This window comes from Pseudomonas sp. Irchel s3a18, from assembly GCF_900187535.1.
Lineage (GTDB): Bacteria > Pseudomonadota > Gammaproteobacteria > Pseudomonadales > Pseudomonadaceae > Aquipseudomonas.
This window is the reverse complement of the sequence record NZ_FYDV01000022.1, coordinates 1-87646: the sequence shown is the minus strand read 5'-3', so window position 1 is coordinate 87646 and position 87646 is coordinate 1. Positions and strand designations below refer to the sequence as shown.

At 59.5% G+C, this 87646-nt stretch carries 91 protein-coding genes, 6 tRNA genes and 1 riboswitch; of the genes, 34 read left to right on the top strand and 63 right to left on the bottom strand.

Going from position 1 to position 87646, the window contains the following annotated elements:
• Positions 1 to 201 (top strand): hypothetical protein (locus tag CKW29_RS25865; RefSeq protein WP_218192190.1); only part of this gene is annotated, 201 nt, incomplete at its 5' end.
• Between the two features lie 1293 nt (positions 202 to 1494).
• Here the strand turns inward: CKW29_RS25865 and CKW29_RS23030 are convergent.
• A tRNA-Arg gene (locus CKW29_RS23030) sits at positions 1495 to 1571 on the bottom strand.
• A 152-nt stretch (positions 1572 to 1723) separates the two neighbouring features.
• A complete protein-coding gene (phnN, locus tag CKW29_RS23025; RefSeq protein WP_095149174.1) occupies positions 1724 to 2308 on the bottom strand; it encodes a phosphonate metabolism protein/1,5-bisphosphokinase (PRPP-forming) PhnN in 585 nt (194 codons plus the stop codon).
• Positions 2309 to 2660: 352 nt separating this feature from the next.
• Between phnN and CKW29_RS23015 the strand changes: the two genes are divergently transcribed.
• On the top strand, positions 2661 to 2987 hold the full coding sequence (locus CKW29_RS23015) for an Arc family DNA-binding protein (protein ID WP_095083540.1): 327 nt from the start codon (positions 2661 to 2663) through the stop codon (positions 2985 to 2987).
• A gap of 166 nt (positions 2988 to 3153) precedes the next feature.
• Here CKW29_RS23015 and mgtE read toward each other — a convergent pair whose 3' ends face one another.
• The 9 genes from mgtE to ltaE all read right to left on the bottom strand — a co-directional run bounded on the left by mgtE (position 3154) and on the right by ltaE (position 11241).
• Positions 3154 to 4596, bottom strand: a complete 1443-nt coding sequence (gene mgtE / locus CKW29_RS23010) for a magnesium transporter (protein WP_095146933.1) — start codon at positions 4594 to 4596, stop codon at positions 3154 to 3156.
• A gap of 535 nt (positions 4597 to 5131) precedes the next feature.
• Positions 5132 to 5208, bottom strand: a tRNA-Arg gene (locus tag CKW29_RS23005).
• A 71-nt stretch (positions 5209 to 5279) separates the two neighbouring features.
• Positions 5280 to 5356: transfer RNA gene (locus CKW29_RS23000), tRNA-Arg, on the bottom strand.
• Positions 5357 to 5428: 72 nt separating this feature from the next.
• A tRNA-Arg gene (locus CKW29_RS22995) sits at positions 5429 to 5505 on the bottom strand.
• 107 nt (positions 5506 to 5612) lie between these two features.
• A tRNA-Ser gene (locus CKW29_RS22990) sits at positions 5613 to 5703 on the bottom strand.
• Between the two features lie 62 nt (positions 5704 to 5765).
• A complete protein-coding gene (gene csrA / locus CKW29_RS22985) occupies positions 5766 to 5954 on the bottom strand; it encodes a carbon storage regulator CsrA (RefSeq protein ID WP_010226667.1) in 189 nt (62 codons plus the stop codon).
• 185 nt (positions 5955 to 6139) lie between these two features.
• Positions 6140 to 7381: an aspartate kinase gene (locus CKW29_RS22980; RefSeq protein WP_095083544.1), complete on the bottom strand. Its 1242-nt coding sequence runs from the start codon at positions 7379 to 7381 to the stop codon at positions 6140 to 6142.
• 90 nt (positions 7382 to 7471) lie between these two features.
• Positions 7472 to 10090: an alanine--tRNA ligase gene (gene alaS / locus CKW29_RS22975; RefSeq protein ID WP_095149172.1), complete on the bottom strand. Its 2619-nt coding sequence runs from the start codon at positions 10088 to 10090 to the stop codon at positions 7472 to 7474.
• A gap of 146 nt (positions 10091 to 10236) precedes the next feature.
• Entirely contained in the window at positions 10237 to 11241 is a 1005-nt protein-coding gene (gene ltaE, locus CKW29_RS22970) for a low-specificity L-threonine aldolase (protein WP_095149171.1), read from the bottom strand.
• A 216-nt stretch (positions 11242 to 11457) separates the two neighbouring features.
• A riboswitch (FMN riboswitch) is annotated at positions 11458 to 11629 on the top strand.
• A gap of 119 nt (positions 11630 to 11748) precedes the next feature.
• On the opposite strand from ltaE, the gene CKW29_RS22965 reads away from it, so the two are divergent.
• Positions 11749 to 12258, top strand: a complete 510-nt coding sequence (locus CKW29_RS22965) for a 6,7-dimethyl-8-ribityllumazine synthase (RefSeq protein ID WP_095146936.1) — start codon at positions 11749 to 11751, stop codon at positions 12256 to 12258.
• A gap of 70 nt (positions 12259 to 12328) precedes the next feature.
• Here the strand turns inward: CKW29_RS22965 and astE are convergent, their stop codons facing one another.
• From astE to acs, 14 genes are all read right to left on the bottom strand, one after another.
• Positions 12329 to 13339, bottom strand: coding sequence for a succinylglutamate desuccinylase (astE, locus tag CKW29_RS22960; protein WP_095149170.1), 1011 nt, complete (start codon positions 13337 to 13339; stop codon positions 12329 to 12331).
• A gap of 12 nt (positions 13340 to 13351) precedes the next feature.
• Positions 13352 to 13639: a topoisomerase II gene (locus CKW29_RS22955; RefSeq protein WP_095083556.1), complete on the bottom strand. Its 288-nt coding sequence runs from the start codon at positions 13637 to 13639 to the stop codon at positions 13352 to 13354.
• 63 nt (positions 13640 to 13702) lie between these two features.
• Entirely contained in the window at positions 13703 to 15049 is a 1347-nt protein-coding gene (gene astB, locus CKW29_RS22950; protein WP_095146938.1) for an N-succinylarginine dihydrolase, read from the bottom strand.
• 72 nt (positions 15050 to 15121) lie between these two features.
• Complete coding sequence (gene astD, locus CKW29_RS22945; protein ID WP_177452467.1) at positions 15122 to 16591, bottom strand: succinylglutamate-semialdehyde dehydrogenase; 1470 nt, start codon at positions 16589 to 16591, stop codon at positions 15122 to 15124.
• Positions 16588 to 17613, bottom strand: a complete 1026-nt coding sequence (astA, locus tag CKW29_RS22940) for an arginine N-succinyltransferase (protein WP_095149168.1) — start codon at positions 17611 to 17613, stop codon at positions 16588 to 16590. The genes astD and astA overlap by 4 nt, the downstream gene beginning before the upstream one ends.
• A gap of 85 nt (positions 17614 to 17698) precedes the next feature.
• Complete coding sequence (gene aruF / locus CKW29_RS22935) at positions 17699 to 18718, bottom strand: arginine/ornithine succinyltransferase subunit alpha (protein WP_095146941.1); 1020 nt, start codon at positions 18716 to 18718, stop codon at positions 17699 to 17701.
• 132 nt (positions 18719 to 18850) lie between these two features.
• Positions 18851 to 20071, bottom strand: a complete 1221-nt coding sequence (locus tag CKW29_RS22930) for an aspartate aminotransferase family protein (RefSeq protein WP_095149167.1) — start codon at positions 20069 to 20071, stop codon at positions 18851 to 18853.
• Between the two features lie 538 nt (positions 20072 to 20609).
• A complete protein-coding gene (argR, locus tag CKW29_RS22925; protein ID WP_095146943.1) occupies positions 20610 to 21590 on the bottom strand; it encodes a transcriptional regulator ArgR in 981 nt (326 codons plus the stop codon).
• A gap of 113 nt (positions 21591 to 21703) precedes the next feature.
• The gene (locus CKW29_RS22920; RefSeq protein WP_095146944.1) at positions 21704 to 22468 is read right to left on the bottom strand and encodes an ABC transporter ATP-binding protein; all 765 of its coding nucleotides are present in this window, start codon (positions 22466 to 22468) and stop codon (positions 21704 to 21706) included.
• Positions 22469 to 22491: 23 nt separating this feature from the next.
• On the bottom strand, positions 22492 to 23604 hold the full coding sequence (locus CKW29_RS22915) for a M14 family metallopeptidase (RefSeq protein ID WP_095146945.1): 1113 nt from the start codon (positions 23602 to 23604) through the stop codon (positions 22492 to 22494).
• A gap of 1 nt (position 23605) precedes the next feature.
• Positions 23606 to 24304, bottom strand: a complete 699-nt coding sequence (locus tag CKW29_RS22910) for an ABC transporter permease (protein ID WP_095146946.1) — start codon at positions 24302 to 24304, stop codon at positions 23606 to 23608.
• Entirely contained in the window at positions 24301 to 24990 is a 690-nt protein-coding gene (locus CKW29_RS22905; protein ID WP_095146947.1) for an ABC transporter permease, read from the bottom strand. Before CKW29_RS22905 ends, CKW29_RS22910 begins: the two co-directional genes overlap by 4 nt.
• 91 nt (positions 24991 to 25081) lie before the next feature.
• Positions 25082 to 25858, bottom strand: coding sequence for an ABC transporter substrate-binding protein (locus CKW29_RS22900; RefSeq protein ID WP_095146948.1), 777 nt, complete (start codon positions 25856 to 25858; stop codon positions 25082 to 25084).
• 629 nt (positions 25859 to 26487) lie between these two features.
• Positions 26488 to 28443: an acetate--CoA ligase gene (gene acs, locus CKW29_RS22895; RefSeq protein WP_095146949.1), complete on the bottom strand. Its 1956-nt coding sequence runs from the start codon at positions 28441 to 28443 to the stop codon at positions 26488 to 26490.
• Between the two features lie 475 nt (positions 28444 to 28918).
• On the opposite strand from acs, the gene CKW29_RS22890 reads away from it, so the two are divergent.
• On the top strand, positions 28919 to 29182 hold the full coding sequence (locus CKW29_RS22890; protein WP_095146950.1) for a DUF2790 domain-containing protein: 264 nt from the start codon (positions 28919 to 28921) through the stop codon (positions 29180 to 29182).
• A gap of 82 nt (positions 29183 to 29264) precedes the next feature.
• On the opposite strand, the gene CKW29_RS22885 is transcribed toward CKW29_RS22890, so the two are convergent.
• Both CKW29_RS22885 and CKW29_RS22880 read right to left on the bottom strand, forming a co-directional pair.
• Complete coding sequence (locus tag CKW29_RS22885) at positions 29265 to 30650, bottom strand: sensor histidine kinase (protein ID WP_095146951.1); 1386 nt, start codon at positions 30648 to 30650, stop codon at positions 29265 to 29267.
• On the bottom strand, positions 30643 to 31314 hold the full coding sequence (locus CKW29_RS22880) for a response regulator (protein WP_095149166.1): 672 nt from the start codon (positions 31312 to 31314) through the stop codon (positions 30643 to 30645). The genes CKW29_RS22885 and CKW29_RS22880 overlap by 8 nt, the downstream gene beginning before the upstream one ends.
• A 235-nt stretch (positions 31315 to 31549) precedes the next feature.
• Between CKW29_RS22880 and CKW29_RS22875 the strand changes: the two genes are divergently transcribed.
• From CKW29_RS22875 to CKW29_RS22855, 5 genes are all read left to right on the top strand, one after another.
• Positions 31550 to 32842 carry an OprD family porin gene (locus CKW29_RS22875; protein WP_095146953.1) on the top strand — a complete coding sequence of 431 codons (1293 nt, stop codon included), beginning with the start codon at positions 31550 to 31552 and terminating at the stop codon, positions 32840 to 32842.
• Between the two features lie 54 nt (positions 32843 to 32896).
• Positions 32897 to 33886: a tripartite tricarboxylate transporter substrate binding protein gene (locus tag CKW29_RS22870; RefSeq protein ID WP_095146954.1), complete on the top strand. Its 990-nt coding sequence runs from the start codon at positions 32897 to 32899 to the stop codon at positions 33884 to 33886.
• Positions 33887 to 33947: 61 nt separating this feature from the next.
• A complete protein-coding gene (locus CKW29_RS22865) occupies positions 33948 to 34406 on the top strand; it encodes a tripartite tricarboxylate transporter TctB family protein (protein ID WP_095146955.1) in 459 nt (152 codons plus the stop codon).
• 1 nt (position 34407) lies between these two features.
• Positions 34408 to 35922 (top strand): tripartite tricarboxylate transporter permease, encoded by a 1515-nt coding sequence (locus CKW29_RS22860; RefSeq protein WP_095146956.1) that lies wholly within the window; start codon positions 34408 to 34410, stop codon positions 35920 to 35922.
• Complete coding sequence (locus tag CKW29_RS22855) at positions 35915 to 36952, top strand: AbrB family transcriptional regulator (protein WP_095146957.1); 1038 nt, start codon at positions 35915 to 35917, stop codon at positions 36950 to 36952. Before CKW29_RS22860 ends, CKW29_RS22855 begins: the two co-directional genes overlap by 8 nt.
• Positions 36953 to 37076: 124 nt before the next feature.
• Here the strand turns inward: CKW29_RS22855 and ung are convergent, their stop codons facing one another.
• Entirely contained in the window at positions 37077 to 37772 is a 696-nt protein-coding gene (ung, locus tag CKW29_RS22850) for a uracil-DNA glycosylase (RefSeq protein ID WP_095146958.1), read from the bottom strand.
• A gap of 131 nt (positions 37773 to 37903) precedes the next feature.
• On the opposite strand from ung, the gene CKW29_RS22845 reads away from it, so the two are divergent.
• A complete protein-coding gene (locus CKW29_RS22845) occupies positions 37904 to 39016 on the top strand; it encodes an enoyl-CoA hydratase/isomerase family protein (protein ID WP_095146959.1) in 1113 nt (370 codons plus the stop codon).
• 53 nt (positions 39017 to 39069) lie between these two features.
• Here the strand turns inward: CKW29_RS22845 and CKW29_RS22840 are convergent, their stop codons facing one another.
• Entirely contained in the window at positions 39070 to 39549 is a 480-nt protein-coding gene (locus tag CKW29_RS22840; protein WP_095146960.1) for a hypothetical protein, read from the bottom strand.
• Between the two features lie 399 nt (positions 39550 to 39948).
• Between CKW29_RS22840 and CKW29_RS22835 the strand changes: the two genes are divergently transcribed.
• The 6 genes from CKW29_RS22835 (at position 39949) to CKW29_RS22810 (ending at position 44947) form a co-directional block, all read left to right on the top strand.
• Complete coding sequence (locus tag CKW29_RS22835) at positions 39949 to 40167, top strand: cysteine-rich CWC family protein (RefSeq protein WP_095146961.1); 219 nt, start codon at positions 39949 to 39951, stop codon at positions 40165 to 40167.
• Between the two features lie 32 nt (positions 40168 to 40199).
• A complete protein-coding gene (locus tag CKW29_RS22830; RefSeq protein ID WP_095146962.1) occupies positions 40200 to 40892 on the top strand; it encodes a pseudouridine synthase in 693 nt (230 codons plus the stop codon).
• A 313-nt stretch (positions 40893 to 41205) separates the two neighbouring features.
• The gene (locus CKW29_RS22825; protein WP_095146963.1) at positions 41206 to 42090 is read left to right on the top strand and encodes an alpha/beta fold hydrolase; all 885 of its coding nucleotides are present in this window, start codon (positions 41206 to 41208) and stop codon (positions 42088 to 42090) included.
• A 236-nt stretch (positions 42091 to 42326) separates the two neighbouring features.
• Positions 42327 to 42400 (top strand) — tRNA-Gly (locus CKW29_RS22820).
• 467 nt (positions 42401 to 42867) lie between these two features.
• The gene (locus CKW29_RS22815; protein WP_095149165.1) at positions 42868 to 43791 is read left to right on the top strand and encodes a hypothetical protein; all 924 of its coding nucleotides are present in this window, start codon (positions 42868 to 42870) and stop codon (positions 43789 to 43791) included.
• Positions 43792 to 43795: 4 nt separating this feature from the next.
• A complete protein-coding gene (locus CKW29_RS22810) occupies positions 43796 to 44947 on the top strand; it encodes a hypothetical protein (RefSeq protein WP_256584935.1) in 1152 nt (383 codons plus the stop codon).
• Positions 44948 to 45098: 151 nt separating this feature from the next.
• Here CKW29_RS22810 and CKW29_RS22805 read toward each other — a convergent pair whose 3' ends face one another.
• Positions 45099 to 45791, bottom strand: coding sequence for an ImmA/IrrE family metallo-endopeptidase (locus CKW29_RS22805; protein WP_095149163.1), 693 nt, complete (start codon positions 45789 to 45791; stop codon positions 45099 to 45101).
• Between the two features lie 381 nt (positions 45792 to 46172).
• Between CKW29_RS22805 and CKW29_RS22800 the strand changes: the two genes are divergently transcribed.
• Positions 46173 to 46733 (top strand): hypothetical protein, encoded by a 561-nt coding sequence (locus CKW29_RS22800; protein WP_095149162.1) that lies wholly within the window; start codon positions 46173 to 46175, stop codon positions 46731 to 46733.
• Between the two features lie 31 nt (positions 46734 to 46764).
• Here the strand turns inward: CKW29_RS22800 and CKW29_RS22795 are convergent, their stop codons facing one another.
• Genes CKW29_RS22795 through CKW29_RS22775 form a run of 5 tightly spaced genes read right to left on the bottom strand, consistent with a single transcriptional unit; the run spans position 46765 to position 51824 of the window.
• The gene (locus tag CKW29_RS22795) at positions 46765 to 47082 is read right to left on the bottom strand and encodes a cytochrome C oxidase subunit IV family protein (RefSeq protein ID WP_095147399.1); all 318 of its coding nucleotides are present in this window, start codon (positions 47080 to 47082) and stop codon (positions 46765 to 46767) included.
• A 41-nt stretch (positions 47083 to 47123) separates the two neighbouring features.
• A complete protein-coding gene (locus tag CKW29_RS22790; RefSeq protein ID WP_095147351.1) occupies positions 47124 to 47837 on the bottom strand; it encodes a heme-copper oxidase subunit III family protein in 714 nt (237 codons plus the stop codon).
• A gap of 6 nt (positions 47838 to 47843) precedes the next feature.
• Positions 47844 to 48530, bottom strand: a complete 687-nt coding sequence (locus CKW29_RS22785) for a cytochrome c oxidase subunit 3 (protein WP_095149161.1) — start codon at positions 48528 to 48530, stop codon at positions 47844 to 47846.
• Entirely contained in the window at positions 48527 to 50302 is a 1776-nt protein-coding gene (gene ctaD / locus CKW29_RS22780; RefSeq protein WP_095147353.1) for a cytochrome c oxidase subunit I, read from the bottom strand. The genes CKW29_RS22785 and ctaD overlap by 4 nt, the downstream gene beginning before the upstream one ends.
• A gap of 43 nt (positions 50303 to 50345) precedes the next feature.
• On the bottom strand, positions 50346 to 51824 hold the full coding sequence (locus CKW29_RS22775) for a cytochrome c oxidase subunit II (RefSeq protein WP_095147354.1): 1479 nt from the start codon (positions 51822 to 51824) through the stop codon (positions 50346 to 50348).
• 315 nt (positions 51825 to 52139) lie between these two features.
• On the opposite strand from CKW29_RS22775, the gene CKW29_RS22770 reads away from it, so the two are divergent.
• The 3 genes from CKW29_RS22770 (at position 52140) to CKW29_RS22760 (ending at position 53498) form a co-directional block, all read left to right on the top strand.
• Positions 52140 to 52478: a hypothetical protein gene (locus CKW29_RS22770; RefSeq protein WP_095147355.1), complete on the top strand. Its 339-nt coding sequence runs from the start codon at positions 52140 to 52142 to the stop codon at positions 52476 to 52478.
• A 398-nt stretch (positions 52479 to 52876) separates the two neighbouring features.
• Complete coding sequence (locus CKW29_RS22765; RefSeq protein WP_095147356.1) at positions 52877 to 53059, top strand: type II toxin-antitoxin system HicA family toxin; 183 nt, start codon at positions 52877 to 52879, stop codon at positions 53057 to 53059.
• Between the two features lie 31 nt (positions 53060 to 53090).
• Complete coding sequence (locus tag CKW29_RS22760) at positions 53091 to 53498, top strand: type II toxin-antitoxin system HicB family antitoxin (protein ID WP_095147357.1); 408 nt, start codon at positions 53091 to 53093, stop codon at positions 53496 to 53498.
• Positions 53499 to 53504: 6 nt separating this feature from the next.
• Here CKW29_RS22760 and tam read toward each other — a convergent pair whose 3' ends face one another.
• From tam to fos, 6 genes are all read right to left on the bottom strand, one after another.
• The gene (gene tam, locus CKW29_RS22755; RefSeq protein ID WP_095147358.1) at positions 53505 to 54275 is read right to left on the bottom strand and encodes a trans-aconitate 2-methyltransferase; all 771 of its coding nucleotides are present in this window, start codon (positions 54273 to 54275) and stop codon (positions 53505 to 53507) included.
• 467 nt (positions 54276 to 54742) lie between these two features.
• Positions 54743 to 55828 (bottom strand): type I restriction endonuclease, encoded by a 1086-nt coding sequence (locus CKW29_RS22750; RefSeq protein WP_095147359.1) that lies wholly within the window; start codon positions 55826 to 55828, stop codon positions 54743 to 54745.
• Positions 55829 to 56061: 233 nt separating this feature from the next.
• Entirely contained in the window at positions 56062 to 56565 is a 504-nt protein-coding gene (locus CKW29_RS22745; protein WP_095147360.1) for a DUF4142 domain-containing protein, read from the bottom strand.
• A gap of 124 nt (positions 56566 to 56689) precedes the next feature.
• Positions 56690 to 58033, bottom strand: coding sequence for a GGDEF domain-containing protein (locus CKW29_RS22740; RefSeq protein WP_095147361.1), 1344 nt, complete (start codon positions 58031 to 58033; stop codon positions 56690 to 56692).
• Between the two features lie 107 nt (positions 58034 to 58140).
• Positions 58141 to 58779 (bottom strand): LysE family translocator, encoded by a 639-nt coding sequence (locus CKW29_RS22735; protein WP_095147362.1) that lies wholly within the window; start codon positions 58777 to 58779, stop codon positions 58141 to 58143.
• 148 nt (positions 58780 to 58927) lie between these two features.
• Positions 58928 to 59341: a fosfomycin resistance glutathione transferase gene (gene fos, locus CKW29_RS22730; protein WP_095147363.1), complete on the bottom strand. Its 414-nt coding sequence runs from the start codon at positions 59339 to 59341 to the stop codon at positions 58928 to 58930.
• A gap of 124 nt (positions 59342 to 59465) precedes the next feature.
• Between fos and CKW29_RS22725 the strand changes: the two genes are divergently transcribed.
• Together CKW29_RS22725 and CKW29_RS22720 are read left to right on the top strand one after the other, a co-directional pair.
• Positions 59466 to 59705 carry a CopG family ribbon-helix-helix protein gene (locus tag CKW29_RS22725; RefSeq protein ID WP_095147364.1) on the top strand — a complete coding sequence of 80 codons (240 nt, stop codon included), beginning with the start codon at positions 59466 to 59468 and terminating at the stop codon, positions 59703 to 59705.
• Positions 59695 to 59979 (top strand): type II toxin-antitoxin system RelE/ParE family toxin, encoded by a 285-nt coding sequence (locus CKW29_RS22720; RefSeq protein ID WP_095149160.1) that lies wholly within the window; start codon positions 59695 to 59697, stop codon positions 59977 to 59979. Before CKW29_RS22725 ends, CKW29_RS22720 begins: the two co-directional genes overlap by 11 nt.
• Before the next feature lie 13 nt (positions 59980 to 59992).
• On the opposite strand, the gene CKW29_RS22715 is transcribed toward CKW29_RS22720, so the two are convergent.
• Positions 59993 to 60733 (bottom strand): hypothetical protein, encoded by a 741-nt coding sequence (locus CKW29_RS22715; RefSeq protein ID WP_095147366.1) that lies wholly within the window; start codon positions 60731 to 60733, stop codon positions 59993 to 59995.
• A gap of 33 nt (positions 60734 to 60766) precedes the next feature.
• The gene (locus CKW29_RS22710; RefSeq protein ID WP_095149159.1) at positions 60767 to 61678 is read right to left on the bottom strand and encodes a LysR family transcriptional regulator; all 912 of its coding nucleotides are present in this window, start codon (positions 61676 to 61678) and stop codon (positions 60767 to 60769) included.
• A 77-nt stretch (positions 61679 to 61755) separates the two neighbouring features.
• Between CKW29_RS22710 and CKW29_RS22705 the strand changes: the two genes are divergently transcribed.
• The gene (locus CKW29_RS22705; RefSeq protein WP_095147368.1) at positions 61756 to 62244 is read left to right on the top strand and encodes a DMT family transporter; all 489 of its coding nucleotides are present in this window, start codon (positions 61756 to 61758) and stop codon (positions 62242 to 62244) included.
• A 105-nt stretch (positions 62245 to 62349) separates the two neighbouring features.
• Here the strand turns inward: CKW29_RS22705 and yiaY are convergent, their stop codons facing one another.
• Positions 62350 to 63498 carry an L-threonine dehydrogenase gene (yiaY, locus tag CKW29_RS22700; RefSeq protein ID WP_095149158.1) on the bottom strand — a complete coding sequence of 383 codons (1149 nt, stop codon included), beginning with the start codon at positions 63496 to 63498 and terminating at the stop codon, positions 62350 to 62352.
• Between the two features lie 153 nt (positions 63499 to 63651).
• On the opposite strand from yiaY, the gene CKW29_RS22695 reads away from it, so the two are divergent.
• On the top strand, positions 63652 to 64671 hold the full coding sequence (locus CKW29_RS22695) for a DUF4917 family protein (RefSeq protein WP_095149157.1): 1020 nt from the start codon (positions 63652 to 63654) through the stop codon (positions 64669 to 64671).
• Positions 64672 to 64717: 46 nt separating this feature from the next.
• On the opposite strand, the gene CKW29_RS22690 is transcribed toward CKW29_RS22695, so the two are convergent.
• Positions 64718 to 65260 carry a helix-turn-helix domain-containing protein gene (locus CKW29_RS22690; RefSeq protein ID WP_095147371.1) on the bottom strand — a complete coding sequence of 181 codons (543 nt, stop codon included), beginning with the start codon at positions 65258 to 65260 and terminating at the stop codon, positions 64718 to 64720.
• 159 nt (positions 65261 to 65419) lie between these two features.
• Here CKW29_RS22690 and CKW29_RS22685 point away from each other — a divergent pair, with 159 nt between their 5' ends.
• Together CKW29_RS22685 and CKW29_RS22680 are read left to right on the top strand one after the other, a co-directional pair.
• On the top strand, positions 65420 to 66202 hold the full coding sequence (locus tag CKW29_RS22685) for an aldolase (RefSeq protein ID WP_095147372.1): 783 nt from the start codon (positions 65420 to 65422) through the stop codon (positions 66200 to 66202).
• Positions 66203 to 66232: 30 nt separating this feature from the next.
• The gene (locus CKW29_RS22680) at positions 66233 to 67120 is read left to right on the top strand and encodes a dihydrodipicolinate synthase family protein (RefSeq protein WP_095149156.1); all 888 of its coding nucleotides are present in this window, start codon (positions 66233 to 66235) and stop codon (positions 67118 to 67120) included.
• Between the two features lie 128 nt (positions 67121 to 67248).
• Here CKW29_RS22680 and CKW29_RS22675 read toward each other — a convergent pair whose 3' ends face one another.
• The 3 genes from CKW29_RS22675 to CKW29_RS22665 form a co-directional block, all read right to left on the bottom strand.
• Complete coding sequence (locus CKW29_RS22675; protein ID WP_095149155.1) at positions 67249 to 67593, bottom strand: YegP family protein; 345 nt, start codon at positions 67591 to 67593, stop codon at positions 67249 to 67251.
• 147 nt (positions 67594 to 67740) lie between these two features.
• Entirely contained in the window at positions 67741 to 68046 is a 306-nt protein-coding gene (locus CKW29_RS22670) for a ribbon-helix-helix domain-containing protein (protein ID WP_095147375.1), read from the bottom strand.
• A 14-nt stretch (positions 68047 to 68060) separates the two neighbouring features.
• On the bottom strand, positions 68061 to 68642 hold the full coding sequence (locus CKW29_RS22665) for a DJ-1/PfpI family protein (protein ID WP_095147376.1): 582 nt from the start codon (positions 68640 to 68642) through the stop codon (positions 68061 to 68063).
• A 236-nt stretch (positions 68643 to 68878) separates the two neighbouring features.
• Here CKW29_RS22665 and CKW29_RS22660 point away from each other — a divergent pair, with 236 nt between their 5' ends.
• Entirely contained in the window at positions 68879 to 69769 is an 891-nt protein-coding gene (locus CKW29_RS22660; protein ID WP_095149154.1) for a DMT family transporter, read from the top strand.
• A 13-nt stretch (positions 69770 to 69782) separates the two neighbouring features.
• Here CKW29_RS22660 and CKW29_RS22655 read toward each other — a convergent pair whose 3' ends face one another.
• The 3 genes from CKW29_RS22655 to CKW29_RS22645 all read right to left on the bottom strand — a co-directional run bounded on the left by CKW29_RS22655 (position 69783) and on the right by CKW29_RS22645 (position 71777).
• Positions 69783 to 71000: an SAM-dependent methyltransferase gene (locus CKW29_RS22655; protein WP_095149153.1), complete on the bottom strand. Its 1218-nt coding sequence runs from the start codon at positions 70998 to 71000 to the stop codon at positions 69783 to 69785.
• Positions 71001 to 71133: 133 nt separating this feature from the next.
• On the bottom strand, positions 71134 to 71496 hold the full coding sequence (locus CKW29_RS22650; protein ID WP_095147379.1) for a hypothetical protein: 363 nt from the start codon (positions 71494 to 71496) through the stop codon (positions 71134 to 71136).
• Between the two features lie 2 nt (positions 71497 to 71498).
• On the bottom strand, positions 71499 to 71777 hold the full coding sequence (locus tag CKW29_RS22645; RefSeq protein WP_095147380.1) for an ogr/Delta-like zinc finger family protein: 279 nt from the start codon (positions 71775 to 71777) through the stop codon (positions 71499 to 71501).
• A 295-nt stretch (positions 71778 to 72072) separates the two neighbouring features.
• Here CKW29_RS22645 and CKW29_RS22640 point away from each other — a divergent pair, with 295 nt between their 5' ends.
• Positions 72073 to 72498, top strand: coding sequence for a helix-turn-helix domain-containing protein (locus CKW29_RS22640; RefSeq protein WP_095149152.1), 426 nt, complete (start codon positions 72073 to 72075; stop codon positions 72496 to 72498).
• Between the two features lie 23 nt (positions 72499 to 72521).
• On the opposite strand, the gene CKW29_RS22635 is transcribed toward CKW29_RS22640, so the two are convergent.
• The 6 genes from CKW29_RS22635 to CKW29_RS22610 all read right to left on the bottom strand — a co-directional run bounded on the left by CKW29_RS22635 (position 72522) and on the right by CKW29_RS22610 (position 75649).
• Positions 72522 to 72788: a phage holin family protein gene (locus CKW29_RS22635; protein WP_095147400.1), complete on the bottom strand. Its 267-nt coding sequence runs from the start codon at positions 72786 to 72788 to the stop codon at positions 72522 to 72524.
• An 11-nt stretch (positions 72789 to 72799) separates the two neighbouring features.
• Positions 72800 to 73159, bottom strand: coding sequence for a putative holin (locus CKW29_RS22630; protein ID WP_095147382.1), 360 nt, complete (start codon positions 73157 to 73159; stop codon positions 72800 to 72802).
• The gene (locus tag CKW29_RS22625) at positions 73146 to 73448 is read right to left on the bottom strand and encodes a helix-turn-helix domain-containing protein (protein WP_095149151.1); all 303 of its coding nucleotides are present in this window, start codon (positions 73446 to 73448) and stop codon (positions 73146 to 73148) included. The genes CKW29_RS22630 and CKW29_RS22625 overlap by 14 nt, the downstream gene beginning before the upstream one ends.
• A gap of 122 nt (positions 73449 to 73570) precedes the next feature.
• Positions 73571 to 74188 carry a TPM domain-containing protein gene (locus CKW29_RS22620; RefSeq protein ID WP_095149150.1) on the bottom strand — a complete coding sequence of 206 codons (618 nt, stop codon included), beginning with the start codon at positions 74186 to 74188 and terminating at the stop codon, positions 73571 to 73573.
• Between the two features lie 28 nt (positions 74189 to 74216).
• Positions 74217 to 74969: a YgcG family protein gene (locus CKW29_RS26210; protein WP_095149149.1), complete on the bottom strand. Its 753-nt coding sequence runs from the start codon at positions 74967 to 74969 to the stop codon at positions 74217 to 74219.
• A gap of 71 nt (positions 74970 to 75040) precedes the next feature.
• The gene (locus tag CKW29_RS22610) at positions 75041 to 75649 is read right to left on the bottom strand and encodes a LemA family protein (RefSeq protein ID WP_095149148.1); all 609 of its coding nucleotides are present in this window, start codon (positions 75647 to 75649) and stop codon (positions 75041 to 75043) included.
• Between the two features lie 235 nt (positions 75650 to 75884).
• Between CKW29_RS22610 and bglX the strand changes: the two genes are divergently transcribed.
• Positions 75885 to 78176, top strand: a complete 2292-nt coding sequence (bglX, locus tag CKW29_RS22605) for a beta-glucosidase BglX (protein WP_095149147.1) — start codon at positions 75885 to 75887, stop codon at positions 78174 to 78176.
• Between the two features lie 50 nt (positions 78177 to 78226).
• On the opposite strand, the gene CKW29_RS22600 is transcribed toward bglX, so the two are convergent.
• The 5 genes from CKW29_RS22600 to CKW29_RS22580 form a co-directional block, all read right to left on the bottom strand.
• Complete coding sequence (locus tag CKW29_RS22600) at positions 78227 to 79384, bottom strand: phosphatidylserine/phosphatidylglycerophosphate/cardiolipin synthase family protein (protein ID WP_095147388.1); 1158 nt, start codon at positions 79382 to 79384, stop codon at positions 78227 to 78229.
• 1 nt (position 79385) lies between these two features.
• The gene (locus CKW29_RS22595) at positions 79386 to 79976 is read right to left on the bottom strand and encodes a YceI family protein (RefSeq protein WP_095149146.1); all 591 of its coding nucleotides are present in this window, start codon (positions 79974 to 79976) and stop codon (positions 79386 to 79388) included.
• Positions 79977 to 80054: 78 nt separating this feature from the next.
• Entirely contained in the window at positions 80055 to 80381 is a 327-nt protein-coding gene (locus tag CKW29_RS22590; RefSeq protein ID WP_095147390.1) for an amidase, read from the bottom strand.
• Positions 80378 to 81472 carry a serine hydrolase gene (locus CKW29_RS22585; protein ID WP_095149145.1) on the bottom strand — a complete coding sequence of 365 codons (1095 nt, stop codon included), beginning with the start codon at positions 81470 to 81472 and terminating at the stop codon, positions 80378 to 80380. Before CKW29_RS22585 ends, CKW29_RS22590 begins: the two co-directional genes overlap by 4 nt.
• Before the next feature lie 83 nt (positions 81473 to 81555).
• Positions 81556 to 82443 carry an acyl-CoA dehydrogenase family protein gene (locus tag CKW29_RS22580; RefSeq protein ID WP_095147392.1) on the bottom strand — a complete coding sequence of 296 codons (888 nt, stop codon included), beginning with the start codon at positions 82441 to 82443 and terminating at the stop codon, positions 81556 to 81558.
• A 141-nt stretch (positions 82444 to 82584) separates the two neighbouring features.
• Between CKW29_RS22580 and olsB the strand changes: the two genes are divergently transcribed.
• Both olsB and CKW29_RS22570 read left to right on the top strand, forming a co-directional pair.
• Positions 82585 to 83340 (top strand): L-ornithine N(alpha)-acyltransferase, encoded by a 756-nt coding sequence (olsB, locus tag CKW29_RS22575; protein ID WP_095147393.1) that lies wholly within the window; start codon positions 82585 to 82587, stop codon positions 83338 to 83340.
• A complete protein-coding gene (locus CKW29_RS22570; protein WP_095147394.1) occupies positions 83340 to 84134 on the top strand; it encodes a lysophospholipid acyltransferase family protein in 795 nt (264 codons plus the stop codon). The genes olsB and CKW29_RS22570 overlap by 1 nt, the downstream gene beginning before the upstream one ends.
• Positions 84135 to 84195: 61 nt before the next feature.
• On the opposite strand, the gene CKW29_RS22565 is transcribed toward CKW29_RS22570, so the two are convergent.
• Positions 84196 to 84780 (bottom strand): ACP phosphodiesterase, encoded by a 585-nt coding sequence (locus CKW29_RS22565; protein WP_095149144.1) that lies wholly within the window; start codon positions 84778 to 84780, stop codon positions 84196 to 84198.
• A 154-nt stretch (positions 84781 to 84934) separates the two neighbouring features.
• Here CKW29_RS22565 and CKW29_RS22560 point away from each other — a divergent pair, with 154 nt between their 5' ends.
• From CKW29_RS22560 to CKW29_RS22550, 3 genes are read left to right on the top strand one after another with little or no spacing between them, the layout of a single operon-like run.
• Positions 84935 to 85240 (top strand): helix-turn-helix transcriptional regulator, encoded by a 306-nt coding sequence (locus CKW29_RS22560; protein ID WP_095082753.1) that lies wholly within the window; start codon positions 84935 to 84937, stop codon positions 85238 to 85240.
• A gap of 22 nt (positions 85241 to 85262) precedes the next feature.
• On the top strand, positions 85263 to 86429 hold the full coding sequence (locus tag CKW29_RS22555; protein ID WP_095147397.1) for an MFS transporter: 1167 nt from the start codon (positions 85263 to 85265) through the stop codon (positions 86427 to 86429).
• A 24-nt stretch (positions 86430 to 86453) separates the two neighbouring features.
• A complete protein-coding gene (locus CKW29_RS22550; RefSeq protein ID WP_095147398.1) occupies positions 86454 to 87503 on the top strand; it encodes an alkene reductase in 1050 nt (349 codons plus the stop codon).
• Positions 87504 to 87646 lie beyond the last annotated feature (143 nt).

The window sequence follows — 87646 nt, the reverse complement described above, 5'->3', positions numbered from 1 at the left end:
GAGCACGAGGTCGGCAGCCTCGCGTTTGAATTCAGCAGAAAAGGAACGGCGTTGTTTGGTCATCTGACACCTCGATCTGGCGAGCATTCTCACCTAAATGGGTGTCCGGTTTCATTAGACCACTACACCCCGCCAAAGTTAGTTAACTGGTTAACTCGCTTGGTTAACTGGGCTGAAAGCCTTGTGAGCCGTGGCCTGTAGCCCGGTTAACTAAGCATTTGACCTGGTTAACTCGACTATCTGCCAGTCTTTACCGGTGATAGCTCGCGCTCGCTCCCGCGTTTTAAACGCGGAGGTGATCCGTCATTTCATCTCGACCAATTACAACGGGAATATACGGGGGGTGTCATTCCTCAAAACGACCCCCTCCAACGCGGAGACTGCGCCGCATTTTGGTCTTGCTGATGAGCTGCCTTCTCGGTCGATCTTTCCGCTGTTCTGGCTGTTTCTGTTCCCCCAAAAAAACACTGGGGTACAAGTCCCCCCGCTCAAGCCCCCGGAAACATTGGCTGTTCCCACTGTTCCCCCGTTCCCCCGTTTTTTGAAACCAGTCACACATTGGATGGCGGACAATCGCGACAGAGGGACGCCATGAGTCTCCTTTCTGGTCTGCTCGATCACATGCCTCCGACCATGGCCGGTACCGACTCGCCAAAAGTGGCTAGTCGCCCTCGCCCACCTGGTGGCTGTCAACCGCATCGAGCGCCCTACTCAACTCGCAACCAGTCCACACGCCAGCGCTGCCAGCCTGGAGTGGCGCCAGACGCGGGGCCACTACATCAACCACCTCATGCACTGCCGGCCCTGTTATGCCCCCCAGAGGGCGCCGCTGTGCTGTGGGGGCGGGTTTTCGGGCGACCTACGACTCCCCAATGGAGGACAGACCATGAATGTTGCCAGCGTGGTTGCCACGGTATCGCCCAACGTTCTCCGATTTGAAATCGGAATAATGCGCACTATGGGTTTTGGCATTTTAAATCGCGAAACCCGTGCAGGATCAACAGGCCATCTGCTGTTCCAAACCGAGGATGGTTCGCGCTCACTTCCGCGTTTCAAGCGCGACTTCGGCAGCAGCTCGACTTGCCCCCATTTCAAACCGAGGCAAGACCGCGCACCTGGTCAAACGCGAACCGACATGACCAGGTACAACGGTGTAGGGCTAAATCGAGGGGCGATACAGCAACCCGCCAAATAGTCGTGTAGAAAACGACACTCTGTGTAGGAACAAACACGGCTTGTCGAGCTCTCAAAGGTGGAGGGTGTCGTTTAAAGAAACGACACCACAGCTTGGTGGAGATGGTCGGTCAGCGTCTTCAATGACGATCGCAAATCGCTGACTTGTATGTGCGAGGAAGGGTTAACCGGTAAATTCAGCGCCAACAAAAAAGGCCCCGCCTGATAGTTCAGTGCGGGGCCTTTTTTGCTGACGCTGGTACGCTGCTGGTAGCGCTTCCCTGATCTGGTAGGAATAACCGGCGAAAGCCTTGAAGAATATGGTGTCCCAGGGCAGGTTCGAACTGCCAACCTTCCCCTTAGGAGGGGGATGCTCTATCCAATTGAGCTACTGAGACACTGGCCGGCCGCCAGGACATGCGGCGCGATGGACGGCGAGCATGTTAACGGGCAACCCCGGGTTTGTCATGTCGTCTGTGGGGCTTTTTAAGTGTAGGCAATCATATCCGCCCGACAATCTCCTGATAGCAACACGGAGCCTGGCGCCCCATCACTCCTCCAGCTGCGTTTCGTGGATACCTTCGCGCCTTAATAGATCGAGCAAGCGACTCACCGCCGACGACAACTCACCGGAGTTATCCAGCAGGAATATGCCTTGCGCTTGATCCTCGTCGGCACGACTGGCGAACAGGGTATTACGCTCAAGCCGGGCCTCGATCTCCATCGCGCTTTCACGCCCTCGCCGCTCAAGGCGCCTGCGTAACACCTCAGAGCTGACGGTCAACAGAATGGGCAGCAGCGCTGGATAGCGCTCCCTGGCTAGTGGCAAATGCCCCCTTGAACCATTGACCAGCACGTGATGCCCTTCAGCCAGCCACTGATCAATCTGCACGGGTATACCGTAATCCAGCCCGTTGGCGTGCCAGCTCAGCGCAAAGCCGCCCTGGCTCGCCAGTTCGGCGAAAGCCTGGGGTGTAACGCCAATGGCTGCCTCTCCGACCGACTCGGGCGATCGGGTAATCACCCTGCGCGCCACGACACAATCCAGGCGCGCCAAAGCATCGCGAGCCGCGTCGATCAGGCTGTCCTTGCCAGACCCAGACGGCCCCATCAGATAAATCAGTCTGCCACCCATGCCGCCCTCTCCCCCCATTACCTGCCCGCCCTAGCAAATCGGCTACATGCCACTATTCTGTATAAGGCAAGGAACAAAGTACGAACCCGCCTGTCAGGTAAAAGGATGCGATCAGTCATTCGGATGGCATGAGTGTTTTCAAACCAGTCCGCATTTCTGATAATTGGTGCTGGCATAATGCCTGCCACCAGTTCAATATTTGTCACAGAATTGGCGCCAAGGATCTGGCTTATTTGAGGCATGATGCGGGCCTCTTATCAATTCAGGTTGAACATTTGGCGGTCGAGCTTGTCCTACTGACATCCCGCGGCCAATTCCGAGAACCGCTCCCCTGAACTAACCGGTTAAATATATGCGCCCATTGAAACAGGCAATTTATTCCAGCCGTACGGCTGACAAATTCGTCGTACGCCTGCCAGACGGAATGCGTGAACGCATTGCCGAGGTGGCACGCAACCATCATCGCAGCATGAACTCCGAAATCATCGCGCGACTGGAGCAGAGTCTTATTCAGGAAGGCGCGCTGGGCGAAGAGCTGAGCATGCGCCTGGACAGCCCCGAGCTGTCATTGCACGAACGCGAACTGCTGCAACGCTTCCGCCAACTGTCCCACCGCCAGCAAAACGCGCTGGTTTCACTGATTGCCCATGACGCAGAAATGGCCGCAAACCCAGCCTGATTCCATCCCGAGAGTTCAAGCCAGCCATGGGCTGGCTTTTTTTTGCCTGGCATTCAGGCACTCGTCTGCTCGTCGGCACGCTCAGTCGCCATCGGCATCAGGTTTATCCAGGAAAAATTGAAGGTGCGCGACCCCGCTCATTCGAGCAAGGTCACGCCTCAATGACTCAGAGCAGGAAAATCGTCGCCAGCCCGAGGAAGATAAAGAAACCACCACTGTCGGTCATCGCCGTGATCATCACACTGGCGCCCATGGCAGGATCGCGCCCCAGGCGTGCCAGGGTCATCGGGATCAAGACCCCCATCAACGCCGCCAGCAACAGGTTGAGCGTCATGGCGGCCGTCATCACCACCCCCAGCGACCAGCTGCCATAAAGCAGGTAAGCCACCACGCCAATGACACCTCCCCAGACCAGGCCGTTGATCAAGCCTACCGCCAACTCCTTGCGCATCAGGCGCGAGGTATTGCCGGTGCTGACCTGATCAAGCGCCATGGCGCGGACGATCATGGTGATGGTCTGGTTGCCCGAGTTGCCGCCAATGCCCGCTACGATCGGCATCAATGCCGCCAGGGCCACCAGCTTCTCGATAGAACCTTCAAACAACCCGATCACCCGCGAGGCAACGAACGCCGTGATCAGGTTGACCGCCAGCCACGCCCAACGGTTACGCAAGGACTTCCAGACCGAGGCGAAGATATCTTCTTCTTCACGCAGACCCGCCATGTTGAGCACTTCGGTTTCGCTCTCTTCACGGATCAGGTCGACCATTTCATCGATGGTCAAACGACCAATCAACTTGTTGTTCTTGTCGACCACCGGGGCCGAAATCAGGTCATAACGCTCGAAGGCCTGGGCGGCGTCATAGGCATCTTCATCCGGGTGAAAGCTCACCGGGTCGCTGGCCATGACCTCCGAAACCTGCTTGTCGGGATCGTTGACCAACAGTCGCTTGATCGGCAGGACGCCCTTGAGCACGCCGTCATAGTCCACCACGAACAGTTTGTCGGTATGGCTCGGCAGCTCTTTGAGGCGACGCAAGTAACGCAAGACTACTTCAAGACTGACATCCTCACGGATCGTCACCATCTCGAAGTCCATCAAGGCGCCGACCTGCTCCTCGTCATAGGACAACGCGGAGCGGACACGCTCACGCTGTTGGCCATCGAGGGCTTCCATCAGCTCGTGGACGACGTCTCGCGGCAGCTCGGGGGCCAGGTCAGCAAGTTCGTCGGCGTCCATCTCCTTGGCGGCTGCCAGGAGCTCGTGATCGTCCATGTCGGCGATCAGGGTTTCACGAACGGAGTCGGAGACTTCAAGCAGGATGTCGCCGTCACGCTCGGCCTTGACCAACTGCCAGACCGTCAGGCGGTCGACGAGCGGAAGCGCTTCAAGGATGTAGGCAACGTCGGCGGAGTGCAGATCATCGAGCTTGCGTTGCAACTCGACGAGGTTCTGCCGGTGGACCAGGTTCTCGACCCGATCGTGATGAGCACCTTCCTGACGGTGGGTCAGGTCTTCGACCACCCGCTGGCGATGCAGCAGCTCAACGACTTGAGCAAGGCGGTCCTGCAAGCTTTCTTGCGTTTTTTTTACTTCAACTTCAGTCATAGGCGAACTCCACTCCCAGCAGCGGGGCACGCCGGAAGGATCAATCAGTCAATTCATGATTGGTAAAACGAAATAGTGAGTAACTACTGGGTAAGTCCATGGAGGTAATCCAAAAGCCCCGGCGGGGCTGACGGGCGCAATGATACACCGCTTGGCGTTTTTAAACGTTAAAAAATCCAGCCCAGAACAAGCGCTTGCGAGATAAACCTGAGCACTCTCCACACCTGTGAAACTGCGACGACTCTTTCTGAAAAGAAAACACACCCGCACCGAAAAATCTCGCCACGCCCCTCAGACTAGACCGCCCTGAAGACAGAACGTCGCGAAGCGACCATCAATCAATGAGTATTTTTTGGCGTGAGCCTGCGGGACGCAGAAAGCGTAGCCGGGACACTGGACAAGACGAGCAGACGAGACTGGCACTACAGCGGAAAAGGAACCCGGAACGCACAGACCGCGCTCAACGAGAAAGGATATGCAAAAGCCAAATCCAGGACAGCAAAAAGCCCGCGTTAGACGCAGGCTTTTTGGTGTTTGGTGCACTCGACAGGATTCGAACCTGTGACCGCTCGGTTCGTAGCCGAGTACTCTATCCAGCTGAGCTACGAGTGCATGTGTACTTTTAGACCAGATCACAACTGGTTGAAGCCAGGTTACCTGCATGACTGCAAACAACCTTTAAATGGTGCACTCGACAGGATTCGAACCTGTGACCGCTCGGTTCGTAGCCGAGTACTCTATCCAGCTGAGCTACGAGTGCATATGTGCTTTTAAACCAGATCACAACTGATTGAAACAAGGTTGCCTGCATGACTGCAAACAACCCTTTAAATGGTGCACTCGACAGGATTCGAACCTGTGACCGCTCGGTTCGTAGCCGAGTACTCTATCCAGCTGAGCTACGAGTGCATTTGGTGCTGCGCATTATAGTCCGTCGAATCTTTTTTCCAAGCACTTTTTCTAGTAATTTCAACAACTTACCGAAGAAGCCTGATTACAACGTGCTAAACAAATAATGGCGGAGAACGGGGGATTCGAACCCCCGACACCCTTTTGAGGTGTACTCCCTTAGCAGGGGAGCGCCTTCGGCCACTCGGCCAGCTCTCCGCAACACGGGGCGTATCTTAACCAACCTTTTCCCCGTTTGCAAACATAAAAATCGATAAAAATTAATGAGTTGGTTCTTCGTCCTTCTCTTTCTTTATACGCAGGTAGATTTCCTCACGGTGAACCGCGACCTCTTTGGGTGCGTTAACGCCGATGCGCACTTGATTTCCTTTAACGCCGAGCACGGTTACGGTGATTTCGCCATCACCAATAATCAGGCTTTCTGCGCACCGACGAGTCAGAATCAGCATACCTTTCTCCTCACGCATTTCAGTTCAGGGACAACAGTCTGCAAAAAAAAAGCGCTCGACCTGCAACCGGAGCGGTCGCAGCTCTTCACGCCTAAGTATTGACTAGCGCGCGCAAAAGAACAGGCTTGCGCGCACCACTCAAAAAAATAAAGGGCGCGGTCAGGCCGCGCCCTCCGGGCAACGCATCACTCGCCCTGTGGGGCCGGTGCGTCCAGTTCGAAGGCTGTGTGCAGCGCGCGCACAGCCAGCTCCAGATACTTCTCTTCGATCACGACCGAGACCTTGATCTCCGAGGTGGAAATCATCTGGATGTTGATGGTTTCCTTGGCCAGGGCTTCGAACATGCGGCTGGCGACGCCTGCGTGAGAACGCATGCCAACGCCAACGATCGATACCTTGGCGATCTTGGTATCACCCACCACTTCACGGGCACCGATCTCGCGAGCCGTGTTCTCCAGCACGGCCTGGGCCGCCTGGTAGTCGTTGCGGTGTACGGTGAAGGTGAAGTCCGTGGTGTTATCGTGCGCAACGTTCTGCACGATCATGTCGACTTCGATATTCGCGGCGCTGATAGGGCCGAGAATCTTGAAGGCCACGCCCGGGGTGTCTGGCACGCCACGGATGGTCAGCTTGGCTTCATCGCGATTGAAAGCGATGCCGGAAATGATCGGCTGTTCCATGGTTTCCTCTTCATCGATAGTAATGAGGGTGCCCGGACCCTCCTTGAAGCTGTGCAGTACGCGCAGCGGAACGTTGTACTTGCCGGCGAACTCGACCGCACGGATCTGCAGCACCTTGGAACCGAGGCTGGCCATTTCCAGCATCTCTTCGAAGGTAATCTTGTCCAGGCGCTGGGCCACGGACACAACACGCGGGTCAGTGGTATATACACCATCGACGTCGGTATAGATCTGACATTCATCAGCTTTCAGGGCTGCTGCCAGTGCCACGCCGGTGGTGTCGGAACCGCCACGCCCCAGGGTGGTGATGTTGCCGTGCTCGTCGACGCCCTGGAAACCGGCGACTACAACCACGCGACCCGCCTTCAGGTCACCGCGAATCTTCTGGTCATCAATCTGCAAGATACGCGCTTTATTGTGCGCACTGTCCGTCAGAATCCGCACCTGGTTACCGGTGTAGGACACCGCAGGAATGCCACGCTTGATCAGCGCCATGGCCAGCAGTGCAATCGTCACCTGCTCACCGGTGGAGACGATAACGTCCAGCTCACGGGGAACCGGTTGATCCTCACCACTGATTTGCTTGGCCAGATCGATCAGACGGTTGGTTTCGCCGCTCATTGCAGACAGCACAACCACCAGGTCATCGCCGGCATCGCGGAATTTCTTAACCTTGTCGGCGACCTGCTCGATTCTCTCGACAGTGCCGACCGAGGTGCCTCCAAATTTCTGTACGATCAAAGCCATTTCAAAGCCGCCTCTGCCCATGAAGGGCGCCCAATAATCACTCAAACAGCTGCCTGACCCACCACTAGACTGCGGGCCAGGCACTCTGCCTTATAAACCCTGCTCTACAAATGGAACAGTCAGGGCCAAGGCCGCGTCCAGTGCGCCAGCGTCAGTACCACCGCCTTGCGCCATGTCCGGACGACCACCGCCCTTCCCGCCCACTGCCGCAGCGGCTTGCTTCATCAAATCACCGGCTTTGAGTTGGCCAGTCAGGTCTTTGGTCACACCGGCAACCAGCACGACCTTTTCCTCATGGACACTGCCGAGCAGGATCACTGCGCGGCCGAGTTTGTTTTTCAGTTGATCGACCAGCGCCAGCAGCGCCTTGCCATCCTGACCGTCCAGACGCACGGCCAGTACTTTCACGCCTTTGACGTCCAGGGCAGAAGCCGACAGGTCGTCACCCGCCGCGCTGGCGGCCTTGGCTTGCAACTGCTCGAGTTGCTTCTCCAGCATACGGTTGCGCTCAAGCACAGCCGACAGCTTGTCGATCAGGTTGTCAGGGCTACCCTTGACCAGGTTGGCCGCTTCCTTGAGCTGCTCTTGCGCAGCGTTCAGGTAAGCCAGCGCCGCGGCACCGGTGAGTGCTTCGATACGGCGCACGCCGGACGCCACACCGCCTTCGCTGATGATTTTCAGCAGGCCGATGTCGCCGGTACGGTTGGCGTGGATACCACCACACAGTTCAACGGAGAAGTCGCCGCCCATGCTCAGTACCCGCACGTCGTCGCCGTACTTCTCGCCGAACAGCGCCATGGCGCCCTTGCGTTTGGCGGTTTCGATGTCGGTCTCTTCGGTTTCGACCTCGGAGTTCCGGCGAATCTCGGCGTTGACGATTTCTTCCAGCGCCTTGATCTGCTCAGGCTTGATGGCTTCGAAGTGGCTGAAGTCAAAGCGCAGGCGCTGACTGTCGACCAACGAGCCTTTCTGCTGAACGTGATCGCCCAGCACCTGACGCAATGCGGCGTGCAGCAAGTGAGTCGCGGAGTGGTTCAACGACGTGGCGTGACGCACCTCGGCGTCAACGTGGGTCTCGACCGGCGCACCGACGACCAGGCTGCCCGAATCCAGGATACCGTGGTGCAGGAAGGCGCCGCCGGTCTTGGTGGTGTCACGCACGTCGAAACGCGCGCTGCCCGCCTGCAGGTAACCGCAATCACCGACCTGGCCACCGGACTCGGCGTAGAACGGCGTCTTGTCGAGAACGATCACGCCCTCATCGCCTTCGCTCAATACGTCGACCGACTGGCCATCTTTATACAGCGCAACGATTTTTGCCAAACCACGGGTATCGGTGTAGCCGGTGAACTCGGTGGCCACGTCAACCTTGACCAGGGTGTTGTAGTCCAGGCCGAACGAACTGGCCGAACGGGCACGCACGCGCTGGGCTTCCATCTCGCGCTCGAAACCTTCCTCGTCGATGGTCAGCTCACGCTCACGGGCGATGTCGGCGGTCAGGTCCATCGGGAAACCGTAGGTGTCGTACAACTTGAACACCACGTCGCCCGGCACCACGGTGCCCTTGAGTTCAGCCAGGTCCTGCTCGAGGATCTTCAGGCCGTGCTCCAGGGTCTTGGAGAACTGCTCTTCCTCGGCCTTGAGCACACGCTCGATGTTGGCCTGCTGCTGCTTGAGTTCCGGGAAGGCTTCGCCCATCTCGGCCACCAGGGCCGCGACGATCTTGTGGAAGAAGCTGCCGGTCGCACCCAGCTTGTTACCGTGACGGCACGCACGACGGATGATCCGGCGCAGGACATAGCCACGACCTTCGTTGGACGGCAGCACGCCGTCGGCGATCAGGAAACCGCACGAACGGATGTGGTCGGAAACGACCTTGAGCGAAGACTGGTCGTCATTGCTGCAACCGATAGCCTTGGCCGAAGCGCTCAGCAGGTTCTTGAACAGGTCGATCTCATAGTTCGAGTGCACGTGCTGCATCACCGCGCTGATCCGCTCCAGGCCCATGCCGGTGTCGACCGACGGGGCTGGCAATGGATGCAACACGCCATCGGCGGTGCGGTTGAACTGCATGAACACGTTGTTCCAGATCTCAATGTAACGGTCGCCGTCTTCTTCCGGCGAGCCCGGTGGGCCACCCCAGATATCGGCGCCGTGATCGTAGAAGATCTCGGTGCAAGGACCGCACGGGCCGGTATCGCCCATGGTCCAGAAGTTATCGGAGGCGTAAGGCGCACCCTTGTTGTCGCCGATGCGGATCATGCGCTCGACCGGGACGCCGATGTCCTGGGTCCAGATGTCATAGGCCTCGTCATCGGAGGCGTAGACGGTCACCCAGAGCTTTTCCTTTGGCAGCATCAGCACGCCGGTCAGGAAGGTCCAGGCGTAGGTGATGGCATCACGCTTGAAGTAATCGCCGAAGCTGAAGTTGCCCAGCATTTCGAAAAAGGTGTGGTGACGAGCGGTATAACCGACGTTTTCCAGGTCGCTGTTCTTGCCGCCGGCGCGTACGCACTTCTGGCTGCTGGTGGCGCGGGTATACGCGCGCTTTTCCTGGCCCAGGAAGCAGTCCTTGAACTGGTTCATCCCCGCGTTAGTGAACAGCAGGGTTGGGTCGTTGCCCGGAATCAAAGAGCTGGAGGCTACACGGGTGTGGCCTTGCTCTTCGAAGAAGCGAAGGAAGGCTTCACGGATTTCTGCGCTTTTCATTAGGTTCTTCCACGGAGGCTGCGGCCAAAGGCCTGTGCGTTTCGTCAACGGACGAAGCGACGGCAAAGGGCCGCATTATATCGGCCCTGCGCGCGCGGTACAGCGTGTTTATACGATAGAAACCGTCAATTGGACGGCCAGCATTGTCATTTACCGGAAAACTCGACGAATGTCGCGATCACCTGCTCGACCTGCGCCCGACTCACATCCATGTGGGTGACCATCCGCAACCGTGGCGCCGCACTGAGCTTTACCCCGCGCTCGCTGGCAAAAGCCTTGATCGCGTCGGCTTTATCGCCCATCTGCACGTAAACCATATTGGTCTGTACCGGCTCGACGTCGTAACCGGCCGCACGCAGGCCCTCGGCCAGAAACTGCGCGTTGGCATGGTCATCGGCCAGGCGTTGCACATGGTGATCGAGCGCATACAAGCCCGCAGCCGCCAGAATGCCGGCCTGACGCATGCCGCCGCCGACCATCTTGCGCAAGCGCCGGGCCTTGCCGATCATCTCGACCGAACCGCACAACACCGACCCCACCGGGGCGCCCAGACCTTTGGACAGGCACACGGACACCGAGTCGAAGTGCCGAGTGATTTCCCGGGCATCAACTCCCAGCTTGACCGCTGCGTTGTACAGCCGGGCACCATCCAGGTGCAGCAACAGCCCCTGTTCACGGGTAAAGCTTCGCGCCCGCTCCAGATACTGCAACGGCAACACCTTGCCCTGCATGGTGTTTTCCAGCGCCAGCAGGCGGGTCCGGGCGAAGTGAAAATCATCCGGCTTGATGGCCGCCGCGACCTGATCCAGGTCCAGCGAGCCATCGGCCTGCACCTCCAGCGGTTGCGGCTGGATCGACCCCAGCACCGCCGCACCACCGCCTTCGTACTTATAGGTGTGCGCCTGCTGGCCGACGATGTACTCATCGCCACGTTCGCAATGGGCCATCAAGCCCAACAGGTTGCTCATGGTGCCCGTGGGCACGAACAACGCGGCGGCAAACCCCAGTCGACCGGCCAGTTCGGCTTCCAGGCGATTGACCGTCGGATCCTCACCATAGACGTCGTCGCCGGTGGCTGCCGTGGCCATTGCCTTGAGCATCCCTGCGGTCGGTTGGGTGACAGTGTCGCTGCGAAGATCAATAACACTCATGAATCAGGCCTCGGAATAGGACGCTCGCGTCGCTGCTGATAAAGAAGATTGCCCAGATGAGGGTTTACTGCGGCCACCCCCTCGATTAATCAAGGCTGGGCGCAGGAAAAGGCGGTTCAGGCCAACGGAAAAACTGATGTATATCATCAGAAAGCAGCGATGCGCAGCCCCGCAATATGTGTTAAAAACGCTTCGCCGCCAGAAAAACTGTCGGCAAAACGTTCTCAGGGCGGGGTGCAACTCCCCACCGGCGGTAATTGCGCGCAATGCGTATAGCCCGCGAGCGCTTGATGTCACTCAGGCTTTGGGCCGTGAGTGACAACAAGGTCAGCAGACCCGGTGTGATCCCGGGGCCGACGGTCATAGTCCGGATGAAGAGAGAACGGGATTGGCACCAAAGGGCCGTCCATGGCAACGCGCAGTCACTGCACGTTCGACCTGCACGCACCCTCAAATCCCCTTCGATTCATATCGCCCTGTTTTTTACTCAAACAGGAGTCAGAACAGATGCAACCCACCGCAATCGATAGCAAGAGCAAAAACCATCAAGGCGAGCGCGTAGCGTTCATCCAGGCATGCTGGCACAAGGAAATCGTTGACCAAAGCCGCACGGGCTTCGTCAGCGAGATGATCGCTCAGGGCTATCTGGCATCGGACATCGACTTTTTTGAAGTCGGCGGCGCCTTCGAAATCCCGCTGCATGCCAAGCTGCTGGCCAAGTCCGGCCGCTATGCCGGCATCGTCGCGGCAGGCCTGGTGGTTGACGGCGGTATCTACCGCCACGAGTTCGTCGCCCAGTCGGTGATCAGCGGCCTGATGCAGGTTCAGCTGGAAACCGAAGTCCCGGTGTTCTCGGTGGTGCTGACCCCGCATCACTTCCATGCCGGCGAAGAACACCAGAAGTTCTTCTTTGAGCACTTTGTGCACAAGGGCCAGGAAGCGGCGAAGACCTGCGCCGATACGCTGCACAAGATGCGTACCCTGCATCGTAGCGAGCCACACGCGCTAGCCGTCTAAACACAACACTTGTGGGAGCGTGCTTGCGGAACGCCGCCCGGCCCGCTCCCACATTTGATCTATGTTTGGCTCAGACGAGGCTTTCGTCGCCAGTCGGCACGATCAGGATGCCGGCGCGCAGACCGTTCTTCACCTTGGGGTTGGGGAAAATGATCCGGGCGCCCTGCTCTTCGATGACCCAGCGGGTATTGGCAATGTCTTCCGCCAGTACATAGCCCACGTCCAACTCCGAAAAATTCTCGATGTCCGCTGGCAAGTTCAGCTGGAAGCTGTCGCTGTGCTTGATGACTTCCCGTGCCACGCTGAACAGCTGCAAACCCTCCAGGCCTTCCTGCGCCATCGGCGGCTCAGTGCCTTCGATGATCTGCTTCAGGCGGGTTTCAAGGCGCGAAACGTTGACCCCTTCGTTCTGGCCGAACGGCCGGGCCTTGCCCAACTCCAGGGTGAAGGATTCGGCATCCAGCTTGTCGTAGGTGTACGAGCTGAACACGATGGACGGCTTGTTCTGCAACAACACCGCTTCCATCCCGGCTGCACGCAGACGGGCCAGTTCCCGGCGGGAATGCTGGCGCCCCTCTTTCCAGGGGTACAACGCAAACTGTTCGATCTTCGAGCCGCGAATCGCGGTGTGCAGGTCGTAGTGCAAACGGGCGCGGTCCGGCAGGTTGAAAAAACTCGCCGCCAGGCGCTCCAGCTCACAGGCGCGCAGCGCTTCGTAGCCACTGCTGAGTTCGTGACGGCCGTTGAACAGCCGGTTGACATCCTGCTCGATAAAACGCTCGCCGCGGCGCATGGCCTCGGGATTACCGAACAGGAACAGAATACGTGCACACGGCTTCAAGTCACCGCGGGCGATGTCGTGCAACAGGCGATCGAGCAATTCGATCGGCGCTGTCTCATTGCCGTGGATACCGGCCGACAACAGCAGGTCCAGGCCATTGTCACGCGCTTGGGGTGGGCGGACTTCCAGCGCACCTTCACTCAGCCAGCGCATCCGCACGCCTTCGACAGTCAGTTGAGTTTTCTCCGCCGGTTCACGGCCGGCGAGGGTCAGTTCAAGCAGTTTGCCGAGGGCGAGCATAGAGCCAATTCCTTAGTGATCGTGGTTGCAATCCGGACCGTGCACGTGGTCTTCGTCGCCGATTTCAGCCGGTTCCATCTCCAGTTGCAGACTTACCAGATTAGTCGCCAATGGGCGAAGCAGCAGGTTGGCGTATTCAGCATCGCCTTCTTCGACATCAACGCCGATCAGCAACTGGCCACGGCCATCGTGCTGAATCCACAGTTCCTTGCCTTGCCACATCACCGCCACGCGGGTGCAGGAAGTTTCCAGTTGAGTGCCGTCGGTGTCTTCAAGGATCAGCTTCAGGGTATCGCTCATGTTTACGCTCTCATCTGGAGATATAGCGGCGCGCCCTGCTCGTTGGGAGCAGGGCACGGGCTTTCAATTGATCTGGAATGGATAAACCGCGCCCAGTTTAAGGATTTGCGTCAGTTCATCCAGTGCCGTCCGGCACTCAAGCAACAATTGTGGGTCCGCCAGATCGTTTTCGGTCATGCGGTCACGGTAGTGCTTTTCGACCCATTGGGTCAGCGAGCCGTACAACGGCGCCGTCATGATAACCCCTGGGTTGACCGCCGCCAGCTCGGTTTCGTTGAGCGCGACACGCAGTCGCAGGCACGCCGGCCCGCCGCCGTTCTGCATGCTCTGCTTGAGGTCGAACACCTTCACCTCGCGGATCAGGCCGCCGGAGCTGGTCAGGGTCTGCAGGTACTGCCAGACGCGCTCGTTGTTCTGGCACTCCTGCGGCACGATCAACAGCATCGAACCATCGGCGCGCGACAACAACTGACTGTTGAACAGGTAGGAGCGTACGGCGTCTTCGACCGACACTTGCGAGCGCGGCACGCAGATTGCCTTGAACTGACCGCCCCGTTTGGCGAGCTTGGTCGACAGCTCGGCCAGCATCTGCTCGGTATCGAGGAACGCGTCCTCGTGATAGAACAGCGCCTCACCGTTACCCACGGCAATCACGTCGTTGTGGAACACGCCCTGGTCGATGACCGATGGATTCTGCTGGGCATAGACCACACCGTCATCGCTCAGGCCGTGCAAGCGGGCCACCGCTTGCGATGCTTCCAGGGTCTGACGGGCCGGGTACTTCTGCGGCGCTGGATAACGGGTATCGAACGCACTGCGACCGAACACGAAGAACTCGACACCGGCTTCGCCGTAATCACGGCAGAAACGCGTGTGGTTGGCCGCGCCTTCGTCACCGAACTGAGCCACCGCCGGCAGGGCGGCGTGGTGAGCGAAATGCTTCTGGTCAGCGAACATCGCCCCCAGCACACGGCTGGTGGTCGGGTGTTCGATGCTGCGGTGGTATTTGCAGTTGAGGTTGGCGGCAGTGAAGTGCACACGACCATCGGCAGTGTCGGCACTTGGGCTGACCGTCGCGGCGTTGGCCACCCACATGCTCGACGCCGAGCAACTGGCAACCAGCAACGGCATCGCCTGCTTGGCCGCCTGCTCGATCACCTGTGCGTCGGTACCGCTGAAACCCAGGTTACGCAGAGCGCCGACATCCGGACGCTCCTGAGGCGCGAGCACGCCCTGGACAAAGCCCATGTCCATCAGCGCTTTCATTTTCGCCAGGCCTTGCAGCGCCGCTTCCTTGGGATTGGAAGATTGCTGGCTGTTGCTCTGGGACGCAACGTTACCGTAGGACAGACCGCCGTAGTTATGGGTCGGCCCCACTAGACCGTCAAAATTGACTTCACAGGATTTCATCAGCGAGGCTCCACGAATCTGTTTTTTATAGGCATCAGTAACTGTTCTTCAACACCGAGTCGCGATGCGGTCTTACGACATCCGCACGCCAGGGGTCAGCGCGCTCGGCAACGTCAGGCTCGGCGTTTCCAGCGAGGCCACCGGGTACGCGCAATAGTCCGCTGCATAGTAAGCGCTGGCGCGATGGTTGCCCGAAGCACCCACGCCACCGAATGGCGCGCTGCTGGCAGCACCTGTCAGCTGCTTGTTCCAGTTGACGATGCCGGCACGGCTTTCCAGCCAGAACTGCTGGTAACGCGCTTCGGAATCCGACAGCAAGCCTGCGGCCAGGCCGTATTGGGTGTCGTTGGCCTCGGCAATCGCCGCCTCGAAATCAGCGTAGCGAATCACTTGCAGCAGCGGACCGAACAGCTCTTCATCAGGACGCTCCGCCACCGCGGTCACATCCACGATACCTGGCGTCAGCAAGGCGGCATTCGCCTGCGGCTGAGTCATTGCCAGCAACGTGACAGCGCCATTGGCCAGCAGGTGCGCTTGCGCATCCATCAGTGCCTTGGCCGCTGCCAGCGAAACCACCGAGCCCATGAACGGTGCCGGTTGCTGATCGAACGCGCCGACTTCAATCGTTGCGCTGACCGCCACCAGGCGCTCCAGCAGCGTGTCGCCCCATGCACCTTGCGGGACCAGCAGGCGACGAGCACAGGTGCAGCGTTGACCGGCGGAAATGAACGCGGACTGGATGATGGTGTACACCGCAGCATCGAGGTCAGCCACCTGATCGACCACCAGCGGATTGTTGCCGCCCATTTCCAGCGCCAGGATCTTGTCCGGACGACCGGAGAACTGCGCATGCAGATGATTGCCGGTGCGGCTGGAGCCGGTGAAGAACAGGCCGTCTATCCCCGGATTGGCGGCCAGCGCGATCCCGGTTTCACGGGCGCCCTGCAGCAGGTTCAGGACGCCTGCCGGCAGGCCGGCTTCGATCCAGCACTTGACCGTCAGTTCGGCGACTTTCGGTGTCAGCTCGCTGGGTTTGAACAGCACGCTGTTACCCGCCAGCAACGCGGGCACGATGTGACCGTTAGGCAGGTGACCGGGGAAGTTGTAAGGCCCGAACACCGCGACCACGCCATGGGGCTTGTGGCGCAGCACTGCCGTGGCATCGCCCAGTGGGCCGCTCTTCTCGCCGGTCCGCTCACGGTAGCTCTGCACCGAAATGGCGATCTTGTTGACCATGCTGGTCACTTCCGTCGCCGCTTCCCACAGTGGTTTACCGGTTTCTTCGCCGATGCAGTGGGCCAGTTCGTCCGCGTGGTTCTTCAGGCTCGCGGCAAAGGCCTCCAGCACGTCGATACGCTCTTGTAAGGTACGCCTGGCCCACGCCGGGAACGCTTGACGCGCAGCTTGCACGGCGCTTTCAACCTGAGCGGCGCTGGCGCCCTGCCCCGACCACAGCACTTGCTGGGTCACCGGGTTCAGCGATTCGAAGGCATCGCCCTGACCGGCCAGCCACTCACCTGCGATGTATAGCGAATTCATTATTTCGACTCCCGGGCAGCAGACAACGGCACGGCACGCACCTGGTCGCCGGCGTTGAGTTGAAGACGTTTGGCGGTCAGCGGATCGACCACCAGGGTACCGGCCGCCAAGCGCGCTGGCGCGGCGGTGATCCGGCAGTCTTCGCGCTTGCGGTTATGCATCAGGAATGGGGTGGCGTCATCACCGGGGGTACCGATGGCCAGCACCAGCGCCTGGCTGTCGCGCACCGCACGAATCTTGCCGGTTTCGCACTCCACGGCCGGGCCTGCGTCGAAGATGTCGACATAACCCTGGTAGCTGAAGCCTTCGCTCTTGAGCATGGCCAGCGCCGGCTCGGTGTCCGGGTGGACCTGGCCAATCACGCGGCGTGCGTCCTCGGAGAGAAAGCAGGTGTACAGCGGGAATTTCGGCATCAGTTCGGCGATGAAGGCCTTGTTGCCCACGCCGGTCAGGTAGTCGGCCTGGCTGAATTCCATCTTGAAGAAGTGCCGACCCAGGCTTTCCCAGAACGGCGAACGGCCCGCGGCATCGGACACACCACGCATCTCGGCAATGATCTTGTTGCCGAACAGCTGTGGGAACTCGGCGATGAACAGCATGCGCGCCTTGGCCAGCATGCGCCCGTTCAGGCCGGTGCGGTAATCGGCGTGCAGGAACAACGAACACAACTCGGAATTACCGGTCAGGTCGTTGGCCAGGAACAGCGTCGGGATTTCGCGGTAAATGTTCAACTCTTGCGACGCGCTGACGGTCAGGCCGACCCGAAAGTTGTACCAGGGCTCACGCAGACCGACGGCACCAGCAATGGCGGAGATCCCCACCACGCGGCCGTCGTCGTCTTCGAGCACGAACAGGTAGTCCGCGTCACCGCGCTCCGCTTCACCACGGAAAGTCTTTTCCGCCCAGCCAACCCGATGCGCCAGGCGCTCTTCGTTGGCCGGCAAAGTAGTCAGGCCGGTGCCGGTGCTGCGGGCCAGGTCGATCAGAGCGGGTAAATCGCTGCTGCGTACGGGACGAACGATCATGCTATCTCCTCAAACGGGCAGCCGGTAACGGCCACCCGTGAAACTCGCTGTTTTCCAGGACTCTTTCCAGGCAGGGCAGCAGGCGTTAAACCGCTACCAGGCGCACGCTGGCACCTTCACCGACACCCAGGGCTTCGGCGGCTTCCAGATCCAGGGTCACGGGCTTGCCCGGCGCATAGTCCAGCTCAAGCATGACGGCGCGGTAATCCTGCAACTGGGCATTGGCCACCAGGTACTGACGACCGGCACCCTTGACCGGTTCGCCAATCTTCACCGGCACCACACGGCTCTGGGCAATCGAGCGGATGCCCGAGACGCGCGCATGCAGGGTCGGGCCACCGTCGAAGATGTCGATGTAGTGATCGGTTTCGAAGCCTTCACGCATCAGGATGTCGAAGGTGATCTGCGCCCGTGGATGCACCTGGCCCATCGCCTCCTGGGCGGAATCCGGCAGCAGCGGCACGTAGATCGGGTAATGCGGCATCAGCTCGGCCAGGAAGGTCCGGCTCTTGAGCCCGCACAGACGTTCGGCCTCGGCGTAGTTGAGGTCGAAGAAGTTGCGACCGATGGCATCCCAGAACGGCGAGTCGCCATGCTCGTCGCTATACCCAACGATCTCGGTCACCACCGAGTCGGCAAAGCGCTCAGGATGGCTGGCGACGAACAACAAACGACCGCGGGAGTTGAGTTCCGACCAGGCCGAACCCACCAGCTCCGGCAGCACGTAGAAGCTGGTCAGCAGGCTATTGCCGGTCAGGTCATGGCACTGGGAGAGCACGTGGATCTTGTTGTGGATCTTCAGCTCGCGGGAGGCGTGCACGAAGGTTTCATTACGGAAGCTGTAGAACGGCTCGGAATAACCGGCCGAGGCCACGATGGCCGAGCAGCCCACCAATTTGCCGGTGGCGGTGTCCTCCAGCACGAAGAAATAGCTTTCCTCACCGTTGAAACTGACTTCGGCGGCAAACGATGCTTCGCTTGCGGCGATCTTGTCGCTCAGGCGTTCAACGTCGTCCGGCAAGGACGTGACACCAATCGGGCTGTCCGCAGCCAGACGCTGTACCTCGCCCAGATCAGCCATTTGCGCAGGGCGCATCACCAGCATGGTGTCACTCCTTAATCAAGAACAGGTCGATCCGATCGGTCGACGGAAAAAAATACCGGGCAGGCCCGGCACAGAAAATGTGTCTCGACGCCCATCCCTAAGCATAGGCGCCGAGCAGTCACGCAGCCCGAATCAGGCTTGAGTCAGCTTGGCCACGGCACGCTCGAAGCGGTCCAGACCTTGCTCGATGTCGTCGTCTTCCACCACCAGGCTTGGCGCGAAGCGAATCACGTCAGGACCGGCTTGCAGAATCATCAAGCCTTCTTTCTCGGCGGCGTTGAAGATGTCCTTGGCACGACCTTTCCAGGCATCGTTCAGCACGCAACCCAACAGCAGGCCCAGGCCACGCACCTGAGTGAACAGGCCGTACTGCTCACCGATCTGCTGCAGGCGGGCCTTGAACTTGTCGTGCTTGGCGTTGACGCCATTGAGCACCTCAGGGGTGTTGATCACGTCGATCACCGCTTCAGCAACCGCACACGCCAGCGGGTTGCCGCCGTAGGTGGTGCCGTGGGTGCCGACGACCAGGTGCTTGGACAGGTCTTCGGTGGTCAGCATGGCCGCGATCGGGAAACCGCCGCCCAGGCTCTTGGCGCTGGTCAGGATGTCCGGCGTCACGCCGTAATGCTGGTAGGCGAACAGTTTGCCGCTGCGGCCCATGCCGGTTTGCACTTCGTCGAACACCAGCAGCGCGTTGTGCGCGGTGCACAGTTCACGAGCGCCTTGCAGGTAAGCCAGCTCGGCCGGCAATACACCGCCTTCGCCCTGGATCGGCTCCAGCACCACGGCGCAGGTCTTGTCGGAAATAGCAGCTTTGAGCGCGGCCAGATCGTTGTACCGCACATGGGTGATACCGGTGATCTTCGGACCGAAACCATCGGAGTACTTCGACTGGCCACCAACGTTGACAGTGAACAGGGTACGGCCGTGGAAGCTGTTGAGCGCGGCGATGATTTCGTACTTCTCGCTACCGAAACGATCATGGGCCACGCGACGGGCCAGCTTGAACGCGGCCTCGTTGGCTTCAGCCCCGGAGTTGCAGAAGAACACACGCTCGGCGAAGGTCGCGTCGATCAGCTTATGGGCCAGGCGCAGGGCCGGCTCATTGGTGAATACGTTGGACACGTGCCACAGCTTGTTCGCCTGCTCGGTCAAGGCACCGACCAACGCCGGATGCGCGTGGCCCAATACGTTAACGGCAATCCCGCCGGCGAAGTCGATCAGCTCGCGACCAGACTGGTCCCAAACGCGGGAACCGGCGCCACGCACAGGAATGAAGGCGGCAGGCGCGTAGTTGGGAACCATTACCTGATCGAAATCGGCGCGTTGTACCGCAGCGTGCTCAACGGACATCGGAGTCTCCTGATGAGAAACACCCGCCTGAAACTGGCGAGCTTGGTGAGGATTGTAAGGACAGTTTCGAGCTTGGCCTTGCCGCCAAGCGACAACTTCTTATAGCGCAAAACCCGCTTTTGACCGGGTTTACGGCAATGCGACAAATAGCGTCGCAAAGGCGCAGTTTAAACTGCCGCACAGGTTAGAGGCAGGGCTACCGGGATTTGATTTCGAGCCGTGTGTCCGCCCGTAACATCTACCGTACCCCGATCTTTCATCACGGGTTTGCCTGGCGCCTTCTCAACGTTCAAGGATCAGTACGATACAAACGCCTGAAGGACAGCAGGTCCGCCAGACTGAAAATGCTCAACGCCAATCAAGTCGATCAGGCGTTCGAACGCCTCTAGGATATCCGCACCTTTGCCGAGCCTTTGCTGCGAGATGCGCTGAAAAGCCATTCCATCTTGATCTGGGCATCAACAGCGCTTTTTTGCACCTGTCATACCCGCGACACCTTGGGGAAAGTCATCCCCCCAAGTCATCAAGACCTGCGCCGTTACCCGCGCTCCGACGGTACCGATGACAGTTCGAATGGGCTGCTGCTGCGGCGCTGGTTACGGTCTTCACGCGGCGTGGCGCCGAAGAAGTTGCGGTAGGCGCTGGAGAAATGTGGCCCGGAAGAGAAGCCACAGGACAAGCCGATCTGAATGATCGACTTGCTGGTTTGCATCAACATCTGCCGGGCCTTGTTCAGGCGCAACTCCAGGTAGTACTGGCTCGGCACACGGTTGAGGTACTGCTTGAAAATCCGCTCCAACTGCCGACGGGACACGCACACATGCTGGGCGATTTCGTCGGTAGTGAGCGGCTCTTCGATGTTGGCTTCCATCAGCAACACGGCTTGCGTGAGCTTCGGATGGCTGGAGCCGAGGCGGTTTTGCAACGGAATGCGCTGACGCTCCCCGCCTTCGCGAATGCGCTCGACCACCAGTTCTTCGGACACCGCACCGGCCAGCTCGGCACCGTGATCACGGGCCAGCACCGCCAGCAACAGGTCGAGCACCGACATGCCGCCGCACGCCGTCAGGCGATCACGATCCCAATCGAACAGATGACTGGTGGCAATGACCTTGGGGAAACGCTCGGCGAAATCATCCTGCCAACGCCAATGCACCGCTGCACGGTAACCATCGAGCAATCCGAGCTGAGCCAGGGGATACACCCCGGCCGACAGACCACCGATCACACAGCCGGCACGCACCAGTTGCTTGAGCGCGCTGCTCAGGGCCGGGGTCAATGCGGTCGGCGGCTCATCGGCGAGCAGAAACACCTTCTGGAAATTTTCCAGCTTGCCGGTCCAGGCCTCGCCGGGCAGCTGCCAGGCCCCTTCGGCCGGCGGCTCGGCCTGCAGGAACACCAACTCGTAAACCACTTCCGGATGCACGCGCTGGGCAACACGCAAGGCCTCCTCGGCCAGCGCCAGCGTCAAGGCTTTAGTGCTGGGCCAAATCAGGAAACCAATTCGATGGGCAGTCATGGCGGGCAATCCGAAACGAAAACAGTGTTAAAAGCCGAAGGCGGCTGCAACCAAATTAGACCATCTGGCGCGCGGTGCGCAGCATGACCTAATTGGGTGCATAACGGGAGCGATTACTTCAGGCTGCCCGAGAGGAATTGCTGCAAGCGTTCGGACTGTGGATTGACCAGCACTTCACGCGGGTTGCCGCTTTCTTCGACAACGCCTTGGTGCAGGAACACCAGTTGGTTCGACACTTCACGGGCAAAGCCCATTTCGTGGGTCACCACCACCATGGTCCGGCCTTCCTGGGCCAGGGCCTGCATGACTTTCAGCACGTCGCCGACCAGCTCAGGGTCCAGCGCCGAAGTCGGCTCGTCGAACAGCATCACCTCAGGCTCCATCGCCAGCGCACGGGCGATCGCCACACGCTGCTGCTCACCGCCGGACATGTGACCAGGGTAGGCGTCCTTGCGATGGGACACGCCGACCTTGGCCAGGTACATCTCGGCCTTTTCACGAGCCTCAGCCTTGGACATGCCGAGTACGTGCACCGGCGCTTCCATGATGTTTTCCAGCGCGGTCATGTGCGACCACAGGTTGAAATGCTGGAACACCATCGACAGGCGCGAACGCATGCGTTGCAGCTGCTTGGGATCGGCCGCCTTCAGCGCGCCATCCTTGTTCGCCACCAGCTTGAGCTCTTCGTTGTTGAGCAGGATCTTGCCGGCGTGGGGTTGCTCAAGCAGGTTGATGCAACGCAGGAAGGTACTTTTGCCGGAGCCACTGGAGCCGATGATGCTGATCACATCGCCCGCCGCTGCTTTCAGGGACACGCCCTTGAGCACTTCGTGACTGCCATAGCGCTTATGCAGGTCTTGGACTTCAAGTTTGTACATGCTGTCGGTTCTCACAAAAACAGTCAGTCGTTGAGCAAGCGCCCGTGACGCAGCGCTTCGCGCCCCGCCACCTTGGCCAGCCAGAAACCGGGTTGGGCATACCGCAGCCGTTCAACGGCAAACAGTACACCGGCCGTACCAGCACATACCGTGCTGACCCGATCAGCCAAAGGATCGATCACCTCGAAAATCTCGTCACCGGCCTCGACCCACTCACCAGGTTGACGCAAAAAACTCACCACACCGGGGTGCGGTGCAAACAGCAATTCGGTGCCGTCGAACGGCAGGCCTTCGCAGGCTTCATGGGAAGGCTTCGGCCATTCACCACTGATCAGCCCCTGCTCCGCCAGGAACGCCAGAATGCCTTCGGCGTGTGCGCAGGCCGTCGGGCGCCCGGTATCAGCCTGACCACCCAACTCGAGGGTAGTCGCCAGGCAGGCTAATGGAATCTGCGCATCGGGAAACTGCCGGGACAGACGTAACCACGGCAGCGAACAGGCCTCGTCAAACGAGCTGCCACCGGAGTCTTCCGCCAGCAGACCGACCCGCACATTCAGGTGCGCGGCCAACGAACGCCAGTGCGGCCAGTGTTGCGGCAAGGCGTACATATGCAACGCCGCTTCGGCATCGCAATGCAGGTCCAGCACCACATCCGCCGTACACGCATGAGCGAGCAGCACACGCTGCATGCCCTGCAACTGGCTGCTGGCCGGTGGCAATGCGGCCAACACATCGCCCATGGCCTGACGGATCAGTTGCACATTGGCGTGAGCATCATCCCCCAGGCGCCCTTCCAGCAAGGCAGCCACGGGAGCACTCAGCTCAACGAAATCGCGGTTGAAATTCTTGCCGCTACCGGCTTCGAAGCGCCCCTGATGATTGCCTTGCAGCAATTGCCCGAGCCCCAATGGGTTGGCCACCGGCACCAGTTCGATCACACCTTTCAGGGCGCCCTGCGCTTCCAGTTCGGTCAGGCGCTTTTTCAGCTCCCAGGCCGTGCGCATCCCCGGCAATTCGTCGGCGTGCAGGCTGGCCTGGATATAGGCCTTGCGCTCGCCGCTGCCGAAGCGGAACACCGAAATCCGGCGTTCGCTGCCCAGATGGCTCCACGTCAAAGCGTGATCGATACGTTCCATATCAGTGCTTCCGCGGAGCCAGGTAGCCCAGCCAGCGACGCTCGGCGAGCTTGAACAGGCGCACCAGAATGAAGGTCAGGCACAGGTAGAAAACACCGGCGGTGATGTAGGCCTCGAACGGCAAGTAGTACTGAGCGTTCACGGTACGCGCGGCACCGGTGATGTCGATCAGGGTCACGATGGACGCCAGACTGGTGGTCTGCAGCATCATGATCACTTCGTTGCTGTACTGCGGCAGTGCCCGGCGCAGGGCCGACGGCAGCAGGATGCGCTTGTACATCTTGATGCGCGACATGCCCATGGCCTTGGCCGCTTCGATTTCACCATTGGGCGTGGCCCGCAGGCTGCCGGCAATGATTTCCGCCGTGTAGGCACTGGTATTGATGGCGAACGCCAGGCAGGCACAGAACGTCGCGCTGGACAGCCATGGCCAGAAAATACTCTCACGCACCGCTTCGAACTGCGCCAGACCGTAGTAGATCAGGAACAGCTGTACCAGCATCGGCGTACCGCGAATCACGTAGGTGAAGAGCCAGGCACTCATGTTGACGATCGGCTGCTTGGAGACACGCATCAACCCCAGCGGCAGCGCCGCCAGCAGGCCGAAAAACAGCGACAGTGCGAGCAGTTTCAGGGTGGTCAGCAGGCCACCGAGGTAGAGCGGCAGCGCCTCCAAAATGACGTTGTAGTCGAAGATCATAGATCAGCCGCCCTTACGCCTACCGAGTAGCGCTTCTCAAGGTGACGCAATGCCAGCAACGAGACACTGGTGATCACCAGGTACATTGCCGCCACTGCGAGGAAGAAGGTAAAAGGCTCGCGAGTGGCATCCGCCGCCTGCTTGGCCTTGAACATCATGTCTTGCAGACCGACCACCGAAATCAGCGCGGTTGCCTTGGTCAGTACCAGCCAGTTATTGGTAAAGCCGGGAATCGCCAGGCGAATCATCTGTGGCACCAATACCCGGAAAAACACCTGGAAGCTGCTCATGCCGTACGCCATGCCGGCTTCGGCCTGGCCTTTGGGGATGGCCATGAACGCTCCACGGAAGGTTTCCGACAGGTACGCACCAAAGATGAAGCCCAGGGTGCCGATACCGGCCGCCAGCGGATTCAGATCGATGTAGTCGTCATAGCCGAGCAATGGCGCCACACGATTGAGCAGGTCCTGGCCGCCGTAGAAAATCAGCAGGATCAGCACCAGATCGGGAATCCCGCGGATCACCGTGGAATACAGGTCGCCCAGCCAGGCCAGCCAGCGTATCGGCGACAGGCGTAGCGCGACCCCGATCAGACCCAGAACAATGGCCAAGACCATGGACGACAAGGCGAGCTGAAGCGTCAGCCATGCGCCATCGAGGATGACAGCCCCGTAGCCTTTCAACATGTTTCAGGTCCTCGAAAGTTGGGATGAAAAAATGGCGCAAACCTCAGAGCCCCTGCTGCTTGCGCCATTTCGGACTTATCGCTGCGACGTATTACTTGCCGTAAATGTCGAAGTCGAAGTACTTGTCCTGGATTTGCTTGTACTTGCCGTTCTCGCGAATGGCGGCGATGGCCGCGTTGATCTTGTCCAGATCAGCCTTGTCGCCCTTGCGCACCGCGATGCCTACGCCGTCACCGAAGTACTTGACGTCGGTGAATGCCGGGCCCACGAACGCGAAGCCTTTGCCGGAGTCGGTCTTCAGGAAGCCATCATTCAACAGGGTAGCGTCTGCCACGGTGCCGTCGAGGCGACCGGCAGCCACGTCCAGGTAGATTTCGTTCTGCGAGCCGTAAGGCTTGATTTCAGCCCCCAGTGGCGCCAGGACTTCACGGGCGAAACGCTCGTGGATCGAGCCGCGCTGCACACCGATGTTCTTGCCCTTGAGCTCGGTCAGGCCATCGCTGACCTGGGTACCGGCCTTCATGACCAGGCGCGCCGGGGTGTTGTAGTACTTGCTGGTGAAGTCCACGGACTTCTTGCGATCTTCAGTGATCGACATGGAAGACAGGATCGCGTCGATCTTGCGCACCTTGAGTGCCGGGATCAGACCGTCGAACTCTTGCTCGACCCAGACGCACTTGACCTTCATCTCTTCGCACAGGGCGTTGCCGATGTCGTAGTCGAAACCAACGATGCTGCCATCCGGCGCCTTGGACGCGAACGGAGGGTAAGCCGCCTCGATACCAATTTTCAGAGGCTTTTCATCGGCGAACGTTGGCAAAGACAGCACGGACAGTGCCAGGGCGCCAAGAAGCACGAGTTTCTTCATCTTTGGACTCCATCGGTAAAGGGCGAAAACGGCAGAGTGAGCAACAGCCCAATATGCGAATGGGTGAAACGAAATAAAGCTGCTGCGTCCCGGCAATCGCGCGCTGACTTCAACACGGACTACGACGAGCGAGTGATCGGCATTCTAACGACAGGCCCGAGGCCGATATTTCTTCAATGCGACAACATATTACAGAAGCACCGAGAAAGCCGTTCGAGCACATTGACAGCCCTTGAGGTTTATGCAAGAGCAAAAGACATTGAACCGATCTATATTGCAAATAGCGGGCCTATTATTCGCAAACCCTTCTAATCCGGCAAGCTCAGCGTAATGTCTTATTTTTCACACGGCCTGCAAGGGCACTAAAACGGGGCCTGGCGTTTCCCATTACCCCGAAATCAGGCGAGCAGTGACACATTTCAACCCACGGGTAACGCTCGGAAACGCCCGACTCACAAATCGATATTTATTCGCTCAAGATCCGGGCACCTGACAAGTCCGTGCCTACACGGGCTATACACCTCCCGGCATGAGCGAGTTTGCTAGCGAACAGCTTTCGGCGCCCCACCCCATAAAAAAACCCCGCCAAGCGCAAGGCCTGGCGGGGTTCGCAGACTCGGGAACGAGCGTTACGCGACGTTCATGGTCTTGTGGGTATCGATCAGGTGCTGCACCACACCCGGGTCAGCCAGGGTGGAGATATCCCCCAGGCCTTCGTACTCGGCGGTGGCGATCTTGCGCAGGATACGGCGCATGATTTTCCCGGAGCGGGTTTTCGGCAGGCCCGGCGCCCACTGGATGACATCCGGCGAGGCAATCGGACCGATCTCCTTGCGCACCCAGTTTTTCAGTTCCAGGCGCAACGCTTCATTCGGCTCTTCACCGCCATTGAGGGTGACGTAGACGTAGATGCCCTGCCCCTTGATGTCATGCGGCACACCGACCACCGCCGCTTCGGCGACCTTCGGGTGAGCGACCATCGCACTTTCGATCTCGGCGGTGCCCATGCGGTGGCCAGAGACGTTGAGTACGTCGTCCACGCGACCGGTGATCCACCAGTAGCCATCTTCATCGCGACGAGCACCGTCGCCGGTGAAGTACATGCCGCGGAACGTCTTGAAGTAGGTATCGACGAAACGGTCGTGGTCGCCATACAGCGTACGCGCCTGGCCCGGCCACGAATCAAGAATCACCAGGTTACCCTCAGCGGCCCCTTCGATGATGTTGCCCAGGTTGTCCACCAGTGCCGGCACCACGCCGAAGAACGGCCGCGCCGCGGAACCTGGCTTGAGTGCGTGCGCCCCCGGCAGCGGGCTCATCAGGGTGGCGCCGGTTTCGGTCTGCCACCAGGTGTCGACGATCGGGCAACGGGACTGTCCGACGTTCTTGTAGTACCAATCCCAGGCTTGCGGGTTGATCGGCTCGCCCACCGAGCCCAACAGGCGCAAGCTGCTGCCGTCGGCGCCTTCGCAAGCGGCCGTGCCCGAGGCCATCATCGCGCGAATGGCGGTCGGTGCGGTGTAGAGGATGTTGACCTTGTGCTTGTCGACGATCTTCGCCACCCGGGTGATGTCCGGATAGTTCGGCACACCTTCGAACAGCAAGGTGGTCGCGCCATTGGCCAGCGGGCCGTAGACGATATAGGTGTGACCGGTGACCCAGCCGACGTCGGCGGTGCACCAGTAGATTTCACCCGGACGGTAGTCGAACACGCGCTCATGGGTCAGCGCGGCGTAGAGCAGATAGCCACCGGTGGTGTGCTGCACGCCCTTGGGCTTGCCGGTGGAGCCGGAGGTGTAGAGGATGAACAGGGCTTCTTCGGCGCCCATCTCTTTCGGCGCACACACGGTGCCCGCCACTTTCATCAGGTCTTCGAACCAGATGTCGCGATGCTGGTTCCACTTGATGTCGCCACCGGTGCGTTTGCACACGATGACTTTCTGAATGCTGCTGGTTTCCGGATTGGTCAGCGCATCGTCGACGTTGGCCTTGAGGGGGATTTTCTTGCCGGCACGCAAGCCTTCGTCCGCGGTAATGACCACTTTGGACCGGCAGTCGATGATGCGACCTGCCAGGGCTTCAGGCGAGAAACCACCGAACACCACCGAGTGAATCGCGCCGATCCGGGTACAGGCCAGCATGGCGACCACGGCTTCCGGGATCATCGGCATGTAGATGGTCACCACGTCGCCGCGATGCACATCCTGGCCGCGCAGGGCGTTGGCAAACTTGCAGACTTGCTCGTGCAGTTCACGGTAAGTGATGTTGCGACTCTCGGAAGGATCATCGCCTTCCCAGATAATCGCGACCTGATCGCCGCGCTCGGCGAGGTGACGGTCCAGGCAGTTGTAGGAAACGTTCAGGGTGCCATCGGCGAACCACTTGATGTCGACATGGTGGTCGTCGAAAGAGGTCTGCTTCACCGTGGTGAAAGGTTTGATCCAGTCGAGGCGCTTGGCTTGTTCGCGCCAGAAGCCGTCCGGGTTGACGACCGACTGCTGGTACATGGCCTTGTAGGTCGCTTCATCAGTCAGCGTATTGGCCGCAACCTCGGGACGAACGGGATACAGAGAAGCCGCACTCATCTTTCTTACCTCGGTGAAATAGTTGTTTTTGTAGACCTGGGTTGTAGCCCGAGGCGGGCTTATAGAACCATTCGACGATGGTAGTAACAACCCCCTTACAAAACACCGAGGCATGTGCAAACCCCTTGTAAACCGGGGCTGGGACGCCAGTCCCGTTTCACCGCCAGCACCCGGGCTAGCCGGCTTGCCGATGGACGCAACGACGCGCCACACGGTTTTTACCCACACACATCACCCGCGCCGCTGACGAGAAAGTTTTTCTGATTGTTACAGAATATGCCAACAGTCTTTATCAAAAGCGCACCTATATGTGCGTAACCCAGGCGCCTAAAATCCGCCCTGCCAACAAGGCAATGTGATTAACCAGGTTACAGCCCCCACGAAGGCCGTTAATCCAACACCCTGCAATCAAGTTCCACACGCAGCCCCACAAAGGCTGCGTGACCCCACTCGACCTTAGAAAGGTAAATCTGAAATGAAAGCTTTATTGGTTCTGGCCCTCGGCAGTCTGTGCGCAACCGCCATGGCAGACGAGGTCCCGACTGATGTCGCCCGCCATTCGGTCCCGGTAGAGGAATACACTTACTCCACTGACCTGGATATCGCCAAAGTTATCTCCATGAGCGAAGTTCCCAATGTCTGCGAAGTTGTACCGGCGCGCATGGAATATGAAGACTCAAACGGAAAACGGCATATCTTGCGCTATAGCGTAATGGGCAACGGTTGCTCTAACGGCTGATTCGCGAAGTGGGTTTCAAGTCTTTCGGCAGACAGACCCAGGCCGGGCTTGGTTACTTGCCCAGGTAACCGGCACACAACCGTTACCCGGCGATAAAGCTGACCCGCACCTTCAAGCCGGCCTGCGCACCGTCATGCAGGCTGATTTGCGCCAGGTGCGCCCGGCAGATTTCACCGACAATAGCCAAGCCAAGCCCCGACCCGGCGACCTGTTGATTGCGTCGGTAAAAGCGCTCGAATACCCGGCCACGGTCCTCCAGCGGAATCCCCGGTCCGTCGTCCTCGACCTCAAGTATGGCCGGGGCGCTGACGCGCAAAATCACGTTGCCGCCCGACGGGGTATGGGCCAGGGCGTTATCCACCAGGTTGCTCAGCAACTCGTTCAACAGCGTCGGCTCGCCGCGCAGCCATACTGGTTCGTCAGCCTCCAGCGCCAGCGCGACACCCCGTGCATGGGCCAGCGGCGCCATGGCCATGCCCAGCTCGCGAGCCAACTGACTCAGGTCGAGCATCTGCGCCCCACCTTCGGCAATCGCCCGTGCCCCGTTCTCGACCCGCGCCAGCGACAACAACTGATTGGCCAGGTGAGTCAGGCGATCAGTGCCTTGGGCGGCATCCTCCAGCGTGCTGCGCCAGGTGTGCGGTTCGTTTGCCCGCAGCCCCAACTCAAGGCGTGCCTTGAGTGCCGCCAAAGGTGTGCGCAGTTCGTGGGCCGCATCGGCGATGAACTGCGCCTGGCGCTCGAACTGCACACGCAGGCGTTCGGTGAAATGGTTCAGGGCACGTACCAATGGCCACAACTCGCGCTGCACTTGCACCAGCGGCAGCGGCCGAAGGTCATCGGGCTGGCGTTCCTCCACCGCCGTGCGCAAGCGCTCCAACGGGCGCAACGCGGCACTGACGGCGAACCACACCAGCAACAACGCGCCGCCCGCCAGCATCCCCAGACGCAGCAATGTGTCGGCCATCAGGCTGCGCGCCATGCTGACCCGTGCCTCATCGGTTTCCGCCACGCGGATTTCCGCCATGCCGTTCATGTTCGGCTCGGTCACCGCCTTGAGCAGGCTTACCACGCGCACGTTCTGCCCCAGGTAGGTGGCGTTATAGAAGCGTGCCAGTGCCGGGTAGTCATCGGTTCGCGGCGTACCGGGCGGCGGTCCGGGCAGGTTCTCGTAGCCGGAAATCAGCTGCTGGTGAATATCGTTCACCTGATAATAAATCCGCCCGGCGCTGTCGTAGGCAAACGTGTCCAGCGCCACATAAGGCACATCGGCACTGAGGCTGCCGTCACGCTGGGAAAGCCCGGCGGCGATAGTGCGCGCCGAGGCCAGCAAGGTTCGGTCATAAGCCGTGTCGGCCGCTTCGCGACCGTTCCAGTAAGCACTCAAGCCGCTGGCGATCATCAGCACCACCAGCAACAGCGCCAGGTTCCACAGCAACCCCCAGCGCAGGCTCCTGGGCTTATGCATCGCGGCTTTCCAACAGGTAACCCAAGCCTCTGAAGGTCACGATGACCACCAAATGGCCGTCGAGTTTTTTACGCAATCGGTGGACATAGATTTCGATGGCATCGGGGCTGGCCTCTTCATCCAGCCCGAACACCTGGGCGGCCAGTTGCTCCTTACTCATCACCCGGCCGGGACGGGCAATCAAAGCCTCGAGCACAGCCTGCTCGCGCGAGGTCAGGGTCAGCAACTCATTGCCCAGGGTGAATCGCCGCGTGTCCAGGTCATACACCAGTACGCCGCAACGTTGCTGGCGTTCGCCCCCCAGGACGCTGCGGCGCAACAGCGCCTTGACTCGCGCTTCCAGCTCGGTCAGCTCGAACGGTTTGGCCAGGTAATCGTCGGCCCCCAGGTTGAGCCCGTGGACCCGATCCTTGACGTCGCTGCGAGCAGTCAGCATCAGCACCGGCAGGTTCTTGCCCCGGCTGCGCAACCGCGCCAGCACTTCAAAACCGTCCATGCGCGGCAGGCCGACATCGAGGATCGCCACCGCATAGTCTTCGCTGCTCAAGGCCAGGTCCGCAGCCACCCCGTCGTGCAGCACATCCACCGTCAACCCCGTGCTCTTGAGCGCCTGGGCGACACTTTCGGCCAACTGCAGATGGTCTTCGACGAGAAGAACACGCATGAATCCTTACCTCATTCAGGGGATGGTCGACACCACTCTTTGGCGCGGAGTTTACAGCCGCATCCGCCGCTGTGAAGCCCGAAAACCGTGAAAGTCTTCTGAAAGGTTAGCGAAAGGTTCGCCCGTTAGAGTCCAACCACGGACAGTTTCGACTGCCGTATTTTTGAGAGTAGTGAACGAAAAACGCCTCGATGCGTTTTCGCCCCAATAAGAACAATAAATGGAGTGTTTCACGATGCTGTCTACACAGCCTCAGGCTTCTACGCCTGCTCGCTTCTCCCGCCTTGGTACCACCGCCCTGGCCAGTGCCGCCGCCGTCGCCGGCTTTTCGCCTGTCAGCCAGGCTGCCTTCTTCGAAGACAGCAGCGCGACCCTGGAAACCCGCAACATGTACTTCAACCGCGACTTTCGCAGCGGAACCAGCGCCCAGCAATCCAAACGTGACGAGTGGGCCCAGGGCTTCATGCTCAATCTCGAGTCGGGCTACACCGATGGCGCCGTGGGGTTTGGTGTCGATGCGCTGGGCATGCTCGGGATCAAGCTCGATTCCAGCCCCGACCGCACCGGTACCGGTTTGCTGCCGGTCCACGATGACGGGCGTGCCGCTGACGAGTACTCGAAACTCGGCCTGACCGGCAAAATGAAAATCTCCGCCACCGAACTGAAGATCGGCAGCCTGATTCCGGAACTGCCGATCCTCAAGGCCAACGACGGGCGCATCCTGCCGCAGACCTTCGAAGGCGGCATGCTCAGTTCCAAGGAGTTCAAGCGCCTGACCTTCACCGGCGGGCGTCTGGAAAAAGCCAAGGACCGCGACAGCACCGACTTCGAGGACATTGCCCTCAACAACAAGAACAGCCGCTTCGCCGGCACCGTACCGGGCACGCATTTCGACTTCGGTGGCGTTGACTACAAGCTCACCGACAAGATCACCGGCAGCTACCACTTCGCGCAACTGGGCGAAGTCTACAACCAGCACTTCCTCGGCCTGGTCGCCTCACAAGCGTTCGGACCGGGCACGTTCGGCACCGACCTGCGGCTGGCCATCAGCGATGACTCGGGACAGGCACGCGGCGGTGAAATCGACAACAACTCCCTCAACGGCCTGGTGAGTTATGCCTTGAGCGGGCATAAAATCAGCGCCGGCTACCAGTACATGTCTGGCGACAGCGCGTTCCCCTACGTCGACGGTTCCGACCCCTACCTGGTCAACTTCGTACAGATCAACGACTTTGCCGGTGCCGAAGAACGCTCCTGGCAAGCCCGTTACGACTACGACTTCGCCAGCCTGGGGGTTCCCGGCCTGAGCTTCATGAGCCGCTACATCAGCGGTGACAACATCAAGCTCAACAACGGTGACACCGGCCAGGAATGGGAACGCAACACCGAGATCAAGTACGTGGTGCAAAGTGGCGCCCTGAAGGACGTTGCCGTGCGCCTGCGCAATGCCACCTATCGCTCGAACTACTCCGCCCGCGACGCTGATGAAGTACGGGTGCTGGTGAGCTATAGCGTTGCCCTTTGGTAATGGATTCAACCCACAACAGCTCCAACACAACAACAACTCCTGTGGAGACAATCGATGAACTTCTCACTGCGTAACGTTGCACTCACCGCCAGTTGCCTGCTGTTCGCCGGCCCGCTGCTCGCCACCGAATCGGGCGAACCCAAGCGTCCCGAATGCATCGCCCCGGCGTCTCCGGGCGGTGGTTTTGACCTGACGTGCAAACTGGCGCAAAGCGCGCTGGTGAACGAGAAACTGCTGACCAAGCCGATGCGCGTGACCTACATGCCCGGCGGTGTCGGCGCAGTGGCCTACAACGCGGTGGTCGCCCAGCGTCCGGCCGACGCCGGTACTCTGGTGGCCTGGTCCAGCGGTTCGTTGCTGAACCTGGCTCAAGGCAAGTTCGGCCGTTTCGATGAAAGCGCCGTGCGCTGGTTGGCAGCGGTGGGTACCAGCTACGGGGCCATCGCGGTGAAAAGCGACTCGCCTTACAAAACCCTCGACGATCTGGTTCAGGCCCTGAAGAAAGATCCGAGCAAAGTGGTGATCGGCTCCGGCGGCACCGTCGGCAGCCAGGACTGGATGCAAACCGCCTTGATCGCCAAGGCCGCCGGGATCAACCCGCGTGACCTGCGCTACGTGGCACTCGAAGGCGGCGGCGAAATCGCCACCGCCCTGCTCGGTGGCCACATCCAGGTCGGCAGTACCGACATCTCCGACTCCATGCCACACATCCAGAGCGGTGACATGCGCCTGCTGGCCGTGTTTGCCAACGAGCGTCTCGACGAGCCGGAAATGAAGGACATCCCGACCGCCAAGGAGCAAGGCTACGACATCGTCTGGCCGGTGGTTCGCGGCTTCTACCTGGGGCCAAAAGTCAGCGATGCCGAATACGCCTGGTGGAAAGACGCCTTCGACAAACTGCTGGCCTCCGAAGACTTCGCCAAGCTGCGTGACCAGCGTGAACTGTTCCCGTTCGCCATGACCGGGCCGGAGTTGGACACCTATGTGAAGAAACAGGTCGCCGACTACAAGATGCTGGCCAAAGAGTTCGGCCTGATTCAGTAATCGCCTCTCTGTCTCGTGGCCATGCCCTTGCGCTATCCGGGGTGTGGCCCAGGAGTTTGTCATGCTCTTACAACGTATTTTTGCCTCCACGCTGTTGGTGGCCTGCATCGGCCTGGCCATGATGGCCTGGCCGTACCAGGCAGCGTTCTCCTATGAACCCGTCGGCCCAAGAGCCTTCCCATTATTGTTGCTGGCCCTGATGGGCATCGCCCTGCTGTACATGGCGTTTCGCCCGACCCCGATCATCCACAGCGAAGACGAACCGCCGCTGGATCGCGAAACCCTGACCAAGATCGGCATCTGCATCGCCCTGCTGGTGGTGTTCGCCGGCACCTTCGAACCCTTGGGATTCATTGTGTCCAGCATCCTGATCGGCGTACCGATGGCCCGTCTCTATGGCGGCCGCTGGCTACCGAGCCTGGTAATCATCGGTTTGATGAGCCTTGGCCTGTACCTGCTGTTCGACCGCGTGATGGACGTACCTCTGCCATTGGGCCTGCTCGACGTTCTGGAGAACTGATATGGATACCCTTAGCTACCTTGGCCAGGGCTTCGGCGTCGCACTGACGCCGTACAACCTGGTCACCGCATTGAGCGGCACCCTGATCGGCACCGTAGTCGGCCTGTTGCCAGGCCTGGGTCCGATCAACGGCGTGGCGCTGTTGATTCCGATCGCCTTTGCCCTCGGCCTGCCACCGGAATCGGCCCTGATCCTGTTGGCCGCGGTGTACCTGGGCTGTGAGTACGGCGGGCGGATAAGTTCGATCCTGCTGAACATTCCGGGTGAAGCCTCCACCGTCATGACTACCCTCGACGGCTACCCCATGGCCCGCAAAGGTATGGCCGGGGTGGCGCTGTCATTGTCGGCATGGAGTTCGTTCATCGGCGCTTTCATCGCCATCTGCGGCATGGTGCTGTTCGCCCCGCTGCTGGCAAAATGGGCGATTGCCTTCGGACCCGCGGAGTACTTCGTACTGATGGTATTCGCGATTGTCTGCCTGGGCGGCATGGCTGGTGATCGACCGCTGAAAACCTTCATCTCTGCCCTGATCGGTTTGTTCCTGGCCTGTGTCGGCATCGATGCCAACAGCGGTGTCTATCGTTTCACCGGTGACAACATTCACCTCACCGACGGTATTCAGTTCGTGGTGCTGGTGCTGGGCCTGTTCTCCATCAGCGAAATCCTGTTGCTGCTGGAAAAGACCCACCATGGCCAGGAAGCCGTGAAGGCCACCGGCCGGATGATGTTCAACGCCAAGGAAGCGGCCTCGGTGTTCGTGGTCAACCTTCGTTGCGGTGTGCTGGGTTTCATCATGGGCGTACTGCCGGGTGCCGGCGCAACGCTGGCCAGTGCCGTGGCCTATATGACCGAGAAACGCATTGCCGGTGCCGACGGCAAGTTCGGCCAGGGCGACAAGCGTGGTCTGGCCGCCCCGGAAACGGCCATCGGTGCCGCGGCCTGTGGTGCGATGGTGCCGATGCTGACGCTCGGTGTACCAGGGTCGGGCACCACGGCCGTGATGATCGGTGCGCTGTCGCTGTACAACATCACCCCGGGCCCGTTGTTGTTCCAGCAGCAACCCGACATCGTCTGGGGCCTGATCGCCTCGTTGTTTGTCGCCAACTTCATGCTGGTGATCCTCAACATCCCGATGATCCGTATCTTCACCCGTATCCTGGCCGTGCCGAACTGGGCGCTGGTGCCGGTGATCGCGATCATCACTGCGATCGGCGTCTATGCCGTACACGCCACCACCTTCGACCTGTTCCTGATGATCGGTATCGGCATCTTCGGTTACATCCTGCGCAAGCTCGACTTCCCGTTGTCGCCGATCCTGCTGGGCTTCATCCTCGGCGGCTTGATGGAACAGAACCTGCGTCGTGCGCTGTCGATTTCCAACGGTGCGCTGGAGATCCTCTGGTCGAGCCCGATTACCTTCGGGTGCTGGATCCTGACCGCGATCATGTTGCTGGTGCCGCTGCTGCGCATCTGGCGTAAACGTTCGGTGGCAAGGCGCGCCATCGCCGATGTCTGACCGGTCTTTCAACACCTGGTGGGGAACCCCGCTGGTCGGTCTGCTGGGCGGTTACCTCGCCAGCCAGATCGGCTGGCCACTGCCCTGGATGGTCGGCTCGTTACTGGCGGTCATCCTGGTGCGCTGCCTGACCCCCTGGCAATTGACGGAGATCCCTGGCGGGCGCAAATGCGGCCAGTGGATCGTCGGCATCGGCATTGGCCTGCACTTCACCCCGGTGGTGATGGAGCAGGTCATGAGCCACTTTGGCCTGATCTTTTTTGGCGCCCTGGTCACCAGCCTGTCGGCAGTGGTCGGGGTCTGGTTGCTGCGGCGTACCGGTGAAGATCGCGCCACCGCGTTCTTCTCCAGCATGCCGGGCGGTTCCGGTGAAATGGTCAATCTCGGCGCGCGCAACGGCGCCGTGCTCAGTCGCGTGGCGGCAGGGCAAAGTCTTCGCGTGCTGGTGGTGGTGCTCTGCGTACCCGCCGCCTTCAAGTACTTGCTGGGCGAAGGGGTGCCGTTAACGCACCCGGCCACCGTCGACTGGCGCTGGCTGGCGATCTTGTTCCCGGCGGGCGCCCTGCTCGCCTGGGTCTGGCAGCGCTTGCGCCAGCCCAACCCGTGGCTGTTCGGCCCGTTGCTGGTGAGTGCGGTGGTCAGCATCAGCGGGAACTTGCACATCGGCCTGCCCGAGGGCGGTAGCCAGATCGGCCAATGGTTGATTGGCAGCGGCCTGGGCTGTCACTTCAACCGGCAGTTCTTTCGCCGCGCGCCGTCATTCATGGGTCGAACCCTGATCGGCACGGCACTGACCATGTTGATCGCGACATTGGCAGCGTTGGGCCTGAGCGCCCTGACGCAGCTGGACCTGCGCTCGCTGACCCTGGGCATGATGCCCGGTGGCATCGCGGAAATGAGCCTGACCGCCGAAACCTTGCAACTGTCGGTGCCATTGGTGACGGCGATGCAGGTGATGCGGCTGTTGTTCGTGCTGTTTCTGGCGGAACCATTGTTCAGGCATTGGGACCGGCAGCCGAATTCGGCCTGATTTGATCGTTCCCACGCTCCCGCGTGGGAATGCAGCCCGTGACGCTCCGCGTCACATTCCGAAGCGGACGCAGAGCGTCCATTGAGGCGTTACCACGTAGAGCGTGGGAACGATCACTAGACCGTTATACGACCGGCGGCAACCGCCACTCGATCGGTGTTTCACCATTCTGCTCAAGAAACTTGTTGGCGCGGCTGAAGTGCCCGCAACCGAGAAAGCCGCGATAGGCGGACAGCGGTGACGGGTGCACCGAGGTCAGGACCAGGTGCTTGGTGGCGTCGATCAGTTTCTGTTTGCTCTGGGCATGCGCGCCCCACAGCAAAAACACCAGATGCGGTTGATGCTCGCTGGCCAGTTCGATGATCCGGTCGGTGAAATGCTGCCAGCCCTTGCCCGCATGGGCGTTGGCAGTGGCGCGCTCCACGGTCATGGTGGTATTGAGCATCAGCACCCCCTGGTCGGCCCAGCTTTGCAGGCAACCGTGGCTTGGGATGTCGATGTTCAGGTCGCGCTTGAGCTCTTTATAGATGTTCAACAGCGAAGGCGGTGTCGGGATGCCTGGCTGCACCGAGAAGCACAGGCCATGGGCCTGGCCCGGGCCGTGATACGGGTCTTGTCCCAGGATGACCACTTTGACCTTGTCCAGCGGCGTGGAGTTGAGGGCATTGAAGATCATCGGCCCTGGCGGATAGATCTCTTTGCCGGCAGCGTTTTCCTGCCGCAGAAACTCGCGCAACTCTGCCATGTAGGGCTGGTCGAACTCGGCACGCAGCGCGTCCTTCCAGCCCGGTTCGAGTTTGATACGGTCGTCAGCAGTCATGGTTACATCCACAGTTTCAATCGGGCGAACCCTAGGAAAACCAACCGCGCTTGTCAATTGATCTGACACGGATCCAGCACTTTCCCACGCAACGATCATACTGAATCTTCAAATCAGTCATCGAGGTCAAAATGAACCTGCACTTCGAAGAACTCACCGGCACGGACGGCGCGCGCATCGGCATTGCCAGCCTGGATGCCGAACACACCCTCAATGCCCTCTCGTTGCCGATGATCAGGGCCTTGAGCGACCAACTGGATGCCTGGGCAAAAGAACCGCAGATCGTTTGCGTGCTGCTGCGCGGCAACGGGGCCAAGGCGTTTTGCGCCGGAGGGGAAGTGCGCGGCCTGGTGGAGGCCTGTCGCGCCCACCCTGGCGAGGTGCCGCCGCTGGCCGCACAATTCTTCGCGGCGGAGTACCGACTGGACTTTCACCTGCACACCTATCCGAAACCGCTGATCTGCTGGGGCCATGGCTACGTGCTCGGCGGCGGCCTGGGCTTGCTGCAAGGTGCCAGCATCCGCATCGTCACCCCCAGCAGCCGCCTGGCCATGCCCGAGATCAGTATCGGCCTGTATCCGGACGTCGGCGCCAGTTGGTTCCTGTCGCGCCTGCCCGGCAAGCTCGGGCTGTTTCTCGGCCTGACCGGCGCTCACATCAACGGCCGCGATGCCATTGACCTGGACCTGGCCGACCGCTTCCTGCTGGACGAACAACAGGAAGCGCTGATCGAAGGCCTGCTGCAGCTCAACTGGCAGGAGCAGACGCCGATGCAGCTCAACAGCCTGCTCAAGGCCTTGCAGCGAGAAGCGCTCGGGCGCATGCCCGAAGCGCAATGGCTGCCGCGACGCCAGCAGATCGATGAGTGGCTCGACGTCAGCGACGTCCGCTGCGCCTGGCGGGCGATCAGCCTGTTGCGCGATCACTGCGACGTGCTGCTGGCCCGTGCGGCGAAGCAGCTGCACGAAGGCTGCCCGCTGACCGCTCATCTGGTCTGGGAGCAAATTCGCCGCGCCCGGCACTTGTCATTGGCCGAAGTCTTTCAGATGGAATACACCCTGAGCCTCAATTGCTGCCGGCACCCGGAATTCAGCGAGGGCGTTCGAGCACGGCTGATTGACAAGGACCAGAAGCCGCACTGGCATTGGCCGGACATCAACGCGATACCCGATGCCGTGATCGCGGCGCATTTCCACAAGGTGTGGGAAGGTCGACATCCGCTGGCGGATCTGTCGGATGTTTGAAGTACCCGGGATAGACAAGCAGCGCTGAATGCGCCGCTTGTTCGTTGCAAGGCTCAGCGGTTGCGCCCGCCTCTGTCACCACGACCATCATGGTCGCCATGCCTGCCGTGTTCACGCCCGCCCTGCCCGCCATCGTTATCCCATTGGCGATGACGCGGGCTGCCGTACTGGTTGCTCCATCCCTGTTGGTGATGGTCGTCCCAGCCACGGTTCGGGTAAGACCGATAAACCGCTCGCGGCGCCTGGTAATAGCGAGGCGATGACTGATAGTAACGGGGAGCCGCCTGGTAGTAACGAGGGGCGGCCTGGTAGTAGCGCACTGACGGGTAGTACCGCGTGGATGGGGAGTAATAGCTGCGTGGATAGGTGTAATAACTACGCGGATAAGCGTAATTCGGTCCACCCGCATAGTAAGCCGGTACCGGCGAAGAATAGACCTCTGAGCTGTAGTAGCTGGAACCTCCATCGTAGTAAGGGACGCACGCAACAAGACTCAAACTCATCGAAGCAATCAGAAGCAGTCGGCGATACATGGCGGCCTCCTGGACCGCGAAAACGCCCTGCCAGCGACGCTGGCCGGCGACAGTCAATTGAGTTGACTGACGCAATATCAGACATCGAAATCGGAATCTGGTGCGCCGCCGCAATACGCTGATACATGTCATCCGTCGACTCATTCGCCCCATCCCGGCGCAGCCTGCTGGCACATCGAGCCCGCACAACACTGGCAATCAACAGCGGCGGCGATTGGGCGCAAATACCCGCGTTTCCTTTCCACAGTGACGCTAGAATGCGCTGACTGAATCCCTGCCAAGCGAACAGTCGAGCCGCTACACTCTACAACCCGATGACACCCAAACCCCCATCATGGGATGTACCGGGCCAAGCACCCCGTACCCACTCGAACCGGCCCACAGATACCCACTCCATTGATGAATAAACCTGACTTTTGCCCGGCCTGTGGCGCCCGCAACGACTGTAGCCTGGCTGACCCACGAACCGCCGACCGGGCCTGCTGGTGCTACGGCGTGACGATCGACCCGGCAGTGCTGCTGGCCCTACCCGCCGGACTGCGCGACCAATCGTGCCTGTGCCCGCGCTGTGCCCGGGTCGAGGCGCAGTTGCAGGCAGCCAGCGCGTCTATCGAGTAAGATGCGCGCCCTTTTCCGATCTGCCGACCGTCATGCGCGTTGACCGTTTTCTCAGCAACCTGCCCCGCTTCAACCGTAAACAGGTGCGCCTGCTACTGGTGGAACGACGGATCAAGGTCGACGGGCAGGTGGTCAGCGACCCGCATTTCGAAGTGCGCGAGTTCAGCTGCGTCGAGTGCGACGGCGAGGTGCTGCAAGTCGGCAAACCACCGCGCTACTTCATGCTGCACAAACCCCAGGGCTGCGTCAGCGCCACCCGCGACCCCGAGCACCCGACCGTCCTCGACCTGATCCATGAACCCGACAAGGACGACCTGCACATCGCCGGACGCCTGGACTTCAACACCACCGGGCTGATGCTGATCACCAACGATGGCAGTTGGTCACGACGCCTGACCCAGCCGCAGACCAAACTGCCGAAGCTCTACTACGTCGAAACCGAGCAACCGATCACCCCCGACTATGCACAGACCTTCGCCCAAGGCCTGTACTTTGCCTACGAAGACCTGACCACCCAGCCCGCCGAGTTGGTGGTGCTGGCGTCCCGCTGCGCGCGATTGAGCATCGTTGAAGGCCGTTATCATCAGGTGAAACGGATGTTTGGCCACTTCGACAACAAGGTGTTGCGCTTGCATCGTGAGCAGATGGGCCCGTTGGTCTTGGACAGCCGGTTAAAACCGGGCGAATACCGCCCACTGACGGCCGCCGAAATCGCCTTGATCTGATCACGGGACCGCCGGGCAAAATTTGTCGAACAATTCACAAACGGCACTTGCGCGATAGCGCTCTCCCTGCTTGAATCAAACCGTCGGCCGAATTGTGACCGACAAGTCACCTATAACGTCTAAGAAACTTTTTGTCGGCAGAGAGCCTCAAGGCTCCACCTCCCCCCGACAGACTGCCCGCCTATAACAACACCCGTCGACCAGGCCTCACCGGATCGACATGGGCCCTCAATCTCAGGCGTATGCCTACCTGTCATATATCCCGTGCACACTCAGTTGCGCGCATATACACGCTTGCCAGGAGTCCCAGGACATGAGGCCAGAAATCGCTGTGCTGGATATACAAGGTCAGTATCGGGTTTACACGGAGTTCTATCGCGCAGACGCCGCAGAGAAGACCATTATCTTGGTCAACGGCTCAATGGCCACCACTGCATCGTTTGCACAGACCGTGAAAAACCTGTACCCGCAGTTCAACGTGGTGCTGTACGACCAACCCTACGCGGGCAAGTCCAAAGCCCACAACCGACACGAGAAGATGCTCACCAAGGAAGTCGAAGGGCAGATTCTGCTGGAGCTCATCGACCACTTCGCCGCCGAGCATGTGCTGTCGTTTTCGTGGGGCGGTGCCGCCACGCTGCTCGCCCTGGCGCAACGCCCGCGGCGGATCGAAAAAGCCGTGGTCAGTTCGTTCTCGCCGGTGATCAACGAACCGATGCGCGACTACCTTGAACGGGGAGTCGATTACCTCGGCAACCTGGAGCGCGATCGTGTCGGGCACCTGGTCAATGACACCATCGGCAAACACCTGCCATCCCTGTTCAAGCGCTTCAACCATCGCCACGTCAGCAGCCTGGCCGAACACGAATACGGGCAGATGCACTTCCACATCAGCCAAGTCCTCAACAGCGACCGGCTGTGCTACCTCAAGGCGGCCAAGCAAATCGATGTTCCGGTGCTGTTCATGAACGGCGAATGGGACGAGTACACCGCCGCCAGCGATGCCCAGCTGTTCGCCAACCATGTGCAATACAGTACGTTCAGCACTCTCCAGGCCACCGGGCACTTTCTCGACATGGAGCACAAAGCTGCCTGCCGAGACAGCCGCCAGGCACTGCTGGGCTTCCTGAAACCGGCGCACCACGAAGGCCGAACGCGTTCCAACTTCATTCAGGACCACCATGCACTGGCCATTTGAAACAACGTCCTCGCGAGCAACCTCGCCCCACAGGTAACCTCATTACCTGCAGGATCGAGGCTTGCTCGCGACAGACCGCAACACGGCTTCAAAACCTGCCCCCTCACCTCCATCGCCTGCGCCAAACCGGTCGCCGACGACGTCTTGCCGTGCCGGTAGAAACCGCGTAACCGCAGATATTGCAAAGAAAAACTTCAGTTTTCCTGCCGCATCTGGTACAAAGTCAACCGCTCTGAGCGGGTGTCGTATAATGGCATTACTCCAGCTTCCCAAGCTGATAACGAGGGTTCGATTCCCTTCACCCGCTCCACTTCTATCCTAACTCGTTGATTTCCCTGAAATCTATCGATTAGGAAGCAAGCAAGTCACGTAGCCCTCCTACAAAGGGTTCCTACGCGTGACCCGCCATTCGAGCGGAATCTACGTCCTTCGCATCACAGTCCCGGCACGCTATCGCGTCCATTTTTGGCAAAGAAAAATCCACATATCTACTCACTTTAGAGATCTACTCAGCGCGAAAGCTGTAGCATGCCGCCTGTTGGATTTTTGGAACTCGTATGTGAGCGAGTTGAAAATGGGCAGGGTAACGCGGGTCACTCATGGCACCTCCTGATTGGCCTCATTTTAAGGCATTGAGGTGTCTATGAAACCCGGGCGATTCAGTCCACAGCACAGTCCAAGTCTCGTCGACAAAGTGCCACTAGACATCACCGTTCAGACTCCGTAGCGTTCAGCAGACAAAGCGTAGCTACGTCTTGGCTTATAAAAGGACTTCTGATGGGCGAATGGTCAAAGAAATTGGGTGAGCGCGGGGAACACGTTGTTGAAACCCTGCTTAACCTCATTGGGTGGAAAGCGGCGCTCAAGGGAACAAGCATCGATTGCGTCAAGCCCAAGCTGCACAGCACGACCGATAACCCGAGGCAGACGCATGGCGCGGACTTCGTCTTCAGCTGCCTGTCTCCCCTTGAGGATGGCGTGCTCAAGCACATGGTCATCTCGTCAAAGTTTTCGAGTGTGCCCTACCCCACCTCGCCGGGTACTAAATTTAAAGAGCATTTCGTCGACCTGGCGACAACGGTCGAATGCTTCAACCGCTCGACTGTGAAGAAGTCCATCAATGCCGGCTACTCCAATGCCAGCTCCCAAGCGATCGCGGGTGTCCTGTTCTGGCTAAGCGCGAAATCAGACGCCGAGGCAGATGTTGTCAGTCAGGTTGCAGGCTCGCGCAAACTTGATGACTCCAATTATGGAACTATCTATGTAGTCGATAACTGCCGCGCGAGCTTCCTGTTCGACACCATCACTTACGTCAGAAACACGTTCGGTGCTGAGAACGTGAGCTTCCTGTACCCATCCACAGGGAAAAACGTCAGCCCCATCCAAAGGCTGACTAACGGCCCGATTTTGCCCCCTGAGTATCTCAACAGCGGCCTCATTCCTTTCTTCGTTCAGGAGTATGACAAGAAGCATTTGGTCATCTGCTGCCAGGATGGGTTCAGCGAGGAGGCTGTGAAACGCATGATTGGATTTTCGATGGCAATCGCCCTTGAATTCCCACATAAAGTGACGCTCGCATTTCCTGACTTTAACTACGTCGAACACGAGGAAATTGCGAATATTGCCAAGGTGGCAATCGCGAACAAAGAGTTCGCCTCCATAGTAGATGTGGAGTCTTACCAGGCAGATTTCAGAGGTTGATACCATGAGTAATCAAAATATTGACTCGATCCTGCCGCAAGGTGAGGCGCTGCGCACCTACCTAGCTCAACCCTACATCGGCGCAGGCGATATCAAGACAGTGCTGAAAAGTCGGGGCGTCTTCATCAATAGTCAGGAAAAGGAGCAGACTATCCCTGCACTGACGCTTTCCTTGATCAGGCCGAGCGAATTCTCTCAGCTCCAGCTTGCCTATACGACCAAGGAAGACAATCCAAAGATCACCACCCAAACCATCAAGTGGCAAGGGCAGGACGCGCTGCTCGACTCTGTCCCCGATTCGATCGACGTAAACAAGCTCCTAGACCTCGACTTCGTAAATTTCAAGGTGCTGGGCACGCCAGGTTTCTACCCCGTCAACAAAGACCTCGACACTATCCGGATGGACTACCTACTGGAGCGAATTGATCGATCCAAAAGCTGGGCGGATTCGCACAAAACCTTTAAAGGGTCAATCGAGATCAAAAAAAACAAAGCCCAGGACGAACTGATCCTGATCAGTACGCATACCGCACCGGAGACGAAAACCACGAACAAGGCAATGTCCAAGCACTTGGTATCGCACTTCAAATTAGTCAAGCAGATCGACGAGAACGAGACGGTCACTTCCATCCGCTTCTGCGATTTCACCAACGAAAACAGATTCCTTTATTTATTGGGTCTGACCCAGTTCAGCCGGTTGGTGGCAATTACGTTCCTCGAAATCGTGGACATTGGAATAGCCCCTGATCCCGATAATATGCTCCCAACTGATCTAGGGTGGATGAAGGAGAAAATTCGCAACCTTGATTTGAAGGGATTCAGCCTGGAAGATTCGGATTTTCTCTCCAATGTGACCTATCGACCGAGCCTGTTCCTGCATCGCCTAGATGCCAAATTTCGCTTCAGCACGTCGGGCCTCGATGGCAACTGCGTTATTTCCCTTGGCTTTCCAGAGTTCTCTGCCGGCCAGAACAAGGACAGCGAAATCGAACTGCGGATCAAGCAGATCACCTTCGACAATACAGGCAAGTCGATTGACAAAAATGATGCGAAGGAGACGATCCTGAAGGAGTTGGAGTCGGAGAAGATCGAGACGTTCAAGAAACTCTCGATCCCTGGAAAACCAACGATGCCGAAGCCGCTTTCGCCCGCTTAGTAACTGATCCGAGTGCCCCGAGCGCCATTCGAGCTCGGTGTGGCGCTGCGAGCAGCGCCAGATGCACGACTCCAACATACCTGCGTACTACTTGGGGCTCGACGTAAAAATCATCGATTAGCTCCGCCTGCGACGTGATCCTTGCGTTCTGTCATGGCCACACCACCAATTCCAATTCTTTGATCCGAACCGCCATCGCGCTGTCGGACACCCGAAATTGTTTGGCCAGCGAAATCATCCTTCGACTTCCAAAAACCTCACAACGAGCCAAGGCGAATTCGCGATCAAGCGATCCTTTTGAAGCATATTGCAGGGACTCAGGATCGTTGTTGTTCAGATGGAAGGATGCCGTGTCAGTAAACTTAAAGGGGCCTTTGCATCCAAACTGAGCTTCAAAATGGGCTGTCAGAAGGTTCGGTGGCATCAGGAAGCACGCTGCGAAATAGTCCGCTTCCCGCTCGACTTCGGATCTGTGACCTGCATTGGCAGAGCCATCCAATGGACGGTCACGGTGCATTACTTGACCTTCGTGCAGCATGAAGTGCCCTACTTCATGGGCGCCGGTAAACCTTTGAACCTGCTCAGGGTAGGCCATTGAAATGGCAATCTTGTTGGCTTGACGATCGATGAGGCCCGCGATGCCGGGCCCTTGGCCAGAGCGCATGAATTTGCTGGAACCCAGATTTGGAAGCATCAGGTATTCAACATCGAGTAGGTATGCAGCAGCATCGGGTTCAAGCATTTCTAACGGTATTAGCTGTCGATCGGGCCACAGCATTTCCTTTTGTTTCCAAATTTCCCGGTGCAACAGAGCGACGTCTTGCTGAATACTCGATCTATTCATGGCAGAACCACCACATGATGTGCCTTTTAATACATTAAAGCACAACATGTAGAGATGGCAATCTTTTTGGATCCCTTGGTACCCCCCCGTTTTTTTCAACAGTTCTGAACTAGAGCTTGGTCGATTTCAGGACCTGTTTCCGGCCTTGTAGAGCGAATTTGATGGCACCGTCGAAAGGTAGAAGTCATCGGGGTGCGCCAAGCCCTGACGCCTTTTCTGGCTCTTGACGCTGCCAACCATGCATGATAGCGAGTGCTATACTTCCCTCGGATTGCATGAAGTGTGCAACGTTCCCCATGGGTACAGATACCGACTGCAAATCTCAGTTAACGACTGCAGGACAGAGGAGGTCTGCAGCAAACACGAGATGGGAGGTGTGCCATGAATCGACACTATTACATCAGTGACAATCTCGACGATCTTGAAACCGTTGAAACCGAATTGGAAGCCGGCGGCATCAATACCGAACAAATTCATGTGCTCAGTGAAGAAGTTGCTGATGTTGAACACCATCACCTACACGAAGTTAACTCGTTAATGAAACAAGATGCTGTTCACTCTGGCGAGATTGGTGCGGTGATCGGTGTGCCACTCGCGGCGCTGGTCCTGGGTGGCGCCTATTGGATGGGCTGGACCGAATCCGCCGCAGGCTGGGTGCCTTTTATCTTCCTTGCCTTTGTTATCTTTGGCTTCTGCATCTGGGAAGGCGGTTTTTTTGGGTTCCAGGTGCCGAACACTCACTTCCGCAATTTTAAACAGGTGGTCGATGAGGGCAAATATATCTTCTTCGTGGATGTCGAGCCGAATCAGGAATCGGTATTGGACCGGGTAATCGAACATCATCCAACGCTGAAGATCGCCGGCACGGGTACGGCAGCCCCCCACTGGACAGTCGCCTGGCAGCACAAATGGCATCAGTTCAAGCGAGTGATATCGGGTTAGCCCCAGGAGGCTCAAGGCCATCCGGAAGTGCTTATTGGCCGAAGAAAACTACCCGGCTGAGGAAAACATACTCCGCCTCGGAGGCCATCAGCCCGACGAGCACCAGTAAACACAACGGTGGCACCAATATGGCATAGACCATGGCCAACCGTTCCCAGGCCATATGCATGAAGATGGAGACAATCAAACCTGCCTTCAACAACATGAAAGTGATAATCAGGGACCACCTGAGGTAGCCCTGGAAGTGAAAATAGTCGACCAGATACGACAGTGTGCTGAGGACGAATAACAGCCCCCAGATTTTAAGGTACAAACTGATTGGATGTTGCTGACCCTGAGCATGCGCCATCATCCGTGCTCCTCTTCAGAACCATGAACAGTCTCTTGGACCTACCATAAATAAAAGAAAGCAAAGATAAACACCCACACCAAATCCACGAAGTGCCAATAAAGCCCAGCTATCTCGACGATCTGATAGTTTCCGGAGCGCTCATAATCTCCCCGCAATACTTTCAGCGCCACAATGCTGAGGTAGATGACACCGATTGACACATGCAGTCCGTGGAAACCGGTAATCATGAAAAAGCTGGCACCAAATTGCGCCGCCCCCATAGGGTTCCCCCAGGGACGCACCCCTTCTGAAATGAGCTTGCTCCATTCAAATGCCTGCATGCCGACGAAGGTCGCACCCAAGGCTGCGGTCGCCAGCATCAGGGCAGTGGTTTTCGCGCGATCACGGCGATAGGCGAAATTGACTGCCATGGCCATGGTGCCGCTGCTACTGATCAGCACAAAGGTCATGATGGCGATCAGAATAAGCGGGATTTCTCTACCGGCGATCGTTAATGCGAACACTTCACTGGGGTTCGGCCAAGGGACGGTAATGGTCATGCGTACCGACATGTAGCCGATCAAAAAACAGGTGAATATAAAAGTATCGCTGAGCAGGAATATCCACATCATCGCCTTGCCCCAAGGCACCTGCTGGAAAGCCTCCCTATCCGAGGACCAGTCGCTGGCGATGCCCTGCCATCCCGGTGCAGGCAGCACGCTGGGTGGATCGGATGAACTGGACTCGTCTGGGGCGGGTGGGTGCGATGCCATGGCTTTTCACCTCAGGCCGCAGAATCTGGCGATGGCTTCATAGGTTTGCGGCGTGCTGGTCAGCAGAGCGAATAGCACGAACCAAAGACCCAACAAGTAATGCCAATAGATGGCACAGAGTTCTATGCTCGCGCGAAGTTGCGGCAACGGCACGCGATGCAGGAATTTAGCGACGGTTCTGCTCCAGGCTATCAGCCCGCCCAGCAAGTGAAGCCCATGCAGGCCGGTCAACAGGTAGAAGAAACTGTTGGCCGGATTACTGGCGACAAAGTAGCCCCAGGCGACAAACTGCTGCCAGACCCAGAGTTGCCCCACCAGAAAGGCAATTGCAAATACGCCCCCCCATGCAAAGCCAATGACCGTTGCACCCAGTCGCACCTTTCGGACGGCTATACGCGACCACTGCAGTGCGATGCAACTGAACACCAGAAAAGCCGAATTCAGCCATAGCTGCCATGGATTGGCTAACGGCGCCAAGGGCTCCGTCAGGGGTAGCCAGTCGGCCATTTGTGAGCGGGCGATAAAGGCAATCAGGAAGAGAAAGAATAACGAGCTCACCACCACCAGAAACAAGCGCAGGCCTGTTCTTGCGGTTCTATCGGCACCCTCGGTGGCCTGAATGCCCTCGGGATCGCGATTCCAATTGCCGCCGGGGTCTGCGCCGTCGGCGCTTCTCAATAGCAGTCTGTTCATGTTTTAACGTCCGCTATCCTGGTTCCGGCGCTGAGTTGCCGCATATGCTCCAGCTCCTCGGCGGAAACCGTTTGCGGAACGAAATCCTGTTCTATCCCCGGCACACTGTAGTCATAGGCCCAGCGATGCACGACCGGCAGCTTCGCGCCCCAGTTACCGTGTATCGGCGGGGTGTCCGGCGTTTGCCATTCCAGACTGGCCGCGCCCCAGGGATTACTGCCTGCGGGCTTGCCTTTAAATACACTCCAGGCCAGGTTGAACACGAACAGCAATTGGGAAATGCCGACGGTCAATGCGACCACCGTAATGAAGGCATTCAAATCTTGCGCCGACTGCGGGATGAACGCGTAGTTTTCATAGGCGTAGTAGCGGCGTGGCATGCCCTGGAAACCCAGGTAGTGCATGGGGAAGAAGATGGCGTAGGTGCCCAGAAAGGTAATCCAGAAATGCAGCTTGCCCAGGGTGTCGTTCAACATGCGCCCGGTGACTTTCGGGAACCAATGATAGATGCCGCCGAACACCACCAGTACCGGTGCGACACCCATGACCATATGAAAATGGGCGACGACGAAATAGGTGTCCGAGAGCGGAATATCCACGATCACATTGCCGAGAAACAACCCGGTCAGACCGCCGACCAGGAAGGTGACGATAAAGGCCAGGGCAAACAGCATCGGCACGGTCAGATGGATATCGCCCCGCCACAGGGTCAGCACCCAGTTGTAGACTTTCAGCGCAGTTGGTACCGCGATGATCAAGGTGGTGATGGCGAAGAAAAAGCCAAAGTAGGGGTTCATTCCGCTGACATACATATGGTGTGCCCAGACCACAAAACTGAGTACGCCAATCGCAATAATGGCCCACACCATCATTCGGTAGCCGAAGATATTTTTACGCGCATGCGTGCTGATCAAGTCGGAGACCAGACCAAATGCGGGAAGAGCAACGATGTAGACTTCCGGGTGGCCGAAGAACCAGAACAGGTGCTGGAATAATATCGGGCTGCCACCCTGGTGATCGAGCTGCTGCCCCAACGAGATGATCGCCGGCATGAAGAAGCTGGTGCCCAACAGCTTGTCAAACAGCATCATGACCGCACTGACAAACAACGCCGGGAAAGCCAGCAAGGCCATAATCGAGGCCATGAAGATGCCCCATACGGAAAGCGGCATGCGAAACAATGTCATGCCGTGCGTGCGCGCCTGCAACACCGTGGTGACGTAGTTCAACCCGCCCATGGTGGCGGCGACAATAAAAATCGCCAGTGAGACGAGCATCAGCACGATGCCCCACTCGACCCCTGGTGTCCCCTGAGTAATGGACTGTGGCGGATAGAGCGTCCAGCCCGAACCGGTGGGGCCGCCAGGGACAAAAAAACTGGCGAGCAACACCAGTACCGCTACTAGATAGAACCAGTAACTCAGCATGTTGACATAGGGGAAGACCATGTCGCGGGCGCCCACCATCAGTGGGATCAGATAGTTGCCGAAGCCACCCAGAAACAAGGCCGTCAGCAAATAAATGACCATGATCATGCCGTGCATGGTCATCGCCTGATAGTAAGCACTGGCGTCCATGAACGCCAAACTACCGGGGAAGCCTATCTGCATGCGCATCAAGCCGGACAACACCACGGCGATAAGACCCACGAACAGAGCCGTCAAGGAATATTGAATGGCTATGATCTTGTGGTCCTGACTCCAGATATATTTGGTCAGGAAACTTTTAGGTTCGTGCAGTCCTGCTGTTTCGGCTTGATCCGTATAGGCCATCACGTCATCCTCCTGCCGAAGTTTCGGTGTATTTCTGGCTCCTTTACGGCTCCTTGCCTGGCTCCGCCTTGCTCGCATCAGCGTCGGTATTCGCTTTGGATTTGATAAAAGCGATCAGTGCGTTCAACTCCTTATCACTCGGAGCAAAGGCCGGCATGACGGCTGCATAGCCCTTGACGATTTTGGCGCCGGGATTAAGAACCGAATCCTTTATGTAGCTCTCATCGGCCTTTATCGTCGTGCCGTCGGCAAGGGTTACTGCCTTGCCATACAGGCCCTGCCAGCTGGGACCGACGCCCTTACTGCCATCGACACTGTGGCAGACCACGCAGCCAAGCGACTCGGCCAGCCGCTGTCCCTGCACCGCCAAGTCTTCACCTGGGCCCGACGCTTCACCAGTAGAAAGCTCATCGTCTTGCCGCGCAGCACCCAGTGATTTGATCAAGGCGACGAGAGCACCCAGTTCATCGTCATTGAGAGTATAGGCCACCATGATCGGCGGGTAGCCTTGTACCAGTCGGGCCTTCGGATCGAGGATCGACTCTTTCAGGTAGGCCTCATCGACCAGCACATTGGTGCCATCGGCAAGCTGTTCCGTGCGGCCATACAGCCCCTTCCATCCCGGGCCGAGACTGGCGCTGCCATCCTGGCTGTGGCAGGCACCGCAGCCGTATGTTTCGACCAACTGGCGGCCTTTTTCCAGCACGCTGTCCCGACTGGGCTTGGCAGCTGTCGTTAATGTCTGGGCAAACGTCGGTTGGCTGTTCAGCCATTGAGCGAAGGCGTCCCGTTCTTCCACAATCATATGGCCACGCATGTTGTAATGACCGACGCCACAGTATTCAGCGCAAAGGACTTCATATTTCCCGGTTTTAGTCGGCGTAAACCAAAAGTGCGACACCATCCCAGGCACCATATCCATCTTGCTGCGAATTTGCGGCACATAGAAATTGTGCAGCACATCTTTAGAGCGCAGTAAGACTTTCACCGGTTGATCGAGTGGAAGGTGAACTTCATTGTTTCGTATAAGGACATCGTCCTGCCCAACAGGATCCTTGGGATCAAGGCCGAGGGGGTTGGCCGAATCAACAAACTTGATATCCGATCTGCCCAGCTTCCCGTCCTGGCCGGGAAAACGAAAGGCCCACTGCCACTGCTGGGCGACCACTTCAAGTTCATAAGCATTTTTCGGCACCCGGATGAAATCGTTGTAAACAACCAGACCTGGCGCCAACATCGCGGCAATACCTACCGAGGTAACGATAATCAACCATAACTCCAGTTTTTTACTTTCTGGCTGGTAGTGCGCCCTGGCACCCTCCTTGTGACGATAACGCATCACGGCGACCGCCATGAATACCGTGATGGCAATGAAAAATATTCCGCTAATGATCAGGGTGATGAAAAGGGTGGTGTCTATTGACCCCCAGTTGGAAGCTGCCGGTGTCGCCTGCCAAGGCGCTAGTATGTGGAATAGCACTGATGCAATAACGATTAGTATCAAGATAATTGCTATTGCCATTTCCTCTTCATCCTATTCCTGTTGTTCATTGGTTATGCAAAAGCATCGCCACTGACGTCCAAGCAGGGCAGACAAAGACCACCCATCCGGGCGGCAAAGTCAGTAAGGAGTATAGAGCCATCGGGTTGTACCGTGAGGTTGGCAAGCAAGGCCCGGCTACCCGCTATACTGAATCTCTGATGACGGACGGCAGGGACCGGCCAGAAGCGGCCCGAAAAGTCGAACCCTGCCCTTGTGCGGTCATCAAACATAAGTGATGGCATTGAGCAGGGACGATAGCTACAGAGTCCAGCAATCCACATGGGAGGTTTCGTCATGAGTGCGCTGACGATCGAAGGCTGGTGCAAAACCAGCGGAGCCCAAAAGTCCACCCCGATGGGGGAAGTCCATTTCTACGTCGATGGACCTCTCCATCTGCGTCTGGAGGAGGCCGAAGAGCGCCTGCAGAAGAGCCAAGAGCCTGAAGCCATGGTCGATGTCGATATGGACACGATGGAGTTGATCATGCCCGAGGGATACGGCCCCTTGTCCGACTGTCAAATGCGCGTCTATTTACACGACGAACGCGGTCAGTTTCATCTGGTCGGGCACCGTGCGAGCGATGGCAGCTTGATCTACACCAACGCGGTGTTGATTGATCAGTTGCTTGAGTAACGACTACGCGATTCTCGACATCGGTTTCTCTCTATAGGGAAATGCGGTGCTGAAAACTCACGTTTTAAAAAGAGCCAGCCAATGACTCTTTGCGTCCAGGCTATGTAAAAACGCGGGCCCCGTCCCGATCCTGACAGTCAAACCTACTCTGAAATGTTTTTACACAGCCTCTCAGTGACCGGTTTTTTATACCTGCGATTTCTCATTTCATCAGTCCTTCCGAGCGAATCGAACCATCCGGCAATACTTGCGTCCCCTTCCCCGACCGCTATGCCTCGCTGCGATTCCTACACTGATCCCTACCATTCATCACTTGGACCGCCAAGCCTGGTGGTTATAGTGTTGATAACAAAATATCAGTAGGTATAGTAACCACCTACACAGCACAGGGACGTGATGTGAATAGCCGATACTTGATCGCCCAAATCGTCGCAGACGGCTGGTACCTGGTACGGATCAGGGGCAGTCACCACCACTTCAAGCATCCAACCAAGCCTGGACGGGGGACTGTTCCGCATCCGAAAAAGGACTTATTGACCAAGACGGCCGTGAGCATCCTGCAACAGGCCTTGCTGTACTGAATCGGCGCACAGCAACCAGAGGACAACGAACATGCTTTACCCGATTGCAATTTCAATGGGCGATGACGCACACGCCTGGGGCGTTGAAGTGCCGGATATTCCGGGGTGCTTCTCGGCCGGTGATGACCTGGACGATGCCATCGCCATGGCACGGGAGGCCATCGAAGGTCACTTCGAGATTCTGGCCGAAGACGGCTCGGCGATTCCGCCAGCCAACAAAGTCACCGTGCACGCGGCCAATCCACAATACGCTGGTGTCACTTGGGCGCTGGTGGACATTGATGTCACCAAGTACCTGGGCAAGGCGCAGAAACTCAACATCACCCTGCCCGGTTATCTGCTGACCCGTATCGACGAATACGTGCTGCATCACCCGGAAGAAAAAAGCCGCTCCGGCTTTCTGGCCTCGGCGGCGTTGAAGGTGTTGCAAGAGGGCTGATCGCCCTTAGCGGGTCGCGACGATGAAGACACGCGGGAATGGCAACAGCACCGAGCCATCGGCCAGTACTGGAAAGAAGGGCTCGATTGCCTCCAGGTACTGCGCCAGGTACTGGGCTTTTTCCACCTCGTTCAGTGGCTCCAGGAACGGTCGCAGGCCACTGCCCTTGAACCACTCGACCACCGCCGCCGGACCACCCGCCAGCGGGTGATGGTAGGTGGTGCGCCACACATCGACCCGCGAGCTGCAGGAACACAGCATCTGGTAGTAGGTCGTGGCATCGTCCAGGGTCGTGCGCTGTCCGGCGATATCAACCAGCTTGTCGGCCCATGGGCCGTTGGCGGCGACTTCGCGCATCATACGGTGTGCGGGTTGCTCGAGGTTGTCAGGCATCTGGATCGCCAAGCTGCCACCGGGCGCGAGCTTGGCCACCAGCGATGGCAGCAACGTGGCGTGGTCAGGCAACCACTGGAGCACCGCGTTGGCGAAGATCACATCAAATGGGCCAGGCTCGTTCCAGGTCGCGATATTCGTGGTGTCGAAGCGCACACTCGGCAAGCGCTTGCGGGCGGACTCGATCATGTCGGCAGAACTGTCGATACCACGGACCGAGGCATCGGCAAAACGCTGTACCAGCAACTCGGTGGAGTTACCGGGGCCGCAACCGATGTCGATCACCGAACGCGCATCCAGGTTGGGGATCGCAGCCAGCAGATCACGCGCCGGGCGCGTGCGCTCATCCTCGAAAGCCACGTACTGTTTGGCGGACCAACTCATCGCATACTCCTGTAATCGATCAGGACGGGAGCGACGTGCCAGGTTCAGCCTTTCGCTCGCGGGACGTCAGTAAGCGACGGCCCCGCAACTTCGTCAAGCTGCAGTAACCGGTTGAAACATCTGCGCCATGCAACCGACGAGCACGCATTGAACATTTTGTTTGGGTAAGTCGAACGCTGCGCTGTGGCGAGCGAGCTTGCTCGCGCTGGTCTGCGTAGCGGCCCCATCGTTACGAGCGCTGCGCACTCGAGCGGGAGCAAGCTCCCTCGCCACAATAATGCCGTCCGACTGGAGATCGTCTTGACCAACTGATACTAACCCAAGGGCCACACTTTCACCGGCACGTCTATGTCCACATCCTCCCCTGCTTTCCTGCTTGGTGTGAGCACCTTTTTACGGTCAATAGCTGCCTGATGGCCGCCCCCCCCATTCAGTAAACGTCGGATTTACCAGTTTCGGCCCCGTGATTAATCGTAATACCCAACTGTCTTTTTCAAGCGATCCGAGTACTCGTAAATATCATCGATCGAATTGATCGGGTGACGGGTTTCATTTTTTTCTTCGTCAAAGATACCGATGTACTTCTGTGAGCGATTGAAGTGCAGTCGGCAGATCGGTTTACGATTATTGTCGTCTAGCAGGATGCCGAAATAACTCTGTGTATCACGCTGCACAATGCGTTTGGCATCGACGACAGACCTCACCACCGCACGGACGATGTGATACCCCTCCAGTTCTTCCAGAGTCGTCAGTACTTTGTCATCCGACTCGTCACGCCCCTCCAGCTCAACGGCGCTTGAACCTGTCGACGACAACGAAGACAGACTGGGTTGGATAGCGCCACTCATCGCCGACTTAAGGCGATCATTGATCTGTTCATTGAGAAATTGCACAACAGCTTTTCGAGTCAGCTCTTGAAACTGCTCTCGGACTTTTTGTGTGATCACGCCGTCGTACACTCGGGATGCGAAGACTTTGACGAAATCGTCATCAGGCTTGCTGACCTGCGCGGCGATAACCTTTTTAATCTGGCTGACGTATTTCAACTCCCCCGCAGCATTGATGATCGAGTCGACATCGAATGCTGACTTGGTCAGTTTCGTCAGCTCTGGTACCGAATACTCGTCAATGTCGAGCAGATCGAGCTCAAGAAAAGGTTTTTCGTCCATTTTGTTGGGAGCATCCAGGTCGGTGAAAAACTTGTAGACCTGACCATTTGTGAGGATCGAGATGCGGGCACTGGTGACGTGGAAATAACGAAACAGCTGCGATGCATGATTTATGTGCAAAGGCTCACCAATTTTTTTGCACTCGATCAGGATCTGAACATCTCCATCTTTCATGATCGCGTAATCGATTTTTTCTCCCTTCTTCGTTCCTACATCGCAAATAAACTCAGGGATCACCTCGGACGGATCAAACACGTCATAACCAAGGACGGTGCTGATGAAGGGCATGACGAAGGCGTTTTTGGTGGCTTCCTCCGTCTGAATGGATACGCCTTGCAGGCGAACTTTTGCGGCTAGACTTGAAAGCTTTTCAATAAATTCCATGAGCGGCCTCTTACCTGTTTCAGATCCATGTTTGTACATGCTGGCAAAGTGATCGCCATTGATACTAGTCTCAAACCGGCACAAAGAAAGAAACCGAACAAAGGTCGAGGTCAGATGCAGAGAATTGCTACAAATTCGAAGTGAGAGACGCCCTGGCCATAGGCATGAGATCACCGATGAGGATTACCTATAGCTACAGACACCAGCAGGACTTGAATCATCGCTCAAGCAGATTAACGACTCGCCCGCAAGGCCCTGGCCATTTGCAGATGATGCTCAAGCCTGGGCAAGGTTTCTTCGACGAAGGCCTTGATCTCCGGCACGTCGGTGGTGCTCGCTTCTTGCTGCAGGTGTTCGATGGTGTGCTCGGTGGTTTTCACCTGGCTGGCGGTGTAGGCCGAATCGAACGACTCGCCTTCCTGGATGTGCGGTATCAGGGTTTTGGCCTTGCTCATGACTTCTTCTCGTGGCGCCACTGGCAGGTCGAGTTTCCTGGCGATTTTCGCCAGGTGCTGGTTGGCCGTGGTGCGGTCGTTGATCACCACAATGGTGTAATCCTTGATCGCCTTGGACTCGGTTTTCTGGTGCGCCATACGGCTGACTTCAATATCCGCCATGCCCTGGGCCGAGGCCTCGTTGATGAAATCGACCGGTGATTCGGCCAATGCGCTGCGGGCACCAAGCCCCAGTAGCACGGCAAGACAGATGATCGATAGTCGGCTGGCCACCGAGATCATGGTCACGCCCTCCTTGAACAGACAGATGAGTGCAGTGGGTGTCCCCACTTGTCTTCAGAAGGCAAAACAAGGCAAAGGTTTAGCCAATCGGCACTGACAGCGACGAACGGCTCCCTGAACCCGATCAGGCGCGATCCAGACGCTCACTCAAGCGTTTGGCGGCGTACATGGCTTCATCGGCATGCTTGAACAGTTGCTTCTCTTCGGTGCCGTGCTCGGGGTACAGCGCCACGCCAATGCTCGGCAGGATGTTCAGGCTATGGCTGTCCAGGCGCATGGGTTGAGCAAGCACTTGACGGATCTTGATCGCCACTCGCGCGGCATCTTCAGCGGCCTGGACACTGTCGAGCAACACGACGAATTCATCGCCGCCAATGCGCGCCACGGTGTCAGACTCTCGTACACAGCCTTGCAGCCGATTGGCCACCGCTTGCAGCAACATGTCGCCAACGCCGTGGCCGTAGGTGTCGTTGACCTGCTTGAAATCATCCAGGTCGACGTACAGCAGCGCCATGCGTCCCAGGTCCCGCTTGGCTTTGCCCAAGGCCGAGGCCAGGCGCTCTCGCAGCAACTCGCGGTTGGGCAAACGGGTCAGGTGGTCGTGCTGGGCCATGTATTGCAGACGGCTGTGCAACTGCTTGCGCTCAATGGCCGCCGCGACTTGGGCGCAGACGTACTGCAGCAGTTCCTTGTCGCGCTCGGTGTAGTGCACGTCACCCGGCATGCTTTTGACGATCAAGGCACCAATGGTGCCTTTCTGCGAGTTCAGGGGCACACCCAGCCAGCACGGAGAGTCCTGATCACTGACGACGCCGGAACAACCGGACACTGCAAATGGCTGCTCGGGTGTCACCAGCACCGGTTGCCCGGAGTGGATCACCTCGGCGCACAGCCTCCCGGTCACACTGAACTCGGGATCACACTCGTGATGGTCGACATGGTAGGGAAAGTTCAGTTGTTCGCAGTGCTCGTCATAGAGCGCCACCGAGAAGTTCAGCGCCGGCAACCACTCACCGATCAGCTGGTGAATTCGCTTGAACAGCGCCAGCAGATCCTCGGCGGCGTGGGCCGCTTCGGAGATCGCATACAAGGCTGCCTGCCGGGACTCGGCCAGTTTGCGCTCGGTGATGTCGCGGGCCACGGCGATGCGCAATTGATCGACTTCGGACCAGCGCGCCGACCACATGATATGGACCACCTGACCGTCCTTGCGCAGGTAGCGGTTTTCGAAGCTGGGGTTCGGTTGGCCACGCATGATTTCCCGGGCAGCGTCCAGGGTCCGCTGACGGTCGGCCGGGTGCACCATCTCGATCATCTGTTGGCCGATCAGCTCGTCCTGGGTGTAACCGAACACTTGCTCGCAGGAAGCACTGACAAAGACAAAGCGTCCCTGGCTGTCGACGGCACATACGACGTCGAGCAGCAGATCGATGTAACTGGCCAGCGGTGCGGAGTTTCTGGTGGTCATGTTGGATGGATACTGTCCAAAAATGCAGCTATGAGTATCAGTCCATGGACCTGGCAATCCCTGAGCGCGGGTGCCTTGTTACAACTGACGCAGCCTTGCGTGCAGCCTCAAGTCTTGTTTGCCAGCAGGCCCGGCACCGCATGCAGCAGGGCGTTGATGGCGAAACCGATGAACATTACCCCGCAAATCCGGGTGATTGCCAGCTCATGACGCTGATACAGCGAGCGCACCCGACGAGCGCCCACGACCCCGATCAGAATAGCGTATGCCGCGATACCGCCAAGGAAACTCAGCGCGATCAGCCACGGCAGCATCGACCAGTGCAGCAACTCGGCGCGGCTGGACAGCAATGCGGTAAAAGTCGCCACGGCCACCGGGTATGCCTTGGGATTGGTCAGGCCGAACATGATCCCATGCCAGAACGGCTGGCGCGCCGGTCCTTGCTCCGTGTCGCCGCTGCCGGGGCGGCTGCGGATCGCCCGCACGCCCAGCCAGAACAGGTACAGGCCGCTGAGCACTCCGAGCACGTCAAACGCGCTGCTGCCAATTTCCCGCGCACCGACAATGGCGATCAACGCCGTGCTGCACCAGACCACATCGCCCAACAAGTGACCACAGAGAAACCCCGCGCCCGCGCGCCGGCCTCGGGCAGCGCCAATCCCGAAAACCGCGAGCACACCCGGCCCCGGCGTGATGCCGTAGATAAAACCCGAGGCGAGTACGGCGAACAACAATGAAGACGTCATCGGTTAACACTCCCTGTAAGGCCATCCAGGCCTGAACGGCGTGCTGGAGTGCGCTTTTTAACACAAGCCCAGGCGGTGCCTGTAACCATAAAAACTCAGAAGATCATGACTTGAAGTCATACCTCACCCAGCGGGCCGATGCCGGGTGCTACGGCGTGAAGAATTTCATCCCGGCATAGGGCCGCTGGCGACAGGCCTCAAGCCGTGATGCCAGATCACCGACGTGGGCTTCGAGCTGATGCCCGTCGGGGTCCAGGAAATAGAACGACGCGCCTTCACTGCGGTTGCCTCGCCACTCTGGCACAGCGGCTGTTCGCAAGCGCGCGACGAACACCGGGAAATCGTCGGCACCCAGGCTGAAGGCGTAATGGGTGTAATCGACAACGGCGCCTGGCTCACGCCTGGGGTCGAGCGACAGGCACAACCACAACCCTGGCAACGACAGATAGGCACCGTTGTCCCAGGTGGCATCGAGGCGCAGCTGCAGCAGGCCATGATAGAACGCCAGACTGCGTTCCAGGTCAGTGACCGCCAGGGTCAGGTGGTTGAGGCCGTGGAGCATGCCGGGTACCTCGCGAGTGATATTCTGAATCAAAGCACTGGGGGCAACAGACGAGCGGGACTAGCTCCGCCCCCCTGACTGCAATGTAGTATGTTGTATTACAAACCACTACATCGAGACAGCCATGTCCGTCATGTCTTTGCGCCTGCCAGACGAAATTGCCGACACCCTCGCCAGCCTGGCCAAAGCGACAGGTCGGAGTAAATCTTTCCTGGCCGTCGATGCGCTACGTGAGTACCTGGCTCGAGAAACCTGGCAAATCGAAGAAATCCAGCACGCGTTGAAAGAAGCTGATGCCGGAGACTTTGCCAGTGATGAAGAAGTCAGTGCCCTCACCGGCAAGTGGACCGGTAATGCGCGTTGAGTGGCTGAGAACCGCACTCAAAAATATTGATGACGAAGCCACTTACCTTGCCTTGGAAAATCCGAAGACAGCAACCGACTTCGTCAAAGCCATCTTCGCCAGTGTCGAGCAGCTCTCCCGATTTCCGGCCATGGGCCGTGAGGGCCGCCTGCCCGGCACTCGAGAGTGGGTGCTACCCGCCCCCCCCTACCTTATCCCTTATCGTGTTCGCCAAGGCAGGCTTCAAATACTGCGCGTGTTCCACACCCGTCGCTTACCGCCCGGAGCATGGTAGGTCACGGTCCGTGTCATAGACCCTGCATCTCCTTGGGAACCACATACTGCCGACCGTCATAGCGCAGCGTCGTCAGCACCGTCTTGCCCACCGTTTCCTTGTATTCACAGTCATCGCGCCCCACCAGGTTCTGCGTGTCGGTGGTCACCGACCTGACGATCAGGTCGGCAAAGCCATGGCTACTGGTTTTGGCCATGTCCAGGGTGCGTTTGGTGTGACTGAATTCGCCGGCGCAGTTGGTATCCCACTCGCCGTTGCCGGATTCGATCACCAACTGTTCAAGGACCGGACGCAACACGTTGCCTTCGCGCACGTACAGCGACAGGACGGCTTGCTCGAACGGGTTGGCACGCGATGAACCGGTGAAGCCGGCACGCACGCCGAATGCTCGCAGATCGGAGGTGAGTTTATAGCGCGCGGTGTCGATGCTCAGCCCATCGAAGCGCACGGCATCGGAGCTGTACACCGACGCCTGGGCATAGCGGGCCAGCGGCTTGCCGTCGACGTTGGACACCACGGCCAGTTTCAGGTCGTACATGCCCATGCCATCCGGCGCATCGCTGAGGGTGGGGTCCGGCTCGATCTGCGACAACGCGGTGATGGTCTGGCCATCGTAGGCCGGCCAGTCCTTGCACACCGAGTAGCCCGGCACGCCCTCGGGCAACAGCGGTTTTTCACATTCGGCATAGGCCTGAGTTGCACTCAGCGCGCCACTCATGGCCACGCAGCCCAGCCAGCGGTATTTCAAGGTCATTCCGTGTTCCTTGTGTACGTCTTGATCAAACAGTCAGCCATGCACTATCGCCTGCCCGACCTGTCGATTCAACCAGTTCAACGCAGGGTCACCTCCCCGGTGGCCATGCCAGGCGAGCACGAAGGTGAATGGGGGGATGTGAAACGGGGGCGGCAGGATCACCAATTGCGACTGATCGATACCCTGCAGGCCACGGGCGGCGACGGTGAGGATCAGGTCGGTTGCGCGAATCAATTGCGGGGCCACACTCCAGTGCGGCAGGCTGACGGTGACGTGACGGCGCTCGCCAAGGGTGGTCAGCGCGCGCTCGATTTCCGGGGTGCCGCTGCCACGCATTTCCAGCAGGACATGGGGCCGGGCGACATAGGTCGGCAGGTCGAGCATGCCGCTGGCCGGCAAGCTGTCGCGATCCACCAGGCAGGCAAACCGCTCCTCGAACAGCGTCGTGGAGCGCAGCTCGTTGGGCAGTTCGGGAAACACCCCGGCGGCCAGGTCGATATCGCCGTTGAGCACACCTTCCAGCATGCCTTCGCGACTGGCGTGGCTGATTTGCAGGTCGATGCCCGGCGCCTCACGGCGCAAGGTACGGATCAGCCCCGGCAGGACAAGGGCCGCGCCGTAGTCGGACATCGCCAGGCGGAACCTGCGTTTGGCTGACGCGGGGTCAAAGGCGTTGGGTGCCAGCAACGCCTGGACCTGCGACAGCGCTTCGCGCAGTGGCGCTGCCAGTTCCAGCGCACGCGGAGTGGCGACCAACCCGGCACCGGCACGCACCAGCAAGGGATCACCCAGCATGTCACGCAGCCGCGCCAGCGCGTGGCTGACCGCCGGCTGGCTGAGATGAAGGCGCTCGGCCGCGCGCGTCACGTGCTGCTCGCTGAGCAAAGCGTCGAGGATCACCAGCAGGTTCAAATCGATACGGCGCAGATCATTCATCCGATGCATGTTCTGGATAGCTATTTGGAATTTAAATCTGCGCGACGAATACCTTAGAGTCCAGCAAAACCTGTTGGAGAAACCTCATGAGTACCTTGCATTGGGCCGGACTGTTGCTACTGGCGGTGATCGCCGGCGCCGTGGTGCCCTTTCAAAGCGCGATCAACGCCAACCTCAGTCGCGGCCTCGGCCATCCCTTGTGGGCGACCCTTGCATCGTTGCTGGTGAGTATGGCGGTGTTGTTGCCGGTGATCATCGCCCTGCGTTTGCCGCTACCGTCCCTGGGGTTCATCAGCAAGGCGCCCCTGGGGATGTGGGCCGGCGGTGCCTTCGGTGTGTGCTTCATTGCCCTGGCCTTGATGCTGCTTCCCAAACTGGGGGCATCCGGGTTCATTGCCCTGGCGCTGAGCGGGCAGGTGGTGGCGTCGCTGGTGCTGGATCACTTCGGGTTATTCGGGCTGGTGGAGCGGCATCTGACCCTGCCGAAGCTGCTCGGCGCGGCCATGCTGATTGCCGGGGTGGTGTTGATTCAATTCAGCACCAGCCCCGCCAGAGCCCTGCTGCCGGACCCGTGATTCAGCCCCCTGCTCCACGGTCCCGGCGTAAACCGCTACGGGCGCCAGCCTGGCCACTGGCGCTGATGAGCGTGGCCCTGGCGGTGACAGCCATGGGCTGAACCGTCAGAACGCGTTGCGGAAAATCTCTTCGATCTGCCGCTGATCCGCCGCCCGTGGATTGGTCAGGCCACAAGCATCTTTCAGCGCGTTGGCCGCGAGGAGCGGGACGTCTTGCAGCTTGGCCCCAAGGTCGCGCAAGCCGGCTGGAATCTCCACGTCCCGGGACAATTCACGGATCGCTGCGATAGCCGCCTCAGCACCCTCCTGCGGGTTGAGACCACGGGTCTCGACACCCAGCGCATGGGCCACCACCGCCAGGCGTTCAGCACAGATCGCGGCGTTGAAGCTTTGCACGTGAGGCAACAGCACCGCGTTGCACACGCCATGGGGCAAGTCGTAAAGGCCGCCCAACTGGTGGGCCATTGCATGGACAAACCCCAGGGACGCGTTGTTGAACGCCATGCCCGCGAGGAACTGCGCGTAAGCCATGTTCTCCCGGGCGATCATGTCGCTGCCGTCGCGCACCGCCAGGCGTAAATTGCGACTGATCAGCTCGATGGCTTTCAGCGCGCAGGCATCGGTGATCGGATTGGCGGCGGTGGAGACATAGGCTTCGATGGCGTGGGTCAAGGCGTCCATGCCGGTGGCGGCGGTCAGGCCCTTGGGCATGGCGGCCATCAGGGCAGGGTCGTTGACCGACAACAGTGGCGTGACATTGCGGTCGACGATGGCCATTTTCACATGGCGTGATTCGTCGGTGATGATGCAGAAGCGGGTCATTTCACTGGCGGTGCCGGCGGTGGTGTTAATGGCAATCAACGGCAGCTGTGGCTTGGCGGACCGGTCGACACCTTCGTAGTCGGCGATCTTGCCGCCATTGGTGGCGCACAGGGCGATGCCCTTGGCGCAGTCGTGGGGCGAGCCGCCGCCCAGGGACACCACGAAATCGCATTCGCTGCGCTGCAGCAGTTCCAGGCCGCTCTCCACATTGGCGATGCTCGGGTTGGGCTTGGCGCCGTCGAACACCACGGAATCAATGTCCTGCATCGCCAGCTTTTCGGCGATCAGGCTGGCCACGCCCGCTTCGGCCAGGCCTGTGTCGGTCACGATCAGGGCCTTGCGAAACCCGTAGTTGCCGATGGCAATCATGGCTTCGTCGAGGCAACCGGTGCCCATGATGTTCACGGCGGGAATGAAAAATGTGCTGGTCACGGCGATTCCTCCTCGATAGACCGAACCGTCACTCCTGATTCGGCAGATACCCCAAGGATCGACCCATCGCTCACCGCGCATCTTGATCTGGCTCAACACCCGGTCGTGATAAAGTCTGCGCCCTGCCCCCACCCGCTTGAGAAGACCGACGCGATGACCGAGTTCCAGGATGTTGATGCCCACCTAGAAGACTGGAAGGCGTTGCGTGCAACCACCCCGTTCAGTGCCCTGTTGGTGGGCAACGGTGCCAGTCGCGCGGTGTGGGATGACTTCGGTTACGACTCGCTGTTCGAAAACGCGCGCACGGTGGAGGAAAAGCCGTTGAGCCCGTCCGAGCTGAGTGTGTTCGAGGCGATGCAGACGCGCAGTTTCGAGCAAGTGCTGGGCGCACTGAAAACCACCAGCCGGGTCAACAAGGCCCTGGCCGTCAGCTCCGCGGCACCGCGCAATCGTTACTACGCGATCAAGGAAGCGCTGATCAACACCGTGCATGCGGTGCATATTCCCTGGCGCCTGGTGCAGGCCTCAAGCCTGGCGATGATCAGTCAGGAGTTGAGCTGCTACCCGACGGTGTTCACCACCAACTATGACCTGCTCAATTACTGGGCGATCCAGCACCAGCCCGATGGCATCAGCGACCTGTTTCATGGCACTGGGCCGAGCTTCGACCTGAGCGCCAGCACCACCGACAAGACCCGCCTGTTGTACCTGCACGGCGGCCTGCACCTGGTGCGCAACCAGGACGGCACCGCGCGCAAACTGACCTCCACCGAAGGGACGCTGCTGGGCAGCTTTGCGATCAATAACACGATCAAGACCCTGGATGATGTGCCGCTGTTCGTCAGCGAAGGCAGCAGCGAAGACAAGCTCAAGACCATCCGCAGTTCGGATTACCTGTCGTTCTGCTACGACCAGTTGCTGCATCAACACGATGGGTTGTGCATCTTCGGTCACAGCCTCGGCAAGCAGGACGAGCACCTCATTCACGCCCTGCGCCAAGCCAAACCGAACACCGTGGCGATCTCGATCTATCCACGCAGCGCAGCGTTTATCCAGAGCCAGAAACGGCATTACGCAAAGGTGTTTGAGGGGACGGGGGTTGAGCTGCGGTTTTTCGATTCGAAGTCGCACGCCCTGGGTAACCCGGTGCTGACGGTGCCGGTCGAGGTCTGACACTGTCACTGTGGCGCGCGCTCAAGTCAGGCACGGCATAACCCGATCACTCCTCGCTGCTGTGCACCACCACCAGCAACTGCGCCTGCACCTCGCCCACCGAGCGCAGGCGGTGAGGCTTTTGTGCGTTGAAGTGCAGCGCATCCCCCCGATCCAGGATCACCCGCTCGTTCATGAAGTCGACTTCGACCTGGCCCTCATGGACAAACAGGAACTCCTCCCCCAGGTGCTCCTTGAAGGTCTTGTCGCTGAACTCCTTGGGCGGATAGACGATGAAGGGCAACAGGCTGCGCTCACTGACCTGATGAGCCAGTACCGCGTAACCCGGCGCCTGGTCATTGGCCGCCAGAGACTGTCGCTCATGGGCGCGCACCAGGCTGTAGCTGTCGAGGCTGATCGCGTCCTCGGAGAACAACTCCTCGACCTTGACGTTCAGCGCCTTGGCCAGTTTCAGCGCCGCCGCAATGGACGGAGTGTTGAGCCCGCGCTCGACTTTCGACAGATAGCTCTTGGTCATGCCGGATTTTTCGGCCAGGGCCTCCAGCGTAACACCGAGTTTTTTTCTCAATAATTTCAAACGGATAGACATGTGGAGCGATTAATCCATCAAGGAGGCAACGATTAGTCCTTGCCAATGACACAAAGTGTCATATAGCCTTTTAAGTATCATGTGCGATCACCCAACGACCTTGCGAGCAGCGGGAGAACCACATCCGACGTCCATTGATTGCTACAAAGGACACCTGATATGGCCAAGACATTAGCACTACCTAAAGAGCAACTCATCAAGCAGGCGCTTTCGCAGATGCAAAGCACCCTGGCGGATAATACGTGGACTGACCGGCAAAAGCTGGCGCTGACCTGCCGCATTCTGTTCGAGAACGGTCACGACTCGGGGCTGGCCGGGCAAATTACCGCCCGCGGCCCACAACCGGGCACCTACTACACCCAGCAACTGGGCCTGGGTTTCGACGAAATCACCGCGAGCAACCTGCTGCTGGTCAACGAAGACCTGGAAGTGCTGGAAGGCCACGGCATGCCGAACCCGGCCAACCGATTCCACAGCTGGGTCTACCGCGCCCGCCCGGACGTGAACTGCATCATCCACACGCACCCGACCCACGTCGCCGCCTTGTCGATGCTGGAAGTGCCACTGGAAATCTCCCACATGGACCTCTGCCCGCTCTACGAGGACTGCGCCTTTCTCGAAGCCTGGCCGGGGGTGCCGGTGGGCAACGAAGAAGGTGAAATCATCGCTGGGGCTCTGGGCGACAAGCGCGCGATTGTGCTTTCCCACCACGGCCAGCTGTCGACCGGACGGACCATCGAGGAAGCCTGCGTGATTGCACAGTTGATCGAGCGCGCGGCCAAGCTACAGTTGCTGGCGATGTCGGCCGGTACGCTCAAACCGATCCTGCCGGCACTCGGCCGCGAAGCCCATGACTGGATCTCCAAGCCCAAGCGCCACGGCGCCGCGTTCAACTACTACGCCCGGCAGAACCTGCGCCAACACGCCGATTGCCTGAACTGAAACCGCTCATTCGCTTAATGGAGAGACAGCATGTCCAGCCCTTCTATTCACGGCATCATCGGCTACACCATCACCCCCTTCACCGCCAACGGTGAACACATTGATCTCGACGCACTGGGGCGCTCCATCGATCGCCTGATCGACAGCGGCGTACACGCCATCGCCCCACTGGGCAGCACGGGCGAAGGCGCCTACCTGAGCGATGCGGAGTGGGATCAGGTCAGCGAATTCAGCATCAGGCACGTCGCCAGGCGCGTGCCGACCATCGTCAGCGTCTCAGACCTGACCACCGCCAAGGCAGTGCGACGCGCCCGTTTCGCCGAAACCCATGGCGCCGACGTGGTGATGGTGCTGCCAGCGTCCTACTGGAAACTCAGCGAAGCCGAGATTCTCGCCCACTACCACGCCATCGGCGAGAGCATCGGCGTGCCGATCATGCTCTACAACAACCCGGCCACCAGCGGCACCGACATGTCGGTGGACCTGATCCTGCGGATCTTCAATGCCGTGGAAAACGTGACCATGGTCAAGGAGAGCACCGGCGATATCCAGCGCATGCACAAGCTGCAACTGCTCGGCGAAGGCCAGGTGCCGTTCTACAACGGCTGCAACCCGCTGGTGCTGGAAGCATTCGCAGCCGGAGCCAAAGGCTGGTGCACCGCGGCACCGAACCTGATCCCGCAACTCAACGGTGCGCTGTACCAGGCCGTGCTGGCCAATGATCTGGATAAGGCACGGGCGTTGTTCTATCGCCAGTTGCCGTTGCTGGACTTCATCCTCAAGGGAGGACTGCCGGCGACCATCAAGGCCGGTCTGCGCATGACCGGTCTGGAAGTGGGTGACCCGCGCCTGCCGGTGTTCCCGTTGGGTGAAGCGGGTTGCAGTCAGTTGCAGGAATTGCTGGATACCTTGCGCTGAGACAATCCCCTGATGATTGTTCCCACGCTCTGCGTGGGAATACAGCCCGTGACGCTCCGCGTCACGGGACGCAGAGCATCCCTGGAGGCATTCCCACGCGCGAGCGCAGGAATGATCAGACGGTGTATTCAAAGCACCGGCGTGGTCTTGTCTTTGATGATTGTGGTCGGACCATTGGTCTTGACGCTGGCAATGCCTTTGTCCCGGGCGGCTTCCGAGGAATACGCCTCGCTGTTGCCGATGACCTGATGATTGGCCGCCTTGAGATTGAAGTAAGGATGGCCGTCCTTGGTGGTTTTTTTCTCGTAGCGATCATCCAATGGGCTATTGGTCTGCACCGAGGCGATGCCGTTGTCGGCGGCGGTACGCGTGGTGTAAAGCTCGCTGGTGAGAATGGTTTCGGCGTTGGCCGCTTTCAGCACGAAGCGGAATTGGCCATTGCTGCTTTTACTCAACTCATACCATCCAGACATGCGTCTGCTCCTGTCGATTGAAATGGCGGGGGATTACGACTCTGAAGTAAAGCCCTTCCTCGGCGTTTGGCCAGTTCAAATTTCCGGGTGCCGGTGCGCGGGAGTTCAGATAGCCATGGCGGGCCTCCCGACATAGAGGCCCGCAGATTACTTGACCGCCGCCCGCACCACTGACAAACCGGGCGCCCGCTCCCGCCGCTGGCTCAGGTAACGGGTGCAGCTGACCCGCAGGAACGAGGCGAAGTTCACCACTTCGCCTCGATAGTCCATCACCTCTTCATAGAGTTTGGCGATCAACTGGTTGGTGGTCATGCCATCCATTTCGGCGATCTCGCTGAGAATGTCCCAGAACTGGTTCTCCAGGCGCAGCGTGGTCACCACCCCGCAGATGCGCAGTGAGCGCGAGCGTGACTCGTACAGAATCGGGTCGGCTTTGACATAGAGCTCGCACATGCGCAGGCCTCCGCTTACAAGGTGATGGTCGTGCCCAGCAGACCGAGGAACCCGGCCAGCCAGCTCGGGTGCGCCGGCCAGGCAGGTGCCGTCGCCAGATTGCCCTGAACGTGGCCTTGCGTCACCGGGATGTCGATGTACGTGCCACCGGCCAACCGCACTTCCGGTGCGCAGGCCGGATACGCGCTGCATTCGCGCCCTTCCAGAATCCCCGCCGCCGCCAGCAATTGCGCACCGTGGCAGACCGCGGCAATCGGTTTTGCGGCCTGGTCGAAGGCTTGCACCAGTTGCAGGACCTTGTCGTTCAAGCGCAGGTATTCCGGCGCACGACCACCAGGCACCAGCAACGCGTCGTAGTCCGCGGCATCGACCTTGGCGAAGTCGAAGTTCAGGGCGAACAGGTGACCGGGTTTTTCGCTGTAGGTCTGGTCGCCTTCGAAGTCATGGATCGCGGTGCGCACAGTCTGCCCGGCGGTTTTGTCCGGGCACACCGCGTGCACCGTGTGACCGACCATCAGCAGTGCCTGGAACGGCACCATCACTTCATAGTCTTCGACGTAATCGCCAACCAGCATCAGAATCTTTTTCGCAGCCATGGGGAGGACTCCTCTGAATGAATCATGGGCAGAACAGAGTCTTCAAGGTAGTCCCGATCAGGTAGGGGTGGGTAATAATCAGCTACTACATAACGCTGCACACTGTTTACGAGCCGCAGAGGCTTCTGTGGCGAATGTCAAAACTGTACGGATAACTCTGCACCTGACTGTAACAGCGCAGCCAGCACGGTTTGTGGCTAGATGAAGACATCTCTCCCTCGCTTCTGGTTACCGTCATGTCCTCGCGCGAAAATACCGGCATGGCCCTGGGCCTGCTCGGCGTCATCATCTTCAGCCTGACCCTGCCCTTCACCCGGATCGTCGTGCAAGAACTGCACCCGCTGCTCAACGGTCTGGGCCGCGCGCTGTTCGCGGCGATTCCAGCGGCCGTGTTGTTACTGTGGAATCGGGAAAAATGGCCCACCTGGCGGCAGGTCAAAGGTCTGTCGCTGGTGATCGCCGGGGTGATTCTCGGGTTTCCCGTGCTCTCGGCCTGGGCCATGCAAACCCTGCCGGCGTCTCACGGTGCGCTGGTCAATGGCCTGCAGCCGCTGTGCGTGGCGCTGTATGCCGCCTGGCTGTCCCATGAGCGCCCCTCGAAAGCCTTCTGGGCCTGTGCCGCATTGGGTAGCGCGCTGGTACTGGGTTACGCGCTGATCAGTGGCGCCGGGAGTATTCAGGCCGGTGACTGGCTGATGCTCGCAGCCATTGCCGTCGGTGGGCTGGGGTATGCCGAAGGTGGTCGCCTGGCCAGGGAGATGGGCGGCTGGCAAGTGATCTGCTGGGCACTGGTACTGTCGACTCCCCTGTTGATCGGCCCCGTGCTGTACCTGGCCATGCAGCATCAGGGCGAGATTTCCGCCAAGACCTGGTGGGCCTTTGGCTATGTGTCGCTGTTCTCGCAGTTCATCGGTTTTTTTGCCTGGTATGCCGGGCTGGCCATGGGTGGCATTGCCCGGGTCAGTCAGATCCAGTTACTGCAGATCTTCTTCACCATCGCGTTCTCGGCACTGTTCTTTGGAGAACAGGTCCAGCCGATCACCTGGTTGTTCGCCGCCGGGGTGATCGTGACGGTGGTGTTGGGACGCAAGACCGCGATACGGCCAGCGCGCGCGGTCACGGCGTAGCCGCACGCGGGTATCACGCCAGGTAGCCGTCAGCCCGCAGCAGGGTTTCCAGGCAATGTTCACTGATGTGATAGAACGCCTTGAGCTCCTGGATTTTCACCAACAACTGGGCCGGGTCCACCGGTTCGGCACGCTTGACCGCCAGGATCATCTTGTTCTTGTTGGTATGGTCCAGGGAGATGAACTCGAAGACCTTGGTTTCATAACCACAGGCTTCGAGGAACAGCGCCCGCAGGCTGTCAGTGACCATCTCTGCCTGTTGGCCAAGGTGCAAGCCGTATTGCAGCATCGGCTTGAGCAGTGCCGGGCTCTGGATTTGCAGGCGAATCTGTTTGTGGCAGCACGGCGAGCACATGATGATCGACGCGCCCGAACGGATGCCGGTGTGGATCGCGTAATCAGTGGCGATATCGCAGGCATGCAGGGCAATCATCACGTCCAGCTCGCTGGGCGCCACGCTGCGTACGTCACCGCACTTGAACACCAGCCCCGGATGCTCCAGGCGTGCGGCCGCGGCGTTGCACAGGCTGACCATGTCTTCACGCAGTTCAACGCCGGTGACCACGCCTTCAGCCTTCAAGGTATTGCGCAGATAATCGTGAATGGCGAAGGTCAGGTAGCCCTTGCCCGAGCCGAAATCCGCCACCTGTACCGGCTTGTCCAGCACCAGCGGTGAAGCGGTCAGTGCATGGCTGAACACTTCAATGAACTTGTTGATCTGCTTCCACTTGCGCGACATCGCCGGGATCAACTCGTGCTGCTTGTTGGTCACGCCCAGGTCGGCGAGAAACGGCCGGTTCAAGTCCAGGAAACGGTTTTTCTCGCGATTGTGGTCCGCCGAAGGCACTTCACGCAGTTGCTGCGGCTTGCTCTTGAACAGCGAGCTCTTGCCCTTCTTGCTGTACTCAAGCTGGGCTTCATCGGTCAGCGACAGCAGATGGGCGTTCTTGAACGACTGCGGCAACAGCCCGGCAATCGTTGCCACGCCCTCTTCCACGGGGAAGTTCTTGGTAATGTCGCGGGTCTTGTAGCGATAGACGAAGGACAGGCACGGCTGATCCTTCACGGTCAGTTGCTTGACGATGATGCGCTGCAAGTCCGTTTCGTCACCGACATACTTGGCCAACACCAACTTGATGAACGCGCTCTGCGCCAGGCTGCTGGTCAACAGGTTGATGAATTGCGCGTGATGATCCGGCGTGAGGCTGGCGGGAGTTGCGGTAGCGGACATGTAGGAAGCGCCTCGGGCGGTACGAATCTGGGGGATGCCGGTATTTTAGGGGGGATGACGGTTTAGGGCACGGGGTTATTTTTCATCAGGTCCGGCAAGCGCGGTCCAGGACCTGATGACTCGGCTAAAAAACTCAGGGTTCCACCAGTCGGAGTTTGCGATTGGCAGGGGCGTTAATCACGTATTTGACAATCAGTCCCACCGGTACCGCCCAGGTCAGGCCGTTGGCCGGATCCGTGACCACCGCCACGGTTTCGGAACTGGCTGCGATATCCAGACGTCGGCGATCGTGGCTGGACTTGAGTATTCCGTAGGCATGGCTCACCAGCCGCTCCGCCAGATGCATCGGCACGTCGATGCTCTGCAAGTGCCTCACTGCGCGACAGAACAGCACCTGGTCGTCAATGAGGCCACCGCTCTCATGCCGGGCCAGAAACGCCAAGGCAATGCCCAGCAGTTCTTCATTCAAATCCGGTAGTTCATCGACTCCCTGCATGCTCACGACTCCACGGGGGTTTCCATCGAAGGCTCGCTCACCACCACAGGTCGCGCGGCGCGACGCAGGTCGGGCCCGGCGCAAGGCAAACGCACGGCCGGGTTGGGCATGCCACTGGGTGACAGTTCATGGGTCATTTCAAACTCCGCACGCACCGACCAGCCGCAGGCTTCCGAGGTGCATTGCAAATACGCCACCCGCAGGAAAATATGACGGCCCTCGCTGGTTCGAATGCGCATCCTGCTCAGACAATGAGGACAGACCATTTTGTAGGTACTCATGCTTAACTCCCGACTGTCATCTGGTGGCGATAAACCCGATCAAACACAATACTGTCTGAGGCATTGACGGGCCCTGCCCGGTGATTCGAAAAACGTCTGCCAGACATAAGAAAGTGCAGTAAGCAGACGCACAATTGATATGAGCCAAGCTCGTAGGAAATCCCCCCGATACCATTAGGAAGCTTCGTCATCGTATTCTTCTGATTCATAGTTGATGGTTGATCACCCATAAAAAGTACTCATTTCGCATAAGTTAGGCACTCGAAAAACATATGTCAAAAGGAAGAGGCTCAAATTGCGTAGCAAAAAATCACAAGCTGTCCTCGCTCGCCTGAAGCAAATTACCGGCACAACAACCGATGCTTCTTTGTCTTCAGCACTGCAGGTCAGCCCGCAAACTCTCAGCAGCTGGAAAGGACGCGACAGCATGCCATACGCATTATGCGTAGACATCGCACAAACCCGTGGTATTTCCCTCGACTGGCTGCTGCTAGGTGAGGGCCCTGTACAACGGCATACGCCTGCCAATCACATTGAACACGCCCAACCCGATACACCACGCGAACATACGATTCTTGCCCTCTGGCGATTGCTCAACGAAGATGATCGCTGTGCAATACAGTGCGCACTGGAAGAAAAAAAGCGCCTGCGAGAACTTGAACTAAAGCTTGCCGAAATGGCTTCACACCTGTCAGCACTTCAACACTCCAACGACATATAAAGCCACAATCATCCCCACCCTTGTTATTTAAAGGCGCGCCACCAGACTACGATGTTGCCACCGCTGCGAATAATCAGCGCGCATAACAAAACACTGGTTAGCGTGTGCCACTGGCTCACCGGCTGAAGTGCCAGCATTACATCCATACCGGCCAGGCACAGTCCCCCCCCGCACAGACTGGTCAATAGCCTGCCTTGCCAGCCGTGACGCTCTTCGTCGCGCTGGTAACAGGCCAGCCTGAATGCGCTGAGCAAATGCGCCGCGGCGGTGATGCAGACCAGAACAAACATCCCTCCCTCAATCATCTGCGCCCCCTCAAGTGCCGGATAATCTCTGCAAGACCAGCACCGTCGACCCACTGCATGATTTTTATACTGATCGGAATGACGATCAGCGCGCACAGGAATGCCGTCACGCCGCCGGTCAGGAAGGGGGCCAGCGACAACGCCACGGGGGTAAACAGATAGCCGACCCCCGCCGACAAGATCAATGAAGCGATGCGCTGCCAGGCCTTGAAGTTGTTGCGCGTGGTCGTGACCAGCCAGGCGCCGAGGGTGGCACCAAACAGTACCTCGCCATCGATGACGGGCAATGTCGCCGCCATACCCAACCCTAGCAATACATCACTGACGCTGTTGTAGGCCGAATCAGTCAGGCTCATGGGCACCTCCCGTGCGCGCACTGGCGACAGTAATCACCCCCACCTCAATGGCCTTGAGCAAGGCAGCACTGCGTGACTTCACCGCGAACTTGCGGCGAATATTATTGAAGTGAAAATTGATCGTGGTTTCCGAGCAATTCTGGATCCTGGCGATCTCCCAGGAGGTTTTCCCCCGAGAGCACCACAGCAGCGCTTGCGTCTCTTTGGCGGTCAGCATGACCTCTGCAGGTTTTGCCTCACCTGCAGAGGCTGCACAGCCAACAGAATCGAGTGGTTGATGCGTTGACATGACATGAACTCCCTCTACGTCAGAACCCCTGTGGTCAGGGCGTTCCCGGATAAAGAGAGAGGGTGGAGATCGGCCGGCGCCCGGGCAACGAGCGCCAGTTGTAGCGTTAAAACCTACAGAACCTAGCCAAGCACCACCAGGCGATTGGGTAACTCGTTACGCACATGGGTCACCGGAACGTGCACCTTGAGCAATTCGCCACAAGCCTCGATGCAGTTCACAAAGCCCTGCAATGTCTGCCCCTGTTTCACTTGCTGGGTGAAGGTCGCGACGATGGCGTCCCAGTGGGTGTTGTCCAGGCGACTGGAAATGCCCTCGTCCACCAGGATTTCCACATAACGCTCGGCCTCGCAGACGAAAATCAGCATGCCGGTACTGCCCACGGTGTGGTGCAGGTTCTGCTCCAGGAATTGCCGGCGCGCCAGGTTCGAGGCGCGCCAGTGGCGCACTGAACGCGGGATCAGGTGCGTGGTGATCGACGGGATCCGGAACACCAGACACAACACGATGAAGCTTGCCCACTGCACCAGCAGCAGTGTGTGCATGCTTAGCCAGCCGGAAAGGTAATGCACGATGCCCGGCACGGTCAGTGCCACCAGGCTGGCCCACAACAGCGGAATGTAAGTGTAGTCGTCGGCCCGGGCCGCCAGCACGGTGACCAGTTCAGCGTCAGTGTCGCGCTCGACCCGGGCAATCGCCTCGGCGACCTGGCGTTGTTCGTACTCGCTCAGTAGTGCCATGGTTTTGAATGCTCGTTCATTGTTGTTCTCACCAGCCGCCCGACGAACCACCGCCACCGAAACTGCCCCCACCGCCGCTGAAGCCGCCGCCCCCTCCCGAGCCGCCGCCAAAGCCGCCACCGCCAAACCCTCCCGATCCCCCGCGACCGCCGCCACTGGGCAGGATGCCGAGCATCTGGCAAACAAACAGGGTGAGGATAAACAGCAGGACCAGAAATACAAACAAGCCCGGATGCTGCGCGACAAAGTCGCCGTCATGCTGATCGCCCGAGTCGTAAGCCGTGGTCGGTTCATCCAGCGGGCTGCCACCCAGCACCACCAGCATCGCCGCCACACCGTCGCTGATGCCCTTGCTGAAGTGGCCGGTCTTGAACGCCGGCGTGATCACCTGGTTGATGATCACCGAACTCTGCGCATCGGTCAGCCGGTCTTCCAGGCCATAGCCGACTTCGATACGCAGCTTGCGCTCATCCCGTGCAACGATCAGCAAGGCGCCGTTGTTCTTGTCCTTCTGCCCGATCCCCCAATAGCGTCCCAACTGATAACCGTAGTCATCGATGCTGGTACCTTGCAGGTCGGATAGCGTCACCACCACCAACTGCTCACCCGTGGCCAGTTCATGTGCCTTGAGTTGCTGGCTCAACTGCTCGCGCACCGACGGCTCGATCATCTGGGCGTTGTCCACCACCCGCCCGATCAATGCCGGAAACTTGAGCTCAGCCTGCGCGGTGATGGCAAACACCCAGAGCACCAGCACCAGGCTCATTTTCAAGACGCGCATGGGCACCTCATCCCTCGTGAATTGGGGTGTATCCCGACAGCACGCGTGTCACCGTCGGGAGCCTGCGTCTCTCAGAACTTCACTTGCGGGGCTTTATCGGCATCCGGGCTGGTGGCCTCGAAGGTCTCGCGCAACGGCAAGTCGCTGTACATCACGCTGTGCCACAGACGGCCCGGAAAGGTGCGGATTTCGGTGTTGTATTTCTGCACCGCGAGGATGAAATCACGGCGCGCCACACCGATGCGGTTTTCCGTGCCTTCGAGTTGCGATTGCAGCGCCAGGAAGTTCTGGTTGGCCTTCAGGTCCGGGTAGCGCTCGGACACCACCATCAAACGGCTCAAGGCGCCGCTGAGCTGGTCCTGTGCCTGCTGGAACTGCTTGAGCTTTTCCGGATTATCGAGTGTGCTGGCGTCCACCTGGATGGCGGTGGCCTTGGCCCGGGCCTCGATGACCGCGGTCAGGGTGTCCTGCTCATGCCTGGCATACCCCTTGACCGTCTCCACCAGGTTGGGGATCAGGTCGGCGCGACGCTGGTACTGGTTCTGCACTTGCGACCAGGCCGCCTTGGCCTGTTCGTCGAGGGTCGGAATGGTGTTGATGCCGCAGCCGGACAGAACCGCTGTCACCAGCATCAGGACCGCCACTTGCCAGCCCGAGCGATAGCGCTGTTGTTCATTCATCTGAGTGATGCTCCCTTGCCCTGCGCGATGGAAATAGCCCCGCAATCCTTCATTGCTGTCTCTTGGGGCATAATCTGCCCCCGCCACTGGATTGCATCGAGCCAATCGGCTAAAAGGTGCCCAGCGCGAGTTCCGAAGTTTGCGGTATTTACCCGAACAACAATAGTCGCTCCCTAAATTTTGGCTGACCGATGCGTACTCACTACCGTCGCTTGGGCTTTTGAGAAAACTATTCATGAAGAAGCTGTGTTTGCTGGGCCTGACCATCGGCCTGGCCAGTCACTCGGTATTGGCCGACACAAAGCCTGCCCCGATTGAAAACAAGGACGCTTTCGTCAGCAACCTGATGAAGCAGATGACCCTGGACGAAAAGATCGGCCAATTGCGCCTGATCAGCATCGGCCCGGAAATGCCCCGCGAGCTGATCCGCCAGGAAATCGCCGCTGGCAAGATCGGCGGTACGTTCAACTCGATCATCCGCCCGGAAAACCGTCCGATGCAGGACGCGGCCATGCGCAGCCGGCTGAAGATCCCGATGTTCTTTGCCTACGACGTGATCCACGGCCACCGGACGATTTTCCCGATCCCCCTGGCCCTGGCCTCGAGCTGGGACATGGACGCCATTGGCCTGAGCGGACGCATTGCTGCAAAAGAAGCCGCCGCCGACAGCCTCGACATCACCTTCGCGCCAATGGTCGACATCTCCCGTGACGCTCGCTGGGGCCGCACCTCTGAAGGTTTCGGCGAGGACACTTACCTGGTGTCGCGCATCGCCCAGGTGATGGTCAAGGCTTACCAGGGTACCGGCCTGATCGGCGCCGACAACATCATGGCCAGCGTCAAACACTTCGCCTTGTATGGCGCGGTGGAAGGCGGTCGCGACTACAACATCGTGGACATGAGCCCGGCCAAAATGTACCAGGACTACCTGCCGCCCTACCGCGCCGCGATTGATGCTGGCGCAGGTGGCGTGATGGTGGCCCTGAACTCGATCAACGGCGTACCGGCCACCGCCAACACCTGGCTGATGAAGGACCTGCTGCGCAAGGAGTGGGGCTTCAAAGGGCTGGCGGTCAGTGACCACGGCGCAATTTTCGAGCTGATCAATCACGGTGTGGCCCGCGACGGTCGTGAAGCGGCGAAGCTGGCGATCAAGGCCGGCATCGCCATGAGCATGAATGACAAGCTCTACGCTACCGAACTGCCAAGCCTGCTCAAGTCCGGTGAAATCCAGCAGAGCGACATCGACAGCGCAGTGCGTGAAGTGCTCGGCGCCAAGTACGACATGGGCCTGTTCAAGGACCCGTACCTGCGCATTGGCAAGGCCGAGGACGATCCCGCCGACACCTATGCCGAGAGCCGCCTGCACCGCGCCGAAGCCCGTGACGTCGCCCGGCGCAGCATGGTGTTGCTGAAGAACCACAACGAAACCCTGCCACTGAAGAAAACCGCGAAGATTGTCCTGGTCGGCCCGCTGGCCAAGGCGCCGATCGACATGATGGGCAGTTGGGCGGCGGCCGGTCGACCGGCGCAGTCGGTCACCCTGTTCGATGGCATGACCCGTGCCCTAGGTGATCAGGCCACTCTGACCTACGCCCGTGGCACCAACATCACCTCGGACAAGAAAGTCGTCGACTACCTGAACTTCCTCAACTTCGATGCCCCGGAAGTGGTCGACGACCCGCGTTCGGCGCAGGTCATGATCGACGAAGCGGTGAAAGCCGCGCAGCAGGCTGACGTCATCGTCGCGGCCGTGGGCGAATCCCGTGGCATGTCCCACGAGTCGTCGAGCCGCACCGACCTGAATATCCCGAGCAACCAGCGCGACCTGATCAAGGCCCTCAAGGCCACCGGCAAACCGCTGGTACTGGTGCTGATGAACGGCCGTCCACTGACGATTCTCGAAGAAAACGAACAGGCCGATGCGATCCTCGAAACCTGGTTCAGTGGCACCGAAGGCGGCAACGCCATCGCGGACGTGCTGTTCGGCGACTACAACCCGTCCGGCAAGCTGCCTATCAGCTTCCCGCGTTCGGTGGGGCAGATTCCGACCTACTACAACCACCTGACCATCGGCCGCCCGTTTACCCCCGGTAAGCCTGGCAACTACACCTCGCAGTACTTTGATGACATCACCGGCCCCCTGTATCCGTTTGGCTACGGCCTGAGCTACACCCGCTTCAGCCTGGCGGACATGGCACTGTCATCGACCACACTGAACAAGACCGGCAAGATCGATGCCCGCGTCACCGTTAAAAACACCGGCAAGCGCGACGGCGAAACCGTGGTGCAGTTGTACCTCCAGGATGTCACCGGTTCGATGATCCGCCCGATCAAGGAACTGAAAAACTTCCAGAAGGTGATGCTCAAGGCCGGGGAACAGAAAGTCATTCACTTCAGCATCGAAGAGAACGACCTGAAGTTCTACAACAACCAGCTCAAGTACGCGGCTGAGCCTGGCACGTTCAACGTGCAGATCGGCCTCGACTCCGCGGACGTGACGCAACAGAGCTTCGAGTTGCTCTAAGCCCCTGAAACTGATCGCTCCCACGCTCTGCGTGGGAGCGATCAGCTGGATCAGCCCCGCCGATCCAGCAGATTGACCACCACCCGGTCCACCCATCCCCACACCCGCTGCTTCACCCGTTTCCACAACGGTCGCCGTTGCCACTCCTCCAGGTTGACCCGCTGACTCAAGGCAAAGTCATTCTCGAAGCTCGTCGCCACCGCCAGCGTCAGCGCCGGGTCGATGGCCTCCAGATTGGCTTCCAGGTTGAAGCGCAGATTCCAGTGATCGAAATTGCATGAGCCGATGCTGACCCAGTCATCCACCAGGACCATCTTCAGGTGCAGGAAACACGGCTGGTACTCGAAAATTTTCACGCCAGCCTTGAGCAGCCTTGGGTAGTAGCGATGCCCGGCGTAGCGCACCGATGGATGATCGGTGCGCGGCCCGGTGAGCAACAGGCGGACATCGATGCCCCGTGCGGCAGCCTTGCGCAGCGAACGACGGACCTTCCAGGTCGGCAGAAAATACGGCGTGGCCAGCCAGATCCGCTGTTGACCGCTGTTCAAGGCACGGAACAGCGACTGCAGGATATCCCGGTGCTGACCGGCGTCGGCGTACGCCACCCGCCCCATGCCCTGCCCCGCTGACGGCACCCGGGGCAGGCGCGGCAAACCGAAGTGCGAGGCGGGTTTCCAGGCTCGACGGTGGCGGTTGGCGATCCATTGCCGGTCAAACAGCAACTGCCAGTCGAGCACCAGGGGACCGCTGATTTCCACCATGACCTCATGCCACTCGCTGGTGTCGTGACCCGGCGTCCAGAACTCATCCGTGACGCCGGTACCTCCGACCACCGCCAACGTCTGATCGACCAATAGCAATTTGCGGTGATCGCGATAGAAGTTGCCCAACCAGCGCCGCCAGTTCAGGCGATTGTAAAACCGCAGCTCGACACCGGCGGCCATCAGCCGTTGGCGCAGGCTCAGGGTAAACGCCAGGCTGCCATAGTCATCGAACAGGCAGCGCACCCGCACGCCACGCTCGGCGGCCTGCACCAGCGCCTGGACCATGGCCTCGGCGCACGCCCCCGCCTCCACCAGGTAGAGTTCCAGTTCGACTTGCTCTTGGGCGCGGGCAATCGCCACCAGCATTCGCGGAAAGAACTGCGGACCGTCGATCAGCAGCTCATAACGGTTGCCGTCGCGCCAGGGGAACACTGCGCCGCGCATGTCAGCGCGCCGTAAAAATCAGTACCGCGCCCACCGGTACCGACAGGCTGATCGCCGACAGACCGGCAACCTGGCGCAAGCGCTCCAGCCCCGGGACGAGGTTGAAATCCTCGGCGCTGATGACCACGGGCTCAAGGGTGACCACTTGAAAGCGCCGGTCATCCAGACGGGTCGCCAACAGCTCGGCGTTGTACTGGTGTTGTAGGCCGTGAAGGCTGACGGTCAGCGGCAAGCGCAACTCCAGCTGCGCGCCTGGGGCCAGGTCGTTGATCGGTCGCAGATCGATCTGTGCCGTGATCAGGGCTTCGGGAAAGGTCTGAATCTCGAACAATTCCTTGCGCATGCGCTCATCGCGTAGCGGAATGCCGCTGTTGATCGAGTCCAGCTCGACCTCGACTTGCGCCAGGCCCTTGGGATCGACCTTACCGTGCAGCACCAGAAAGCGCTGAACTTCGGAGATATTGGCATTCTTGGTGGACACGAACGACAGCCGTGAAGACTCACCGTCCAGATACCAGTTGGCGTGGGCCGGCACGGTTGCAAACAGCAACGGCAAGCAGGCCAGGGAGGTGCAGCAGAACCGCTTGAACATAGAGACTCATGGGCAAGTAAACCTGAGCCGAACCTTAGCCTGAGTCGAGGCGCTTGCAAACAGCGCCGGGCAAAAGAGCTAGGGCATCAGGCGGCAGCCCTGACGCGCACCGAGCCAGGCCGCCGTGTTGCTGCGCCCCATGCCACTGGCCGTGACCCGCTTATGCTCAGTGTCATCGATGAATCCGTTGATGGGCACGTACTGCTTCACATAGCCCTGGCAATAGTCCGCCGGCTGATGGGCCACATAACGGCACGAACAATACTCCTTGGCGGTGTAGGCGCTGATGATGTCCGGGAACGCCCATAATGCGACCCGTTGCTGCCAGCCCCACCCCAGCAGCACGACCATCGCTACCCACATCAACGTGAGCCAAGGTCGACGACGAACGAAACCGCGCGTCATGGCTGCGCCTTCTGCGCAAAGGCCGCCCGCGCGCGCTTGAGCAATTCGTTGTGACGATAACTGCCATCACGGTCATCGCCATAGCGCACGATCACCAGGTTTTCACCGGGCAGCACATACAGCGCCTGCCCCCAATGACCCAGGGCGGCGAAGGTCTCTTCGGACGCGTCCGGCCAGGGTCTTGGCGCGCCATCAACCGCCCGATTGAGCCACCAATGCCCCCCCGGTACCGCCGCGTCCTGATGGGCCCGGTACCCGGCGAATGGCTGGAGGCTGAACGCGACCCAGTCCCTGGGCAACAACTGGTGTTCGCCCCAACGACCGTTGCGTTGCATCAGCAGGCCGATACGCGCCAGGTCACGGGCCGTCATGTAGACATAGGACGAGGCGACAAAGGTGCCAGTGGTATCGGTTTCCCACACGGCGCTGCGGACCCCCAGCGGCTCGAACAGCGCACGCCAGGGATAGTCGGCATAACGTTGCGCCCCCACCATGGCCTTGAGCGCGGCGGCCAACAGATTGCTGTCACCGCTGGAGTAACGAAAGTGCTGGCCCGGCGGGCTGAACGGATCATGGCCGGCCGTAAAGGCGGCCATGTCGGCGTGACCGCGGGTATACAACATGGCCACCACGGAAGAGTTCAGCGGTGCGTACTCGTAATCTTCCTGCCAGTCCAGCCCCGATGCCCAGTGCAACAGATCGGCAAGGGTCACGCCCGGATGACGCTGCATCGGCGGATAAAACTTCGCGACCGGGTCCTGCAACCGCAACAACCCTTCGCCATAGGCCACCCCCAGCAGGGCGGCCAGCAGGCTCTTGCTGACCGACCAGGTCAGGTGCGGGGTGTCGGCGGTCGTGAGGCCTGCGTAGCGTTCATAGATCAACTGGCCATCGCGAATCACCAGCAAGGCATCGGTGCGAATGCCTTTGCGGGTGGCGTCGTCCCGAGGGGTGAAGGCGTAATCCTCCAGCGCTTGAAGCGCAGGTCCGCTGACCTTGGGGCCAGGTGGCCATTGATCAGTGGGCCAGCTTTCGGCGCACACCGAACAGCTGACCAACAGCATCAACAGCAGGGACAAGCCTTTGAACATGACGAGGGCTCGGCGAATTGAATCTGCTGAGCCTAGTCGAGATCAATGACAGTTCGAAATCAGGTGGTCCGCGATCTGGCCCGTCACTTCAACGAAACATCCACCAACGCCTTGGCCAGCCGCTTGGCCCTGGCCCCCGCCGCCAGATCCAGCACCGCCTGATCCCTTGCCCATAGCGCCGCCCACTCGGCGGGGCCAGCGGCAAAGGCGGCATTGAGCGCTACCTTCAATCCGTCAAACTGCGCGAACAAACCACCCAGCAGCACATGACCGGCGCTGCTGTCGGGTGGCTGGCGACTGGCTTCCGCGCACCCGGCCAGCAGCGCCAGCAGCTGCAGTTGCAGCGACTGCGCCCAGCCACAGTCCTGACCGACGCCATACAGCCAGGCGCTCATGGCGCTGAGCACATAGAGGTCTTCGAGGGTCCTGAAAGGCTTGACGTAGGCATCCCAGCCATCGCCGGCCAACAGCTCACAGGCGGCGTTTTCGAGGTACAGCCGACCGTGGCTGATGTCCGGCATCAACGGTATCGCCGGCATTTTTTCCACCCGCACGCCAGACTCACCACGGTACACCACCGCCAGGCTCAGGCGGGGAGCCTCTCCCATCTCCTCGCTGCGCGCTGCCACCAGCATCCAGTCCGCCGCATTGCCCGCGGTAACGAAATCCTTGCGCCCGCTCAAGCGCAAGTCGGCCAGGCGGGTTTGCATGTCGGCCGGCCGCAGGCTGCGCTGTTCGGTCGCACACAAGGCACCCAGACTGTGCGGTGCGCTGGGCCATAACATGCGCAACGCGGCCTGGTACCCCACCAGGAAGGCCTGCCCGGGCGTCGCCATCATGCGCCCGCCGCGCACTGCCAACTCGAAGGGCGAGACCCCGCCCAGGACCTCCAGCAAATTCGCGTAACCCTCGGCCAGGTCGGGGTTTGCGGGCAGTCGCGCAGTGCAGTTCAACAGGGCTTGCCAAGGCATAAAAGGGGTCCTCAAGGGCTGTCACACAAGCATCACCAAAACTTCATGGCGATGACACCGGGGCTACATAGCCTGACTTTGCACAACAAAGTCGATCGACTGCAACCCACGATGGGTGCGCAGCCCGTACGGAGACTCGCAATGACTCAGATCGCACGCATCAGCGACACCGGCACTGAACGCCGCCTGCAAGCCGAACGCCTGATCGGCCCCCAGGCACTGCAGCAAGCCCAGGCCCTGCGTTTCAGCGTATTCAGCGGCGAGTTCAACGCCAAACTCAAAGGCGCGGAACGGGGTCTGGACATGGATGACTATGATGTTCACTGCACCCACATCGGAGTCCGTGACTTGAACACCGGGCGCCTGGTGGCCACCACCCGTCTGCTCGACCACCAGGCCGCCAGCAGCCTGGGGCGTTTCTACAGCGAAGAAGAATTCAGCCTGCATGGCCTGGTACATCTGCAAGGCCCGATCCTGGAGATCGGGAGGACCTGCGTCGACCCGGCCTACCGCAACGGTGGCACCATCGCGGTCCTGTGGGGCGAACTGGCCGAAGTGCTGAACCAGGGCGGCTACAGTTACCTGATGGGTTGCGCGAGCATTCCGATGCAGGACGGCGGGATCCAGGCCCAGGCGATCATGCAGCGCCTGCGCGAACGCTACCTGTGCACCGAGCACCTGCGCGCCGAGCCGAAGAAGCCTCTGCCGAGCCTCGACATCCCGTCCAACGTGATCGCCGAAATGCCTCCACTGCTCAAGGCCTACATGCGTCTGGGCGCGAAGATCTGTGGCGAACCGTGCTGGGACGAGGACTTCCAGGTCGCCGACGTGTTCATTCTGCTCAAGCGCGATGAGTTATGCCCGCGTTACGCCAAGCACTTCAAGGCGGCCGTATGATGAGCCGCCTGCGGGTGTACGCGCGGATAGCGCGGGTGCTACTGGTGGTAGCGCTGGGCCTGAGCATGGCGGCGCTGTTCGGCCTGTTCGAACGCATGGGCCTGGCCAACTCCATGGTGCGGCGCCAACGCTGGTCGCGCTTTTTCATGACCCGCCTGAGCAATGCCCTGCCGTTTCGCGTCACGGTGCACGGTGACGTACCGCAACGGCCAATGCTCTGGGTCAGCAACCACGTGTCCTGGACCGACATTCCCTTGCTGGGCATGCTCACGCCCCTGTCGTTCCTGTCCAAGGCCGAAGTGCGCACCTGGCCGGTTGCCGGCTGGCTCGCGGCCAAGGCCGGCAGCCTGTTCATTCGCCGGGGCGCGGGTGACAGCCAACTGGTGCGCAAACAGATGAGTCGCCACCTGGAGCGCCAACACCCGCTGGTGATATTCCCGGAGGGCACGACCACCGATGGTCGCTCGTTGCGCACCTTCCACGGTCGCTTGTTGTCGGCGGCCATCGACGCGGACGTGTCGCTGCAGCCGGTGGCTATTCGTTACCTGCGTAATGGCCAGATTGACACGCTGGCCCCCTTCATCGGTGACGACGATCTGCTTTCACATCTGATGCGCCTGTTCGCCAACGATCAGGGCGACGTGCACATCCACCTGCTCAGACCGATTGCCTGCCACGGCCAGGAACGGGCGGCACTGGCGTTCGCCGCACAGCAAGCAGTGCAAAGGGTGTTGTTTGGTGAGGTTCCGGAAACCACACAGCCAGTCCCTTCGCGCCCGGCCATCGCAGCCTGACACAGGCTCCCAGCGGGTACAAAAAACTCTGTGGGAGAGCGCCGAGCGGTGCTCTCCCACATCAGCGCTGCACTGCCAGTTGGCTTTGCGCAAACGCCTGGAGTTGCGGATAGAGCAACCGAAAGTCCTCGCTCAACGGCTCATACAACCGCTCCAGTTCCTGCATCGCCGCCGCCAGTTCTTCCGGGCGCGACAAGCGTCGCGAGATCCCGCGCAACACCTGATCCAGCACCGCAAAATCCCGGTACGAACCCAGCCAGTCATCCGCGGCCATGTACGGCGCGATCTGCGCCAGCCTCCCCGGCAACTGTGGTTCGGCGGCAAGCACCCGGTAAACATCCGCAGTGAAATGCGCAAGCGATGAGTCGGCGTACAGCGCCCAGTCCCGCGCCAGGCAGTGGTCGAAAAACACATCGAGCACGATCCCGGCATAACGCCGCCGGGTCAGGGTAAATCGCGACAACGCGACATCCACCAGCACATGGCGGTCGGTGAACGCATCGATGTGTCGATGCAGGGTGATGGCGTGCTCGATCTCCGGGTTGAACTGCCCATACAGCCGGCCTTTGACAAAATCGCCATACAAACTGCCGAGCAATTGACCGGGACGCTGGCCACCGAGATGAAGATGTGCGAGATAGTTCATGGTGCATAGCTTAGCACCGCACCTCACATATCGTTATAACCCGATATACCGATTTATGCTGGTATCAGATCAAAATCATATTGGTATATCGCGAAATACCGATTTAAAGTTCGCTTCATCGCGATATAACGCTGTACCCAACCCGAGCACTGCCATGTCCACCATTGACCTCGACGAAATAATAAAAGCCCTGGCACACCCAGTACGGCGAGACATCCTCAACTGGCTGAAAGACCCCGCGACCGCCTTTCCCGATCAAGAGCACAGCACCGACTTCGGCGTCTGCTGCGGACAAATCGATAAACGCTGCGGCCTGTCGCAGTCGACCGTCTCCGCGCACCTGGCGACCTTGCACCGCGCGGGCCTGATCCGCAGCCAGAAGGTCGGCCAATGGCACTTCTACAAACGTAACGAGGACACCATCCAGGCCTTCCTCGACACCTTAGGCAAAGAGCTCTGAGGAGCTCATAAAGGATCCAACCATGCCCCTCTCGCTTCTCATCCTGGCCTTGAGCGCCTTCGCTATCGGTACGACCGAGTTCGTCATCATGGGCTTGTTGCCCGATGTGGCGGCCGACCTGGGCGTCTCGATCCCCGGCGCAGGCTGGCTGGTGACCGGCTACGCCCTGGGCGTGGCCATCGGCGCCCCCTTCATGGCAATGGCTACCGCCAGACTGCCACGCAAGGCGGCACTGGTCGCGTTGATGGGCATATTCATCGTCGGCAACCTGTTGTGCGCCATGGCCAGTGACTACAACGTGCTGATGTTTGCCCGTGTGGTCACGGCCCTGTGCCATGGCGCGTTCTTCGGTATCGGTTCGGTGGTTGCCGCCAGCCTGGTGCCCGCCAACAAGCGCGCGTCGGCCGTGGCCCTGATGTTCACCGGCCTGACGCTGGCCAACGTACTGGGTGTGCCATTGGGTACCGCGCTGGGTCAGGAAGCCGGCTGGCGCTCGACGTTCTGGGCCGTGACGGTGATTGGCGTGATCGCGCTGATCGGCCTGATCCGCTTCCTGCCGGCCAAGCGTGATGAAGAAAAACTCGACATGCGCGCCGAACTGGTGGCCCTCAAGGGGGCCGGGATCTGGCTGTCGTTGAGCATGACCGTGCTGTTCTCCGCCTCCATGTTCACCCTCTTCACCTACGTCGCGCCGTTGCTGGGCGATGTCACCGGGGTCTCGCCCAAAGGCGTGACCTGGACCCTGCTGTTGATCGGCCTTGGCCTGACCCTGGGCAACATCGTCGGCGGCAAGCTGGCGGACAAGCGCCTGGCGGCGACCCTGATCGGCGTATTCGTGTCCATGGCGGTGATCTCCACCGTACTGAGCTGGACCAGCGTTGCCGTGATCCCGACCGAAATCACCCTGTTCCTCTGGGCTACCGCTGCCTTTGCCGCGGTACCTGCACTGCAAGTCAACGTGGTGGCCTTTGGCAAGGCCGCGCCCAACCTGGTGTCGACCCTGAACATTGGCGCGTTCAACCTCGGCAACGCCCTGGGCGCCTGGGTTGGCGGCAGCGTCATTGCCCACGGCTTCGGCTTGACCAGCGTGCCCCTGGCCGCCGCGGCGCTGGCCGTCCTGGCCCTGCTGGTGACCCTGATTACTTTCCGTCAGAGCGGCGATGCCGAACTGGCACCCGCGACAAACTGATCATTTAAAGAAGGGTTGTATTTCATGACGACTATTTTCGATCCCATCACGCTCGGCGACCTTACCCTCGAAAACCGCATCATCATGGCGCCACTGACCCGCTGCCGCGCCGACGAAGGCCGCGTGCCCAACGCCTTGATGGCCGAGTACTACGTACAACGCGCCTCCGCCGGCCTGATCCTCAGCGAAGCCACGTCCGTGACGCCGATGGGGGTTGGCTACCCGGACACGCCAGGCATCTGGTCCAACGACCAGGTGCGGGGCTGGAGCAACGTGACCCGCGCCATTCACGGCGCGGGCGGCAAGATTTTCCTGCAGCTGTGGCACGTTGGCCGGATCTCCCACCCGACCTACCTGGACGGTGAAACGCCGGTGGCCCCGAGCGCCATCCAGCCAAAAGGCCACGTCAGCCTGGTTCGCCCGCTGGCCGACTACCCGACGCCGCGCGCCCTGGAAACCGCCGAGATCGAAGACATCGTCGACGCTTACCGTGTGGGGGCGGAAAACGCTAAAGCCGCCGGTTTCGACGGCGTGGAAATCCACGGCGCCAACGGTTACCTGCTGGATCAGTTCCTGCAAAGCAGCACCAACCAGCGCACCGACCACTACGGCGGCTCCCTGGAAAACCGCGCACGCCTGTTGCTGGAAGTGACTGACGCGGCCATTGAGGTCTGGGGGGCAGGTCGTGTGGGTGTGCACCTATCGCCGCGTGCCGACAGCCATGACATGGGGGACGACAACCTGGCCGAGACGTTCATCTACGTGGCCCGTGAACTGGGCAAGCGTGGCATCGCCTTCATCTGCTCCCGCGAGAAGGAAGCCGGCGACAGCCTCGGTCCGCGCCTGAAAGAAGCCTTCGGCGGCCCGTACATCGCCAACGAACGCTTCACCAAGGACAGCGCCAACGCCTGGCTCGCCAGCGGCAAGGCCGATGCAGTCGCCTTCGGCGTTCCATTCATTGCCAACCCGGACCTGCCGGCCCGCCTCAAAACCGACGCACCGCTCAACGAAGCGCGCCCGGAACTGTTCTATGCCAAGGGCCCGGTCGGCTACATCGACTACCCGACCCTGTAATCGCCACGCCCAATACAAAATGTATGGTCAGCCCATCTCCTGCAACCTCTTTGGCTGTTTTCGGTAAAGCTGGCTTGCGCTAATGTATCCGGGCTCATGGTGAGCGCTGTGGCAACAGCGCTCGGCCCTCGATGAGTAGCCGC

Excerpts from the sequence above, each read along its gene's own strand:
- CKW29_RS22830 (WP_095146962.1), top strand. The coding sequence starts at position 40,200 with ATGCGCGTTGACCGTTTTCTCAGCAACCTGCCCCGCTTCAACCGTAAA.
- CKW29_RS22890 (WP_095146950.1), top strand. The coding sequence starts at position 28,919 with ATGAAAGCTTTATTGGTTCTGGCCCTCGGCAGTCTGTGCGCAACCGCC.
- fos (WP_095147363.1), bottom strand. The coding sequence starts at position 59,341 with ATGCTCCACGGCCTCAACCACCTGACCCTGGCGGTCACTGACCTGGAA.
- csrA (WP_010226667.1), bottom strand. The coding sequence starts at position 5,954 with ATGCTGATTCTGACTCGTCGGTGCGCAGAAAGCCTGATTATTGGTGAT.
- CKW29_RS22555 (WP_095147397.1), top strand. The coding sequence starts at position 85,263 with ATGCCCCTCTCGCTTCTCATCCTGGCCTTGAGCGCCTTCGCTATCGGT.
- CKW29_RS22715 (WP_095147366.1), bottom strand. The coding sequence starts at position 60,733 with ATGACCTTGAAATACCGCTGGCTGGGCTGCGTGGCCATGAGTGGCGCG.
- CKW29_RS22845 (WP_095146959.1), top strand. The coding sequence starts at position 37,904 with ATGAACCTGCACTTCGAAGAACTCACCGGCACGGACGGCGCGCGCATC.
- CKW29_RS22685 (WP_095147372.1), top strand. The coding sequence starts at position 65,420 with ATGGCCAAGACATTAGCACTACCTAAAGAGCAACTCATCAAGCAGGCG.
- CKW29_RS22775 (WP_095147354.1), bottom strand. The coding sequence starts at position 51,824 with ATGGCAATAGCAATTATCTTGATACTAATCGTTATTGCATCAGTGCTA.
- CKW29_RS22840 (WP_095146960.1), bottom strand. The coding sequence starts at position 39,549 with ATGTATCGCCGACTGCTTCTGATTGCTTCGATGAGTTTGAGTCTTGTT.
- CKW29_RS22825 (WP_095146963.1), top strand. The coding sequence starts at position 41,206 with ATGAGGCCAGAAATCGCTGTGCTGGATATACAAGGTCAGTATCGGGTT.
- CKW29_RS22665 (WP_095147376.1), bottom strand. The coding sequence starts at position 68,642 with ATGGCTGCGAAAAAGATTCTGATGCTGGTTGGCGATTACGTCGAAGAC.
- CKW29_RS22980 (WP_095083544.1), bottom strand. The coding sequence starts at position 7,381 with ATGGCTTTGATCGTACAGAAATTTGGAGGCACCTCGGTCGGCACTGTC.
- CKW29_RS22595 (WP_095149146.1), bottom strand. The coding sequence starts at position 79,976 with ATGTTCAAGCGGTTCTGCTGCACCTCCCTGGCCTGCTTGCCGTTGCTG.
- CKW29_RS22745 (WP_095147360.1), bottom strand. The coding sequence starts at position 56,565 with ATGATCTCGGTGGCCAGCCGACTATCGATCATCTGTCTTGCCGTGCTA.
- CKW29_RS22695 (WP_095149157.1), top strand. The coding sequence starts at position 63,652 with ATGACCGAGTTCCAGGATGTTGATGCCCACCTAGAAGACTGGAAGGCG.
- CKW29_RS22690 (WP_095147371.1), bottom strand. The coding sequence starts at position 65,260 with ATGTCTATCCGTTTGAAATTATTGAGAAAAAAACTCGGTGTTACGCTG.
- CKW29_RS22710 (WP_095149159.1), bottom strand. The coding sequence starts at position 61,678 with ATGCATCGGATGAATGATCTGCGCCGTATCGATTTGAACCTGCTGGTG.
- CKW29_RS22735 (WP_095147362.1), bottom strand. The coding sequence starts at position 58,779 with ATGACGTCTTCATTGTTGTTCGCCGTACTCGCCTCGGGTTTTATCTAC.
- CKW29_RS22815 (WP_095149165.1), top strand. The coding sequence starts at position 42,868 with ATGGGCGAATGGTCAAAGAAATTGGGTGAGCGCGGGGAACACGTTGTT.
- CKW29_RS22905 (WP_095146947.1), bottom strand. The coding sequence starts at position 24,990 with ATGTTGAAAGGCTACGGGGCTGTCATCCTCGATGGCGCATGGCTGACG.
- CKW29_RS22805 (WP_095149163.1), bottom strand. The coding sequence starts at position 45,791 with ATGAATAGATCGAGTATTCAGCAAGACGTCGCTCTGTTGCACCGGGAA.
- CKW29_RS22600 (WP_095147388.1), bottom strand. The coding sequence starts at position 79,384 with ATGCGCGGCGCAGTGTTCCCCTGGCGCGACGGCAACCGTTATGAGCTG.
- CKW29_RS22660 (WP_095149154.1), top strand. The coding sequence starts at position 68,879 with ATGTCCTCGCGCGAAAATACCGGCATGGCCCTGGGCCTGCTCGGCGTC.
- acs (WP_095146949.1), bottom strand. The coding sequence starts at position 28,443 with ATGAGTGCGGCTTCTCTGTATCCCGTTCGTCCCGAGGTTGCGGCCAAT.
- CKW29_RS22720 (WP_095149160.1), top strand. The coding sequence starts at position 59,695 with ATGCGCGTTGAGTGGCTGAGAACCGCACTCAAAAATATTGATGACGAA.
- CKW29_RS22870 (WP_095146954.1), top strand. The coding sequence starts at position 32,897 with ATGAACTTCTCACTGCGTAACGTTGCACTCACCGCCAGTTGCCTGCTG.
- tam (WP_095147358.1), bottom strand. The coding sequence starts at position 54,275 with ATGAGTTGGTCCGCCAAACAGTACGTGGCTTTCGAGGATGAGCGCACG.
- ltaE (WP_095149171.1), bottom strand. The coding sequence starts at position 11,241 with ATGAGTGTTATTGATCTTCGCAGCGACACTGTCACCCAACCGACCGCA.
- CKW29_RS22885 (WP_095146951.1), bottom strand. The coding sequence starts at position 30,650 with ATGCATAAGCCCAGGAGCCTGCGCTGGGGGTTGCTGTGGAACCTGGCG.
- CKW29_RS22795 (WP_095147399.1), bottom strand. The coding sequence starts at position 47,082 with ATGGCGCATGCTCAGGGTCAGCAACATCCAATCAGTTTGTACCTTAAA.
- CKW29_RS22650 (WP_095147379.1), bottom strand. The coding sequence starts at position 71,496 with ATGCAGGGAGTCGATGAACTACCGGATTTGAATGAAGAACTGCTGGGC.
- CKW29_RS22740 (WP_095147361.1), bottom strand. The coding sequence starts at position 58,033 with ATGACCACCAGAAACTCCGCACCGCTGGCCAGTTACATCGATCTGCTG.
- CKW29_RS22800 (WP_095149162.1), top strand. The coding sequence starts at position 46,173 with ATGAATCGACACTATTACATCAGTGACAATCTCGACGATCTTGAAACC.
- CKW29_RS22900 (WP_095146948.1), bottom strand. The coding sequence starts at position 25,858 with ATGAAGAAACTCGTGCTTCTTGGCGCCCTGGCACTGTCCGTGCTGTCT.
- CKW29_RS22725 (WP_095147364.1), top strand. The coding sequence starts at position 59,466 with ATGTCCGTCATGTCTTTGCGCCTGCCAGACGAAATTGCCGACACCCTC.
- CKW29_RS22625 (WP_095149151.1), bottom strand. The coding sequence starts at position 73,448 with ATGTCAACGCATCAACCACTCGATTCTGTTGGCTGTGCAGCCTCTGCA.
- aruF (WP_095146941.1), bottom strand. The coding sequence starts at position 18,718 with ATGCTGGTGATGCGCCCTGCGCAAATGGCTGATCTGGGCGAGGTACAG.
- CKW29_RS22560 (WP_095082753.1), top strand. The coding sequence starts at position 84,935 with ATGTCCACCATTGACCTCGACGAAATAATAAAAGCCCTGGCACACCCA.
- CKW29_RS22630 (WP_095147382.1), bottom strand. The coding sequence starts at position 73,159 with ATGAGCCTGACTGATTCGGCCTACAACAGCGTCAGTGATGTATTGCTA.
- CKW29_RS22965 (WP_095146936.1), top strand. The coding sequence starts at position 11,749 with ATGCAACCCACCGCAATCGATAGCAAGAGCAAAAACCATCAAGGCGAG.
- CKW29_RS22675 (WP_095149155.1), bottom strand. The coding sequence starts at position 67,593 with ATGTCTGGATGGTATGAGTTGAGTAAAAGCAGCAATGGCCAATTCCGC.
- CKW29_RS22565 (WP_095149144.1), bottom strand. The coding sequence starts at position 84,780 with ATGAACTATCTCGCACATCTTCATCTCGGTGGCCAGCGTCCCGGTCAA.
- CKW29_RS26210 (WP_095149149.1), bottom strand. The coding sequence starts at position 74,969 with ATGCGCGTCTTGAAAATGAGCCTGGTGCTGGTGCTCTGGGTGTTTGCC.
- ung (WP_095146958.1), bottom strand. The coding sequence starts at position 37,772 with ATGACTGCTGACGACCGTATCAAACTCGAACCGGGCTGGAAGGACGCG.
- phnN (WP_095149174.1), bottom strand. The coding sequence starts at position 2,308 with ATGGGTGGCAGACTGATTTATCTGATGGGGCCGTCTGGGTCTGGCAAG.
- CKW29_RS22620 (WP_095149150.1), bottom strand. The coding sequence starts at position 74,188 with ATGGCACTACTGAGCGAGTACGAACAACGCCAGGTCGCCGAGGCGATT.
- astA (WP_095149168.1), bottom strand. The coding sequence starts at position 17,613 with ATGATCGTTCGTCCCGTACGCAGCAGCGATTTACCCGCTCTGATCGAC.
- CKW29_RS22585 (WP_095149145.1), bottom strand. The coding sequence starts at position 81,472 with ATGTTCAAAGGCTTGTCCCTGCTGTTGATGCTGTTGGTCAGCTGTTCG.
- CKW29_RS22655 (WP_095149153.1), bottom strand. The coding sequence starts at position 71,000 with ATGTCCGCTACCGCAACTCCCGCCAGCCTCACGCCGGATCATCACGCG.
- astE (WP_095149170.1), bottom strand. The coding sequence starts at position 13,339 with ATGCTCGCCCTCGGCAAACTGCTTGAACTGACCCTCGCCGGCCGTGAA.
- astB (WP_095146938.1), bottom strand. The coding sequence starts at position 15,049 with ATGAAATCCTGTGAAGTCAATTTTGACGGTCTAGTGGGGCCGACCCAT.
- CKW29_RS22835 (WP_095146961.1), top strand. The coding sequence starts at position 39,949 with ATGAATAAACCTGACTTTTGCCCGGCCTGTGGCGCCCGCAACGACTGT.
- CKW29_RS22920 (WP_095146944.1), bottom strand. The coding sequence starts at position 22,468 with ATGTACAAACTTGAAGTCCAAGACCTGCATAAGCGCTATGGCAGTCAC.
- CKW29_RS22610 (WP_095149148.1), bottom strand. The coding sequence starts at position 75,649 with ATGAATGAACAACAGCGCTATCGCTCGGGCTGGCAAGTGGCGGTCCTG.
- CKW29_RS22590 (WP_095147390.1), bottom strand. The coding sequence starts at position 80,381 with ATGACGCGCGGTTTCGTTCGTCGTCGACCTTGGCTCACGTTGATGTGG.
- CKW29_RS22705 (WP_095147368.1), top strand. The coding sequence starts at position 61,756 with ATGAGTACCTTGCATTGGGCCGGACTGTTGCTACTGGCGGTGATCGCC.
- CKW29_RS22580 (WP_095147392.1), bottom strand. The coding sequence starts at position 82,443 with ATGCCTTGGCAAGCCCTGTTGAACTGCACTGCGCGACTGCCCGCAAAC.
- CKW29_RS22680 (WP_095149156.1), top strand. The coding sequence starts at position 66,233 with ATGTCCAGCCCTTCTATTCACGGCATCATCGGCTACACCATCACCCCC.
- CKW29_RS22670 (WP_095147375.1), bottom strand. The coding sequence starts at position 68,046 with ATGTGCGAGCTCTATGTCAAAGCCGACCCGATTCTGTACGAGTCACGC.
- CKW29_RS22635 (WP_095147400.1), bottom strand. The coding sequence starts at position 72,788 with ATGTTTGTTCTGGTCTGCATCACCGCCGCGGCGCATTTGCTCAGCGCA.
- CKW29_RS22810 (WP_256584935.1), top strand. The coding sequence starts at position 43,796 with ATGAGTAATCAAAATATTGACTCGATCCTGCCGCAAGGTGAGGCGCTG.
- CKW29_RS22750 (WP_095147359.1), bottom strand. The coding sequence starts at position 55,828 with ATGGAATTTATTGAAAAGCTTTCAAGTCTAGCCGCAAAAGTTCGCCTG.
- ctaD (WP_095147353.1), bottom strand. The coding sequence starts at position 50,302 with ATGGCCTATACGGATCAAGCCGAAACAGCAGGACTGCACGAACCTAAA.
- mgtE (WP_095146933.1), bottom strand. The coding sequence starts at position 4,596 with ATGACTGAAGTTGAAGTAAAAAAAACGCAAGAAAGCTTGCAGGACCGC.
- alaS (WP_095149172.1), bottom strand. The coding sequence starts at position 10,090 with ATGAAAAGCGCAGAAATCCGTGAAGCCTTCCTTCGCTTCTTCGAAGAG.
- CKW29_RS22930 (WP_095149167.1), bottom strand. The coding sequence starts at position 20,071 with ATGTCCGTTGAGCACGCTGCGGTACAACGCGCCGATTTCGATCAGGTA.
- CKW29_RS22880 (WP_095149166.1), bottom strand. The coding sequence starts at position 31,314 with ATGCGTGTTCTTCTCGTCGAAGACCATCTGCAGTTGGCCGAAAGTGTC.
- CKW29_RS22875 (WP_095146953.1), top strand. The coding sequence starts at position 31,550 with ATGCTGTCTACACAGCCTCAGGCTTCTACGCCTGCTCGCTTCTCCCGC.
- CKW29_RS22910 (WP_095146946.1), bottom strand. The coding sequence starts at position 24,304 with ATGATCTTCGACTACAACGTCATTTTGGAGGCGCTGCCGCTCTACCTC.
- CKW29_RS22790 (WP_095147351.1), bottom strand. The coding sequence starts at position 47,837 with ATGGCATCGCACCCACCCGCCCCAGACGAGTCCAGTTCATCCGATCCA.
- CKW29_RS22860 (WP_095146956.1), top strand. The coding sequence starts at position 34,408 with ATGGATACCCTTAGCTACCTTGGCCAGGGCTTCGGCGTCGCACTGACG.
- CKW29_RS22955 (WP_095083556.1), bottom strand. The coding sequence starts at position 13,639 with ATGAGCGATACCCTGAAGCTGATCCTTGAAGACACCGACGGCACTCAA.
- CKW29_RS22770 (WP_095147355.1), top strand. The coding sequence starts at position 52,140 with ATGAGTGCGCTGACGATCGAAGGCTGGTGCAAAACCAGCGGAGCCCAA.
- argR (WP_095146943.1), bottom strand. The coding sequence starts at position 21,590 with ATGACTGCCCATCGAATTGGTTTCCTGATTTGGCCCAGCACTAAAGCC.
- CKW29_RS22855 (WP_095146957.1), top strand. The coding sequence starts at position 35,915 with ATGTCTGACCGGTCTTTCAACACCTGGTGGGGAACCCCGCTGGTCGGT.
- CKW29_RS22785 (WP_095149161.1), bottom strand. The coding sequence starts at position 48,530 with ATGAACAGACTGCTATTGAGAAGCGCCGACGGCGCAGACCCCGGCGGC.
- CKW29_RS22865 (WP_095146955.1), top strand. The coding sequence starts at position 33,948 with ATGCTCTTACAACGTATTTTTGCCTCCACGCTGTTGGTGGCCTGCATC.
- CKW29_RS22915 (WP_095146945.1), bottom strand. The coding sequence starts at position 23,604 with ATGGAACGTATCGATCACGCTTTGACGTGGAGCCATCTGGGCAGCGAA.
- CKW29_RS22645 (WP_095147380.1), bottom strand. The coding sequence starts at position 71,777 with ATGAGTACCTACAAAATGGTCTGTCCTCATTGTCTGAGCAGGATGCGC.
- CKW29_RS22550 (WP_095147398.1), top strand. The coding sequence starts at position 86,454 with ATGACGACTATTTTCGATCCCATCACGCTCGGCGACCTTACCCTCGAA.
- olsB (WP_095147393.1), top strand. The coding sequence starts at position 82,585 with ATGACTCAGATCGCACGCATCAGCGACACCGGCACTGAACGCCGCCTG.
- CKW29_RS22760 (WP_095147357.1), top strand. The coding sequence starts at position 53,091 with ATGCTTTACCCGATTGCAATTTCAATGGGCGATGACGCACACGCCTGG.
- CKW29_RS23015 (WP_095083540.1), top strand. The coding sequence starts at position 2,661 with ATGCGCCCATTGAAACAGGCAATTTATTCCAGCCGTACGGCTGACAAA.
- CKW29_RS22570 (WP_095147394.1), top strand. The coding sequence starts at position 83,340 with ATGAGCCGCCTGCGGGTGTACGCGCGGATAGCGCGGGTGCTACTGGTG.
- bglX (WP_095149147.1), top strand. The coding sequence starts at position 75,885 with ATGAAGAAGCTGTGTTTGCTGGGCCTGACCATCGGCCTGGCCAGTCAC.